This window comes from Chloracidobacterium validum, from assembly GCF_018304825.1.
In the GTDB taxonomy this organism is placed as follows: domain Bacteria; phylum Acidobacteriota; class Blastocatellia; order Chloracidobacteriales; family Chloracidobacteriaceae; genus Chloracidobacterium; species Chloracidobacterium validum.
On sequence record NZ_CP072648.1, the window covers coordinates 2465892 to 2581234 of the forward strand.

General features: G+C 59.8%; 88 protein-coding genes, 6 tRNA genes and 2 pseudogenes (2 of these 96 cut by a window edge). 43 read left to right on the forward strand and 53 right to left on the reverse strand.

Annotated features, from left to right (window positions below; genetic code table 11):
• Window positions 1-1350, forward strand: partial view of a DNA gyrase subunit A gene (gene gyrA / locus J8C06_RS10365; protein ID WP_211428620.1) — the 3' portion only. It extends 1098 nt beyond the left edge of the window; the window shows 1350 of its 2448 coding nt (coding positions 1099-2448); its start codon lies beyond the left edge, outside the window; its stop codon occupies window positions 1348-1350.
• Window positions 1351-1394: 44 nt separating this feature from the next.
• Here the strand turns inward: gyrA and J8C06_RS10370 are convergent, their stop codons facing one another.
• The 9 genes from J8C06_RS10370 to J8C06_RS10410 all read right to left on the reverse strand — a co-directional run bounded on the left by J8C06_RS10370 (window position 1395) and on the right by J8C06_RS10410 (window position 10034).
• The gene (locus J8C06_RS10370; RefSeq protein ID WP_246602033.1) at window positions 1395-1988 is read right to left on the reverse strand and encodes a Uma2 family endonuclease; all 594 of its coding nucleotides are present in this window, start codon (window positions 1986-1988) and stop codon (window positions 1395-1397) included.
• Window positions 1989-2280: 292 nt separating this feature from the next.
• On the reverse strand, window positions 2281-3594 hold the full coding sequence (locus J8C06_RS10375) for a helix-hairpin-helix domain-containing protein (protein ID WP_211428621.1): 1314 nt from the start codon (window positions 3592-3594) through the stop codon (window positions 2281-2283).
• A 142-nt stretch (window positions 3595-3736) separates the two neighbouring features.
• Complete coding sequence (pdxS, locus tag J8C06_RS10380; RefSeq protein WP_211428622.1) at window positions 3737-4627, reverse strand: pyridoxal 5'-phosphate synthase lyase subunit PdxS; 891 nt, start codon at window positions 4625-4627, stop codon at window positions 3737-3739.
• Window positions 4628-4775: 148 nt separating this feature from the next.
• Window positions 4776-5549 (reverse strand): nickel pincer cofactor biosynthesis protein LarB, encoded by a 774-nt coding sequence (gene larB / locus J8C06_RS10385; RefSeq protein WP_211428623.1) that lies wholly within the window; start codon window positions 5547-5549, stop codon window positions 4776-4778.
• Window positions 5546-6526, reverse strand: a complete 981-nt coding sequence (hemB, locus tag J8C06_RS10390) for a porphobilinogen synthase (RefSeq protein WP_211428624.1) — start codon at window positions 6524-6526, stop codon at window positions 5546-5548. The genes larB and hemB overlap by 4 nt, the downstream gene beginning before the upstream one ends.
• 75 nt (window positions 6527-6601) lie before the next feature.
• Window positions 6602-7441 (reverse strand): ABC transporter permease, encoded by an 840-nt coding sequence (locus tag J8C06_RS10395; RefSeq protein ID WP_211428625.1) that lies wholly within the window; start codon window positions 7439-7441, stop codon window positions 6602-6604.
• Window positions 7431-8435: an alpha/beta fold hydrolase gene (locus tag J8C06_RS10400; RefSeq protein ID WP_211428626.1), complete on the reverse strand. Its 1005-nt coding sequence runs from the start codon at window positions 8433-8435 to the stop codon at window positions 7431-7433. The genes J8C06_RS10395 and J8C06_RS10400 overlap by 11 nt, the downstream gene beginning before the upstream one ends.
• A complete protein-coding gene (locus tag J8C06_RS10405) occupies window positions 8432-9544 on the reverse strand; it encodes a hypothetical protein (protein WP_211428627.1) in 1113 nt (370 codons plus the stop codon). The genes J8C06_RS10400 and J8C06_RS10405 overlap by 4 nt, the downstream gene beginning before the upstream one ends.
• Before the next feature lie 10 nt (window positions 9545-9554).
• Window positions 9555-10034: a PH domain-containing protein gene (locus J8C06_RS10410; RefSeq protein ID WP_211428628.1), complete on the reverse strand. Its 480-nt coding sequence runs from the start codon at window positions 10032-10034 to the stop codon at window positions 9555-9557.
• A gap of 204 nt (window positions 10035-10238) precedes the next feature.
• Here J8C06_RS10410 and J8C06_RS10415 point away from each other — a divergent pair, with 204 nt between their 5' ends.
• From J8C06_RS10415 to J8C06_RS10435, 5 genes are all read left to right on the forward strand, one after another.
• A complete protein-coding gene (locus tag J8C06_RS10415; protein WP_211428629.1) occupies window positions 10239-10652 on the forward strand; it encodes a DUF427 domain-containing protein in 414 nt (137 codons plus the stop codon).
• Window positions 10653-10673: 21 nt separating this feature from the next.
• On the forward strand, window positions 10674-13124 hold the full coding sequence (locus J8C06_RS10420; protein WP_211428630.1) for a PAS domain-containing hybrid sensor histidine kinase/response regulator: 2451 nt from the start codon (window positions 10674-10676) through the stop codon (window positions 13122-13124).
• Between the two features lie 20 nt (window positions 13125-13144).
• Window positions 13145-14152: a GSU2086 family protein gene (locus J8C06_RS10425; RefSeq protein WP_211428631.1), complete on the forward strand. Its 1008-nt coding sequence runs from the start codon at window positions 13145-13147 to the stop codon at window positions 14150-14152.
• 171 nt (window positions 14153-14323) lie between these two features.
• Window positions 14324-17704: a two-component regulator propeller domain-containing protein gene (locus J8C06_RS10430; protein ID WP_211428632.1), complete on the forward strand. Its 3381-nt coding sequence runs from the start codon at window positions 14324-14326 to the stop codon at window positions 17702-17704.
• On the forward strand, window positions 17688-21164 hold the full coding sequence (locus tag J8C06_RS10435) for a two-component regulator propeller domain-containing protein (RefSeq protein WP_211428633.1): 3477 nt from the start codon (window positions 17688-17690) through the stop codon (window positions 21162-21164). Before J8C06_RS10430 ends, J8C06_RS10435 begins: the two co-directional genes overlap by 17 nt.
• A gap of 21 nt (window positions 21165-21185) precedes the next feature.
• On the opposite strand, the gene J8C06_RS10440 is transcribed toward J8C06_RS10435, so the two are convergent.
• On the reverse strand, window positions 21186-21725 hold the full coding sequence (locus tag J8C06_RS10440; RefSeq protein WP_211428634.1) for a prephenate dehydratase domain-containing protein: 540 nt from the start codon (window positions 21723-21725) through the stop codon (window positions 21186-21188).
• 76 nt (window positions 21726-21801) lie between these two features.
• Between J8C06_RS10440 and sixA the strand changes: the two genes are divergently transcribed.
• Window positions 21802-22314 carry a phosphohistidine phosphatase SixA gene (gene sixA / locus J8C06_RS10445; protein ID WP_211428635.1) on the forward strand — a complete coding sequence of 171 codons (513 nt, stop codon included), beginning with the start codon at window positions 21802-21804 and terminating at the stop codon, window positions 22312-22314.
• Here sixA and J8C06_RS10450 read toward each other — a convergent pair.
• Both J8C06_RS10450 and J8C06_RS10455 read right to left on the reverse strand, forming a co-directional pair.
• The gene (locus J8C06_RS10450; RefSeq protein WP_211428636.1) at window positions 22311-23273 is read right to left on the reverse strand and encodes an ABC transporter ATP-binding protein; all 963 of its coding nucleotides are present in this window, start codon (window positions 23271-23273) and stop codon (window positions 22311-22313) included. The two genes, sixA and J8C06_RS10450, sit on opposite strands and share 4 nt — an antisense overlap.
• Window positions 23274-23305: 32 nt before the next feature.
• Window positions 23306-23382: transfer RNA gene (locus J8C06_RS10455), tRNA-Glu, on the reverse strand.
• Window positions 23383-23555: 173 nt separating this feature from the next.
• Between J8C06_RS10455 and smc the strand changes: the two genes are divergently transcribed.
• Window positions 23556-27365, forward strand: coding sequence for a chromosome segregation protein SMC (gene smc, locus J8C06_RS10460; protein WP_211428637.1), 3810 nt, complete (start codon window positions 23556-23558; stop codon window positions 27363-27365).
• A 218-nt stretch (window positions 27366-27583) separates the two neighbouring features.
• On the opposite strand, the pseudogene J8C06_RS15370 reads toward smc, so the two are convergent.
• The 4 genes and pseudogenes from J8C06_RS15370 to J8C06_RS10475 all read right to left on the reverse strand — a co-directional run.
• Window positions 27584-28027 (reverse strand): annotated as a pseudogene (locus J8C06_RS15370) (SRPBCC family protein); the annotation flags it as partial.
• A gap of 13 nt (window positions 28028-28040) precedes the next feature.
• Window positions 28041-29186, reverse strand: coding sequence for a tetraacyldisaccharide 4'-kinase (gene lpxK, locus J8C06_RS10465; RefSeq protein ID WP_211428638.1), 1146 nt, complete (start codon window positions 29184-29186; stop codon window positions 28041-28043).
• A 33-nt stretch (window positions 29187-29219) separates the two neighbouring features.
• Window positions 29220-29304, reverse strand: a tRNA-Leu gene (locus tag J8C06_RS10470).
• Between the two features lie 13 nt (window positions 29305-29317).
• Window positions 29318-30484, reverse strand: coding sequence for an RDD family protein (locus tag J8C06_RS10475; RefSeq protein ID WP_211428639.1), 1167 nt, complete (start codon window positions 30482-30484; stop codon window positions 29318-29320).
• A 777-nt stretch (window positions 30485-31261) separates the two neighbouring features.
• On the opposite strand from J8C06_RS10475, the gene cas3g reads away from it, so the two are divergent.
• The 5 genes from cas3g (at window position 31262) to polA (ending at window position 42933) form a co-directional block, all read left to right on the forward strand.
• A complete protein-coding gene (cas3g, locus tag J8C06_RS10480; protein ID WP_211428640.1) occupies window positions 31262-35113 on the forward strand; it encodes a type I-G CRISPR-associated helicase/endonuclease Cas3g in 3852 nt (1283 codons plus the stop codon).
• Window positions 35106-36560 carry a type I-G CRISPR-associated RAMP protein Csb1/Cas7g gene (gene cas7g / locus J8C06_RS10485; RefSeq protein WP_211428641.1) on the forward strand — a complete coding sequence of 485 codons (1455 nt, stop codon included), beginning with the start codon at window positions 35106-35108 and terminating at the stop codon, window positions 36558-36560. The genes cas3g and cas7g overlap by 8 nt, the downstream gene beginning before the upstream one ends.
• Before the next feature lie 216 nt (window positions 36561-36776).
• Complete coding sequence (csb2, locus tag J8C06_RS10490; RefSeq protein ID WP_211428642.1) at window positions 36777-38306, forward strand: type I-G CRISPR-associated protein Csb2; 1530 nt, start codon at window positions 36777-36779, stop codon at window positions 38304-38306.
• 675 nt (window positions 38307-38981) lie between these two features.
• Window positions 38982-40181, forward strand: coding sequence for a pyridoxal phosphate-dependent aminotransferase (locus J8C06_RS10495; RefSeq protein WP_246602034.1), 1200 nt, complete (start codon window positions 38982-38984; stop codon window positions 40179-40181).
• Between the two features lie 82 nt (window positions 40182-40263).
• Window positions 40264-42933: a DNA polymerase I gene (gene polA / locus J8C06_RS10500; RefSeq protein WP_211428643.1), complete on the forward strand. Its 2670-nt coding sequence runs from the start codon at window positions 40264-40266 to the stop codon at window positions 42931-42933.
• A gap of 25 nt (window positions 42934-42958) precedes the next feature.
• On the opposite strand, the gene J8C06_RS10505 is transcribed toward polA, so the two are convergent.
• Window positions 42959-43690, reverse strand: coding sequence for a hypothetical protein (locus tag J8C06_RS10505; RefSeq protein ID WP_211428644.1), 732 nt, complete (start codon window positions 43688-43690; stop codon window positions 42959-42961).
• Between the two features lie 50 nt (window positions 43691-43740).
• The gene (gene murA / locus J8C06_RS10510; RefSeq protein WP_211428645.1) at window positions 43741-45069 is read right to left on the reverse strand and encodes a UDP-N-acetylglucosamine 1-carboxyvinyltransferase; all 1329 of its coding nucleotides are present in this window, start codon (window positions 45067-45069) and stop codon (window positions 43741-43743) included.
• A 172-nt stretch (window positions 45070-45241) separates the two neighbouring features.
• Between murA and J8C06_RS10515 the strand changes: the two genes are divergently transcribed.
• The 3 genes from J8C06_RS10515 to J8C06_RS10525 all read left to right on the forward strand — a co-directional run bounded on the left by J8C06_RS10515 (window position 45242) and on the right by J8C06_RS10525 (window position 46292).
• Window positions 45242-45985 carry a phosphoribosylanthranilate isomerase gene (locus tag J8C06_RS10515; protein ID WP_211428646.1) on the forward strand — a complete coding sequence of 248 codons (744 nt, stop codon included), beginning with the start codon at window positions 45242-45244 and terminating at the stop codon, window positions 45983-45985.
• A gap of 139 nt (window positions 45986-46124) precedes the next feature.
• Window positions 46125-46210, forward strand: a tRNA-Leu gene (locus J8C06_RS10520).
• Between the two features lie 5 nt (window positions 46211-46215).
• A tRNA-Arg gene (locus tag J8C06_RS10525) sits at window positions 46216-46292 on the forward strand.
• A gap of 166 nt (window positions 46293-46458) precedes the next feature.
• Here J8C06_RS10525 and J8C06_RS10530 read toward each other — a convergent pair.
• Window positions 46459-47262: a radical SAM protein gene (locus tag J8C06_RS10530; protein ID WP_211428647.1), complete on the reverse strand. Its 804-nt coding sequence runs from the start codon at window positions 47260-47262 to the stop codon at window positions 46459-46461.
• Window positions 47263-47290: 28 nt separating this feature from the next.
• Complete coding sequence (locus J8C06_RS10535) at window positions 47291-47611, reverse strand: hypothetical protein (protein ID WP_211428648.1); 321 nt, start codon at window positions 47609-47611, stop codon at window positions 47291-47293.
• 184 nt (window positions 47612-47795) lie between these two features.
• Here J8C06_RS10535 and wecB point away from each other — a divergent pair, with 184 nt between their 5' ends.
• Window positions 47796-48878, forward strand: a complete 1083-nt coding sequence (gene wecB, locus J8C06_RS10540) for a non-hydrolyzing UDP-N-acetylglucosamine 2-epimerase (RefSeq protein WP_211428649.1) — start codon at window positions 47796-47798, stop codon at window positions 48876-48878.
• 35 nt (window positions 48879-48913) lie between these two features.
• Here the strand turns inward: wecB and J8C06_RS10545 are convergent, their stop codons facing one another.
• The gene (locus tag J8C06_RS10545; RefSeq protein ID WP_211428650.1) at window positions 48914-50794 is read right to left on the reverse strand and encodes a tetratricopeptide repeat protein; all 1881 of its coding nucleotides are present in this window, start codon (window positions 50792-50794) and stop codon (window positions 48914-48916) included.
• A gap of 291 nt (window positions 50795-51085) precedes the next feature.
• Here J8C06_RS10545 and J8C06_RS10550 point away from each other — a divergent pair, with 291 nt between their 5' ends.
• Window positions 51086-54451, forward strand: coding sequence for an AAA-like domain-containing protein (locus J8C06_RS10550; RefSeq protein ID WP_211428651.1), 3366 nt, complete (start codon window positions 51086-51088; stop codon window positions 54449-54451).
• A gap of 142 nt (window positions 54452-54593) precedes the next feature.
• Here J8C06_RS10550 and J8C06_RS10555 read toward each other — a convergent pair whose 3' ends face one another.
• On the reverse strand, window positions 54594-55391 hold the full coding sequence (locus J8C06_RS10555; protein WP_211428652.1) for a hypothetical protein: 798 nt from the start codon (window positions 55389-55391) through the stop codon (window positions 54594-54596).
• A gap of 917 nt (window positions 55392-56308) precedes the next feature.
• Between J8C06_RS10555 and J8C06_RS10560 the strand changes: the two genes are divergently transcribed.
• From J8C06_RS10560 to dusB, 3 genes are all read left to right on the forward strand, one after another.
• Window positions 56309-58318, forward strand: coding sequence for a serine/threonine-protein kinase (locus tag J8C06_RS10560; protein WP_211428653.1), 2010 nt, complete (start codon window positions 56309-56311; stop codon window positions 58316-58318).
• A gap of 156 nt (window positions 58319-58474) precedes the next feature.
• Window positions 58475-59485: a bifunctional heptose 7-phosphate kinase/heptose 1-phosphate adenyltransferase gene (locus J8C06_RS10565; protein WP_211428654.1), complete on the forward strand. Its 1011-nt coding sequence runs from the start codon at window positions 58475-58477 to the stop codon at window positions 59483-59485.
• Entirely contained in the window at window positions 59482-60573 is a 1092-nt protein-coding gene (dusB, locus tag J8C06_RS10570) for a tRNA dihydrouridine synthase DusB (protein WP_211428655.1), read from the forward strand. The genes J8C06_RS10565 and dusB overlap by 4 nt, the downstream gene beginning before the upstream one ends.
• Before the next feature lie 53 nt (window positions 60574-60626).
• Here the strand turns inward: dusB and J8C06_RS10575 are convergent, their stop codons facing one another.
• A complete protein-coding gene (locus J8C06_RS10575; RefSeq protein ID WP_211428656.1) occupies window positions 60627-61451 on the reverse strand; it encodes a hypothetical protein in 825 nt (274 codons plus the stop codon).
• A 150-nt stretch (window positions 61452-61601) separates the two neighbouring features.
• Between J8C06_RS10575 and J8C06_RS10580 the strand changes: the two genes are divergently transcribed.
• On the forward strand, window positions 61602-62666 hold the full coding sequence (locus tag J8C06_RS10580; protein WP_211428657.1) for a tetratricopeptide repeat protein: 1065 nt from the start codon (window positions 61602-61604) through the stop codon (window positions 62664-62666).
• 5 nt (window positions 62667-62671) lie between these two features.
• Here J8C06_RS10580 and J8C06_RS10585 read toward each other — a convergent pair whose 3' ends face one another.
• Entirely contained in the window at window positions 62672-63289 is a 618-nt protein-coding gene (locus tag J8C06_RS10585) for a HEAT repeat domain-containing protein (protein WP_211428658.1), read from the reverse strand.
• Between the two features lie 209 nt (window positions 63290-63498).
• Here J8C06_RS10585 and J8C06_RS10590 point away from each other — a divergent pair, with 209 nt between their 5' ends.
• Both J8C06_RS10590 and J8C06_RS10595 read left to right on the forward strand, forming a co-directional pair.
• Complete coding sequence (locus J8C06_RS10590) at window positions 63499-64872, forward strand: PEGA domain-containing protein (protein WP_211428659.1); 1374 nt, start codon at window positions 63499-63501, stop codon at window positions 64870-64872.
• On the forward strand, window positions 64869-65948 hold the full coding sequence (locus J8C06_RS10595) for an aminoglycoside phosphotransferase family protein (RefSeq protein WP_211428660.1): 1080 nt from the start codon (window positions 64869-64871) through the stop codon (window positions 65946-65948). The genes J8C06_RS10590 and J8C06_RS10595 overlap by 4 nt, the downstream gene beginning before the upstream one ends.
• A gap of 123 nt (window positions 65949-66071) precedes the next feature.
• Here J8C06_RS10595 and J8C06_RS10600 read toward each other — a convergent pair whose 3' ends face one another.
• From J8C06_RS10600 to J8C06_RS10625, 6 genes are all read right to left on the reverse strand, one after another.
• Entirely contained in the window at window positions 66072-66641 is a 570-nt protein-coding gene (locus J8C06_RS10600; RefSeq protein WP_211428661.1) for a c-type cytochrome, read from the reverse strand.
• Between the two features lie 98 nt (window positions 66642-66739).
• On the reverse strand, window positions 66740-67396 hold the full coding sequence (locus tag J8C06_RS10605; RefSeq protein ID WP_211428662.1) for a c-type cytochrome: 657 nt from the start codon (window positions 67394-67396) through the stop codon (window positions 66740-66742).
• A 49-nt stretch (window positions 67397-67445) separates the two neighbouring features.
• Window positions 67446-68708, reverse strand: coding sequence for an ArsA family ATPase (locus tag J8C06_RS10610; RefSeq protein WP_211428663.1), 1263 nt, complete (start codon window positions 68706-68708; stop codon window positions 67446-67448).
• A 137-nt stretch (window positions 68709-68845) separates the two neighbouring features.
• The gene (locus J8C06_RS10615; RefSeq protein ID WP_211428664.1) at window positions 68846-69943 is read right to left on the reverse strand and encodes a bacteriochlorophyll a protein; all 1098 of its coding nucleotides are present in this window, start codon (window positions 69941-69943) and stop codon (window positions 68846-68848) included.
• 245 nt (window positions 69944-70188) lie between these two features.
• Window positions 70189-70728, reverse strand: a complete 540-nt coding sequence (locus tag J8C06_RS10620) for an indolepyruvate ferredoxin oxidoreductase subunit alpha (RefSeq protein ID WP_211428665.1) — start codon at window positions 70726-70728, stop codon at window positions 70189-70191.
• A 183-nt stretch (window positions 70729-70911) separates the two neighbouring features.
• Entirely contained in the window at window positions 70912-73509 is a 2598-nt protein-coding gene (locus J8C06_RS10625; RefSeq protein WP_211428666.1) for a hypothetical protein, read from the reverse strand.
• Between the two features lie 392 nt (window positions 73510-73901).
• Between J8C06_RS10625 and pdxT the strand changes: the two genes are divergently transcribed.
• Window positions 73902-74507 (forward strand): pyridoxal 5'-phosphate synthase glutaminase subunit PdxT, encoded by a 606-nt coding sequence (gene pdxT, locus J8C06_RS10630; RefSeq protein ID WP_211428667.1) that lies wholly within the window; start codon window positions 73902-73904, stop codon window positions 74505-74507.
• A 73-nt stretch (window positions 74508-74580) separates the two neighbouring features.
• On the opposite strand, the gene J8C06_RS10635 is transcribed toward pdxT, so the two are convergent.
• The 3 genes from J8C06_RS10635 to tpiA all read right to left on the reverse strand — a co-directional run bounded on the left by J8C06_RS10635 (window position 74581) and on the right by tpiA (window position 76078).
• Window positions 74581-74663 (reverse strand) — tRNA-Leu (locus J8C06_RS10635).
• 35 nt (window positions 74664-74698) lie between these two features.
• Window positions 74699-75196, reverse strand: coding sequence for a preprotein translocase subunit SecG (secG, locus tag J8C06_RS10640; RefSeq protein ID WP_211428668.1), 498 nt, complete (start codon window positions 75194-75196; stop codon window positions 74699-74701).
• A gap of 90 nt (window positions 75197-75286) precedes the next feature.
• Window positions 75287-76078, reverse strand: coding sequence for a triose-phosphate isomerase (tpiA, locus tag J8C06_RS10645; RefSeq protein ID WP_211428669.1), 792 nt, complete (start codon window positions 76076-76078; stop codon window positions 75287-75289).
• A gap of 316 nt (window positions 76079-76394) precedes the next feature.
• Here tpiA and J8C06_RS10650 point away from each other — a divergent pair, with 316 nt between their 5' ends.
• From J8C06_RS10650 to J8C06_RS10665, 5 genes and pseudogenes are all read left to right on the forward strand, one after another.
• Window positions 76395-76580, forward strand: coding sequence for a PLDc N-terminal domain-containing protein (locus tag J8C06_RS10650; protein ID WP_211428670.1), 186 nt, complete (start codon window positions 76395-76397; stop codon window positions 76578-76580).
• Between the two features lie 216 nt (window positions 76581-76796).
• Window positions 76797-76865: pseudogene (locus J8C06_RS15465) on the forward strand (zinc-ribbon domain-containing protein); the annotation flags it as partial.
• A gap of 240 nt (window positions 76866-77105) precedes the next feature.
• The gene (locus J8C06_RS15320; protein WP_281423824.1) at window positions 77106-77651 is read left to right on the forward strand and encodes an FHA domain-containing protein; all 546 of its coding nucleotides are present in this window, start codon (window positions 77106-77108) and stop codon (window positions 77649-77651) included.
• A 79-nt stretch (window positions 77652-77730) separates the two neighbouring features.
• The gene (locus J8C06_RS10660; protein ID WP_211428671.1) at window positions 77731-79062 is read left to right on the forward strand and encodes a serine/threonine protein kinase; all 1332 of its coding nucleotides are present in this window, start codon (window positions 77731-77733) and stop codon (window positions 79060-79062) included.
• A gap of 54 nt (window positions 79063-79116) precedes the next feature.
• Entirely contained in the window at window positions 79117-80841 is a 1725-nt protein-coding gene (locus tag J8C06_RS10665) for a SpoIIE family protein phosphatase (RefSeq protein WP_211428672.1), read from the forward strand.
• Between the two features lie 58 nt (window positions 80842-80899).
• Here J8C06_RS10665 and J8C06_RS10670 read toward each other — a convergent pair whose 3' ends face one another.
• From J8C06_RS10670 to mnmA, 5 genes are all read right to left on the reverse strand, one after another.
• The gene (locus J8C06_RS10670; RefSeq protein ID WP_211428673.1) at window positions 80900-81265 is read right to left on the reverse strand and encodes a response regulator; all 366 of its coding nucleotides are present in this window, start codon (window positions 81263-81265) and stop codon (window positions 80900-80902) included.
• Window positions 81266-81297: 32 nt separating this feature from the next.
• Window positions 81298-82023 (reverse strand): Holliday junction resolvase RecU, encoded by a 726-nt coding sequence (locus J8C06_RS10675; RefSeq protein ID WP_211428674.1) that lies wholly within the window; start codon window positions 82021-82023, stop codon window positions 81298-81300.
• Between the two features lie 9 nt (window positions 82024-82032).
• Window positions 82033-82920: a metallophosphoesterase gene (locus J8C06_RS10680; RefSeq protein ID WP_211428675.1), complete on the reverse strand. Its 888-nt coding sequence runs from the start codon at window positions 82918-82920 to the stop codon at window positions 82033-82035.
• A gap of 54 nt (window positions 82921-82974) precedes the next feature.
• The gene (locus J8C06_RS10685; protein ID WP_211428676.1) at window positions 82975-83433 is read right to left on the reverse strand and encodes a deoxyribodipyrimidine photo-lyase; all 459 of its coding nucleotides are present in this window, start codon (window positions 83431-83433) and stop codon (window positions 82975-82977) included.
• A gap of 155 nt (window positions 83434-83588) precedes the next feature.
• A complete protein-coding gene (gene mnmA, locus J8C06_RS10690) occupies window positions 83589-84767 on the reverse strand; it encodes a tRNA 2-thiouridine(34) synthase MnmA (RefSeq protein WP_211428677.1) in 1179 nt (392 codons plus the stop codon).
• Window positions 84768-84998: 231 nt separating this feature from the next.
• Between mnmA and typA the strand changes: the two genes are divergently transcribed.
• From typA to rsmD, 3 genes are all read left to right on the forward strand, one after another.
• Window positions 84999-86816, forward strand: a complete 1818-nt coding sequence (gene typA / locus J8C06_RS10695) for a translational GTPase TypA (protein ID WP_455423720.1) — start codon at window positions 84999-85001, stop codon at window positions 86814-86816.
• A 75-nt stretch (window positions 86817-86891) separates the two neighbouring features.
• Window positions 86892-87575 (forward strand): ABC transporter ATP-binding protein, encoded by a 684-nt coding sequence (locus tag J8C06_RS10700; protein ID WP_211429895.1) that lies wholly within the window; start codon window positions 86892-86894, stop codon window positions 87573-87575.
• Window positions 87576-87680: 105 nt separating this feature from the next.
• Window positions 87681-88232 (forward strand): 16S rRNA (guanine(966)-N(2))-methyltransferase RsmD, encoded by a 552-nt coding sequence (gene rsmD, locus J8C06_RS10705; protein ID WP_211428679.1) that lies wholly within the window; start codon window positions 87681-87683, stop codon window positions 88230-88232.
• On the opposite strand, the gene J8C06_RS10710 is transcribed toward rsmD, so the two are convergent.
• From J8C06_RS10710 to J8C06_RS10720, 3 genes are all read right to left on the reverse strand, one after another.
• Window positions 88209-89492 carry a hemolysin family protein gene (locus J8C06_RS10710; protein WP_211428680.1) on the reverse strand — a complete coding sequence of 428 codons (1284 nt, stop codon included), beginning with the start codon at window positions 89490-89492 and terminating at the stop codon, window positions 88209-88211. The genes rsmD and J8C06_RS10710 overlap by 24 nt on opposite strands.
• Before the next feature lie 42 nt (window positions 89493-89534).
• Entirely contained in the window at window positions 89535-90059 is a 525-nt protein-coding gene (ybeY, locus tag J8C06_RS10715; protein ID WP_211428681.1) for an rRNA maturation RNase YbeY, read from the reverse strand.
• 99 nt (window positions 90060-90158) lie between these two features.
• On the reverse strand, window positions 90159-91124 hold the full coding sequence (locus J8C06_RS10720) for a CE1 family esterase (protein WP_211428682.1): 966 nt from the start codon (window positions 91122-91124) through the stop codon (window positions 90159-90161).
• 304 nt (window positions 91125-91428) lie between these two features.
• Between J8C06_RS10720 and J8C06_RS10725 the strand changes: the two genes are divergently transcribed.
• Complete coding sequence (locus J8C06_RS10725) at window positions 91429-91908, forward strand: hypothetical protein (RefSeq protein WP_211428683.1); 480 nt, start codon at window positions 91429-91431, stop codon at window positions 91906-91908.
• A 154-nt stretch (window positions 91909-92062) separates the two neighbouring features.
• On the opposite strand, the gene J8C06_RS10730 is transcribed toward J8C06_RS10725, so the two are convergent.
• The gene (locus J8C06_RS10730; protein WP_211428684.1) at window positions 92063-93418 is read right to left on the reverse strand and encodes a CobW family GTP-binding protein; all 1356 of its coding nucleotides are present in this window, start codon (window positions 93416-93418) and stop codon (window positions 92063-92065) included.
• A gap of 168 nt (window positions 93419-93586) precedes the next feature.
• Here J8C06_RS10730 and J8C06_RS10735 point away from each other — a divergent pair, with 168 nt between their 5' ends.
• From J8C06_RS10735 to J8C06_RS10745, 3 genes are all read left to right on the forward strand, one after another.
• Window positions 93587-94252 carry an ABC transporter ATP-binding protein gene (locus J8C06_RS10735; RefSeq protein WP_211428685.1) on the forward strand — a complete coding sequence of 222 codons (666 nt, stop codon included), beginning with the start codon at window positions 93587-93589 and terminating at the stop codon, window positions 94250-94252.
• 49 nt (window positions 94253-94301) lie between these two features.
• Window positions 94302-95741 (forward strand): ABC transporter permease, encoded by a 1440-nt coding sequence (locus tag J8C06_RS10740; RefSeq protein ID WP_211428686.1) that lies wholly within the window; start codon window positions 94302-94304, stop codon window positions 95739-95741.
• Between the two features lie 164 nt (window positions 95742-95905).
• Window positions 95906-96883: a Uma2 family endonuclease gene (locus J8C06_RS10745; RefSeq protein ID WP_211428687.1), complete on the forward strand. Its 978-nt coding sequence runs from the start codon at window positions 95906-95908 to the stop codon at window positions 96881-96883.
• 80 nt (window positions 96884-96963) lie between these two features.
• On the opposite strand, the gene J8C06_RS10750 is transcribed toward J8C06_RS10745, so the two are convergent.
• From J8C06_RS10750 to J8C06_RS10760, 3 genes are read right to left on the reverse strand one after another with little or no spacing between them, the layout of a single operon-like run.
• On the reverse strand, window positions 96964-98571 hold the full coding sequence (locus J8C06_RS10750; protein WP_211428688.1) for a phytoene desaturase family protein: 1608 nt from the start codon (window positions 98569-98571) through the stop codon (window positions 96964-96966).
• A gap of 37 nt (window positions 98572-98608) precedes the next feature.
• Window positions 98609-99577 (reverse strand): tRNA (adenosine(37)-N6)-dimethylallyltransferase MiaA, encoded by a 969-nt coding sequence (gene miaA / locus J8C06_RS10755; protein WP_211428689.1) that lies wholly within the window; start codon window positions 99575-99577, stop codon window positions 98609-98611.
• Window positions 99574-99879, reverse strand: a complete 306-nt coding sequence (locus tag J8C06_RS10760; protein ID WP_211428690.1) for a hypothetical protein — start codon at window positions 99877-99879, stop codon at window positions 99574-99576. The genes miaA and J8C06_RS10760 overlap by 4 nt, the downstream gene beginning before the upstream one ends.
• Window positions 99880-100053: 174 nt before the next feature.
• Between J8C06_RS10760 and J8C06_RS10765 the strand changes: the two genes are divergently transcribed.
• Together J8C06_RS10765 and J8C06_RS10770 are read left to right on the forward strand one after the other, a co-directional pair.
• Window positions 100054-100139: transfer RNA gene (locus J8C06_RS10765), tRNA-Ser, on the forward strand.
• Window positions 100110-100397, forward strand: a complete 288-nt coding sequence (locus J8C06_RS10770; RefSeq protein WP_211428691.1) for an AtpZ/AtpI family protein — start codon at window positions 100110-100112, stop codon at window positions 100395-100397. The genes J8C06_RS10765 and J8C06_RS10770 overlap by 30 nt, the downstream gene beginning before the upstream one ends.
• Window positions 100398-100435: 38 nt before the next feature.
• Here J8C06_RS10770 and J8C06_RS10775 read toward each other — a convergent pair whose 3' ends face one another.
• Entirely contained in the window at window positions 100436-101788 is a 1353-nt protein-coding gene (locus tag J8C06_RS10775; RefSeq protein ID WP_211428692.1) for an FAD-dependent oxidoreductase, read from the reverse strand.
• Window positions 101789-102011: 223 nt separating this feature from the next.
• On the opposite strand from J8C06_RS10775, the gene J8C06_RS10780 reads away from it, so the two are divergent.
• The 4 genes from J8C06_RS10780 to J8C06_RS10795 all read left to right on the forward strand — a co-directional run bounded on the left by J8C06_RS10780 (window position 102012) and on the right by J8C06_RS10795 (window position 106984).
• A complete protein-coding gene (locus J8C06_RS10780) occupies window positions 102012-103964 on the forward strand; it encodes a bifunctional serine/threonine-protein kinase/formylglycine-generating enzyme family protein (protein WP_211428693.1) in 1953 nt (650 codons plus the stop codon).
• Between the two features lie 81 nt (window positions 103965-104045).
• Window positions 104046-104822, forward strand: a complete 777-nt coding sequence (gene truA, locus J8C06_RS10785; protein WP_211428694.1) for a tRNA pseudouridine(38-40) synthase TruA — start codon at window positions 104046-104048, stop codon at window positions 104820-104822.
• A gap of 79 nt (window positions 104823-104901) precedes the next feature.
• A complete protein-coding gene (locus tag J8C06_RS10790) occupies window positions 104902-105696 on the forward strand; it encodes an isoprenyl transferase (RefSeq protein ID WP_211428695.1) in 795 nt (264 codons plus the stop codon).
• Between the two features lie 7 nt (window positions 105697-105703).
• Complete coding sequence (locus tag J8C06_RS10795; RefSeq protein WP_211428696.1) at window positions 105704-106984, forward strand: tetratricopeptide repeat protein; 1281 nt, start codon at window positions 105704-105706, stop codon at window positions 106982-106984.
• A gap of 45 nt (window positions 106985-107029) precedes the next feature.
• Here the strand turns inward: J8C06_RS10795 and tsaB are convergent, their stop codons facing one another.
• From tsaB to J8C06_RS10830, 7 genes are all read right to left on the reverse strand, one after another.
• Complete coding sequence (gene tsaB / locus J8C06_RS10800) at window positions 107030-107761, reverse strand: tRNA (adenosine(37)-N6)-threonylcarbamoyltransferase complex dimerization subunit type 1 TsaB (RefSeq protein WP_246602110.1); 732 nt, start codon at window positions 107759-107761, stop codon at window positions 107030-107032.
• On the reverse strand, window positions 107761-109290 hold the full coding sequence (gene gcvPB, locus J8C06_RS10805) for an aminomethyl-transferring glycine dehydrogenase subunit GcvPB (protein WP_211428698.1): 1530 nt from the start codon (window positions 109288-109290) through the stop codon (window positions 107761-107763). The genes tsaB and gcvPB overlap by 1 nt, the downstream gene beginning before the upstream one ends.
• A 118-nt stretch (window positions 109291-109408) precedes the next feature.
• Window positions 109409-111244 (reverse strand): hypothetical protein, encoded by a 1836-nt coding sequence (locus tag J8C06_RS10810; protein ID WP_211428699.1) that lies wholly within the window; start codon window positions 111242-111244, stop codon window positions 109409-109411.
• A gap of 117 nt (window positions 111245-111361) precedes the next feature.
• Window positions 111362-113548 (reverse strand): sodium-translocating pyrophosphatase, encoded by a 2187-nt coding sequence (locus tag J8C06_RS10815; RefSeq protein WP_211428700.1) that lies wholly within the window; start codon window positions 113546-113548, stop codon window positions 111362-111364.
• A gap of 162 nt (window positions 113549-113710) precedes the next feature.
• A complete protein-coding gene (locus J8C06_RS10820; RefSeq protein WP_211428701.1) occupies window positions 113711-114556 on the reverse strand; it encodes an ABC transporter permease in 846 nt (281 codons plus the stop codon).
• A gap of 10 nt (window positions 114557-114566) precedes the next feature.
• Window positions 114567-115268 (reverse strand): DUF4276 family protein, encoded by a 702-nt coding sequence (locus J8C06_RS10825; RefSeq protein ID WP_246602036.1) that lies wholly within the window; start codon window positions 115266-115268, stop codon window positions 114567-114569.
• On the reverse strand, window positions 115235-115343 hold the final stretch of the coding sequence (locus J8C06_RS10830) for an AAA family ATPase (RefSeq protein WP_211428702.1). 962 nt of this gene lie beyond the right edge of the window; the window shows 109 of its 1071 coding nt (coding positions 963-1071); its start codon lies beyond the right edge, outside the window — the gene reads right to left on this strand; it ends in the stop codon at window positions 115235-115237. The genes J8C06_RS10825 and J8C06_RS10830 overlap by 34 nt, the downstream gene beginning before the upstream one ends.

Here is a 115343-nt window from a genome sequence, read left to right on the forward strand (position 1 = left end):
ACGACGTTTGAGCTGGAAAAAGCCGAAGCCCGCGCCCACATCCTCGAAGGCCTCAAAAAGGCCCTCGATGTTCTCGATGAAGTGATTGCGCTCATTCGGGCGGCGAAGTCGAGCGCCGAAGCCCGCGATGGACTGATGGCGCGCTTTGCCTTCAGCCAACGCCAGGCGCAAGCCATTCTGGAAATGCAGCTTCAGAAGCTGACCGGGCTGGAACGCCAGAAAATCGTGGATGAATACGAAGCCATCCTCAAGCGCATCAGTGAGCTGCGAGCCATTCTGGAAAGTGAGGCCGTTTTGCGCGCCGTGATTGTGAGCGAGCTACAGGAAGTGCGGAAAGAGTATAGCGAGCCACGCCGGACGCAAATCGTGGACGCCGACACCGAACTGACCATCGAAGACCTGATCCCGGATGAAGAAGTCGTCATCACGATTACGCGGGGGGGCTACATCAAGCGCACGCCGGTTTCGGCCTACCGGACGCAGAAACGCGGCGGAACGGGCCGGCGGGGCATGGCGACCAAAGCCGAGGACGTGGTCGAATCGCTCTACATTGCCTCGACGCATAGTTTTCTGATGATCTTCACAACCAAGGGGCAGGTCTATAAAATCAAGGTTCATGAAATCCCGGATGCGGCAACGGCCGGGCGCGGCAAGGCTATCGTCAATCTGATTGAGTTGCCCGATGGTGAAAAAGCCGCCGGGACGATCCCGGTGCGTGAATTTGCTTCCGGGCAGTACGTCGTGCTGGTAACGCGCCGTGGCACCATCAAAAAAACCGAGCTTTCAGAATATGCCAACATTCGCTCGAACGGCATCATTGCCATGGGCGTCGAAGAAAACGACGAACTGATCGCCGTCCAGATGAGCGATGGCACGAAACGCATTCTCATCTCGACCTTCAACGGACAGGCCATTTGCTTCAACGAAAGCGACGTGCGCCCGATGGGCCGGCCGGCCTACGGTGTTATCGGCATTCGACTGCGCGAAGATGATTATGTCACCGGCATGTCGGTCGTAACCGGCACCGAGGACATTCTCGCTGTGTCAGAGCTGGGACTCGGCAAGCGTACGCCTATGTCGGAGTATCCAGTTCATCACCGGGGCGGGCAGGGCGTCATTACCATGCGCGTGACCGAACGCACCGGTGGCGTCATCAAGGCGCTTCCAGTCAAAGACGACGACCAACTCATGGTCATCACCCAGCAGGGGCAACTGGTTCGGGTGGATGTTAAGCCGATTCGGCAGACCGGACGCGCCGCGCAGGGCGTCAAAATCATCAACCTTTCCGACGGGGATAAAGTTGTGGACGCTTCGCTGGTTGAAGCCCCCAGCGAGGAAACGACGCCCTGATGAAGCTAGTGCTGAAAGACTGCCGAGAAGCCGAGAAAAAGGCGCTAGTCCGGCGGCGCAAGCAAAGCCTGCAAGCGTCTGACCTCGGCTTCAAGCGCGGCTGCCCGCGCGGTAGCTTCCTCAGCTTGCGCCCGCGCCGCTTCCGCTTTGGCCTCAGCCGCTTCTAACTTGGCCTCGGCCGCTTCCGCGCGCGTCAGCACCAGCCGTCCGTCCGCATCGTAAAACCGTAACCAGCGGGTCTGGAGCGCGTGATACCGCCCTTCCCACGCTCCAACCCACACCCCAAGCTGGGCGCTCCACAACCACCCCTCCGCATTCGGCGCGATTGGTTCATACTGACCACGCACGAGTCCCCAACCCAGCAACTGCGGCGACGCTCCCTCGCTGGGGTCAGGCCCGTAGCAGTAATACTCCGCCGTCCGAAACACACGCTCATACAGCCGCTTCTTCTCGCCCAAGTCTGCACTCTGGGTCGAAGGTGACAGTAGCTCAACAATGACATCCGGCAACCGCCCATCCTCCTGCCACACCACCCACGACGGACGCGCGTAAAACCCATCCACATCCTTCACCACGAAAAAATCCGGCCCTTTGTAATCCTTGTTCCGCACCTGCTGAAGGCTGTAGTAAACAAACATATTGCCGCCGGCGAAAAAGTCCGTCCGTCCCAAAGCTGGTGCAGGCAGTCGTCCAACAGGTTGATTTGCAACCGATGCCAGACATTTTCCAAGGGAATGCCATCCTCGTCAGGCAGTTCGAGCGCCAAAAGCTCGGCCACGTCAGGTTCGGCTGGTAACGCCGCTGGCACAATTTTGGCCGGTTCAACCTGGGGTGTCATAGGGCAACGCCTTTCCGGCTGGGGCCGGAGCTTTTCTATAGGCTGTGGCTTGTCAGGCCGGTCCAAACCAGCCGGTCCAAATCGGCCAGCGCCTATTGAAGCTCAATCGTGCAGTGCGGAAAGTGCGTTTGCAAGGCTTCCAATAGTTCTGGCGACGGACAAACGTTGAAGGACTGGTGAGCGCGGAGCCTGGCTTCCGCCCCGGAGGGAAGCGCCAATGCGAAAAGCACCGGGCGCTCCCCACGGTGCCGGTCAAGCACATCGCGGAGCTTTTCAAGCTGCCCGGCGTCGAGTGCGTTCGCCTGAAAGCGCAGGGTGAGACTCCGAGCGTGGCGCTCACGGAGACCTTCAAGGGGTTCAGCCGTTTCAGCAATGATCTTCGTTGGCGTGGCGTCTTCGAGTTCAAGGCGTCCGGTGACCAGCACGGCCGCGCCGTCCGTGACTTTATCGCCGAGTCGTTTGAACGTTTCCGGCCACGCAATGACTTCGATGCTGCCGGTTTCATCCTCGAGCATGAACACGGCGAAACGGTCGCCCTTTTTCGTATTCTTTACGGTGAAGGCGCTGACGACGCCACCCATGCTGACGGTTTCGCCCTGGGACTGGTGCGCAAGCTGGGCATAGGACAGACTCCTGAGATTCGCCAGGGTTTCCCGGAAGGACGCCAGAGGGTGTCCTGTCAAATAAAACCCAAGCGTCGCCTTTTCACCGGCGAGGCGTTCTTTTTGCGTCCAGTCCGGGACGTTTGGAAGTGCGGTCGCTGGTGATTTGGCCGCGTCGGTCAGCATACCAAACAGCGAGGCCTGCCCGGCCGCAGCGTCGCGGTGCGCGCGTGCGCCTTGCTCCAGAGCGGCATCAATCGCGGCAAATTTTTGGGCCCGCGTTCCAGGCAGGCTATCAAACGCTCCTGATTTGATCAGGCTTTCCAGGACGCGCCGATTGAGGGCTTTGGGATCGACCCGCTCGGCGAAGTCAAAGAGTGACTCAAACGCTCCATCCTTCTCGCGGGCAGTCAACATGGCATCCACGGCGGCTTCGCCAATCCCTTTGATGGCCATCAATCCGAAACGGATTTGTCCGCCGGATGCGGTAAACCCATGCCGACTGATGTTGACATCTGGCGGCAGAATCTCGACGCCCTGTTCGCGCGCCCCCTCGATGTAGCGCGCAACTTTATCGCTGTCACCGAGTTCACTGGTGAGAACAGCGGCCCAGAAATGCGCTGGATAGTGCGCCTTGAGGTAAGCCGTCCGGTAGGCCAGTACGCCGTAGCACACCGAGTGACTGTTGGCCGTCAGGATGCCGTTGACAAAGTAGTTGTGCAGCGGCGCGCGCATTGTCACGTTGTATGTCGGCGCGACGCCAACCGGCGTTACACGGGCGATTTTGATTTCACGAAGCGACATTGCGGAAGCCAGAGCCAATAGGGGTAAGGTGAACCAAGCCAGGCTTGCTTGGCCTCAAAGCATACGCAACGGCTTGGCTGCAAGTCCATCCCGGCGGGCGTCCGCATCCGAAGGGTTCCAGATGCAGACACCCGCCAGGTCGTTACCAACCGCGCGCGGCAAGGACCTGCTCGGCCGGCAGGGTTTCAATAGCAAGACCGCGCATGGGCTGGCCGTCTTCAATTTCCTCGCAGGCCTCCAGCACCTTGGCGGCATCTTGATAAAAGGTGACGGCTTTGACGATGGCGCGGGCAAAGCGCGCCGGATCGTTCGACTTGAACACGCCGGAACCGACGAAGACGGTTTCGGCGCCGAGGTGCATGCAGAGCGCGGCATCGGCGGGCGTCGCCACGCCACCCGCTGCAAACAGTGGCACCGGCAACTTGCCATGGCGCGCCACCTGGCAAACCAACTCGTAAGGGGCTTGGAGCCGCTTGGCTTCGGCCATGAGTTCATCCTTGTCCAGAACCGTCAGCAAACGGATGTCGCGCCGGATTTCGCGCAAGTGCCGTACGGCTTCGATGATGTTGCCCGTTCCGGCTTCGCCCTTGCTCCGGATCATGGCAGCGCCTTCCGCAATCCGCCGCAGTGCTTCGCCCAAATTCGTGGCTCCACAGACAAAGGGAACGCGAAAAGCGAACTTATCAACGTGATGGTGCGGGTCGGCCGGCGTCAAGACCTCTGACTCATCAATGAAATCCACGCCAAGGGCTTCCAGAACCTGGGCTTCGGCAATGTGGCCGATGCGGACTTTGGCCATGACCGGAATCGAGACGGCTTCCATGATTTGGCGAATCATGCGCGGGTTCGACATCCGCGCCACGCCGCCGTCACGCCGGATGTCGGCCGGAACACGCTCCAGAGCCATGACGGCTACAGCACCGGCTTCTTCAGCAATGCGGGCTTGCTCGACATTGACCACGTCCATGATGACGCCGCCCTTGAGCATTTCCGCCAAACCAGTCTTGAGTCTCATCTGCTGTGTATCATCCATCAGGCGAACTTCCTCCAAAAAGACGCTGCGAATCGCTCTGTAACTTCGTTGTTCGCAAGCGCGGGGGTGCGCATTGCAATCCGGGACGGTACGCCCTCGCCCGACGGCGCGCAACGGCCATTCGACGGGAATTTGCAACCAATGCGACTTAGCCGACCGGCTGCCGATTGATGAGCGCGGCGACATATCCGGCGCCAAACCCGTTGTCAATGTTGACGACCGTCACGTTGGGCGCGCAGCTATTGAGCATGCCGAGCAGGGCCGTCAGTCCACCCAAGGCCGTCCCATAGCCAATACTGGTCGGAACGGCAATGACCGGCACGGCGACCAGCCCACCAACCACCGACGCCAGCGCCGCTTCCATCCCAGCGACGCAAATCACGACCCGGGCCTGCCGCAGAACGGCAACCTGCCGCAGCAGCCGATGCAGCCCGGCGACGCCGACATCCGCCACGAGCGTCACGTCGTTTCCCATCACCTCACACGTGAGCAGGGCCTCACGCGCCACCGGCAGGTCGGTCGTGCCGGCGCACACCACCACGATGCGTCCGTGGCCGTGGCGCGCCTGGTCGCGGTGAACCACGATGAGACGGGCCAGGGCATCCCACCGCGCCTCCGGGACCACCGCTTGGACGGCCCTGGCGGCCGCTTCCGACGCGCGCGTGACCAAAACGTTCGGATGAACGGCGCTCAGGCGGGCGACGATGGCGGCGGCTTGCTCCGGCGTCTTTGAAGCGCCATAGACCACTTCTGGAAACCCCTGCCGCAGCGCCCGCGCCTGGTCGAGCGTGGCAAACGGTTGCCCGTCCGCGCCGGTGAGCACGTCCTCCGGCAGGCCCGACAGACGAGCTGCCACGTCATCGGGCGAACACTCACCACGCTGCACGGCCACAAGCAGCGTTTTCAACTCGTCATACGTCATCCCAACTGCGACGCGGCCGCTTTGGCAAAGTAGGTAAAGATGACATCCGCGCCGGCGCGGCGGATGGCCAGGAGGATTTCAAGCATGACGCGGTCGCCGTCAATCCAGCCCCGCTCGGCGGCCGCCCTGACCATGGCGTACTCACCGCTCACTTGGTAAGCCGCAATCGGCACATCCGAAAATTCCCAGATGGCGCGGATGACATCCAGATAGGCCAGCGCCGGCTTGACCATGACCATGTCCGCACCTTCGGCCAGGTCAAGCCGCACTTCCCGCAGCGCCTCGCGGATGTTGGCCGGGTCCATCTGGTAGGTTTGCTTGTCACCAAACTTGGGCGCGGAGTCGAGCGCGTCACGGAATGGGCCGTAAAAGGCCGAGGCGTATTTGGCCGAATAGGCCATAATCCCCACATTGGGAAATCCCTCGACATCCAGCGCCTCACGGATGGCCCCGACGCGCCCATCCATCATATCCGACGGCGCGACGTAATCCGCGCCGGCGCGGGCGTGCAGGACCGACATTCGCGCAAGCACTTCGACCGTCTCATCGTTGAGAATTTCGCCTGCCTCCGACACCAGCCCGTCATGGCCGTCGCATGAGTAAGGATCGAGCGCGACATCGGTGAAAATCGTCAACGCCGGAACCCGTTCCTTGACCGCGCTGACGGCACGGGGAAACAAACCGTCGGGATTGACGGCTTCGGAGGCGGTTTTGTCCTTTTTGTATTCCGGCAGGGCCGGGAACAGGGCAACGCCGCCAACCCCCAGCGCCGCCAACTGGTGGCATTCTTCAACCAGCAGGTCAACTGAAAGCCGCTCGTAGCCCGGCATCGAAGGAATCGGCTGGCGCTCGTTGTGGCCATCCACGACAAACAGCGGGGCCACCAAGTGTGCCGGGGTCAATGAGGTTTCTCTGACCATTCGGCGAATGGCCTCGGTACGGCGGTTCCGGCGGGGACGTTCAGGGATCACAAGCATGGGGAAGGCTCCGTGAAAAGGAAAATCAGACTTCCCTTCCACCATACGTTCCGACGGTCGGTAGCGCCAAATCGGTTATAGATCGCGCTGCTCGAACCACCAGATCGCCAACGCCAGATTGGCCACGATGCAGCCCACCGTCCACGCGATCATCAGCGGCGATGGGGGTGACGATGAAGAAAACGGCGCCATCCCGATTTGACTTAGGAGGATCGGCTGCATCAGCGCCGCCGCAGATTGCCACATCGCTTCGGTCGGCACCAGCAAACTCGAAGCAATGCCCAGGTTGCGCGCCGTCGGGTTGCCCAGCGTAGCTCCAATCCGCTCCATCCAGCCGCCAATGAAGGCAATGCCATACAACCCTAAGACCACGACTCCATTGGCAAGCGTCGGAAGGCGGGTGCCCCCGGCAATCGTCATGGTCAGTATGGCTACGCCGCCTAGCCACATCAGCAGCAGGGCGGCTGCGGCAGAAGGTGGGGTGTAGCCGGCCGTTAGCCACGTCACCAGCAAGACGCCACCCGCCATGAAGCCCAGATAGAGCGTGAGCAGAAACAAAAAGCCAACCCACTTGCCCAACACAATCGTGGCGCGGCGCAGTGGTTTGGTCAGAAGGGTATGCACCACCCCGGAAGCAATGTCGCCGGACAGCGTATCCACCGGCAGCGCCACCGCGGTCACGACGACGAGAAGGTTGACGACGTACAGTCCGGCCAACGTCAGCGTGTTGCATTGTGCGCGCTGAATCACCGGCGTGACGGCGCCCAATGGGCTGATGCTGGCCCCAAAGCCCCAGGCAAACAGCGCCAGAAAAAGCAGTCCCAACCCGAAGGCCAGCAACAGCACCTTGCGCTTGCGGGCCTCGTGAAACGTCAGAATCGCCAGGGCGATCACACTGCGTAAGTCAGCCTGCATCCGGCCCTCCTGCCTCCGCTCCTCCGCACTCGCCACGACCAGCCGCCGCGAGCCAGTCACCGACAAGGCGCTCGATTTCATCCGGTCGCTCAAAAAGCACTAGGTGGCCCGTCCGCAGCAGGATGTGCAAACGCGCAACCGGGAGCGTTTGCGCCAGGCGGTCGCTGTCGGCGAAGGGGACGACGGGATCGAACTCACCGGTCAGCACCAACGTCGGAGCGGCCCGGGCGGCGGCGTCACGCACTTGGGCAACCCGTTCCGGCCGAACCAAGTCCGTCACGGCCAGAAAGGCCGCCCGCGAGTTACAATACACCAGGCTCGTGAACGACATTTCAACGTCGCGCCACATCACTTCGCGTTGACAAAGCGTGACCGAGACGTAGCGGTACACCAGCGTTTTCGATGGAATGCGCCGAAGCGTGTCAAAAATTGCCCCAAGCACACTTGGTAACACAAGAGCTTGCGCCGCGCCATAGTCGAACAGCCCGAAGTTCATCACGACCTGCCGCCGAACGCGCGCCGGAGCGGCGTCGCCAACCAGGAGTGCCACCGCCGAACCCAGCGAAAACGAAACCAGATCAAAGGCTTTGATGCCAAGCTGGTCGGCCAGCGCCAGGGTATCCTGGGCAAAGGCCAGGAGCGTGTAGTCGTCGTCTGGAGCCGTTTCGGAAAAACCATGGCCGCGAAAATCAAAAGCGATGGCGCGAAACCCGGCCGCGCCAAGCGCCGGTGCCAGGCGATAAAACCAGTACGACGAACAATCCCACCCGTGGAGCAAGAGGACGGCCGGGCCATCCGGCGGGCCGTATTCATACAGGTGGTACTGAATCGCGCCCAAGCGGATGAACCGTGCCCGGGCCGCAAAGGCGCGCATCGTGTCAAACACGTCTTTTTGCCGTGGAGAGGTTTCGCGCGCTTCCCGCTCGGCAAGCTGGGCCAGGTGGCGGCGAAACTTTTCCGTGGCAGGCTCGGAATGGGGTACCCAGTCGGTCAATCAGTCAAACGCTTGACGGACGACGCGCGCGCGGGGGGTAGCGTCCGTTCCTCTTGAAGATCGAGCCGGAGCATGGCATCGGCGGCAATGAACCCGTCTCCAGCGCGCTGGCGTCGCCAGTAGAAAAATGCCCCGCCGGCGGCCGTGCCAAGCAACACCATGCCAGCGCCGGCAAGCACCACGAATGAGGCAATGCTGACGAGAAGCTGCCCGATATGGCGGACATCCTGCTGGGTCGTTCGGGTCGGCGTGCTCAGGCGAGGCGGGGGGTCGCCCAACCAGCGCACGACATAGTCATACTCGACGCGCTCGATAGCCGCTTGCGCGCGGGCAGCGTCCCGGACGCCATCCACAACCACAATGAAGTTGCCGCGCCGGGCAATCTGACACCTACCGGAAGCCAAGCCCTGGGCAGCCGCCAGCGCCGCGGTGGCATCCTGCGGCGTGGGATACTCCGCCACCAGAACATGCTCGAAAGGCGCCGCCGCTGTGTAATCAGCCCAGGCGAAAGCGCAGCCTGGAGAGGCAGGGAGCGCGTTGGCGCGAAGCCAGGTGGCGCGGGCCAGTCCCAAAGCGCCAACCGCGTAGCGCTCCGTCCCAGACTGCCGCGCCGGAGACGGCAACTTGCGGAGCACAACCGGTTCTTCGTCTTGCCCCTCGACCGGCGGAAGCGTGGCTTGCCAAGCTTCGAGCCTAGCTCGCAGCCAGGCCGCAACAACCGAGCGTTTTTCTTCTGGCGCGTCCGGCTGCACGGTCAGCACCGTATCGCCAAGCCGCTCGCCACCAATCAACTTGGACAACCCCAGCGCGCGCCCGTAACTCGGACAGCGATAGAGCGCAAAGGCAATCCCTTCGCGCCGGCCGCGGTGCAACCAGGCAACGCCAAACTCCCTGGCGACTTCGAGTTGCTCACCGGGCAGGACGCCGGACGGTAGCTTCGTGGTGAGAAGCAGGCTCTGATTGATGCCCAGCTCACGCACCGGGAAGGTCCGCCCGGCGGTCTCATCCCGGACGCCACCGACCGCGAAACCGACCGTGGCCGCGATGAGCAGCACCACCCCACCCAGTTGCCAATGCCGTGGCGGTCTTTGGTTCCAGAACAGCTTCATGTTCCTCGGCTCACAGCAGCGGTGAACCTGCCCGCTGGAGGATTTGGTCAGCGACCGCGCGCGGTTGCGCGATATGTCGCATGGTAATTTTTCCGGTCGCCGACGCACTATCCACAATCACGTTGCCCAATCCACAGAGCCGTTGCGCCAGCGTTTGCTCAACCGTGACATCCTGCACCTTGGCAAGCGGGATGTTCCGCACAGTTTTAGACAAGATTCCAGTACTGACTTCAATCTTGTCGGCCGCCAGCGTGTAGGTTTCCACCCACTGACAAAGGTGCTTCCAGGCGGCCACGGCAAAGAGCGCGAGGCAGATTCCGATGGTTACAAAGGGAACGGCCGGCGCCAGGCTCCTCCAGATGACAGCTTCCACAACCCCGCCCAGGACCACGAACACTACCGTCAAGATGACCGCCGTGGCATACCACAGCCCAACGAACAAGAACGTTTGCCGGAACACGACCGGCGCTGGCGGGTGATGATCGGCCATGTGGTTGATAAGCCTCCAAGTCAGCGCCGGCTAGCCGTACAAGCGGCCTTCTGCGCAAACCACACCTCTTATACCAAATCCCGCGCGCGGAACGCACCTATCGCGCCTGAGAACCGACGTTACCCCGCGCTAAACCACCGTCGAGCGACACTTCGTTCTGAACAGGATTTCCCCAGATGTGGCGCGCTCGAGCCGAATCGCGCTATGATGACTTCGTTTCCATCCCAAATACTCCGGCTGGCGCAACGTCGGTTCAGATACCTGTCGAAACCGTCGGCTGACCATCCGGCTCCACGCAAGATGAAAGTCACCATCAAAGACCGCGCGACAGGCACGATTTTGGCCGAAACAACCGATCCGAACCAAGTTCTCTCGTTTGAGGGGAACTGGTACTTCGCGCCAGATGCCGTCAATCAGTCCGTGCTGAAGCTGACCACCGACACCTACACCTGTGGTTACAAGGGTACGTGCAACTGGATCACCTTCGACGACGGCGCGCATCTGACGCCCCACGTGGCTTGGGTGTATCCGGCCCCGAAGGCCGGCTACGAAAACATCGCCGGGCGTTATGGTTTTTACGCCGGCGCGCGCCTCACCACCATTGAGGAACGCGAGTGATGCCTTGAGACGAGCGACACCATGACCAATGAGGCGGGGATGTCCAACGCCTTTGAAGCGACGAACACCTCCGAAACGTCCCCGAGTGCCGACCCCAAAACCGCGGCGCAACGGATTGCTGAACTGGAAGCCGCGCTGCGGGACGCCGCGCAAACCATCCGCTCGCTTCGGGAAAGCGAGCTGCGCTATCGGGAAATCTTTGATGGCGCATGCGACATCATCCTGCTGTTGGGGTTGGATGGGCGACGCCTGGCCTGGAATCCCGCCGGCCAGCAAATTCTGGGTTACAGCGCCGAAGAAATCCAAGCCATGTCGGTGCGCGAGTTCTCGCACTTGGTCGTGCCGGAGCATCGGGAGCGGATTCGACAGGCGCTGAATGAAAAGCTGGAACAGCAAAGGACTGAGTCGCGCTACGAGGCCGACTTCATTGCCAAGGACGGCCGGCGGATTACCCTTGAAGTCAACTCCCGACTGCTCTTCCGCGACGGCAAGCCAGTGGCCATTCAGGGCATCTTGCGTGACATCACCGAGCGCAAGCACTTCGAGCAAGCGCTGCGTGAGAGCGAGGCGCGCTACCGCGACCTCTTTGAAAACGCCAGCGACATCGTGTACGTCCACGACTTTGAAGGGCGCTTTTTATCCGTCAACCGGGGCGTGGAGCGGGTCCTGGGCTACACGCCGACCGACGCCAAGCATCTGACGATGACCCATATCGTGGTGCCGGAGCACCGAGCGCGGGCGATTCAGTCCATTGCCGAAAAACGTGCCGGAAAAGTCGAGGTCACACAGTACGAGTTGGATGTGATTGCCAAGAACGGTCAGCGTGTCACGCTCGAAATCAGCTCGCGCTTGTTTTACGAGCAGGGCGTCCCGGTGGGCGTGCACGGCATGGCGCGGGATGTCACCCGGCGCCGCCAGATGGAACGGGCCCTGCGCGAAAGCGAGGCGCGTTACCGAACACTCTTCGACAGTGCCCACGATGTGATCTACTGCCACGACCTGGAGGGCCGGATTCTGGACATCAACCCGGCAACGGAGGCCTTGTTTGGCTACCGACGGGATGAAGCGCGGTCGCTCAACGTCGTGGATGTCATCGTTCCAGAAAGCCGTCCAGTGACCAAGGCTGCGGTTCAGCAACTTCTGGAAGCGCCCGGAACGACGGCGCGCTATGAAGCGACGCTGCTGGCCCGCGACGGACGGCGCATCACGCTTGAACTCAATACCTGGATGATTGTGGAAAATGGCAGGCCGGTGGCCTTTCAAGGCATTGGGCGGGATTTGACCGAACGGCGGTTGGCAGAGCGCGCCCTGCGCGAAAGCGAGGAACGCTTCCGCCGCGTTTTCGACGCCGCGCCGCTGGGCATTGCCCTCGTGTCGTTGACCGGCTACGTCATGCGCGCCAACCGCGCGGTGTGTGAGTGGCTTGGCTACACCCCAGAAGAAGCGACCGGACGCCACCACCTGGACTTCTGCCACCCAGACGATGTCGAAGAAACGATGCGCCTCACCCGGCGACTTCTTGCAGACCCGACCCTGTCGAGCTTTCAGATCGAGAAACGCTACCTGACCAAGGCGGCGAAGGTGGCCTGGGGCCGCCTGACCGTGGTCGTGGTGCGTGACAGTGACGGGCAGCCGCAGTACCTCCTGAGCATGATCGAAGACATCACACAGCAGCGCACATTGGAGGAGCAAGTTCGCCACGCCCAGAAAATGGAGGCCGTTGGGCAACTGGCCGCCGGGATCGCCCATGAGTTCAACAACCTGCTCACGGTGGTGGCCGGATACGCCGGGCTCCTGGAGCGTCGCCTTTCGCCAACCTCGATTGAACGTTCTTCGCCGGCGCTCCTCCATCGGTATGCTCTGGACATCCTGACGGCCGTGTCGCGGGCCGCGACGCTCACCGGGCAGCTTCTTACCTTTGGGCGTAAACAACAGCAGCAGTTAGCGCCACTCAACATCAACGAGTTGGTCACGTCGTCCGTCCGCATCCTGCGTCCGCTCCTGGAGCCGCACATTGCCATCGTCACCGACCTGTCACCGGACTTGGGCATCGTCGTCGCCGATCAGCAGCAGCTCGAGCAAGTGCTGACCAATTTGGCGGTCAATGCCCGCGATGCCATGCCGCATGGCGGCACGCTGACGCTGAGGACGCTCAACGTCTGGCACGAGTCCCGGCCTGAGAGCAGCACGCCTGCCCTGTTTCGGAGCCGCCAGGCCAGCGATGAAACCATCCGCATGAACCCGTATGTCCTACTGGAAGTTGCCGACACCGGGCTGGGCATGACCGAGGAAGTCCGGCAACGCATCTTCGAGCCGTTCTTCACGACCAAGCCGGTTGGCAAGGGCACGGGTCTTGGGCTATCGGTGGTCGAGGGCATCATTGCCCAGAACAAAGGCTTCATCACGGTCACCAGCGAAGTGGGGAAGGGCACGGCCTTTCAGATTTTCCTTCCACGCGGTGAACTGTTGTAGGTCCGTGCCGAGGAGGGCTTGTGAGTACCTCGTCTTCGAAGAGTCACTATGCCGTTTCCCCACTGGATTTTGCGGGACTGTCCACCTATCCCCTGGCCGCGCGGCCGAGCAAAGTGTCAGCGCGCGATTTGTCCCGCCCCTGCCCGCCCGGCGCGACCCTGCGTGACTTCTTCGCATCACTGCCGAACATCCTGGCCGTCAAAGAGCTTCGGGCAGCGGCGGCGGCCGTCCGGGCCGCGCGCGCGCGGGGACGCGCCGTGATTGCTGGCTTTGGCGGCCACGTCATCAAGTGTGGACTCGGCCCCCTACTCATTGACTTGATGGCACAGGGCTACCTCACCGCTTTTGCCTGCAATGGCTCAAGCGCCATTCACGACTTTGAAATCGCGCTGGTGGGCGCGACCTCCGAAGATGTGGACGCCACGCTGGGGAGCGGCGCGTTTGGCGGCGCGGAAGAAACCGGAACAGGTTTCAACGCGGCCTGTGCAGCGGCGGCGGCGGATGGCATTGGCCTCGGTGAGGGCTTGGGCCGCTGGTTGGATGCGGCGCAGCCGCCCTACGCTGAGCAATCCGTTTTGATTCAGGCCTACCGACGACGCGCGCCGGTGACGGTCCATGTTGCCATTGGCACAGACATTACCCACATTCACCCCACGGCCGTTGGCGCGCACTTGGGCGCGGCAACCCACCATGACTTCCGCCTGCTCTGCGGACTCGTGCGTGAGCTTCACGATGGCGGGGTGTACTTGAACTTTGGCTCGGCGGTCATCCTGCCCGAAGTCTTTCTCAAGGCCGTGACGACGGTGAGAAACCTGGGTTATCCACTCACCACCTTCACGACGGTCAACTTCGACTTCATTCAGCATTACCGACCGTTGACCAATGTCGTCCGCCGTCCGGTTGCCGGCGGGGCCGGGCGCGGGATTGCGCTAACCGGTCATCATGAGCTGCTGCTGCCCCTCTTCGCAGCGGCAATTCAGGAGCTGGATGACGCGCCCGAACCATCCGCGGCCAGCGCATCCGGTTAACCAACCCCAGCTTGCCGTACGACTGGTCTGCTTTTATCTTCGCCACACTTGTGCAGGACAAAGCAGCTAAATTGATGCCTGTCCGCCAGACAAACCCGCTCTTTCCCTGACCTTGGTCTCATGCACTTGGCTTGTAGGCAGATAATCCGACGCAGCGTTATCCTCATCACGTTGTGGTTAGCGGCGTCCGTAGGCGTGCCGGGGGCAGTCGGCGGGGTTCCCCCGGCGGCCGTGTTTGAGCGTCTCACCCAGGAACACGGGCTTTCCAACAATGCGGTTCACTGCATTCTGCAAGACCGGCGTGGCTTTCTCTGGATTGGAACTGAAGACGGACTGAACCGCTACGATGGCTTCAGCTTCAAAGTCTATCGGTATCAGGATAACAACCCCCGCTCGCTCCCCGGAAACCTCATCATGACACTGTATGAAGACCGGGAGGGCAACCTGTGGGTTGGCACCGCCAAATCTGGATTCTGCCGATACGATCCCCAAACGGATAGCTTCGTTACCGACAAGCAACTCATCCGTGACGGGCAGTCCACCATAGGCAGTCGTATGGCCTGGCGGTTTTACGAAGACCGGGCTGGCACGCTCTGGTTATGCACGGACGACGGCTTGTTCCGCTTTGACCACCGGCGTGGTGACTTCACACTGCACAACGTCCCACACCGTGATCGGCTCATCGCCTCAGTCTATGAGGATGACTTGGGGCAGTTTTGGGTGGCGAGTGTCTCCGGGCTGTGGCTTTTTGACCGGACGACCGGCCAGTTCTCACAAGTCATCACGTCGCCGGCTGTGCGGCGAGAAAATCAGTTGTTGATGATTTCAGCCCACGTCCTTGGGCAAACGAAGCAAGGACATCTCTGTGTTGGATTTGGCCGCGTTGGTTTTTTCTGCATCGAGCCACGGTCACACCGGGTCGTCGCAGGCTATGACTGGCAGGGAAACGCACTCAGTAGCGTGCCAACGGCGGTAAACGACGAGGACCTATATTACGTCGATCCCCTGTGGCTTGACGCCGACGACAATCTCTGGGGAGCGCAACGCCCGGTCGGGCTGATTCGCTTGAACCTCTCCAGCCGGCAGGTCCAGGTCATCGTTCCCGACCCCAAGCTTCCGGGGGAACGTCCGGCGCGCCGAGTCCTCGCCCTGTTTCAAGACCGGTCAGGGGTGCTGTGGATTGGGGATGGCGTGGCCGGGGTGACAAAATTTTCTCCGACCCAGAACCGCTTTGAACGCTATCGCCACCTTGGACTCGATCAAACATCTCTGTCTGACAGCTACATTCGTGGCATCGCCGAAAGCCGTTCTGGCCGTATCTGGGTCTGTACCCAGTTCGGCGGCTTCAATGCGCTTGACCGCGCGTCTGGGCAGGTGGTGCGCTATCCGGCGCGGCCCGGCGCTCGAAACGCCCTTCAGTCGAACATAACATTTGCCGTTCATGAGGACCGACAAGGCGAGGTATGGATTGGCACGGACTTGGGATTGCAGCGGTTTCGTCCTCAAACGGGTCAGTTTCAGTCATTCCCACAGTTATCCGGCAAGGCAAGGGTGCATGCCATCTACGAAGACACACGCCGCGCGCTGTGGGTCAGCTTTGGCAATGGCTTTTACGAAATCTCCCCAGACCGCATGCGCTGCCGGGACCATACCGCCGGCATCACCCCCACCGGCAAGCCGTGGGACGTTGATGTGCAGTGCATTTACGAGGATCGCCGTGACCAGCACCTCTGGTTTGGGTTGGCAGGACGGTGTGTGCGCTACGACCCGGTTCGGCAGACCTACCGCGAATATGTGATAGAAGCGCGTCCAGAATACAGTGCCGCTTATGTCACCAGCTTCGCCGAAGGCTCCGACGGAACGCTATGGATGACAACCAAAGGGGCTGGCCTGTGCCGCTTCGACCCACAACGTGAAACCTTTACCCACCTTTTGGAACAAGATGGGCTGCCGCACAACAACTGCTATGCCATGTTCCCCGATGCCAACGGCCGCTTCTGGCTCAGCAGCGACGCCGGCATTGCTCGCTTCGACCCGACGACCCGCGCCTTCCGCACCTACACCACCGCCGATGGCTTGCAGGGCCGTGAGTTCAACCGCTTCTCGGCCTTCCAAAACTCCCGCGGCGAAATCTTCTTTGGGGGGACGCAGGGCCTCAACATCTTTGACCCGGCCAAACTGACCGACAATCCAACCCCGCCGCCGGTGGCGTTGACCGAGCTGAAAATCAACGGGCAGACGCGGCTTGCGCCCGAAGGCAGCCAGCTCGTGGTTGATTACCGGGAGCGGGCGGTGGAGGTCGGCTTTGTCGCCCTGGATTTCCACGCGCCGGCGGACAACCGGTATCGCTACTGGCTGGAAGGGTTTGACCGTGGCTGGCGGGAGGCGGGGGCGCGGCGGGAAGCCAGCTACACGAACCTGCCGCCGGGGGCGTATCGGTTTTGGGTGATGGCGGCCAATCACGATGGGGTGTGGAGTTCGGGCAAGGTGCTGTTTCAGCTCGAGATTCGTCCGCCGTGGTGGCAGACGTGGCCGGCGTATGTGGGGTTCGCGCTGACCGGTGGGTTGTTGCTGTACGGGGGCGTCCGACTGCGATTGCGGCAGTTGGTGGCGCGCAACCGAAATCTGGAACTCAAGATTGCCGAGCGGACGCAAGAGGTGACACGCAAGAACGAAGAGCTTGCCGCGCGGAATCTGGAAATCGAGTCTCGGAATTCGGAGATTGCCGCGCGGAATCTAGAAATTGAAGATCAGCGGCGTGGACTTCTGGAGAGCCTGACCTATGCGCGGACAATCCAGCAAGCGATGTTGCCCACGGTGGATGCGCTGAACGCAGCGCTTCGGGAAAGCTTCGTGCTGTGGAAACCCAAGGACATCGTGTCGGGGGACTTTTACTGGTTTCACCAGCAGCGAGGGCGCGTCGTTCTGGTGGTGGCCGATTGCACCGGGCATGGCGTGCCGGGCGCGTTGATGTCTATGATTGGCAATGATCTGCTCGGGCAGATCGTCGTAGAACATGAGGTATATCAGCCGGCGCGGATTCTTGAAGCCCTGCACAATGGGGTGCGGCGCGTGTTGAAGCAAGATGGAGAAACACCGCTACCGGATGGGATGGACGCGGCCGTGTGCACCTTTGACCAGCAGGAACGGATGGCGACGTTTGCCGGAGCGCGGCAGTCGCTCTATCTGGTGGACGATGGCGTGCTGACCGAGATCAAGGGCAACCGCCATGCCATTGGCGGCAGTGGGCGCGAGCGGCGACCACGGGTGTTTACCAACCACACGGTGATGGTGTCGCCAGGCGCGATGCTGTATTTCACCACGGATGGCTTTGCGGATCAGCCAAGTGAGCGTGGGAAAAAGTTTGGAACGCGGCGCTTGCAAGCGCTGTTGGCTGAGGTGGCCGGGCTGTCACTGGCGCAACAGCGGGTCCGGTTGGAAGCCGAGTTGCTGGCGCACATGGGCGATGAACCCCAGCGCGATGACATCACGATTGTTGGCGTGCAGTGGCAGCCCCAGACAAAGGCCAACACCAATGGTTACAGAGCATGAATCACCAAGCGCCATCCTGCCTGTAGCGACGGGCTATGTCCCGCGGCGGCCGGTTATGTGGCCGGTGGTTCGGCTCATCGGAATACTGCTCTGGCTGTTTGGTGCTGCCCAGGCTGAAGTACGCTCCACATCCAGCTTTGAGTACCTCACCCAGGAAAACGGACTTTCCAACAATGCCGTTCACTGCATCTTGCAAGACCGACGCGGCTTTCTCTGGATTGGAACCGAGGACGGGCTGAATCGCTACGATGGCTTTACGTTCAAGGTCTATCGCAACCAAGCGGGCAACCCCGGCTCACTGCCCGGAAACTTTGTGCGCAGCCTTTATGAAAGTCGAGATGGGACGCTCTGGTTTGGGTTCGGGCGGGCCGGCTTTTGCCGTTACGATGCAAAGACAGATACTTTTTTTCGGTACGAGGTCAAGTCGCCCCGTAGCGGCGTCCGCGCCAATACCTTTCAGTTCTATGAAGACCGTCAGGGCCGGTTCTGGGTTTGCACCGACCTTGGGCTGGTACGTGTGGACCGCCAGCGGGATGACTTCAGGCTGTATGACTTGACGGTGCAAGGGTTCACCGATAGCGGGGTACTTGACATTTGTGAAGACTCCACCGGCCAACTCTGGATCGGCGCCACGAATGGACTGCTGCGCTTTGATGCCGACTCGGAAAAAGCCCACCTCATCCTGCCACCCGGTCGCTACCGAACAAGCTCTGGCAGCACAGAACGGTTTGGCTGGAGAGCGCACGGCGTCACGCCAGAAGGCTGGCTCTGCCTCAGCTTTGGACGAGCCGGCATGGCGCTCTTTGACCCGGCGCGTGAACGGCTCATCGAGCAATTCGATTACACCGGAAAAAGGCTCGATGCCTTGCCGGCCGAGCTGCCGCGCGCGACCCCGGAAACCGTCATCTTGTCATGGGACGGACCATCCGTTTGGATGCGCTGCCCGGACGGAACATTACGCGAACTGAACCTGCAAAACGGAGTCGCGCGGATGATCCAGGCCGAACCCAAACGTCCCGACGGCCTTGGTGGACAAAACGTGGATTGCATGCTGCGTGACCGCTCCGGTGTCCTGTGGTTTGGGGATAGCGTGGCCGGACTCATCAAGTTTTCGCCAACCCGCAACCGCTTTGAGCGGCACCAGCACCGTCCGGCCGATGAGACCTCGCTTTCCAACAACTACGTTCGTGGAATTTGTGAGGATCGCCTGGGACGAGTGTGGGTCGCCACGCAGTTTGGTGGTCTCAACTGCCTCGACCGGCAGACCGGCCGCGCGACGCGGTACCGCGCGCGTCCGAACGATCCAACCGCGCTCCGCTCCGATCAAGTCTGGAGCGTGCTGGAAGATCGCCAGGGAACGCTCTGGGTCGGGACGCTCGACGGACTTCAAAGCCTTGACCCGGAGACGGGACGGTTTCATTCGCTTCCGGCTCTGCCTGACCGAATCCAGGTCAATCTGGTGTATGAGGACGCCCGTCAGCGCCTGTGGGTCGCCAGTCCGCAAGGCATCTATGAAATCTCACCAGACCGACGAAGCAGCTATAACCATGCGCCCAACCTGAATTTGGTCCAAGCGGCAGGGGTGAACCCACAAATACAACGGGGGCTAGGGGTGGATGTGCAAGCCCTGCATGTTTCGCCGCGTGATGGACACCTATGGATCGGGCTTCCCAATGGCGCCATCCGCTACGATCCAGACCAGAAAACCTATCGCGTCTATCGGGTTGACAGCCGGCCGGAGTACGGCGAGCCATACGTGACGCACTTTACCGAAGGGCGAGATGGAACATTGTGGATGGTGACGAAAGGGGCTGGCCTGTGCCGCTTCGACCCACAACGTGAAACCTTTACCCACCTTTTGGAACAAGACGGGCTGCCGCACAACAACTGCTATGCCATGTTCCCCGATGCCAACGGCCGCTTCTGGCTCAGTAGCGACGCCGGCATTGCTCGCTTCGACCCGACGACGCTCACCTTCCGCGCCTACACCACCGCCGATGGCTTGCAGGGCCGTGAGTTCAACCGCTTCTCGGCCTTCCAAAACTCCCGCGGCGAAATCTTCTTTGGGGGGACACAGGGCCTCAACATCTTTGACCCGGCCAAACTGACCGACAATCCAACCCCGCCGCCGGTGGCGTTGACCGAGCTGAAAATCAACGGGCAGACGCGGCTTGCGCCCGAAGGCAGCCAGCTCGTGGTTGATTACCGGGAGCGGGCGGTGGAGGTCGGCTTTGTCGCCCTGGATTTCCACGCGCCGGCGGACAACCGGTATCGCTACTGGCTGGAAGGGTTTGACCGTGGCTGGCGGGAGGCGGGGGCGCGGCGGGAAGCCAGCTACACGAACCTGCCGCCGGGGGCGTATCGGTTTTGGGTGATGGCGGCCAATCACGATGGGGTGTGGAGTCCGGGCAAGGTGCTGTTTCAGCTCGAGATTCGTCCGCCGTGGTGGCAGACGTGGCCGGTGTATGTGGGGTTCGCGCTGACCGGTGGGTTGTTGCTGTACGGGGGCGTCCGACTGCGATTGCGGCAGTTGGTGGTGCGCAACCGAAATCTGGAACTCAAGATTGCCGAGCGGACGGCCGAAATTACGCATAAAAACCAGGAACTCGAAGCTCGAAACCTGGAAATCGAAGCCCAGCGGCGTGACATGCTCGAAAGCCTGACCTACGCCCAAACCATTCAGCAGGCGATGCTTCCCACCCAGGAGACACTGACGGCTGCCCTAGGCGAGTGTTTTGTGCTGTGGAAACCCAAGGACATTGTGTCGGGAGACTTTTACTGGTTTCACCAGCAGCAGGGGCGCGTCGTTCTGGTGGTGGCCGATTGCACCGGGCATGGTGTGCCGGGCGCACTGATGTCCATGATCGGCAATGACCTGTTGGGGCAGATCGTCATCGAACGCCAGACCTACCAACCGGCGCAGATTCTCGAGGCGTTGCATCAGGGCATCCAGCGGGCGCTCAAGCAGGGTGAAAACGATCGGTTGCCGGATGGCATGGATGCCGCCGTGTGCAGCATTGACCAGACGACCCAAACGCTGACGTTCGCCGGAGCGCGGCGTCCGCTCTACTTGGTCGCGGACGGCGTGTTGACCGAAATCAAAGGCGACCGGCAGTCCCTGGGCGGCATCGGCCGTGAACAAGCGTCACGCCAGTTTACCAACCACCAAGTCGCCATTCTGCCCGACACCATGCTCTATCTCGCCACCGATGGCTTTGCCGACCAGCCCAACGAACGGGGAAAGAAGCTTGGGACGCGGCGGCTGCACGCGCTGTTGGTTGACGTGGCCGGGCTGCCACCGGCGCAGCAGCGGACTCGGTTGGAAGCCGAGTTGCTGGCGCACATGGGCGCAGAGTCCCAGCGCGATGACATCACGCTGGTTGGCGTCCGGTGGCGCCCGACGACGAATGGCGGGCTTGGGAATGGGAACCAATCACCTATCGCCCCCAACGGAACATGACCGGCCGGGCGCGTGGGTTGGTCAAGCGCGGAACAGCGCAAAGCAGGTCGCGTTGTCGGTACGGTCGGCAATGTTTTCAGCCACGATGTCGAGGTGGTAGTGCGCGGCCGCACGCCGTGAAGCAATCGCCAGCAAATTGTGCCTTCCGAGCGTCCGAACGAGTTTGGCGGCGCCGGCGGTGTCATACACTGCGGTTGGACGCAGGCGCGTTTGGCGTGCCAGGAATTGTGCGCACTGCCGGAGCGCCTGCCAGTGTGACAGCACATGGGTCGCTGCCGACAGAGAAGCTCCGGGCAACCCAAGCAAACAGTGCTCGATGGGCAACCAAAACGTCGTTTCAACGCTGAGTGGTTGCGTTCTCAACAGGGCTTGGGCTTCCGGCACGGGTCCGGCAATGACGTTCTCGATGGGCAGCACGCCTAGGTTTGCTTCGCGTTCGACCACGGCTGCGCAGACGCGCGCAAAGGTCGGACAGGGCACCGGAATGCCGAACCGCGCGGCAGCCATTTCACCGTAGGCTCCGTATTCGCCTTGAAAAGCAACGCGCAGCGGGGCGTCCATCTGAGATACACTTTCACGGATCACAATCAAGTCACGTCGGTGGCACAACAAACAGGATACGGTGAGGTTAGGCAAGGTGGAACTCTATCTGATGCGCCATGCCATTGCCCATGATTTGGGGGCCGACGGTTCGCGGACCGATGCGGAGCGCACCGTGACGGACGAGGGCCGCGCCAACACCCGCGCCGCGGCCCACGCCATGCGCCGGTTGGAACTCGACTTCGACACGGTCTGGACGAGTCCGCTGGTACGCGCGCGGCAAACCGCCGCCATCGTGGCAGAAGTCTTGAACAAAACACATGTGCTGCGCGAAGCCCCAGAACTCGCGTTGGGCGCGGGACCGGACCGGCTCATCCAGGCCCTGACGCGGCTGAACCGGCAAGCCAGTGCCCTGCTGGTTGGGCACGAGCCTGACCTCAGCCGCTTTGTCGCCTTTCTGGTCTGGGGCAGCCTCGACGCAGATCGGATTGCCTTCAAGAAAGGCGCGCTGTGTCGGCTGGATTGTCAGCTCGGCCTGCGCCCCGGCAAAGCCACCCTACGCTGGTTGCTGACGCCGAAGCAACTGCGATTGCTCGGCGGTCGGAGCTAACGGCGTACGCACCGCACAGCATGTCCCGGCGTATCACCGAAGGGCTTCAACGCAATGTCGCCCTGCCGGCAGCGCGGCTCGGCCTCTGGACAACGTGGCGCAAAGGCGCAGCCCGGCGGAAGGTCGGTGAGCTTCGGCACGACGCCTTCGATGGTCGGCAAACGGGCTTCGCGGCGTCCAAGGCGTGGGACGCTGGCCAAGAGTCCCTGCGTGTAGGGATGCTGTGGGCGCGCAAAGATCGTCTCGACCGGCGCGATTTCGACGATGCGTCCGGCGTACATCACAGCCGCCCAGTGCGCAACCTGCGCCACCACGCCCAAGTCATGCGTGATGAGCAAGACGCCCAAGTTGCGCTCCCGCTGCTGCGTGGCAATGAGTTCCAGAATCTGGGCCTGGATCGTCACATCGAGCGCCGTCGTGGGTTCATCGGCAATGAGCAACTGCGGATTGCAGCTCAGCGCCATGGCAATCATGACGCGCTGGCGCATGCCGCCCGACAGCTCGTGGGGATACTGCTTGGCGCGGCGGGCCGGGTCGGGAATGGCAACCGCAGCCAGCGCTTCGACGGCGTGTGCCCAGGCCTGGCGAGACGAAAGCCCCTTGTGCCACCGGAGCATTTCAGCAATTTGCTCACCCACCGTAAAAACTGGGTTGAGCGAGGTCATCGGGTCTTGAAAAATCATCGCCATCTGCGAGCCGCGCAGCGTGGCAAGTTCAGCCGCCGAGGCCGCCCGAAGGTCGCGGCCGGCGAAGTGAATCCGCCCGGCCACGATCTGCCCCGGCGGGGCGACCAGTCCCATGATCGAAAGCGCCGTCACGGACTTGCCCGACCCCGACTCGCCCACCAGCGCCAGGGTTTCACCTCGCTCGATGGTGAACGAGACATCGTCCACGGCCGGGACGACCCCCACGCGCGTCGGGAAGTGCGTCCGCAACCCTTCAACGACAAGCAATGCCATGAAAAAGCAGGAATCAAGAACCGGCGACGAGATGGTACCGCTAACGGGGCTCGAACCCGTACTCTCCGCCGTGAGAGGGCGGCGTGTTAACCGGTTACACCATAGCGGCCCGCATCTGCCAACTATACGCCAAGCGCCTGGCTTCGCCAAGGCTCAAGCGCAGCGCCACCAAACCCATGGATTGACAGCCTACCGGCGCAACCTTTAGTGTCTGTCATCGCTTGGAAGCGCATATCTTGCGCTTTACGGCGCGAATGCTCCACTTGCGCGCCCTGATTTGCCATGCTTCGCCTCGACAAGCTCGAACTTCGCGGTTTCAAAAGTTTCTGCGACACCACGCAGGTGATCTTCCATACCGGCGTTACGGCCATCGTCGGCCCGAATGGCTGCGGGAAAAGCAACATTGTGGATGCCATGACCTGGGTGCTCGGCGAGCAGTCGGCCAAGAACCTGCGCGGCGGCAAAATGGAAGACGTCATCTTCAACGGCACGCGCGACCGCAAGCCCCTTGGACTGGCCGAAGTATCGCTGACCTTCACGGTCGTTCAGGACATTGTCGAGGGGCGTGCGGCCGAACCCAATGCTGAAACCGATGACCCGACGGCCGCGCTGGTTGCCGCCAACGAAGCCGCCGAGGCAGCCGACGCGCTTACGGACATGCCACCGACAACCGATGCCGCGACGGCCGTGCCCCAGGCGCGGCGGCGTCCGCCCCGCCTACCCCGCCTGGTCGCCGGTGAAAAAATCACGATTGGGCGACGGCTTTACCGGAGCGGCGACAGCGATTACCTCATCAACGGTCGCATCTGCCGCCTGCGCGACATCCAGGACTTCTTTAGCGGCACGGGCCTTGGCCGCGCGCACTATGCCATCATCGAACAGGGACGCATCAGCCAGGTGCTTTCCTCAAAACCGCAGGATCGCCGCGCGATCATCGAGGAAGCGGCCGGCATCGGACGCTTCAAGGCCAAGCGCCACGAGGCCGAACTCAAGCTCGAAGCCACGCGGCACAATCTGGCGCGGCTCGATGACCTCATCGGCGAGATTGAGCGTTCGATTGGCAATCTCAGGCGTCAGGCTCAGAAGTCCCGCAAGTTCATCGCGTTGCGTGAGGAGCTGCGCGCCAGCCAACGCCGGTACGTCGCCCTGGTGCACGGACGCTTGCAGGCCAGCCAGGCCACGGTGGCTGAAACCCGCGCCAACCTCATCGGCGAACGGGACCGTTGCCAGGCTGAGCTGGACCGCCTGTCCGCGCAGGTGACGGCCGCCCGCGAGGCCGCCCGCCAGGCTGAAACCGAACTGGCGGAAGCCCACCAGGCGGCGGCCGCGGCCGAACGCGCACTGGACCAGGCGCAGCATGTCAAGGCCAACCTGGAAGCCGAGCGCGTCCGGCTCGCCACCCGGGACACGGAACTTGCCGCCGCGCTCGAACAATGTGCCCAGCGGCAGCAACACTTGGTGGAAGCTCGCGCGCAAGCGCAGGCCAGCGCGGACGGGCTGGCGGCCGCGTTGACGGCGCTCGAAGCCGAACTGTCCGCCGCCGATACGGCGCACCAGGCAGCCGCGGCGGCACTGCGCGACGCGGAAACTGCCCATGACCAGGCCCGCCAACAGCATTTGGACTGGCTGACCCGCGCCGAACGCCTCCGGCATCAGTCAGAACAGTTGGCCGACGCGGCAGCCCGGCTTGCGCGACAGCGGCAGTCGCTCGAACACGAACACCTCCGCGCCACCGAGCGCCTGGCCCAGGCAACGACGGAGTGCGCCGCCGCGACCGACCGCTTGACCGCCATCGAGCAGCAGCTTGTGGCCGTCAAATCCGATCTCGCGGCAGCTCAGACGGCGCTGACCGAAGCCCAGGCGGCTCGCCAAACACTCGCCGGACAGGTAGCCGAAGCGCAGCGGACACGGCAGCGTGCCGAAGACCGGCGCCAGTCGCTTGAGGACCTTGATCGCCAGCATGCCCACTATGCCGCCACGGTGCGAACCCTCCTCGACCGGGCAAAAGACATTCCGGGCTTCCAGCCGCTCGGCACGCTGGCGGATGCCCTGGCCGTTGCGGAAGGCTACGAAACACTCGTGGAACAAGTCTTGGGTGAGGCGCTGCAAGCCGTCATCGTCCCGACGGTGGCGGCCGCGCGTGCTGCGGCCGACTGGCTTGCGACGGCGCGGGTGGGACGCGCGACGCTTTTGGTGACCGGAATTCACGGCGGCGCGGACGGCACCGGCGGCGTGGCTCCCAAGCCTGAATCACCCGCGACGCGGCTCTGGGATGTGCTGGGCCTGCCGGAACATCTCGCGCCAACGTTCCGGCAAGCCTTTCCACACTTGGCCGATGCCCGCCTGGTGTCGTCGCTTGATGCGGCCCTGGAAGCCTCGGCCGCAGCGCCGGCAGTGTGCTTCATTACGCCGGCAGGCGACCAAGTGCTGGGCGGGGTGTGCCTTACGGCCGGGAGCGGCGAATCGAAGCGCATCTTGCAGGTCAAGCGCGACATCCGCGCGCTACGCGCCGAAGCGCAAGCCCTGGACAAGCGCATTGGCACGCTGACGAAGGAACTGGCGCGCCTTGACGCCCGGCAGGCGGCGGCCCAGGCACAGCGCGACGCGCTGGACGCCGAACTACGCCAGCTTGAAACGACCAGTGCCGCGCAGGCCGTCGAGGTCGCGCAGCGTCGCCGCGACGCCGAGCGCGCCACCCAGCATTTGGCCGTCATTGCCGCCGAGCAACGGCAACTCACCGTCGAAGTCGAACAGCTCGCCCCGCGCCGCGCTGCGGTGGAAACCGAGCTTGCCGAAGCCATCGCCCGGCGCGATGCCGCCGAACAAGCCACCCTGGCCGCCCAGCAGCGCCTGGCGCGGCTTCGCCCGGAAGTTGAAAACGCTGCCCGCCAGGTGGCTGAACTGCGCGCCCGTGCCGCCAGTACGCTCGAACGCCACCGGGCAGCCGAAGCTGAACTGCGCCGCCTCGAACGCGAATGGCGTGAGCTTGAGCAGACGCGCGCCCGGTTGACGCTCGAACGCGCCGACCTCCAAACGCGCAACGCCGATTGGGAGCAAGCGTACGCCGACAGCCAGACCCGGGAAGCGGAAGCAGCAGACGCCATCACGCGGATGCGCGGCCGGGTGGCCGAAGCCGAAACCAGGCTCGCCGACTGCCGTCAGACGCTGGACGACCTCGACCGGGCCCAACAGGCCGCTCAAGCCGTCGAGCGCGACCTGCGTGACCGTCTCGCGGCGGCCGAAGTCGAGGCCGCCAGGCTGGCTGCCGAGGTGGACTACCTGAGCCGTTACTGCCAGACGGAACTGGGCTGTCCGGTCGAAATGCTCCCGCCACCCGCTGCCGATGGTCCGCCCGAGGACACACTGGCGGAAACCATCGCCACCCTCAAGGAGGCTATTGCCGGCCTGGGTTCGATCAACATGCTGGCGTTGGAAGAGCTATCCGAAGCCGAAAGCCGGCACGAATTTCTGACCGCGCAACGGGCCGATGTCCTGGATTCACTTGCGGCCGCGGAGGAAACACTTCGGGAAATTCGCCAGCGCACGAAGCGTCGCTTCCGCGAGGCCTTTGACCGCATCAATGCCTACTTCGGCGAGGTTTTTCAGGAACTCTTCGGTGGCGGCCGGGGGGAAATGCTCCTTATCGAACCGGATGATCCGTTGGAGTCCGGGATTGACATCGTGGCGCAGCCGCCGGGCAAGCGGCTTCAGTCGGTGTTGCTGCTCTCGGGCGGCGAAAAGGCCATGGCGGCAATGGCGCTCATTCTGGCCATCTTTCGCTACCGACCGAGTCCGTTTTGTGTCCTGGACGAGGTGGATGCTCCACTCGATGAGGCCAACATTGACCGCTTCACCGAAAAGATTCGGGCGATGAGCGCGCAAACGCAGTTCCTCATCGTGACCCACAACAAGCGCACGATGGAAGCGGCCGATTCGATCTACGGTGTGACGATGCCGGAACCGGGTGTCTCGAAACTGCTCTCGGTTCGGTTTGACGACAAGCCTTCGGCAGCGCCAACGGCGACGGCTTCAGCGGATGCCGTCCCGGAAGCCGATGATTCGGCGTCCAACCTGCTGGGCGTCGTCGGCTGATGCCATCCATCCGCTTCGGCCATCGGTGTGGCGGGTAGGAGGTGACCTGCGCCGTTGTGACCATTGGTCGTCGGTCGGATGAGGTCGGTTTCGGGGTTGGTTTCAGCCGTGGCGGCCGCGGGTGTCGTGTCGTCGGTCGGTGGTTTTGCCGCCTGGTCCTGGGCGGCGGCTCTGGCCTGAATTTCACGCAGCCCGCTGGCGACGAAGGCCGTCGCCATTTTGTCCATGCGGTCGGTGACGACCCGCGCGATCCAGTGTTCGCCGACCAAGCCGGCCAGGGGGTGGATGTCGCGGGCGCGCGGCCGCCAGACGCGCATGTGGAGGCGTACGTCGGCGTCGGTTGCGCCATTTGGGTTCGGGCGCACGTGAACGTCACACTGGAAAAAGTCCGGCGAGTCTTCCGCGGCCGAGTAGGCAATTTCGCCGGTTTCGGGCTTGACGCGCCGGTGCATGACAAACTCCCAGGTGATCGGGGCGACAATCGGCACCCGGACGCAGAAGCGCCAGCGGGTCACGTCATCGCTGTCGGCGACCGGCGTGATGTCTTCGATAATGGGCATGTGGCGCGCAAAGCTGCGTGGGTCGGAAAAAAACTCACACAGTTGCTCAATCGAGGCCGGCACCTCGAAAATACGCCGGAGTGAGGCGCGAACGACAAACATTGTTGATCCAGCGTCAGCGGTCGCCTTCGGGTTGTCCTGTCTTGCCTGGGGTGTCGGGCGACGGCTTGCGGTAATACTTTCCCTTCTTTCTCACAATCGTTCGCAGCAGCAAACTTTTCAAGCCTACCTCATCTTCAACCATGGTTTTGATTTCGACGACGGAAACCGGGAGGTTGCCAAAGTCGAACCCTTCGACCTTGACGGCATCTTTTTCCGTCGTCACGAGGCGCTGCGCGCCGGCTGCCTTGGCTTCGGCGACGATGGCGGCAATGTCTGCCGCGGTGTAGCGGTGGTGGTCAGGAAAGCGCCTGGTAAAAACGACCTTGGCGCCCAGATTGGCCAGGTCATCCTCGAACACGGCCGGATTGCCAAGGGCGGAAAACAGCCCGATGGGTGCGCTCACCAGCGTGCGTTGCGCCTGTGGGCGGCGGGTGGCGAGTTCGTGAACGCCAACGATGTCGTGGTAGGCAAAAAATACCGGCGCGGTGGACTCGCAGGCAGCCAGCACGCCCAGCAAGTGGGACTGGTCAAACGCGCGGTCGGTTCGTGTGACCACGATGGCGTCGGCGCGTTTGAGGGCGTAGAGTGGTTCGCGGAGGCGTCCGAAGGGGAGCAGCTCGCCGTTGCCAAAGGGATCGGTCGCATCGAGGACGAGGATGTTGAGGTCGCGCTGAAGTTGCAGATGCTGGAAGCCGTCATCGAGAACGAACACGTCACAGCCGTAGGTTGTTTCGGCAAAGCGTCCGTTGGCATGCCGATCCGCGCCGACGATGATCTTGACGTCGGGCAGTCGGCGGGCGAGCATCAGCGGCTCATCTCCGGCGGTCATCCAGGTTGGGGGTGGCTGCCCGTCGTTGAGGACGACGCGCGCTGTGGCGGCGCGTCCGTAGCCGCGTGTTAGTACGGCCGTTTCGTGGCCTTCGTCGGTTAGGTAACGCGCGATGTATTCCACCAGTGGCGTCTTGCCGGTGCCGCCGGCGGTGATGTTGCCGACGGCAATGACCGGCTTGGTCAGGGCTTTGGGTTTGAGATAAGCCGTTTCGTAGAGCGCCATGCGCAACCGAACGCCAAACTCGTAGAGCTTGGCCGGCACATAGAGCGCCGCCCGCGTGCCGGGCGACAGGGTTTCAGGCTGAACAAGCGGCAGGGGCCACGGCATGAGACGTTCGGTCTCCGTTCGTCTCGCCGGGAGTGCCGAGGGCGGGACTCGAACCCGCACGCTCCTTGCGGAACAACGGATTTTAAGTCCGTTGCGTCTACCATTCCGCCACCCCGGCTTGATTACCTGCCTCAGTCTTGGTCTGGCAGGGTTTCGACGTACCACTCACGGACGAGCTGCGTCGCCGAGAGGTATTCATGCCAGCCGCGTTGATCGCGGTCAATGAGAACCCACAGGAAGCCCGCGCCGAGCGGCAAGAGGGACAGGCCGTAGCCGAGGGCGCGCAGGAGCGCCTGAACGGGATGGAGTTCGTGGTCTTCGTAAATGCTGACCACGCGCAATCCCATGTACATCATCCCAAAGGTTTGCCCCGCCACTGTTACAGTGCCAAACGCATACATGCCGGCAATGAGTACGGCTGCGCAGGCGACAATGGCTGCCACGCTCGGATGAATCAACACGGTACCGGTCATGATGACGACACAGAGCAGCGGAAGGCAGGAGAGTGCTACGACGGCGGCATCAATGACGCCGGCCAGGACCCGCTCCCGGACGAGGGGACGAATCCGGCGCAGCAGTCGCGTAGGGGTTGGTGGTGACGGTGGGGGCGGCGTGGGGGCGGGCCGGGTTTCACTTGGGGCTTCGGTCGCGGGTTGGTCGGCAAGCAGGTCGAAGTCGCCGAGCGCGGCGTCGAGTTCGCTGGCGATTTCGCTGATATCCACCGGTGGCGCGGCGGAGCTGGTAGCCGTCGCGGTCGGCGCATCGAGCGTGAGCAGGTCGGGCGTGGCGGCGCTCATCCGGCGTGGTGGGAAGGACAGCGGCGGTCGTGGTGACTCGGCGGCCCGGCGAACGCGCCGCAGCGCACCCCTGACGAGCGGGTTTTCGACGGCTTCGAGGTCATCGAGCGGCGGGGTGGAATCGGGCTGACCAGCTTCGGTCGGTGGTGGTTCTGGCGGCGCTTCGATGCCATGCGGCGGCGGCGTTTCGGTTTCCACTTGGCGGCTGGCGCTGCCGAGCTGGTCACGGCGGGCGGCTTCCAGTTCGGATTCCATCATCCGGCGGGCTTTGACCTGGCGCACGCGGGCGCTGAGTTCGGCGCGCCAGGCTGGAACTGTGGCGGCCGATTGGACTTCGCGGGGAAAGGGCCCCCCGGCGCCGGTGACTTCGGTATTGGTCGGGGGTAGGTTGCTTTCCATACGTGCCAACGCAGTTGGTTTACGAACCGGGACGATATGTCCGCAGCGCCGACATACTCGTTCGGTGTCGGCCTGAATATACCCACAAAGAGCGCAAATCATGACGTTTCCGCTTTGGAAAACGCGCCCCTGCACCGTTGCGACGACCCATCGGTGCGGGCAGCCGGTGAATCCCTGGTCGAACGATGCCTTGGTTCTTGGCGTGCGACTCTAGCAGAGCCGCGAACCGGCGTCAAAGTGAAAGTAAAAACTTAGCCCATCGGATAGAACCTGCTGAATCGTCAATGCTTTCAGGATGTGTTGCGGATGCCTGATGGGATGGCCTTGAGCCGGCCGGCAAGGTTGCCCCCGACCGGGAATGCGCGGAGCTGCCCGGTATCCGGTCTGGTGGATGTCCCGGGCCGGTTGCGGGGCAGCTATCACGGTTTGGGTGGTGTAACCAGACGGCAGATGGACTGTCCGTGGATTTGCAAAACCCAGCGTAGGCGGCACCAGCCTAGCCACCGGCTTAGGTTCAACCGGTGTGCTGGCTGATTGGCCTAGTCACGCTGACCGCTTGACCTGCGCGGGTTGAACCGAGTGATTGACGATTCGAGTGCGAAAGGTATAAAAGTTCAGTCCTACGGCGGAAATCACCTGTAAGGATGAAAGACGTAGAGCTGGAAGGCTGTGCAACGCGCTGTTGCCGGCGGGCGACATGCAAAGGACTCGTCGTGGACGCCAGGCGTCCACATGCTCTCGGTAAGGCGCATCCGCATTGGCAGTCCGCGTCACCCGAGCGCTCCGGCATTCCTGACGCGCTGCCGGTCGAGCGCCCATGGGAATTTCACTCCATGGCAGATGGAAGAGCGTATGCTCCAGGTAACTGCTATGCCGTGTATGACAAATCTTACGCCGGGGATTTCCTTCGACTGCTTCAACGAATTGTATAAAGAACTTACCGGTCACGAAGGAGCGTGCCGCTGGCAGTACCGGTTATTCACATATCTCGAGGCAGGTTGCTTCCCAACCGACATCGAATTGGCCACCGGCTTGGGTAAAACATCGATCATTGCGCTGTGGGTCCTGGCGCTGGGCCATGCTCTCAAACGAAACTCGACTGCCGTTCCCCGTCGCCTCGCGTACGTTGTCGAGCGCCGCGTGGTCGTCGATCAGGCATCGGAGTTCGCGGAGCAGGTAGGCGAGCGTCTTGAACAAGCCGCCACATACGAGAATCACAAACTCCATCAGATAGCGAAGGTATTGAAGGAAGCGGGCTGCACCTCTTCGGTCATTGAGGTGTCCACGCTGCGTGGGCAGCGGACGCTCGACAAACGCTGGCGAGATGATCCGGCGCGCCCCGCAATTATTGTCGGCACGGTTGACATGATCGGCTCCCGCCTTCTCTTCAGTGCCTACGGACGGGTAGGCCCTTGGGGCCGCGCGCTCGAGGCGGGGCTTCTTGGGCAAGACTGCTTGATAGTCCTTGACGAGGCTCACCTCTGCTCGCCCTTTGCCGTGACGCTCACCGCGATTGAGCGCCTCGTCAACAAGTCGCTGGCTCCGTTCGCAGTCGTGAGAATGGGGGCCATGATGCACCCCGTTCAAGACCTGCTCAGGCGGACGCCCGGATTGCCACCCGAGGAGCCGAATGGGCGACGTGTCTTCCGACTCCTTGACACCAACACTCTCATCGACGGGCGCAATTGGCCGGACGAGACCACCGACCAGAAGGTCGCCAATCGCCTCAATGCCGTGATAGAAATCGAGGTCAAGTCGCTGGATCCCAAAAAGGGCGTCGGCGTTCAGCTCGCCGAGTGGGCCATCGCTCAGTTGCCGAACGCTTCTGGGCAGTCGCAGAACCCTTCTGGAGCAGCTATCGGCATCGTGGTGAACACCGTCGCCCAAGCTCGCAAGTGCGCTAAGCGTCTGCTCAAGGAAAACCATCAGGTCGTGACGCTCACGGGCAGCATGCGCGGATGGGATCGCGATCAAGTCGTGAAGTCCGATGATTACAAGCGCTTCAAGAGCCAGCGTAACCGCGGGGCTAAATATGACAAACCGATCTTTCTCGTCGCGACCTCCTGCGTCGAGGTCGGCGCGGACATTGACTGCGATCTCCTCGGCGTTGAAGCATGCGCTGCCGACAGCCTTATTCAGCGACTTGGGCGCGTGAATAGACTCGGTCTAAACAACAACGCCAAGGTCTTGTTGGTGGGCAACAGACCCGACCCTGCTGCGAAGGATAAGACCGACCCTGCTGCGAACGTCTTCGAGCGCCTCAACAAACTCCTCGAGGAACTCAAGAAAAAGGTTAGACCAGGCCAGCCAGTTAAATGCTCGCCAGCAACGTTCACCGCACTGCTGCGAGGTAACCTCAATGACGAGGAGTGGCGCAAGCTTTTCGACGTGCGCGTTCCTCCTCCGGCGTTGACCTGCGCGGTGCTTGACGACCTTGCGATGACTTCGAAGCACCCGAACACCGGGGCTCGCCCGGATGTCGGCCGTTGGCTTCATGGCAGTGTTGAAGACCCATCGCTCTACGTGGAGCTTGCCTGGCGCAAGGAGCTTGATTTTGTGACCAGTCCCGACGATGCCGAACGACTCCTTGCAGCGTTCCCGATCGGCGCGCGTGAGACGGCGCGGTGTCCGCTCTACGAGGCCGTCAACTTGCTCAAGGCGGTTCGTGATCGATCCCTCGAAGACGACGCATTAGGGGCGCGTGTTTTGCTCATCAAGCGCTACGGTGAGACCACGCCGTTTCGCCTCCGCGACCTTCCCACCGACGACGGCAAGCTTCGCGCGGCCCTTTACGACGCAACAGTGGTGCTACCGACCAGCGCTGGTGGCTACGACGACCAGTTCGTGACCCCTAACGACAAGAAACTCGTGCGTGACATCGCAGAAAAGGCACAGCCAACGACCCGCGCGAAGCGTCGTCGGCTCTGGATCGACGCCGGGACAGTCAAGGCAACGCCTGACAGTGGACAGCAAAACAGTGAAGTGCAAAAAATCCCGTCGGACACCGACACCGAAAATCTCTTGAGCGAGGTCCAAAAAGTTGTGAACGAGCTGCTCGGCAGCAATGACTGGCAGCTCGTCGAGGCGGCGGGCAACGGCGCGTGCGGCGTGGTCGTGGCCCGAAAACTCCTTCGTGAGGTTGAAGATGCTGAGGATGACGACGGCTCGCTCGGCTTCAATACAGACGTTCTACTGACGCAGCATCTTCACGACGCGCGCACCAAGGCTACTGAGCTGTGCCGGCGGCTGTCGCTGCCCCTAGAACTGAGTAACACCGTCATTGAGGCCGCCGGCCAGCACGACCTCGGTAAGGACCGCCCGTGGTGGCAGCGCGCTGTGGGCCGCACCGAAAAGCCTGCGGTTGCGAAGTCGAAGCACTCGCGCTTCAATCACCACATCAACAAAGGCTACCGCCACGAGCTGGGTTCGGTTGCAGACCTCAGCGACGGCAAGGTGAGCTTGCCGCCCGGGGTCAACCGTGAGCTGTGCCTGCACCTCATAGCCGCCCACCACGGTCACGCTCGCCCAGGATTTGGCACTGAGTCAGTTGGCCCGGTTGTCATCTCTGATAGCGTGTCGTGTGTCCTCAACGAAACGCCAGTGCGCTTTGCAAAGCTCCAGGCCCAGTACGGATGGTGGACGCTCGCCTGGCTTGAAGCGCTGGTGAAAACTGCTGACGTGCTCGCCTCCGTGCTTCCCTCGTGCGGCGATAATGGCTCATCTGTGAGTAACATCCTGCCTGCGACCAGCAACATCCAGCTTACGATTGATGCTCGCAACCCTGGCGAATACCTTGCCGTTTGCGGTCTCCTTGAAGTGATCAGCCGCTATGATGCGAACGCAACATCGGCATGGCGGCGTGAGACAGTCACGCTGACGTCCGAGTACTCTGCCTTCGCTGACGTGTGCGAGATCAAGACGAACGTCGAGGAGGACGAAGTCGTGAAGGAGTTGGCCAAGTATCTCAGCTCGCAGGCGGACTGGCAGGAGGCCACCGAGAATGACCGCAGTCCGCTTGCTCAATCGAGCGGTGTCTGGTGCGGTGCCCTTGAGTTCTCGCTGCCACATAAGCTGCCGATTCTCATTGACCACTGGTACGAGTGGGCATACGTATCGAAAGGACGAATCGTGCAGAGTCTTGGTAAGAAGAATGGCAAGAGCCGATGGAAATTCTGGGCAGGTCGTCAAGAGAAAACGATCTCTAAGGCGATCAACGACAACCTCATTAAAAAACTCAATGAAGACCTCGAGAAAAAATTGAAACTCCAAGACATCATCACACTCACGTCGTCGGGCGAGAGCCCCCTGAAAATTGACGCTTTCACCACCCAGTCATCGATCGATCGTGGCATCAGCGCAAATGAAGCAAAGAACAGGACAGTTCGCCCTGCCCTGGAACTACTTGCCGCCATTGGGATCTCGGCATTCTTCCCTCCGCGCCGCAAAGGCGACAACGCGCCCGACGGTGTCGTCGGCGTGCAAAATAAGGTTTTCACTTACCACACTTGGAGCTCGCACTTGCCACTGGCGCTTGCGCGCCTGGCCGCGCGAGGTGTGGAGGTTGCACCCACTAGGCTGGTACAGTACAAAGCCACCATTGGTACGCTGGGTCGTTACAAACACTTGAGGCTTGCTCGTCCGGCCGGAATAGCCGAGTTACCGGCCGGAACAGCCAAGTTAGTCGACGCAGGCAACGACGACGAAAGCGATGACGAGGACAACGATGAGTAACAACACCCTGCAGAAGTACGACTGCCTTCTCAATGACGAATCCACGGTTGCCGCCATCGTGATCCGTGAGCGACTTCGCCCGGTACAGGGCGTGCGCGGTGTGTTCTTCCCACCGACGTTCGCGGGCCCCAAAAATGATGATAAAAGCGACTACCATATCAATCACTTCGGGCCGCACAACGCCGATCCCCAGCAAGCACAGCAAAATGGCCGCATCGCCAACTGCTGCATCGTCGATTCGGTTCCGTCGCAGGCGAACCGGCTTGAGGCCCGGCTGCTCAAGTATTCGGGCACGTTGATCCCGAAGGTCACTATCAAGGTCACTATCGAAGGAGCCAGCCAGAAATCAATCGACCTGCTCGAGGTCGGCCACCGCGTGGGCGATGCCGTCGTTCGCTACAGCAACAATAACCCGTTCAAGGTTGCGCTCGAGGCCTACAAAAACGGCGACGCCGGTCTGCTTGCGAGGCTTGCGCCGACGTCACTCGTGTTTGGGTATTGGGACAGCCGCGGAACCAAGTCCAAGGCGCGCCGCCTCATCCGCAGCGAGATCGTCGCCTTCAACGTGCAGAAGCTCACGACGCGCAGCCAGTACTGGTCGAGCATCGATCCTGAGGTGAATAGTGAGCTGAAGGCAATCCTAGAAGGGGCGAAGAAGGAACTGAAGGAAGACTCGGATAGCAAGAACCCGGCGGCGCAGCTCGGCATGCTCGACATACCGGTGCCTGAGTCTCCCGGCGGCGTAATCGCCTATGGTTCCATCGAGCGGACCACCATCATCGCACTGACGGGCTTGCGTGCGCTTGTGGCGCTCCAAGGCAATTCCAAAGAGATCGACAAGACTCTGGCCATGCGTCGGTACCTGTTCGCGCTGGCGCTGGCGGCGGCGGTGGGCCCCAAGGTGTGGGACCTTCGCGAGGGCTGCATCCTCGTGCGCGAAAGCAAGACGGACGAAAGCAAGACGGACGAAAGCAAGACAGACGAAAGCAAGACGGACGAAAGCAAGACAGACGAAAGCAAGACGGACGAAAGCAAGACGGACGAAAGCAAGACGGATCAGGGTACTGGTGCCGGTTCTAACTCCTCTACCACCGTGAAAGTGAACGACCCGTTTACTGCCGTGAAAGTGAACTACTCGGGTGAGGAAGAGGAGTTCACGCTTCCGGACGTCACAGGAGCCGAGGAATATCTCAGAGAGGCTGCCAAGGATTTCTTCAGCAAAAGCGAAAGCAAAAGCGAAGCCACCGACAAAACCGAAGGCGAGGCCGTAGAAAAGGTCAAAGGCCTCCCTGAAGAAGTCACCTTGGGCCTCCCTGAAGAAGTCACCTTGCAATTCGATCCAAGGGCAGCGGCTAATGACATCAGAACCAAGGACAGCACCAAGGACAGCACCAAGGACAGCACCAAGGACGCGCAGAAAGAGCCGCAGAACCAGAAGAAGGGCTGAAGTAAACAAAGAAAAAATAGGGGTGACTTCGTGAGGTGGCTCACCACGCGCCTAGAGTGCGCAGTCCAAGGAGCAATAAGAAAAACCTCGACGAGCTGAAGAAACTCTGGGGAGAACCATCTACGCTGAAGACCAGTAGTGATGCACCTGCCCCAAGCGAGCCATCAGCGAATGCTGGAGCAGTCACTACGGGCCCCAAGACAGAGGAGAGACTTGATGCCTCTTGCGATCCGCGTTCAGTTCCTCGCCGGATACACTGGCCGTGAGTGGCCACCGAGCCCGGCGCGCCTCTTCAAGGCGCTCGTATCATCGGCGCGCATGGGCTGGGCGTCTAGCAAACGCAAAAAGATTGAAGAAGCGCTGCGCAAGCTCGAGCAGCAGGGCTGGACCGGGTACACGAAGCTGCCCGAGATCTCCGCGCCTCGCGCAACGCTGCGCCCATCGCGCCAGCGGCGATTCGTGCCCAACAACTCCCGGAACTGGCCGACCGAGCGCAAGCTCAACCCTAAGAAGAGCATCGACCTTGAGCCTGAGCCGATGGTCGGATGGGATATCGAGCCACCGAGCATCGTCTGGTACTGGTGGCCGAATTTCGATGCGTCGTTTGTGAACGTAATCCGCGAGGTGTCCCGCCGGGTTGTCAGCGTCGGCAAGGGTGAAGACTTTGCCTTGCTTGACGCCTTCCCTCACCTCCCTCAGGAGCTACCGCCCGTGCGTTGGAAGCCTGCTCCGAGTGGTGTGTCGCTGGAGGTACCCGAAGCCGGGTGTCTCGCTGTCTGCGACGACTTCTTCACCCGCGCCGCCAAAAACGAACTGCCGCTGCCTGCGGCGGGCGTGCGAGCCGTGACGTACGCATCGGATGCCTACGGTGCTGACCAGGAGATTCCAACATTTGTGCTAGGCCTCTGGCGCAAAGGGAAGCGTTGTTCTTGGGATGCGCGCTTACTTCAGCAGGTCATCGATCCCGTCCGACATCTACTTTGTGATGAGATTCAGCGCGAAGTCGTGGATTCGCTAGCGAGATGCTCGAGCGAAGTACCTGCAATGGAGACGCTCGTTCGTCGGGTGCTCTTGGGGCAAAATGAGCACGGACATCCCATCTGTGAGTCGCACCTTGCGATCCTCCCGCTTCCGAGCGTCCTCGGTCCGTACCCAGATGGCCGCGTGCGCCGCATTGCCCTTACCGACCTTGGCAGGGGTAAAGACCCCAACCGGCGCGCGATCGTTGAGTTGGCGCATGTGCTCTTGCACGGCCGTGAGTTGCGCGACAACAACAAGCAAGGGATCGGTGTCATCCTCGAGACAGAGCCAGATGGTCAGTGGCTGCGGGCCATCACGAAGCCCTCTCGCGTCTGGTCCACCGTGACGCCGCTCGTGCAGCCGGCGAAGGAGCTGACAAGCAAAGAGTGGCAGTGCCTTGTTGAGGCGAGACGCAACGCCGAACAGCAGCCGGCGAAGGCTGCTGCTTACGAGATTTACCTACGAGAGCGCCGTCTCGAACTGCTCAATCGCAGTGTGCAGCAAGCTATCGAGGGTACAGGCGCGCAGGTCAAGTCGATTGAGTTCACTAAAAGTGGGTGGATTGCTGGCGTTCACGTCGCGACCCAGTATCGCGCAAACGGCTACCTCGGCGAAACGCCCAAGCTGCATGTGCGTGTGACCTTCGATAAGGCTATCGCAGGTCCCATCGCCATCGGAAGAGGCCGCCATGTCGGCTTTGGTGTGCTATGGCCCGAAGGTGAATGAAGCCCCCATAGCACCACCTCTGAGTCAGGTGAGCAAACCGGGCTGAGCAGAAGCACATGGGAAACGCGCAGCTATGGAACAGTTCCCTGCAGCCTAGCGCACACTCACCGGCAAAAGCACGCTCGACGACGTGCCGGGGCTGCGCGAGGATGCTATGCGCAAAGACATCAAGTGAACGAAACGAACGACCTACCCAAGCCACAAATCAATCTGGGTTTCGCCTGGTGCGCAACAGATCCTGCGCAGCGACCTCTTCAACCACGGTTGCTCACAGCCTATGAGCGCCGCCAAGTGCCGATACATAGCCCTGACCATCACCTGACGCAATTGCCATCGGCTGGGACGTTGCGCAATCACGCGCCCCGCGGTGTGGTTTGCGGGTCTGTCATCTAGGAAGTGCCGCGCCTAAAGATGAAACCCTGCAAGCTCAAATAGATAAAGGCAACTGCCTGATCGGCCATCCTGCGGCTAACAGGCTAGGCTTCCCAGTGGGGCAACCAGCCATTGGAACTTGTCCAACCACCTGTCAAGCGCCGACCACATCTGCCCTGCTCACAACAACCAAACGCCCCCGATCTAGCCGACCAGGGCTTCCTTGGCCTATGGTTGTAAGTTCATCCAACGTGATCCAACGCGCGGACGGCTCACCCCCGCGCTCAACCGAGGAAAGCATCCATGTCAGCGCCAATGCCCTCTCCCGCGACAACGAACCTTCGCTTGTCATCCCGTTTTGCCGAAGTTGGCTTCTCCGAAATCGTCCGTATCCGAAACCGCGTCATGGCGCTCAAAGCCGCCGGCGAGACTGTCCACCAGTTCGAGGGCGGCGAACCCTTCTTTGAAACCCCGGAACCCATCAAGGAAGCCATGCGCCGCGCCCTGGCCGACAACAAAACCCGCTACGCGCCGTCAAGCGGCATTCCACCGCTCATCGAGGCCATCGTGGACAAGCTGCGCACCAAAAATAAACTGCCGGCCGAACCCTCCCACGTCATCGTTGGCGTCGGCGGCATGCAGGGCCTCTACGGGGCGTTCAATGCCCTGCTCGATCCCGGCGACGAAGTGCTCTTGCTGTCGCCCTATTGGACGCCTACCCGCGATCTCATCCACATGACCGGCGGCCGCGCCATCTGCGTCGAAACTGCCCGCATCCTCGCCGAAGGCGTCGCCACCACCCTCGCCGCCCGTCTTACGCCCCGAACCCGCGCCATTCTGGTCAATACCCCTAATAACCCAACCGGCCAGGTCCTGACCCGCGCCAACCTGGAAGCCATCGCCGACTTCGCCCGGCGGCACGACTTGGTCGTCGTGTCGGACGAAGCCTACGAAGACCTCGTCTATGACGGCGAACACGTCTCGATCGGCAGCTTGCCGGAGATGTACGCCCGAACCATTTCGGTCTATACCCTGTCGAAGTCATACGGGATGACCGGCTGGCGCATCGGGTATGCCGTCGCGCCGGAGCCGTTCATCACCGGCATCAAAACTTCCGTGCTCTATTCAACCAACGGCGTGAGTACGCCTACGCAGTGGGCCGCACTCGCGGCTCTGCGCGACGTCCCCGAAAGCTTCCTGGCCGAATGCCGCGCCGCTTACCGCCAGCGCCGCGACCGACTCATGGCCGGCCTCGCTGCGCTGGGATTGCCCGTCAAACCAACGCCGGACGGCGCATTCTATGTCTTCCCGGATGTTTCAACACTGGGCGGCACGAGCGCCGACATCGCGCTGCGGCTGCTCAATGAAGCGCGGGTCGCTACGGTTCCCGGGACAGCCTTTGGCTGCGCCGGGGAAGGCCACCTACGGCTGAGTTACTCGCTTTCGCTCGACGCCATCGAGCGCGGACTTGAAGCCCTGGAGCGCTACCTGAAGCGTGGCTGACCCCTGCCCGCAAACCAAGCCCCAGGTTGAACCACAACCCGGTTCGCGCTGGTCGTGAACCCATACCCTTTCGGTCAACGCCATGGATGCTCCTGCCGCCGAGCCACGCCACCGGTTGTTTCTGGTTGACGCCATGGCGCACATCTATCGCGCCTACTACGCCGTGCGCGGCCTGGCGACCAAGGCCGGGCAACCGACCAATGCCGTCTTTGGCTTCACCTCGATCCTGCGCAAGCTACAGAAGGTCTATGCGCCGGAGTACCTCGTGGTCGCCATGGATTCACCGGCGCCGTCGTTCCGCAAGGGCCTGTTTGACGCCTACAAGGCGCACCGAGCCGAGATGCCGGCCGACCTTCAGGAGCAAATCCCACTCATTGAAGAGGTCTGCGACGCGCTGCGGATTCCCCGCCTGCGGGTGGATGGCTACGAAGCCGACGATCTGATCGGCACGCTCGCCCAGATGGCCACCGAACAGGGACTGGCAACCGTCATCGTCAGCAATGACAAGGACATGACGCAACTCGTCAGCGACCGGACAAGCCTTCTGCGGGTGGATAACAAGTCCGGCGAGTTTGTCCTGTGCAACCGCTCGGAGGTCGAAACCTGGATGGGCGTTCCACCGGAGCGCGTCGTGGATGTGCTGGCGCTGTGGGGCGACAGCTCCGACAACATCCCCGGCGCGCCCGGCATTGGAGAAAAGGGCGCCGTGCAAATCATTCGCCAGTTTGGCTCGCTCGATGAAGCCCTGGCCCGCCATGCCGAGGTTTCGCGCAAAGCCTACCGCGAAGCCCTGCGCGACCATCAGGACACCATCCGGCTCGCGCAACGCCTCGTGACCATTTGCCGGGAAGCGCCGGTTACGCTTGACCTCCCTGCCTTCCGCGCGCAACCGCCAGATGCAGCCGCCTGCCATGCGCTGTTTACTAGGTTGGAGTTCAAGGCGCTCACGGCAGAGTTTGCCAAACTGCTCACCACATCCGACGAAACACCAACCCCGGCTCCGGCGGCCAGCGTGACGACGAGCTACCAAACGCTCACCACCCCCACCGAACTCCGGCGCGCGTTCGATAGCGCCTACGCCCGTGACCACATCGCCTTTCACCTCGAAGACCTGGACGGCGTTTTCACCCGCGGCAGCTTGTCGTTCGGGCCGGGGCATGGGCTGCGCTTTGAACGTGCTACCCTCGATGCCGAAGCAACGGCCGCGCTGCTGGAAGTCCTCGCCAACGGACTCGTCAACAAGTCCTGCCATGACGTGAAGCGGGCGCTGTACCTCATCAACTGTCCACCTCACGGCAGCGCCCCCACCGACCAGGCCCTGGACCCAACCCACGCCTTTCGCCTGGAAAGCCTGACGGACGACGTTTGCCTGGCGGCTTACCTGCTCAATCCCGGCGTGAAAGCCGAACAACTTGCGCTTCCGGCGCTGGCCGAAACCTACCTAGGATCACAGGCCGCCGCCGACCTTGACCCGGCCGACTTGGTCAGTCGGCTCCGCCAAGCGTTGCGTCCGAAGCTGGCAGCGGAAGAACTGACCGCCGTTTACGAAACCATGGAGCTGCCGCTGGCGCCGGTGCTCTACGACCTGGAATGCGCCGGCATCAAAATTGACCCAAAGCCGCTGGCCGAACTCGAAACCGAACTCCGCGCCGAACTGGAGCGCCTGACGGCTGAGATTCACGCGCTGGCCGGCAGTTCCTTCAACATCAACTCACCGCAGCAAGTGGCCGACGTCTTTGAACGGCTCAACTACGAAACGTCAAAGAAAACCGCGACCGGCAAAATCTCGACCAGCGCCGATGTCCTCGAAGAACTGGCCGAGAAATACGACCTGCCCAAGCTCATCCTCGAATACCGGGAACACGAAAAACTGCTCAACACCTACGTGACCGTGCTGCCGCGCCTAGTCAACCCTGCGACCGGACGGCTGCACACAACCTTTACCCAGACGGTGACGGCAACCGGGCGGCTCTCATCGGTGCGTCCAAACTTGCAGAACATTCCCATTCGGACCGAGATGGGACGGCGAACTCGGCGGGCATTCATTGCCGAGGAGGGACACCTGCTGATTTCGGCCGATTACTCACAAATCGAGCTCCGGCTGCTGGCCCACATCACCGAAGACGCCCGCATGACGGCCGCGTTTCAGGCCGGGGAGGATATTCACGAACGGACGGCACGCGACGTTTTCGGCGCGCAGACGCCCGATGCGTTACGCGATATGCGCCGTCTGGCCAAGGCAACCAACTTTGGCATTGCCTACGGGGTCGGCGCCTACGGCCTGGCGCGCAATGTCGGCATTGGGCGCAAGGAAGCCAAAAAGGCCATTGACGCTTACTTTGCGGCCTATCCGGGCATCAAGCGCTACATGGACGAAACCCCAGAGCACGCCCGGCGCACTGGCGTGGTGCGCACCCTCTACGGTCGCCTGCGGCGGATGCCCGACCTGCAAAGCCGTAACTTCACGCTGCGGGCGCGGGCCGAGCGCGAAGCCATCAACGCGCCGATCCAGGGCACGGCCGCGGACTTGATGAAACTGGCCATGATTGAAGTCGCCAACCGGCTTCCGCAGGCCTTTCCCCAGGCGCGGCTCGTGCTGCAAGTTCACGACGAGTTGCTGCTCGAAGCGCCGGCCGCGGATGCCCCAGGCGTCGCAGACCTAGTCAAGTCCAGCATGGAAGGCGTCGCCAAGTTGCGCGTCCCGCTGACCGTCGAAGCGCGCATCGGCGCGAACTGGCTCGAAGCCAAGTAGGCGTCCACGAGTGCCAAGTGGCAGACTAGGGCTGGGGGGGAGCGACCCCCGGTGTGGTAGCTTCCGGCGCGGCAGTGGTTAACGTCTTGGCATAGGGAGCAAGTGGCACGATGTCTGCCCGCCGCCGGGCCGCTTCGAGCCACTGCCGCTGCTCGCGTTCGGCTCGCTCACGCGACAGGATTTCGACAATCAACGTTCGCTGCTCCTCATTGGGCGTCTCCGGGGCGACGGTTCCGGCGGCGGCCAACTTGGGGCGAATTTCAGTTTCGTAGTAGGTCAACACATCGTCGTCCGTGACCAAGACAAAGGTCTGAAACCGAAAGTTGATGTATTTTTCGACCTGCAACCGCTCCCGGATGAGCCGGTCAAAGGTTTCTGCGTCAAGTCCCACCGATTCCAATCGTTCTCGAAACACCGCTTCGGATGGGAAAAGCTTAATCAACCGTTGCTTGGCAGACGCCACCTCCTCAGCCGTCAAGTTAGACAGCGGAAAACGGGCTGCCTCCTGCGAGAGCAACAGCAAATCAAGCTTGGCGGAGAGGACCCGCTGTAAATCAGCCTCTGAGATAGAAATGAGATTGATGCTTGGGTCAAAGGCTAAAAACCACACCAGATCGCTCTGGGTGATGGCATCGCCGTTGACCGTCGCCACCAGGCGGTCGGCCAGGAACTCACGGCGGGCCGGTTCAGGCGTCTGGGCCTGGCCGATGACAACCAGCGTGAACAGAACCAGCCAGCCGTAGATGCATCCAGTCACACAGCCTCGCCACAGCCAGATTGGTGGTCTGCGGTCTGTCGTCGTCCCCCTCACGATGTTTCCATCACTTCCACTGGCGTCTCGACAATCTCGGCTCCAACGCTACGGAGCTTGCCAATCAAATCGGCATAACCGCGCTGGACAAACTCCGTTCCGTAAATTTGGCTCTCACCAGTTGCCATGAGCGCGGCCATCACATAGGCAAATCCGGCCCGCAGGTCTGGAATGTGCAACACACTCCCGCGCAGTGGTGTTGGCCCTGAAATCAAGGCACTGTGCAGATAATTTTTGTTGGTAAATCGGCACTCACGGCTTCCCAGACAATCGTTGGTAAGCTGGATGTGCGCGCCCATTGAAACCAGCGCCTCGACATAACCGAACCGGCTTTCATAAACCGTCTCGTGAACGACCGAAATCCCTTCCGCCTGGGTGAGCAGCACGACGAAGGGCGGCTGCCAGTCAGTCATGAAGCCCGGATGAACATCCGTTTCCAGGTTGACCGGCCGGAGCTTTCCATCGCGGTAAAACCGAATGCCGGTTGGGAGAATGTCAAACTCGCCGCCAACCTTGCGCAGCCAGTCCAAAAACGTCACCAGATCGCGCTGGACGGCCCCGCTGATGAACACCTCGCCGCCAGTTGCCACCGCACAGGCCGCAAACGAAGCGGCTTCGATGCGGTCATCCATCACTTCATACTCAACGGCGCGAAACCGGGAAGCGCCTTCCACAATCCAGGTTCGGTTGACATCCTGATAGACCACGGCCCCCATGGCTTGCAGCATGCCGGCCAGATTCAGGATTTCCGGCTCGATGGCGGCATTGCGGATGACCGTTCGCCCGCGCGCGCCAACAGACGCCATCAGCAGGTTTTCCGTCGCCCCAACGCTGGGGTACTCCAACGTGATGATGTTGCCGTGAAGCTGGTCGGCGTGAAACTGATAGGCGGTGCGTGAAGATTCCTCAACCCGTACGCCAAGCTGACGCAATCCGGCAATGTGGTAGTTGATGGGGCGCGGCCCAATCGAACAGCCGCCGATCGTCGTCAGCTCGGCGCGCCCAAGCCGGTGCAGCAAAGGCGAGACAAATAAAATTGGCGTCCGGGTCGAGCCACTGTACTTGAGCGGGATGACCGGATTGCAGACGTGTCGGGCATCAATTTCAACCGTGGTCTCATCGCGCCAGGCGTAACGCGCACCAAGTTCCTCGCAGAGCTTGAGCGTGATTTCGACATCGGTAATGCGCGGGACGTTGTGGAGAGTGGTCACACCATCGGCGATAAGCGCCGCCACAATCATCTTGAGCGCGGCATTTTTCGCGCCCGACACACGCAACGTACCCTGTAACGGACGACCTCCGGCAATATCGTAGCGGGTTGGCATGGGTTGATTTCGTTCATGGCTTTCAAGGGCTGCGGTAAGGAAGCCTACGCTAACCGCCGATGGTGGCCCAAGTTGGCACGTGAGCGCAACGCCCACGGCCGGTTGCCGGCAAGACGCGCTGCCCGATTCACGCCGACAACTGACAGGTTGCTTGTCGGATGATTGGGATTGGATGATAATCAAACGCTTTCACGCAACAACCTTGGCAACGGCTTTGGAGCGCATCAAAGCCGCCTCGAAGTGGGAGGCAACCATGGTCAAAACGCAAGTCAGCGGCATTATGACCTATCAGGACGCAACACTCGCCTTGGACGCCGGGGCGGATGCGTTGGCCTTTGACCTCAACCCACGCAGCGAATACCACGTTGCCCCGGCCGCCATCCGCGAGATTGCCGACCGCTTGCCGCCATTCGTGCCGGTCGTCGGCGTCTTTCACAATGAGTTCAACTTTGAGGCGCTGCGCTCCATGGTCGAGGCGGCCAAGGTCTCGGTCATTCAGCTCGACGGCAATGAAAGCGCCGACTACTGCCGTCAACTGAGCGCCTGGCGGCTGATCAAGAAACTGCGGGTAGGTGAAGACTTTGACATCGAGCGCGTGAAAGCCTACCCGACGGCGGCGGTCATCCTCGAAGGGGAATCAACGGATGGGCAGGGTGGACGACTGTTCGACTGGCGTTATGCCGCTGCGGCCAAGCAGTATGTCCGAATCATCCTGTCGGGTGGATTGACGAGCGAGAACGTGGCAACGGCGATTCGGACGGTCAAGCCATACGCCGTCAACGTTCGGGAAGGCGTTGAGTCCACCCCCGGACGCAAGGACCGCATCAAGCTCCAGACCTTCATGATTGAAGTCGAACGTGGCAAACAAGAAGCAGCGCGTTCGACGACGGGACGCTTACCCCGCCTCGATTTTTAGAAACCGTGCGTGGCGGCTTGTCGGCGGTCGCCCGGCTTGGTACGGTGTGGCGCGACTTGACAGGCACAGTGTTCCGGGCTACAACTGAAGGCTGCTTTGTTGCCTGCGAAGGCAGCGTTGACAATGCGGAGTTGACAATGCGGATGTGGCGGAATGGCAGACGCGCATGGCTCAGGACCATGTGGGCTTCGGCCCTTGAAGGTTCAAGTCCTTTCATCCGCACCATATATGCACCCGTAGCTCAGTCGGATAGAGCGTCTGACTACGAATCAGAAGGTCATAGGTTCGAATCCTGTCGGGTGCACCACTTCAGAATCTGAAAAAGTTACTTATCGGGCAGCCACGAACCGCTGCCCGATAACGTTTTGGGCGACGGGTTGCCGCCGACCCAAGCGCTGGCAGCATCTCGCGCGAAGCGGCGCGGGTCACGAACCATCAAGAAATCAGCGACAATTGGCTGAGGCTGAACCAAGCTAAAAGACTAAGGCCGGAATTCCCAGCCCGCGCACACGCTCGGCAATGGCTTCGAGTTCCGCGGTCGAAACCTTTTCCAAGGTTGGCTCGGCCGGTGTCCGGTCAAGGCTGTACAGGTGTACCTCGGTTGGCTGAATGCGCTTGACGTGAGCCAACCAAGCTTCAACTTCTTCCGGCGTCGTGTTGTCGAGCGGCGCGCCATGTGATACGCCGCGAAAGAACATGCTCTGGAGCATCTTGGGGGCGTCAAAGGTGCACATGTCATCCACGATCCGCGCCAGCGTGAGCTGACCGAAGGGACGGTCAACGCGGCGGAACATGGCTTCTGTTCCGGCGTCGAGCTTGAACTGGCGAATATCGGCCCGCTGCAAGCCGGCTCGGACATCAGGCTGACGCAGGCGGGTGGCGTTGGTCAGCACGGCCACCTTGGCGGTTGGGGCATATTCGTCACGCAGGTGGCAGGCCAGTTCGATAATGTCGTGGAAGCGCGGATGCAGGGTTGGCTCGCCGTTGCCGGCAAAGGTTATCGCGTCGAGTCGGTGTCCCTGCGCCCGGCACTGACTGAGCTTTGCTCGAAGCTGCTCGCCAAGCACGGCCACGCTGGGCAGACGGCCGGCTGGACGGTCAGAAACCGTCCAGCCACATTCGCAGTAGGGACAATCGAAGTTACAAACCTTGGTCTCAACCGGCAGGGGGTTGACGCCCAAACTCAGCCCAAGCCGCCGCGACGGCACCGGGCCATAGACGTAGGTCAAATGCAGTTGCGTCGCCGGATCAATATCGTGGGCCACGTCTTTTGCCATGTTGTCCCACATATGATGATGCCGGGCGCTAGGCCGACTTGGCGTAGTCGCCTTCGTCACCCATCGTGATGACTTCACTGGGTGACAACCACCGCCCAGGTGTCAAATCAGCCGTCGGGGCAAATTCGTCCACGAGCCAAAACTTAAGTTCCGGCGTCTGCCGCTTCAGGCGTTCAATAACCATTGAATCAAGCGGCTGTGGCCGATACACCATCAGGAACCCAAGCCGGTCATGGACACGGCGGGCCGCGGCGGCATTACGGAAGACGGGCAAGCTAAGCGTGCCTTCGATTTGTGCCGTGAGCCACTCGCCGTTCGCGCGTTGCATGGCATACATTGGTTCACTCATGATTTGGGGACCTCCACAGAGTCTGTGCACTAAAGGATTCCTACGCAGCGTTTTTACGTAAATTCAGGGGTGGGGGTTCGAGGCGTTGGTCAAGTGTCATCGTGAGCCGACGGCGAACGGCTGAATGTGGCCGGTCAAACATTCTTCGGGGCCTTTCGGCAACTACTGGCGAAACGGAAACGTCATGAAAGTTTGCAGCGTGGTCGGCGCGCGTCCCAACTTCGTCAAGCTAGCGCCACTGGCCCGTGAGCTTTCCCGACGGCCGCAGTTCAAACACATCATCATTCACACCGGACAACACTACGATGCGTCCCTGGCCGACGCTTTCTTCAGTGACCTGGGCATTCCTCCACCTGGCCACGCCCTGGGTATCGGGTCGGGAACGGCCACCACGCAAACGGCCCGCACCATGCTGGCCCTTGAGCCGATTCTACGGGACCAACGCCCGGACTGGGTCGTGGTCGTAGGTGATGTCAATGCCACGCTGGCCGCGACGCTCACCGCCGTGCAGTGCGGCCTGCGGACGGCGCACGTCGAAGCCGGACTCCGCAGCCATGACCGAACGATGCCGGAAGAAATCAATCGCCGCCTCGTGGATGCGGTCGCTGACTTACTGCTCACGCCCAGCGCCGACGCGGATGACAACCTGCAACGGGAAGGCGTGCCGCCAGAGCGTATCCGGCGCGTTGGAAATGTCATGGTGGATAGCCTGTTGTGGGCGTTGCCGCATGCGGCGCAGTCGCCAATTTTGAGCCACCTTGGTCTGACGGCGGGCGCGTATGCCGTCGCCACGCTGCACCGCCCGTCAAATGTGGATGATCCAGCCACGTTGCAGGGGCTTGTCTGGGCCCTGGCGCAGTTGGCGCAGCGCCTTCCGGTCGTTTTTCCCGTCCACCCACGCACCCAAGCTCGGCTGGACGGGCTGGCTCTGCCGAAGACGCCACGGTTGCGCTACCTACCACCGCTTGGTTACTTGGATTTTCTCCAACTCTGGCGGCAGGCGCGCTTGGTCCTGACCGATTCCGGCGGCTTGCAAGAGGAAACGACCGTCCTGGGTATCCCGTGCTTGACCCTCCGCGCGACAACGGAACGGCCCATCACCGTTTGGGAAGGCACAAACCGGATCGTTGGCACGGCGCCCGATGCGATTTTGTCTGCCGCTGAACACATTCTGACGCAGCCCTACCCGGTTGCGTCACGCCGCCCGGACCTTTGGGACGGCCGCACCGCCGAGCGGATCGTGGATGCCTTGCTGGAAGCTTGTTGATGCGTGCGCAACCGATGTGCCAGACAGGGCGACCGTCAGGGTGCCACCCGGCGGTGCCGGGCTTCGTCGAGCAGCCGTCGCGCACTGTCATCGTTTGGGCGCGCGCGCAGCACGGCTTCCAGCTCGCGGATGGCTTCGGCTGGGCGCTGTTCAGCGAGCAAGCTTTCGCCAAGGTAGCGACGGTAATCGGTTTCATCGGGGAAAAGCGTTACCAGATGTTGAAAGGCTTGCGTTGCAGCAGCGTAGTGTCCGAGCTGGGTGAAGGTTCGGCCCACGGTGATAAGCACTCTGGGTTCGGCGGGAGCATAGCGCTGCGCCGTCAGCGCTTCCTGCAAGGCGGCATCCGCCTGGCCGGTCGTCGCCAACGCCCGCGCCGACAGAGCATGCGCCAAGGCCCAGTCTTGGGATGGGAGTGGCAGGTCGGGGGGTTCTTCATTCAGCAGCCGCCGCAAACGCGCACACGCTTCAGGCAGGCGTCCTTCGTCAAGGTCAAACTCAGCCAACTGAAGCCGGGGAATCAGGAGCCGCTCGTCGAGCGTCAGTGCCTTTTCGTAAAGCGCACGCGCCAGCGGCACGTTCGTTTCAACTAGACAACTGGCAACATTGACATAGCCGATCGCGTGAGTTGGGTCGGTTTGAATGAAGCGTCGAAAAAGCGTGAAATGATTTTTCCAATCCATGTTTCGGCGCGTCGTGCCATACGTGTAGCTTCCAACCATAACCCCTAACCAGACCACAACCAAGGCGCGATAGCCATTAGCCGGACGACGCCACAAGAAGAACGCTCCATAGCTAACGGCGATGGCATAACCAACCGACGGCGCGTAGAGCCAGCGCTCGGCAATGAGCGTCCCAAGCGGGATGGGTATGTTACTGACCAGCGCCAGCGTGATAAACCAAAGTCCAAGCCCAAACGAGACTAACGGCGCACGGCGCCAAGCTGCCAGCCCAATCAGGATAAGCGCCAGCGTCAAACACAGTCCGATCGTCGTACGCCAGGTCCAGGTCGGTTCGATGTTGACATTGAAACCGTCGTACCAAGGCTTGAGTGGATAACCAATCAGGAGCAAGCGGTACCACTCGAGTCCGGCGCTCGCCATCGTGACGACACGCTGGCCCAGCGTGTAGCCATCCAGCGGGATATTCCCGACCCCGGAAACTTGCTCAACGCCCTCGTTGGCCAGTGCCCGCAGTCCAAAGTACGGCACGAGCGCCAGCGCCAAGCTGCCAAATGGTAACGTGAGCCGTGACCAAGCTCTCAGGCTGGTCAGTCGCCGGCGCGCCCGGAGCGCCTCTGCCAGCCAGAGGGCCGCCGGAAGGACAATGAAGTTTTCTTTGGAGAGCAGCGCCCCTAAGTACGCAGCCACCGCAAGGAGCCGCCAGCCACTGACGAGACGATGAACACAGGTAGCGCGCCGCCAGCTCCACCACATCAAGCTGCCACAAAAGAATCCGAGCAACTCAGCTCGACCGACAATGCTGGCAACAGCCTCTACGTGAACTGGGTGAACAGCAAAAACGAGTGCAGCGATACCGGCAATCCCTAGCGACGCTCGATACAAGCGTAGGAGATGAAACAGCAACCAGGTGTTGCACGCATGCAGGAGGACGTTGACGACATGGTAACCGGTTGGATGGGATCCCCAAAGCCCATATTCGAGGGCAAAGGTCGTTACCGTCAGTGGGCGATAGTTGCCGCCGCCCCCAACTTTGTGGCCCCAGTAGCCTTGGGCAAACAAGGCTGGAATCTGTCGCCAATCAATGATGGTCGGGTTATGGAGAATGAGTCCCAGGTCGTCAAAGGCAAAGCCATGCTGGAAGGTGTTAGCATAGACACCTAGTGCCAGCAGACTGCACGCGCCGCCGACCCAGCGGGAAGGTAGAAAATTACGGCTGTGTCTGTGCCTTGACTCCATTGCGCCGTGACAAGAGCGGTGTAGCATTAGAACATGCAGTCAAAAGAACTGGATAATCGCCAGTGCTAACCCGGTGGCAGGAGTTTACCAAAATTATGCCCCGGCCGCGTGGCCAGCGGAACGACCACGGTCGCCGCTTCACTGCCCTCGATTTGAAACTTCACTGCATTGCTTTACGCTGATCATGAGTATGAGTAATGGAAAGCTCAAACCACGACGACCGAGCCGGGCCTCGGTCAAGACAAAGCCCAGACGAGAGGCTTCCCAGTCTGATGACGAAAGGCCGCTCCCATGACGACGGCTTCCCTGACGACGGCGCAAAACGAATTTTTCGTAACCGGCGGAACATTGCGCGAGGACGCGGTGAGCTACGTGATCCGTGAAGCGGACGAATCACTGTACACCGGATTGCGGGCTGGGGAGTTCTGCTACGTGTTGACGTCACGGCAAATGGGGAAATCATCGCTGATGCTGCGGACGGCCAGCCGGCTGAAGGCAGATGGCGTGAAAACAGTGATCCTTGACCTGACACGGCTGGGGCAGAACCTGACCGCCGAACAGTGGTACCTCAATCTCCTGACGATTGTCGGAGAACGCACCGGACTTGAAGACGAACTCGATGATTTCTGGTTTGAGCACAAGGATGTCGGGCCGTGGCTGAAGTGGGCAACGGCCCTGCGGACTATCGTCCTTGAAAAGATCAAAAGCCCAATCGTGGTCATGATTGACGAAATTGACGTGGTACGGAGTCTGCCCTTCTCGACGGATGAGTTTTTCGCCGGAATCCGCGAGTTCTACAACCGACGGACACAGGACCCCGAGTTGAACCGATTGAGTTTCGCGCTGTTTGGGGTGGCAACACCGTCTGACCTGATTCGGGACACGCGATTGACCCCGTTCAACATCGGCAAGCGGATTGAGCTGTCGGATTTTCGTACCGAGGAGGCCAAGCCACTCGCCGCCGGACTGGCACAAGGAAAAAAGGGCGTCGAAGTATTGGAAAAGATTCTGGAATGGACCGGCGGTCATCCCTACTTGACCCAACGAATGTGTCGTGAGGTGTTGAAGTCTTCAGAAACCCTGACGAGGGAAACCGTGGATGCTTTGTGCGCAAGGTTGTTTCTGTCGCCAAAAGCCAGGACTGAAGATGACAATTTGCTTTTTGTGCGCGATCGCTTGTTGCGAACCGACGTGGATTTGGCAGGGTTACTGGAACTCTACCGACAGACCTGGGAAGGGAAACGTCCCAGGGATGAGGAAACCAACCCACTGGTCGGAGCTTTGAAGCTGTCGGGAGTCGTTCAATCAGCAGATGGAAAGCTACGGGTTCGGAACCGAATCTATGAGCGGGTTTTTGATCAAGACTGGATCAATACGAACATGCCAGATGCGGAAATCCGGCGCCAACAAGCAGCGCTCCGAAAAGGACGCTTGCAGGTCGCGGCGGCCGCAGCGGTGGTCATATTGATGCTGGCCGGATTATCGGGAATCGCCCTACTGCAACGGAATCGGGCACTGGAGGCACAAAGCAACCTTCTCTTCGAGCGGGGGTTGACGGAGATGGCTTCAGACAACCCGATCAAGGCGGTAATTTCTCTGAATGAAGCGTATCGGCTCAGGAAAGAAGCGAACTTGGGAGACGACCCAAACTTGAGATTCGCTCTCAAACAAGCAATGAAACCGATAGATTCTTGTCTCATGGCAGCAAAAATAAAAATAAGTCCCCAGCCTAAAGTCTCACCCAATGGACAGCGGCTTATTGCAGTTACCAAGGATAATATTGTCCGAATTTGGGATACTCAATCTGGCAAAGAATTAAGAAAAATTGAAATAAACTCTCTAGTTAACTGGGCTGATATTTCTTCTGATAAAACAAAGATAGCGATCGCAAGTGATAATAAATTAGTAGAGATTTGGGACATTGATTCTGAGAAAGAACTAAAGCAGTTCAGTGAATTTAGTTCACAGGTAAACAAAGTTTACTTTTTCCCAAGCGGCATTAATATCGCAGTAATATGTGATGACAACACGGTGCAATTTTTGGATATTTATTCTGGAAAAAAGATAAGAGAAGTGGACTTTTTTTCTCCAGTAAAAAATTGTGTTTTTTCCCCCGATGGACGCCAAATAGGCATTTCATATTACTCTGACTCCCCGCTCAAAAATTCTTTCCAAGTCTTGGAAATTGATTCAGGAAGAATCCAAAACTTTGAAGGGCATCTGGATACTGTTTGGTCAATATCTTTTTCTCCAGATGGAAAAAAAATTATCACAGGTAGTGCCGATAAAACAGCTCGGATTTGGGATGCAGAAACAGGCAGGGAACTCAGACGACTTGAGGGACACTCAGATGTCATCCATTCAGTAGATATTACCCTAGATGGAAGAAAGGTTGTAACGGGAAGTTACGACAAAACTGCTCGAATTTGGGATCTTGAGTCAGGGAATGAACTTAGAAAACTAGAGGGACACCTGGGCCCTATTTTTTATGCATTCTTTTCATCAGATGGGCAAAGTGTCGTGACGGCGGCCGGTGACAACATTGCACGGATTTGGGATACTGAGTCTGGAAAAGAAAGAACCCGAATCACAGGACACTCTGTTCCTTTGGAACTTGCGCTCTTTGCGAGCGATCAGCGAGTCGTTTCATTAGATTCTGACTTCACATTGCGGATTTGGAACACTGACCCACATACAGAGCAAAGAGAAATTAAGGGACATTCAGATAACGTAACATCAGTAGCTTTCTCACCCGATGGGAAAAAGATCGTTACAGCCAGTCATGACAAAACTGCGCGGATTTGGGATACAGAGACCGGAGAAGAACTTAAGCGACTTGAGGGACATTCAGCCTCAGTGCTTTCCGTTTGTTTCTCTCCTGATGGACGCCAAATCGCTACCGGAAGTCAAGATAAGACCGCACGGATTTGGGACGCAGAAGCCGGAAAAGAACTCAAGCAGTTACAAGGACACACAGGTTCAATTTTATCAATCGCTTTCTCTCCGAATGGACGAAAAATTGTCACAGCAAGCTCTGACACCACTGCGCGGATTTGGGATGCTGACTCAGGTCGAGAACTCAGACGCCTGGAAGAACACATTGGCAGAGTGTTTTCTATTTCTATCTCTCCGGATTCTCAGTTCATCGTAACTGGAAATGAAGAAATAGATTATGGGATACGGATTTGGCTTATGGAAACAGGAGAGGAGATCAAGAAAATAAATACGCCAATTGTTCTCGCGGTCGCCTTTTCTAAGGATGGAAAGCAAATTCTTTCTGGAGCCAATGATAGCTCTATTCGGGTTTGGAATGCAAAAACTGGCACAGAAACTCAAACTATTCTTGGACGTTCAGGCGCAATCATTTCAGTTATTTTCTCGCCAGATGGAAAACGAATTGCAAGCACAAGTGATGACAAGATAGCTCGGATATGGGATGCTACTTCGGGGCTGGAACTTCTGCAAGTTTCAGGTCTTTCAGAGCGTTGCAAAATTGCCTTTTCATCTGATGGTCAATGGATTGGAATTCCTTGCAATGACAAAACCGTGCGAATTTTAGACACCAGCCTTGAAATTCGCGGATACGAGGAAATCAAGAAAATTCTTGAAGAGAAATACTTTTCCTATTCCTCACCGCTACGGCCAATAAAGAAATAACGCCTTGATATGGTTTCTTTAGTTCCGAAGCTTAGGATTATAAAAAGTTATGAACCTTAGTCTTTGCGAAAAGCGGGACAAAGCATTGGGTGTATCAAGTGCAAGATTCACCAGACACACCCTCTATTTTGTTTTTGAAAACTTACCCTTGAGACGATGATTCATCTCCTTGTTCTTGATGTTTTGAGTCATCACTGTCGTCCTGAGGATCAGGATCGTGGAATCTTCCTCTATCGCAATACACTTTTGGCGTTAGGCGACCGTCGTCAGGCTCGGGGTCTTGAGTCATTCCCGTCTCAGTGCAGCCAATAGCTGCCCGCGCGCTGCGTCCGGCTGACCAGACCCAGACGCTTGCTCCGAAATGTTCATTTGAAAGTTGATGACAATTCATTAATTTTCTTACACTAATTCGATGCTCAGGGAAACTGTCTTCCATCCAATCCAGGTCATCGTTCTCATGTGTATCAACATACCGTAGCGATAGCCCAAACATATTGACGACATTGTTGCGCACCAGAAAGCGATATATAGCTCTGAGGCAGTCCGAATCATGCTCAGAAATCGGGGCGACGTCTCCTAAATCTGAGAGCGAGGCATACTCCAAGCCTATTAGGTTGAGTGGATCGTCTCCACTGCCCTCAACGAAGCGGCAAGAGATTGCCGTAATGGACTGTCCATCGAGGTTGCAGCACGGCATGGGGCTAATCGTAAGCGACCGCTCACCTGGATCGAAGGTTACGAAACATAGTTCATCGTCGTAGTATTCGAAGTGTCGGTGAAGGAATGAAACGGCAAAACGCTCTTGCATTCCATGCTCAACCAGAATTGCCCCAATTCCATCAACGAAGCCCTGGTCTGTTTCTGAAATCCATCTCATTTGTTTTGGTAATGCCCTGTAATCACTTGAGGAATGGGGGCGAATGCTGAGTCCAGGAGTCATACTTTACCTCATATCGGTGGGTTAATGTTTAGCCTGAATCCGAGGCAGGCCGGTGCCAACCTTGAGAAGGGTTAAGGAAGAAGGCGTTTTTTCTCAGACGTACAGGTAGCCGCGCCTAGGAACCCAATAACGGCATCCAAGCGCGCGACAAGCCTAGGCGCTTGCTTGTGTTGGCAAGCAACCAGTGCCTTTATAACTCACATACCAAGAAATCCGACCCAAAAAGTGTAAAAAAACTCCGGGAAAAAACAAAAACCCTTTTCTCGATAAACAGTGAACTCCCATCTTGCGTTGAAAATGTATTGCCATCTCCAACACGTTTGACATTGCATTTGCTTCAATAAAGCAGCTCGCAATATTTTTTTCAATCCTAGTCAGCACAGTCCTAGATATATTGCAAAAAGATAAATAAATGGACTTGTGCACATCATCATTGTTTTTCTTTTTGACAAGAAAAATATCACCTGGCCCAGTTTGTGGATGAGAGGCCCGCGAACATCGGATGTGGACGTAGCCGTACTTCTTCAGCAAGACGGAGCTCGGTCTCGCCCACAGTCGTCGTTGCGGCAATTGTCGTGAGGACAGGGACGATTTCTCGGCAAAATTCGCAGCCCAGATTGGCCGGTGAGCGACGACCTCGGTGCGTGATGTAGAATGCCTTTGAAGCAGGTGGCAATAGCCTCTGGAAGTCCCTTGAGGGCGCTGACGCTAGCGACAATACCTCCTTCAGTGTAAACTCCAGCCACTTCACCTGCTCCACGATGTCAAAGTCGCTCCATTTGGTTTTCAATGACGACTGAGAATTCGTCGGACGACCGGTTACAACCCATTCACATTCAATGGCACAAGCGTTTAGACAGCTGTGGAGGCAAGAGCGCTAGCAGCCACGACCATTGTTCACGCTCTGGAGAACCCGAATGCTGCCACTCGAAAGAATCAATGGACAGTACCTCATTGGCGAACGGTATCTTATCGAGCGAAAGCTTGGCGCCGGGGGAATCGGGACGGTGTATCTCGCCCAGGATTTTTTTGACCCTCGAAACCCCACCATCTCACGCAAGGTCGCCCTCAAACTCTTGCACCCAAACGCTAGCCATTACCTCCGAAGAAAGTTTGAGCAGGAGAAGGAAGCCCTAAGCCGAATTCGTCATCCGTATGTCGTGGAGGTCCTGGATGCGGGCGAAATCGACTCGGAAACCCCGTGGTTTGCCATGCAGTACGTAGAAGGTCTCTCGCTTCGGGACGCGATGATGACCCTGATCAAGCCGGGTTCCGGGCTTCATTTCCAACTGGTTGGGCGATGGCTTCGCCAACTTGGACAAGCCATATCGGCGGCGCACGCAGTGGGCGTCTTGCACCGCGACCTGAAGCCTGAAAACGTGATGCTCCAGATGGTCACCGAGGGTGAGTATCAGGTCAAGATCATTGATTTCGGAATTGCCAAAATTCAAGACTCCCAACTGGATGAAGGCGGATCGCAGACACTGGATGGCGGCGCGTCCAACCAAGTCGTTGGAACCGTGGTCTATATGGCCCCAGAACAAATCACCGGTCAGACCTCACCGGCCAGCGATATTTATACGATTGGCGTCATTGCCTACGAACTGCTAACCGGAGCGCTCCCATTTTCAACGACCCCCAACTCGGTAGCCGCCCAGTTGTTTGAGATGAACCGGAAACAAAGCCAGGGAGGCTTTACGCCACCCACTGGTCTGAATCCACAAATCCCACAAGCGGCAAGCGATCTGATTTGCAAGTCACTCAACTTCAATCCCGCAAACCGGCCGTCATCGGCAAACTTTTTCGGGGAAGAACTCGAACGCCTACTCAATGGCATAGCCCGAACTGCCGAGCTTGAGCACCAGGCTGAAACGGCTGTCAGGTTGCCGGCCCCTGTCTCACGGCAGCTTGCCGAACTGATCGAACCGGGCGGCGCAGTTGGCTTGGGATCGAACTTCTATATTCTCAGGGACTCAGACAATGAGCTGATCCAGTCGGTGCAACGGCGGGACAGCATTGTTCTCATCAAAGGCGCTCGTCAAATGGGCAAGACTTCCCTTCTAGCCCGCGGACTCAAAGAAGCCCGTTCGTTCAAGGTCAAGGTGGCGTTGACGGATTTTCAGAAGCTAAGTTCCGAGGACTTTGCTTCTCCTGAAAATTTCTTCAAAGAAATTGGCTCGATCCTGGCCGATGCGCTCAATCTGGAGGCCGATCCGTCAATGAACTGGAATTCGCGCCGGGGTCCAACCATTAACTTTGAACGCTTCCTGCGACGTGAAATCCTTGAAAAAATAGATGCGCCACTGGTCTGGGGCATTGACGAAGCGGATCGTTTGTTTGGTTATCCCTTTGCCAGTGAAGTCTTTGGTTTATTTCGCTCGTGGCACAACGAACGGGCCCTCGATCCAGACTGCCCCTGGAGCCGCCTTACCCTGCTGATTTCCTATGCCACGGAAGCCCACCTGTTTATTTCTGACATGAACCAATCGCCCTTCAATGTTGGCACAAGGATTTCCATGGAGGATTTCCATTTCGGACAACTTCAGGAACTAAATCAGAGATATGGAGAACCATTCACGAACCCAGACATCCTATTGCGGTTTCATCAACTGACCGGTGGGCAGCCTTACCTTTCGCAAAAGGGGCTATACGAATTGGCGAAAAGCCGCTACACGCAGGAGTCTTTGCTGGAAAAAGCTGACTCAGACGAGGGCCCGTTTGGAGATCACTTGCGTCGCCTCGCGCTTTCCCTCCGACAAGAACCGGAGCTTCTTGAGTCCGTTCGTTCGGTTATCAAAAGTCAGGGCGCGCTTGCGCCGAATCTGTTTTTTAGACTCAGAAGCTCCGGCGTGCTTGTCGGCGATAATCCGTCCAATGCCAAGCTCCGTTGTGAACTTTATCACCGGTACCTCAACAGTCAGTTTTGACCAGCTCGGGAGCGCCTGCCGGAATGCCGGCGACGGGATGACTTTGCCGGGGCAAAGGTGGTTTCACTATGGTTGGTAGCTGCGACCACGCGCTGGCCCTGAACCTCGTTCTAAGCAAAGACCATTGCTTCAGACTTGTTGAGAGACATCGCAATCGTGCCTGAGTTGTCATCCAGCATACGTTCGACGCTGTCGCGCTTCCCGGCGCAACACCTCCTGGTCATTGGCGATGCCATTGCCGATGAGTTTGTTCACGGCACGATCACCCGCGTGTCACGGGAAGCGCCGGTGCTGATCCTCCGGCACGAGTTTACCGAAACCATCCCCGGCGGCGCGGCCAACGCGGCGGCGAATGCAGCCGCGTTAGGCGTTACCACAACCTGGATTGGTGTCATTGGGCGGGATCGCCCCGGCCGGCGCACACTGACCGACCTACGCCGCCGCGGGGTTCACACCACGCAGGCGGTCGTCCTGCCAGGGCGCGCGACACCGACCAAAAGCCGGGTGCTTGCCGGACTGCCACATGCCGCCCGCCAGCAGGTCATTCGCCTTGACCGTGAGGAAGCAAGTCCCCTGCCAGCCAGCGCCGTCGAGACGCTGGCGGCCCGCGTGGAAGCGGTGTTGCCGCAGGTCACAGGCGTCGTGCTCTCGGATTATGGCTATGGAAGCACGCCACCGGAAGTCATTGCCTTGCTTCGGTCCTGGCGGCAGGAAACTGGTTTGCCGGTCGTTGCCGACTCGCGCCATCGGCTGGCAGACTTCCACGGGCTGACGGCCGCTACGCCCAACCAGGAAGAAGCCGAAAGCTTAGCCGGCACGACCTTTCACGACCTTGACGCTGCCGGCTACCAGGCCGAACGACTGCGTGAACGGCTGGCGCTCGATGCGCTGCTCCTGACACGCGGCTCAGAAGGCATGACGCTGGCCCGCCACGCCACCAAGCCAACCTCCATTCCGGTTCATGGTGGGCGCGCGCCAGTGGATGTGACGGGCGCGGGCGATACGGTACTGGTTGCCTTCACGGCGGCGCTGGCCGCCGGGGCGGACTGGGAAGCCGCCATGCAATTGGCCAATATCGCGGCCGGAATTGCCGTGATGAAGCGCGGGACGGCTACGGTTTCGGCGGCTGAAATCGAGATGGTTCTCCTTGGTGAAGAGCGCGTATGACCTTTGCACTACCCACAGCGTTTTCGATTCGTGATGTCGTCATTCGTCCACCACTCGTGTTGGCACCCATGGCCGGGGTGACCGATTCGGCTTTTCGCGGGCTGATCAAACGGCTTGGTGGCGTTGGACTGATCGTGACGGAGTTCATCAGCGTCGAGGGACTAACGCGCGGCAACCTCAAGACGCACAAGATGATGAAGTTTACCCCCGATGAGCGCCCCCTCTCGATTCAGTTCTTCGGCGTTGATCCCAAGCGGATGGCCGATGCGGCGGAAGTCGCTCAGGAAGCCGGAGCCGACTTGGTGGATGTCAACTGTGGTTGCCCGGCCAAAAAAGTCGTCGGACGCGGGGCCGGCTCGTCGCTGCTGCGCGACCTTCCCCACCTTGCCGTGATTCTGCGCGAGATGCGGCGGCGCATTTCCATTCCACTGACCATCAAAATTCGGACGGGTTGGGATGACAACTCCATCGTTGCGGTTGACGTTGGGAAGCTGGCTGAGGATTGCGGCGTCGAAGCGATTGCCATTCACGGACGGACGCGCGTTCAGGGTTACAGCGGCCAGGCCAACTGGGACATCATTGCTCAGGTCAAGCAAGCTGTCTCGATTCCAGTGATCGGCTGCGGTGATGTCCGGCAACCGGCGGATGCCATCCGCCGGTTTCGGGAAACGGGCGTGGACGGCGTGATGATCGGTCGTGGTGCCATGGCCAATCCGTGGATTTTTCGCCAGACGGCAGAAGCCATGCAGGGCGTGCGGCCCTACCGGCCGACGCTCTATGCCAAACGCGATGTCTTGCTTGAATACTTTGATTTGATGCTCGGCGAGTGTCCAACCGAAACCGCCGCCATGGGGAAGGTCAAGCAGCTTTGCGCGCAGTTTACGAAGGGGTTGCCGGGCGGGGCCATCTTCCGCACTCAGGTATTTCACTCACAAGCTCGCCTGGAACTCACCGACCGCATCACCGACTATTTCACGCGAATGGGCGAGCGCGAGGCGGCCGGCGAGTTGCTTCCCGAACCAGAAGAAGCTTTGGCGGAGGAAGTTTTGCCAGACGACGCCTGCCACCGCGCCCAGGCTTGCGCGTGAGACGCGCCGGACAAGCGGAGCGCATCAATCACCGGGCGTCGCGGAGACCGGCTCTAGCGGTCAAAGGCGACAATGAGATTCGGGGCTTCGGCTGCCAGGATGCGTTTGACCAGCGACAACTTATGATCCTGCCATCGCTGCTGGAAAACCTTGATGGCTGGGGCATCCGGCGTGGCATAGGCCGGATCAAACAACGGATTGCTGCCACCAAAAACCAGCCCATCCCCGGCCCGTCGGACGTAGCCGCCGCCAACGGTAAAGAACTCGACAATCAGTTCATCGGCTTTTTCGCCCAATTGACTTTCAATGAGTTGCCGCAAGCGCCCCAGCGCCGGCGTGGTATCCGCGACCTGACTCGGCAGCACAACCAGAAAGAGGTGGTCAGCCAGAATGACGATGAGAAAACGCAGGGTCGCTTCGCCAGGGCGAGCCGCAGCTAACTGAAGCAAGGCTTGCCGGTCATCATCAGGCAGGGATGGAAAATTCTCCATGGCCTTGTCCACGTCGAGTCGGAACATCTCCGTCCCGTCGAGGTGCTTTTCCACCTGCTCGCGCTTCATGAACTGGACGGTGTTGCCTTCCGCGCCGTAGCTTTGCGACAGGTCGAAGACGATATTGTGCAAGTTTGGCAACACGCCAGGAAAACTTAGCAACAAGTCACGCTGCCGAATGTTGGGAATCGCTTGCTCAAAGACCGCGCGCAGCGTCATGGTTTCCCGCAGGAAGGCCCGCAGGTCACCACGCCGTAACAGCGTGCCAACCTTGAGAAATGACATCGGGTCGTCAAGGCGCTTGCCCAGGAAGTCCACGTAAAAGCGGTTGAACAGCTCGATGTCGGCTTCAGTGAGCGGCGAGTCATTCGCTTGACGGTGTTCCATGGTGCGGCTGAAGGTATTGGCTCAAGAAAGGTTTGCTAATGCAAGTCAGGCGACTGAGCGAACTTGGATGGGGGAATGCAACGACACGGCTAAACCAGCGTGAAATATGGCCCTAATGGTAATCTTCCACGTTGGAGGTGTCCATACGTGATGTGGTTTGTCCAGCACAAACGCAAAGCAACTTGTCGGAGCTGGTGGTACGCACGGTGGTGGTCTTCACGGCTCTGGGCGCACCTAGGCCTCCTTGGTCTTGGCTGTCTGCTCTCGGTCGGCGCGATCTCAGCGCAGGAAGGCGCGCGTCGCTTCATGGAAGACGAGGAAGCCCAGGCGCGTCTTCAGCGCGGGATCTCGCTCTATCAGCAAGAACAGTATGCCACGGCGCTCGAAACACTTGAACCTGTGGCCGTTCATTACCCGGAACAGGCCGTCGCTTATCGCATGATCGGGCTTTGCCGCTTGCAAATGAAGCAGTATGCCGCCGCCGCCGCCGCCTTGCGCAAGGCCAGTGAACTGACGCGCGCCCAGGAAAACCGCGAGGATGCGGTGGCGCGCCTGGCGCTCGGCAAGGCGCTTTTTTTGGCCGGGGACAGCCGCGGGGCCATTCCTGAATTGGAATTTGCGGCAGCGCGCCCTGAAGCGGACACCGCCACACTAACCCTGCTGGGTTACGCCCACTATCGGCAGGGCGACGAAGCCGCCGCGCGAAAGGTGCTGGTGCAGTCGGTTGCGCGGGATGACCGCCAGCCGGAAGCCTGGCGACTTCTGGCAGAACTCGATGTCGCCCGCCTAACAGCCAATCCAGATGACCCGGCCGCGGCCAAACAAGCGGCGGCAAGCATCGAGAAAGTCAATCGAACCGAGCCAAGCTTGGCGGCCGGCCTGCGGGGGCGACTCCTGGTCGCCCAGCGGCAGTTTGCCAAGGCCATTCCTGAACTCGACCGCGCGCTTGCCACGCAGCCTGACCAAGCGGCGTTGGTTTTTGCCTTAGGACTTGCCCTGTCGCGCGAAAAGCAGCTCGACCGCGCGGCGGTCCTGTTGACCAAAGCCACCGAGCTACTCCCAGACGAAGCCGGTGTCTGGCGTGAGCTAGGCTATGTTCACGAGCGCGCCGGACGTCGGGAAGCCGCCATCGCGGCGTATGAAAAAGCGGCGGCGCTGACTCAAGGACACGACGATTTCATCACCCGCGCCCTCGAAAGGCTCAAAAGTTCATAGCCTGATTACTCGTCAGGGTTGCCGAGTGAGCCATTCCAAAGCTGACGCAGGGCTTCAAGGGCGTCAGCCCGGACGAGTTCGTTATCATCTTTGACAACCGCGCGGCGGAGTGGACGAATTGCCTTCTGGTGCTTGATTTTTCCTAGCGACCGGGCGGCGCCGGCGCGCACGAGGTAATCTTTATCTTCTGAAAGCAACGGGATGAGGGCATCCACCGCCCGGATATCGTCCAGTTCACCTAGCGCCACCGCGGCCGCGTAGCGGACCCAGTGATGCGGATCCCCCAGCATGGGCAAGAGCATTTCAAGGTCTGGCTTGTGGCGGAGTTGCCCCAACGCAAGCGTTACCGAACTCCGCACCAGCGGATCGGGGTGCTGCAAGTCGGGCAGCAACGCCTGGGTCGTCGTCTCATCACCAAGTTCACCAATTGCGTCAGCCGTGGCAACCCGCACCCACCAATCTGGATCATGCAGCAAAGGTAACAACGCCGGTAAAGCCGACGCCGCTTTGCGCAAGCGCAGCGCTTCCACAGACTGTAAGCGAGTCTGAGCGGATGCATCTGCCAACTGGCTGATGAGAACATCTAGCGGTGCGTCGAATGGAAAAACAGAGTCGCTTGGCATACGTGGCAAAAAGGCAAGATGGCGTCGTCCAACACTACAACGAACTGCAACCTGTGTGCGGTGTGTTGACGCTCAGAGAAGGCAAAACCTACACTGCTTGTTACCTTGGAAACAAGGTCTTGGAAACAAGGTCTTGGAAACAAGGTTTGGTTGACCGGCCGTATGGGCTTAGGTTACGTGCTTAGGTTAGCTGAGTTCAAGTGAAAGCCATGACAACAACCCACTGGACCCAGACTCGTCTCCAATCAGCCTTCACCAAGCGGGGCAAGCTCAGTCGACTGGCGACCGGCCTGACGGTTTTTTTGCTTGTCGTGGTCCTCGTGGGAACCGGGATACTGCTTTATATCCGGCATCCGGCCACGATGGGTAAGCTCGATGTCGTGACGACGCCGCCCGGCGCGGAGGTTTGGCTCGATGGACGCCGCATCGGAACCGCCCCCTGCACCATTGAACGGGTTGGGCTTGGGTTGCACACGCTGCGGGCAGTCCACGAGGGTTTCATCCTGGCCGAACGTGAGGTCTTGGTCGAGGAAAAGGACACGGCGGCGGCGGTCAGCTTTGTCTTGCAACCCGTCAAGGCCGACCTCCAGCCGTCCCCGGCGCGGGACGGTGCGCCAACTGAGCGTATTGCCGAGTTTATGCAGCAGGCAGCAGAAGCGTTTCGGCGTGGCGACCTCGTGACGCCAGCCAATGACAATGCGCTGTATTACTCGGATGCCGTACTGCTTATTCAACCCGACAACGAGCCAGCCCGCGCGCTTCGGGCGCGCATCCGAGATACACTTGCCCGCCAGGCCGAACTCGCTGCCGGCCGTGGCGACCTGGCAGCGGCGCAGGCGGCTTATGCGACGCTTCTGTCGCGCTTTCCAAGTGATGAACAAAGCAAGTCCGGCATCAATCGCATCGCCGACCTGATTGAAGCCAACCGTGGGCGGGCGACTCGATTTTTGGCCCTGGCCGAAGCTGCGCTGGCCAACGGACACTACCTTGACCCACCCCAGGCCAACGCTTATTTCTATCTTTCCCAAGTGCTCGCCCATGACCGCGGACAGTCCCAAGCGCAAAGGCTCCGGGCCGAAGTGCGGCACGCTGCCCAGTCCACGGCCGAGCGCTATGTTGCTCAGGGGGATTTGGCGCGCGCTACGGCTGAATACCGCCGCCTCGCCCGGCTCTTCCCCGAAGATCGCGCCCTCTACAACCGGCTGCGCCAGCTTGAACGCCAGCAAGCCCCCAAGGATAACCAAACCGTTTCCGCCGTCTCACTCCCGGCAGCCCGTCAACTGACTGGTCGTCAGTCATCCCAAGTATCCCAAGCCGGGACGTTACGCTTCTCAGCCACAGGACTCGTTTTTGCTGCGCCAAGTGGTATGGAGAGTCTTTCCATTGCCACCGAAGACATTGCCAGACTTCAAGCGAGTCGCACGCAACTGACCGTGACGCTCACGGACGGGCGGGTGTATCGGTTTACTGGAACTGAACTTGAGCGCGGAGCGGCGGTCTGGCGCAACCTACGCAACCTTTCCACCTCTCCGCACCCACTGCCAGGGGAACACCTTGAAAGCCCACGCAACCCATACGAATGAACCACGCTCCACTCCCACGCCCGACTGACAAACTCACTGCTTTCCTCAGTGATCACTTTTCACCCGAACCCATTTCACTTGAGCCGCTTCTGGGCGATGCCTCAACCCGAATGTACTTCCGTATTCGCCAGGCAGAGGCAACCTACATTGCTGCGGTTTATGCCGAGCCGTTTGACGCCAAAGCCTGGGCTTACGTGGATGTCACGAACCTTTTTCAAGAAGCTGGCATTCCGGTTCCACAGGTTCTGGCCGTTGACGAGCGATGCGGCGTCGTTCTTCAGCAAGACATTGGTGACTGTCGTCTCCAGGATGCGCTCCTGACCGAGCCGGAACTCACGCGCCAGGTGGATTATGACATCGCTTTGCGCTTGATCGTGGACATCCAGAAAACCACGCCCATCGCTCGGGCCAAGGATTCTATCGCGTGGCAGCAAGCCTTTGACGATGAAAAGCTGTTTTGGGAAATGAGCTACTTTTTCCGCAACTATGTCGAACGGTATCGGCAGTTGCCCCTCTCGGCAGAGCTGGAAGCGCTGACGCTCGGCGAACTTTTTGCCCTGACCTATCGGCTGGCGCGGGTGCCGCGGGTGGTCTGTCACCGCGATTACCACGCGCGCAACCTCATGCGTCACGCGGGACGACTCTGGGTCATTGACCACCAGGACGCCCGCTTGGGACCAGCGACCTATGATCTGGCCTCGCTCCTGGGCGATCCATACGCGGCGCTTGAGGACGACGTCCAAGCGGCATTCAAAGAGCGCTTCTGGGAACTGCACAGCGCCGCTTTTGGCAACCAGTACTACGCTTCGCAAAAACAGTTTGAGCATGAATATCAGCTCATGCTGGTACAGCGCCTGCTCAAAGCGGTTGGAACCTATGCCTATCAGTTCGCCGTGCGGAGCAACCCAGTTTACCTGGGTTATATCCCAATCGCGCTACGCACCACGGCCAAAGCCCTGGAGCGCATCGCCGACCTGCCACTGACGACGCGGCTCGTCCAGTTGGCGCTTGAGTGCGAAGCCAAGGTGGCCGAGCCGGCCTCGGTCGAGCTACCCACACCCGCTCTGGAGCTTTAGAGCGCCCAGTTGTTCAAGGATTGACTGTCCTTGCGTCAGGCGAGTGAAAGCTTGGCAAACGGGGCTGGGGAGTATCCCCCAGCCCCGGCAGGTTCTCGCCCAAGCTTCAGTCAAGAAGGAGTTTCAGCGGCGAACTGTCTCGTCGGGTGTTGGAGTCGGTTCAGCCGGCACGGTTCCACGCGGTATGCCAGCCGTAATGGGAGCCGCATCGGTTTTCTGCTTCTCGAAGCGGCGAATGTACTCAACCAGATAGTTGATTTGCTGCAACGTCAACTTGTCTTTGTAAGCTGGCATGACCTTGCCCTTGCCGTTGACGATAGACGTTACCATGCCCGGCGACGAATTGTTGCGCTGCCAACCGGCATCTTGAAAATTGGTCGCATTGATGGCTTTGTTACCGCCTCCATTGGCCTGATGGCAGCCGGCACAAGCGGCGTAGTTGCGCGTCTGTAGCTCCGCCAGCATCATTTTGTAATGCGCAACTTCATCCGCCGGCGTGTCTTCGGGCAGCCCATCCGTCGAGCCTTCGTAGAGCACTTGCGCTTCGCGGAGGAAGTTTGGCGCGGCGCGCGAAGAAGCAATTGGCGACGCTCCCAAGCGTGGCTCACTGGCATTGCGCGCTCCAACAAAGCATCCCGTGGCCAACATAGCCACCAAACCCAACGTGGCGACTTTGTTTATCTTGTCCATCATAACTTACTCCTCGATTCGGCCTCCGGGGCGTGACTCATATGCCACAGCTTCTTGTCCGAAGACAATTTTCCCAAGCGCCTTGATAGCGGGTTTCGGGGTTACTTGTTCTGGCGTTCAGCCACCATGCGCTCAACGTCGCTCAGGGTTGGCAAGCCATTACATTCCCTGCCCTTGAAAGCGCGCAGATACGTCACCAAGTAGCGGATCTGCTTTGGACTCAGTTGGTTGTAATAGGCCGGCATCGCGCCGCCACCATTGCCAATCCCCTTGCCATTGTAAATCGAGGAATAAATGCCACCATCCGAGTTGTTTTCTTGCCAGCCGGGATCGGTGAAGTTGGTTGAGCGTGGTACGTTCCCGCAGCCATTATGACCATGGCAACCCACACAGTTGTTTTGAAAGAGCGCGCGTCCTTCACGATAAATCTCGATTGGATCGCGGTACATTTCGGCTTCATTCAGCTCAACCCGCGCCGGTGATCCCAGGGGATCATTACCGGCAACATCCTGTTCATTGACCTGCTGCAAGTTCAGTGGCGTCACGCGGTCACGCAACGCTGCCGCGTCGCGGGCGCTAGGGGTGTTCTGTGCAATGCTTTCACGCGCGATTTCTTCCGCCGTCTTTGAAGTTTGATTTTGCAGGGGCATGGCTGCTTTGGGATAGCGGGTTTCATTTGGGTCACGGGAGCCGACGAAACAACCGCCGACCAGGAGCGCCAGCGCGCAGCCCAGCACTAAAGTCTTCACGTTTTTCATGCTCTTACCTCTCAGGGAGGGGCTGTCGGGACAGCCTGGCTCCACACAATCAAGCACTGGCTGGGGAACGTCGCAGCCGTGTCAAACGGGGTGGTTCCGGCTCACGCGCGCGCTCGCGGAACGTCACGGTCAGAAGTTCGCCCGCCGCCGTGTAGCCAACCATGTCGGCATTTGACAAAATGCGTGGCAGCGAGACGCTTCGGGCAATCCGCCCAATGCACATGTAGAGGTCCATGCCAACGCGCTGGACTTCGATGTGTTCGTTCTCGGCAAGGAAGGGAATGCGCACGACAAACCGCCGAATATCCGGCGCATCGGCGGTTTGCCGCTCCTCCACCCACATATTTTTCTTGCTATAGAGGACGCTTCCGATATCGGTTGCCCCAAAGGCCTTGGCGCCGACCTCACGGAGGGCCTCAACCCCCAGCGGTTCGCAAGGCTCAAGAAAGAGTTTGAAAATCGGAAGTGGCGCAAAAGCCGATTCGATGTCCTCCAGGTAGCGTCCGTGGAGCTTTGACCAGTAATCAAAGTAGCTACCGAGTTCAGCTCCGTGCAGCGCATCGCCAACCGGATAAATCTTGTTGACGACCACCGCATCAATCGTCAGCCCATAAATGTGGGTGAACGTGTAAGCTCGCTTGCTTTCGAGAATCGAAAGCTTTTCAGGGTTGATCACCAGACGTAGCGTGACCTGTTCTCCAGTGAGAAAGGCACTCACCTGATTCATCGAATCCAGAAGTTGATTGACCTCGTTGAAAAACTCGGGGTCGGGACCCGATGACGAACCAAAGGGCTTCATCATCGAGGACATGCCTTGGTAAACGCGAAAGAGTTTCTTGCCGGTGCTCCCACCCACGATGAGTTCTGGGTACGCGAGCAGGCGCAGGGTGTTGCCGGTCGGCGACGTATCGAGAATGACCACGTCCCAGTTTCCGGAAAGCGCTTCCCGATGCAGCCGCACCAGCGAGAAGATTTCATCCAGGCCGGGCTGCGTTGAAAGCTCCGACGCCACGGAAGAGCGAATGCCCCGTTTTTCGTAGCTTTCAGACACAAACTTCTCGAAGTTACCCATATTGCGCTTGGCTTCGTAAAGCGTGTCTATTTCCAAACCAAACAGATTATCGGCAATCCGCGTCGGCTCGGTCCGCGAGAGAGAGACCTGGAACACGTCCCCCAGCGAATGGGCTGGGTCACTTGAAATGACCAGGACTTTTTTTCCGCCCGCCGCCAAGGTCACGGCGGTCGCCGCCGAAACCGTTGTTTTGCCTGTCCCGCCTTTGCCGGAATAAATGATGACTCGTGTGCTCGTCATGATGGCCCCGGCCAGTGTGCGCTATCGCCACACACTGGCATCGAATTTTGAACGCTTTCGTCAACGCAATCCCACCGCCGCTTGGCGACAGTTGCGAGTTAGGTGCGGGCAAGCCAACTCACCATCTGAACCCCTCACTACCCAAAGAAAATATCGAATGGTGAATAACTGCCTTTGCAAATGCCTTCGGCCCAGGCCTTGTAACGCCCGCCCGTGAAAATCCGGACGTTTTCAGCGGCGCGATCCCACTCGAAGCTGTTCGCAGTTTCGACGAACTTCCTCCCTTTCGGAATCGAAACCTTGAAGCGGATGCCAAGGTCGGCCGGCTCGGAGTTGACAGCGATGCCGTGATGCGCCAGTGGAACCAGGGGGTGATTCAGGATTTTTCGCTTGCCGCCCTCAATGGGCACCGTAAAGCCCGGTAACTCGACAAACAGCTTGACTTCGACACCCTGGACGCTGGCATTGAAGTTACCCTGGAGCCGTGCCACGCGCCCCCCCTGATTGACAGGCTTCCCAAGACCATCAATCGGGAACAGTTCGAGCCACCGGCTGATGGAGTCCACGATCCCCGTGCCGCCACCGGCGAACCGGAAGTCAATGCGGGATTTTTCACCGCCTTCCACTTCCGAGAAGTAATACACATCTATGTTGTCAAGGCTTTGACCGGTTTGTTCCAGGGCGTTCCACAATGGCCCAATCAACCACACATCCTTGATGTAATCGCCAAAGTTGGGTGAGTTGCGAAAGGCATCTTGCATTTCGAGCCAGGTATCGATGACCTCCTCGCTATCCAGCGGGACTCGAATGGACAGGTCATGAAACAGGTTGCCACACAAGAGGCGCTGCTTGCGCGCGATGACGTTGTCGTCAATGGCCTTTGAGCGCCAATAACGCAGACAATCCACTACACCCTCAAACTCAAAACGGTGCGAAAACTTTCCAACCGTAATCTTGCCATCGCCGGCCGCAACGCGGCGCGTCGGCGACTCGTTGGCAATGTCGGACTCGCCTTCAACCCGGCCCAAAATGCCATCCACGATGGACTGCCCGAAGAAGGTGAGCCGGACCACGTCGTCTTCGATCTTTTTGGCTTCGAGCTTGAGTTCACCGTCAATCGGCAAAAGCGGGGAAGCAGACGGTACGTTCGAGATACGGGCTTCCGCGCGGAGCGTTCCCCAACCAGTGTCTTCGAGGTCAAGGTCATAGTTTGAGGTAGTGAGTTTGCTTGCCATAACGGCTGTCTCCTGCAAGATAAGGAAAGTGACGGTTTGGGGTTCCCAAACGAGCCAGCCTGAACCCACGAAGTTCCGGGACGAAGCGCTGGCTAGAGTGCAGGGGACGCAGGGAGCGGAAGGCTTTTCTTTGACGGAGTTTCCTTCCGTCCGCGCCGCAGTAGTCCGAAAACTACTGCGGCTTACTCCGGGGTTAAAACCTGTGTGAAAACATTATGGGGAGGTCCTCACACCATTAGTATACTTCAAAGCAGTGACCCAATTCGGGACAATTCGTTGCGCTCACGCCAGTATGGTTGATCAACCATCTCGATGTGCATGTAGTCTTCCATATACTGCGTGCGTGAAACACCGCCTTCCGTAAAAACAACGGCATCGGTCGGACACGTTCCCGCGACAAAGCACAACGAGCAACTAATGCAACGCACCTGGTCAATCCAGTACGTCTCACCGCCATCCAGAACGGCTTCCACATCGCGTGGCAAAATGGCGTTGACCTTGGGCGGACACTCATCCGTACAAAAGCCACAGCCAATGCACAGTTCTTCGATAATGGTATAAATCTTCTTCTCACGCTTCTTTTTGGGTGCTGCCGCTTTCGGGCGAGAGAGCCGATTTGGCGGACCGGGGATGGGAGGGAGCGCAGCCTTAGCTGGAGCTTTGGCCGGTGCTTTGGCGGCCGCTTTGGCAGCGGCTTTCGCCGGAGCTTTGGCTGCTGCGCCACTTGTTGCTTCAGTTGTTTCTTTGGCCGCGTTCTCTTCGGCTGCCGCTTTCTCTTCTGCCATGGTGACTTTGCCTTTCACACCAAAAGATTCACACCACAAGATGACGGATACTTTTTCAAGGCCCGTGTTGAAAAATGTCCACAACCGTCACCTACGGCAATGTGAACTTTGTTACAGGATTCGGCACGAAGCCGGGAAAGCACCGGTGGAGACGGGAGCGCCGTCATCCACCGGATTGGTTGGCTAGCGATTCTGGAAGAACCCATCGGCAAAGTAGAGAAACACCAACACGAAGGTGCCGGTGTAGAAGAACACCGTTCCCCACAACTTCGCCGTCGCCAGATTTGAAACCGGGAAGCGCACTTCCTGAAGGGTTTTGATCCCTAACCGCTTGCCCATCAAGCGCACCCAGCGGCTCTGAATGTCACCGCCTTCGGCCCGTGAGCCACGATCCTTGAACCAGAGCGCAAAACTCACAAACCAGATGAGATGTCCGAGCAAGAGCATGGCCGTCAAGTGGTTGTCAGTCCAAATCCAGGTGGTTTCATTCCACATGTACAGGAACACCCCGCCCGTGTGGCTAATGTTGTGGGTCAGGTAGTAGGCCTCGTTGCCGCGCGCCATCATAGTCGCAATCCAGCCACCATCCAGATACCAGGCGATGGCTGAGAGTGGCTTGATGGAAAACAAGATACAGAACCATAACTGATCCTGAATCGAGACGCCGCACGTCCCGCCTTTGACCGGCCCAATGCACGGGAAATCCGGCGATTGCTTACGCCATTCAAAGTCCCGATACCACGGGCTTTGATAGTTGTGGAAGGCAATCCGTAGGAGTGGGATGAAGCCAAACAGCCAGCCGCCAATCATCAACCAGAAGAAGATCGCGTCGTTGATTTCGCCATCCCGATGCTGATCGCGCAGGTTTGAGTAAAGCACAGCCGGCGTGCTGGCGAGGCGCTCATTCCACTCCAGCATGGCTGCGTGAGCTTTTTCGAGGTCTGGCCGGAATTTATCGAGGGCTTCTTGAGCTTTCTTCTTGTCGTCGTCCGTCTTGGCGTCATCCAGCTGGTTGAGCAAGCTCACGGCCTTGAGGTGCGCCGCAAGGTAGGTTTCGTCAGCCTTGCGGGAGGCTTCAAAGGTTTTTTGGTTCTGGAGGTACCAGATCCCCTTGTCCACCCAGAACAGCGGGTTGACTTTGCGCAGAAAATGCGTCCAGCTTCCCCACTGCACGGCATACAGCTTCGACTGGCCCCACTCTGGCTTGTAGTTGATTTCTTCAATGGTCGTGAAGCTGTAGGTCGGCGACGAACCAATGCCCAATTCTTCGTTCAGGATGCGGTCGCCGACTTGCAAGTTACGCGCCTTGACCAGCTTGGCCGTGCCGTCGGGGTTCGTGACCCAGTCACCACCGGCCGTTGGATCCCACGCATTCTTTGGACGAAACACCCGATAGCCGACATTACCAGCCTCACCGTCCATCTGAATCGCGCGGTAGGAGCGGAACTGGTAAATACCGAAGTTGAGGTCAAGCTCTGAACCGGTATTCCAGCAGATCATCCCATAGCCAAACACGACCGTCACGAAGCTGACAAACATGGTCGTGCCGACAATCTTGGTCTGCAAGTCGGGATTCTGGAACCAGGTGATGAACTTCGAGCGGGCTTGTTTATACGCTCCGGAGATATTGAGCCCATGCAGATATTGACCACCGTGAAAGACCCCGGCTGCCACATAGATCAAGCCAACCTGGACGTGGTTGAACGTAATCATGTTGTGAATCATCCGACCGGGATTGACGATTTTCTTCCCGTAGATGATTACGTTCATGTCGTTGAGCATCAGATATGACGGATGGTTGCGCAGCGCCAGGAAACCGACGATGGCCAGGGCAAAGCTGACATAACCAATCGCCGTCAGGTGAACATGAAACACCGCCTTGGTGTCTTCGAGGTGGGTGATGTTGACGCTGCGCGGCGGCCGATACCACCAGTAAGCGCCGAGCGCCACAAAGAGCACCCCCCACACGAAACACATCGTCGTTTCACCATTGATGGTGTTCATTGGGTGCATGACCTGCTGCAAGTACGGGTCATACCAGCCATATGGAAACTGCGCTTGCTCAATTGGCAGCATCCCATTGGGGGTCATCACCTGGGCCGGTTGGAGTGGGACTGGCGGTTTGTCGAGAACAAACCACAACACCGCGCCCCAGATGAAGAACAGCAGCCCAATGTAAATCGTGTGCGGACTGAGCGCGTCAGCGTAGGTGCGCCGCAGGATGCGCCACGGTGTATTGGCAAAGCTGCCCCATGGCAACCCAACCTTGTACCACGGCCCTTCCGGCGTGAACCACTTGATCTGGCACAGGCCCTTCAGGCCCGGCACGTACGGCAACAGCCAGAAAATTTCGCCAATCGTTGCGCCGCCGCGCGCGCCATAGTAGTGCGCGGCGCCCGCATAAATGAGCCACAAACCCAGCCCGATGTGAAACGACCCCCAACCAAACAACCGAAAATCGGTCATGGTGAGGGGATATTGACCAAAAAAGGGCAGGTGTTTGGTGCTGAACTCACCGATCAGCGGCAGCCACACCCGCTGAATTTGTTCGGTGTCATACGGATCGTAAATCCCCAGTGAAATGAGACGTGGACGCAGTGTGATATTCACATAACCATCGTTCCACATCGTCATACTGGCGAAAAAATATGTCCCGATGAGGCATGCCAGCCCACCAATCAACATCATGTGCGCGCCGAAAATGCGTTCCGGCGGCATGGGTAGTTCCAGTTTTTGGTACCACCGCTTCACCCCGTTCGCGTACGACGAAAAGCTAGCCATAAGCAACTCCCTCGACAGAGGACTCTTTCACCAGCCGCACCAAAACCCTGGGCGGCATCGTCAGTAACCTGACTCACGGGGACGTTGAAGCGGGGACGGAAGGAAAGGGAAGGGCGCGAATCGCGCCAACCAGGGACTTGTGCCGTCGCCTAACTCAGCCAAGACTCAGTATCGAGGAATCCGTGCGGGGTATGCCAACAGCGACGGACCGACGCGCATGTCCCGTGATGTTTTCAACCTACTTTGGGGTAAAACCAAGGTCAAACATTACTTCAACGTCATGCTTTGGTCGGTGGGAGCCTTTGCCCCGTCCAGTTGGTTGGGCTGAGTGCCCGTGGTACAGTCCATCCCCAGAAGTTCCACCGTTAGAAAAGCGAGGGCTGAGTTTAACGATGACAAATGGCCGGCGGCGCGTCGGGATACTGAGTTTTCAAGGCGACTTCGCGGCCCATGCCAGGGCGCTTCGGCGCGCCGGTGCAGAACCAAGCTTTGTCCGCCGGATTGACGACCTGGCGCATCTAGATGGACTCATTCTCCCTGGCGGGGAGAGCACCACCATGCTGCGCTTCCTTCAGGCAGAGCCGTGGTTTGACGCTTTGCGGGAGTTTGCCGCATCCGAACGCCCACTGTTTGGAACCTGCGCTGGGGCGATCCTGCTTGCCCAGTCCGTTATCCATCCCGCCCAGACATCGCTTGGTCTCTTGGACATGACGATACGGCGCAACGGTTACGGACGGCAACTCGACAGCTTTACAGACACCGCCTGCATCACGGCGCTGGGCGAAGCGCCGCTCGAGCTGGTGTTTATTCGCGCTCCCATCATTGAATCGGTCGGGACTGAAGTCGAAGTGCTGGCTGAATGCGGTGGTTATCCGGTATGGGTTCGCCAAGGACGTGTCTTTGCGGCGACGTTTCATCCTGAAATGACCGATGATGCGCGTGTCCACCAGTTTGTCTTCGGGTCGGGGTTTGGCCGCGACGTGAACCGTTCGGCTTGAGCCGAAACGTCAGCCTGAAAAGCCGTCAGCCTGAAAAGCCAAAGGGCGCACGAAATCGCGCGCCCCTTGAAGATGGTGCCGAAGGGGGGACTCGAACCCCCACGGTTGCCCATACGCCCCTCAAACGTACGTGTCTACCAATTCCACCACTTCGGCATAGTCAGGTTCGTGCCGGCCGATTTGGCCAGCTTTCATTTCTCCTTTGAGTCTGTCTTTTTCGCACCTGCCGGCTGGTCTGGGTTGGCCGGAGTAGGGCGAGCGGCTCCTTTTCCCTGGTCACCTTTTTCCTTATCAACCGGCAGGTTCTCGTTCTGACCTTCGTTGACCTTGTCGGCGCCGGATGCTCCGCTACCTTCAGCGCCAGCATCCTTTTTGTTTTCGTCCGGTTTCTTATCTTCCTTGGGCGCGTCTTCTTTTGGTGGTGGCGTGTCTTTGATACCCGAAGCCGCCGAGCGTGGCGCAAGGATGCCAGGCACCGAGAACAGAAACGCAACGGCCATAAAGAGGCCAGCTAAAATAAATGTTGCTCGCTCAAGGGGTTTTTGCGCGCCACGCGGGCCAAAAGCCGTCTGACTGCCGCCCCCGAAAAGCGCAATATCGCCCTTGCCCGGCTGAAGCAAAACAACCCCAATGAGCAATAGGCAAATAACCACGAAAAGCGCATAAAGCGCATAAGCATACCAAGGCATCTAGGAAGCTCTACCCCACGACAATGTCATTTCCATCAACCGACAATCCACTCACAGGGAACATCTGCACCGTTCGGTGTCTTGGCCAAGTTAGACGCCTTGGGATGCGGGTGATGTCGCCAGCGCCCCACGAACGAGGTTAGCAAAACCAGAGGGTGACAAACTTGCCCCACCAACCAGTGCGCCATCCACGTCTGACAGCGCTGTAAACTCTGCAATGTTGTCTGCCGTCACACTTCCGCCGTAGAGAATTCGGAGCGTGTCGGCCGAAGCGCCAAACGTTGCCTCCCAAATGGCGCGTATATGCCGGTGCATTTGCTGGGCGATATCGGGCGTTGCGGCTTGTCCCGTGCCAATCGCCCACACCGGTTCGTAAGCGATCACTATACGGTGAACGTCAGCGTCTGTCAATGTATCGGTTATTGCCCGTAACTGGCGGGCGATGACCTCCAACGCCGCACCGGACTCACGCTCGGCCAGCGTCTCGCCCAGGCACACGATTGGGAGAAGTTGAGCATCGAGCGCCCGGCGCGTCTTCATAGCAACCACCGCATCCGTCTCGCCATAGTAGCGCCGCCGCTCAGAGTGGCCGACAATGACACCCTGGCATCCGACCTCTTTGAGCATAGCGGCTGACACTTCGCCGGTAAAAGCGCCTGACGGGCCTTCCGCGGCGACATTTTGAGCGAAAACTTGTAGGGTCGTTCCGTGCGCTGCCGCCACTGCGCTCGAAAGCGCCGTGAAGGGCGGCGCAATGGCCATATCGCACCCGCTGGACGATGACGGCAGATGCGATGCGAACTCAGCGACGTAGCCCACCGTCTCAGCGACGGTTTTGTGCATTTTCCAGTTCCCGACAATGAACGGCCTACGACTTGACATACGCCCCCACACAAGCAGATGGACAATTGATTTCGGCAAGCCCAACCGCGATGCTGACGTGGGCGACAGCCGACGGCAAAGCAACCACGGCTCGATGGCAACAGTCCACCAGGGCCGTGTTTATGCCTAGCAACTTTTACCTAGTCTCAAGCGTACAAGCTTTGCCTTCCAGGTGAAAGCTTGTGTTTTAGGTCAACCTCCTGGCAGTGCCGATCGTCTGCATCATTGATAGTTGCGCCGAAGCGCTTCGCAAGGGTCGGCGCGCAAGGCTTTGAACCAGCAAGTTGTTGTAACAAATCAACGGAGGACCCCGACCATGCTGCGTTACATGTTCTGGCTGATCACCACGACGCTGTGGATTATTGCCCTGGCTGATGCGATTCGGGGTGGTGGAACGCTCGGACGAAAACTTGTCTCAGTGGCGCTTATCATCGCTTTTCCGGTTATTGGCCCGTTACTCTACCTATTTGCTTTACGGGACTGGGCCCATGCCCGCGGCTGAGATGTGGCGAACAATCGGCACGGCGTCGTTGCGCACGCATGAGTTCGCACGCATGAGTTGACTAAGGGTGTGGTTGGCCAGGGTTGAGCCTCGCTCGTTATGGCTGGCTGAGCTTGGGGCAGGAAAGCTGCTTGCCCAAGGCATGGTTTTGGCTATAATCGGCTACTGCTTTGGCTCCTCGACCATCATACGCAGTTCAAGGTGAGGTCACGTGCGATGATACGTTGCCCGCAGTGCGGTACCGACAATCTCGATGGATCAGAGTACTGCGACGAGTGTGGTTATCAACTGCTTCCGGCTCATGGCCACCCGGCGGCTGGGCCGCCACGTGCCACACCGCCGGTCAGTTTCCCGCCACGCGACAATGCTTCTTACGGGGTAGCTCCAGCAGTAGGTAACCAAGGCGGTGGGCAAAGCCCAGTGATAGCTGCCCACAGCACGGCCAGGCCAGAAATGTTCCCTCCGCCCCCGCCGAATATGCCATCCATCCCCATGACTCCCTCACCGCGCTTGGAGCCGCCTCCGATGGCTCCAGTGGGTGACGTTTTTGCCGTCACGCCACCCACGCCAGCCCCCGTTGTGACACCACCCGTTGCGCCAACCCCATTCGTACCCCCGGCACCGCCAGCCGCCATGCCGCCACCCATGCCAAGCGTTCCCGCGATGAATGTCGCTGACAAAGCGCCGCAAGGACCGTCGCCAGTCCCTTCGGCTAAACCACCGGTGTCGTCCTCGGTAGTGCGCGCCAAGCTTGTCATTCAACGCGGAGGCACGGTTGGAAAAGAGTTCCTGCTGACCGAAACCGAGTCAAACATTGGGCGGTGGGATGCCGACGGGGGTATTTTTCCAGATGTTGACCTCGATCAAGATGACCCAGAGGCAAAAGTCTCCCGCCGTCATGCGCGCATCGTTTGCCAAGAGGGGCAGTATGTTCTCGAAGACCTTGGCAGCACCAATGGCACGTTCGTCAACCGCGGTCGCCGTTTGCTTCCGGGCAACCGTCATCCGCTCAATGATGGTGACGAAATCATTGTCGGCAAAACATTTCTGAAGTTTCTTTATATTCGCTGAAGCGCACGTTGTGCTTGGTCAGGCGCGGGTTGGCTCCCCTAACGCGCGCCAGTATTGCTAAATCCAGCATTGCCAAATCATGGTGAATCAAAAACAACTCGCGCCAGAGACGCTGCTCGAAGGACGCTATCGCATTGTCAAGCGGATTGGTGGCGGCGGCATGGGCAGTGTGTATTTAGCCTATGATCAGAAATTTGGTCCAGCGAACGACAAGACCCGCCGCGCCGTCAAGGAAATGTTTGACGTTTTTACCGACCCCGCTCAACGGCAGAAGGCCATTGAAGACTTTCAGCGCGAAGGTCAACTGCTGGCTAGCCTCGAACACCCATCCATCCCGACGGTCTATGATTACTTTGTCAACGACGGTAAGTATTACCTCGTGATGAAGTACGTTCCTGGCGGCGACTTGGCTAAAAAGCTCAAAGAAAGTCCGACCGGCTACATTGATGAAAGAACGGTGACGGAATGGGCGATTCAAACCTGCGATGTGTTGGACTACATCCACAACCAGAATCCACCCGTCATTTACCGCGACCTCAAACCTGCCAACCTCATGTTGGATGACAGCCGGACGCCACCGCGGGTCATGCTGATTGATTTTGGGATTGCCCGCTTCGTCTCACCGACGCAAAAGGGCGTGACGGCAATCGGGACGATGGGGTACGCGCCACCAGAACTCTTTTCGGGTCAAGTCGAGCCACGGTCGGACCTCTATTCGCTCGGGGCCACGATGTTTCACTTGCTGACCGGGTCTGACCCACAAGACAATCCATTGCTCATCTTCGACTTTGACCGCTATCCGCGCCCGCGCGACATCAACCCCAAACTGAGCAAAGGCATTGAAACCATCGTCATCAAGGCTGTTGCGCACAAACCCCATGATCGCCCAGCTTCGGCGGCTGAAATGAAGCGCATGCTGGAAGAACACCTCCGGCGGCTTGACAGCCCACCGATGCCCAACCTCGACCTAGCCTTTTGTATCGCCTGTGGTGGGAGCATTGCACCGGATGACGCTTTCTGTCCGCACTGTGGCGCCGCTCAACCCAGTGCCGGTGGACGGAGCGGCGCGACTGGGCGGACCATAGCTCGCTTGCAGGTCATTGATGCGCACGGCAAGACCACGGCAGCCTACGAGCTTGTCAAGGAAAGCCTGCTGCTGGGGCGGACAGACCCACACACGGGGAACTTTCCCGAAATTGACCTGACGCCACACGACTTTGAGACCAAGGTCTCACGTCGCCATGCACGATTATTTCAGGAAGGCGGCCGCTTCTTCATTGAGGATCTGTCAAGCGTCAACGGAACATTTCTCAATGGGAGTACCCGGCTGATACCGAAGACGCCGCACCCACTGCAAGACGGCGACGAGCTTAAACTCGGTGAAACGCGCGTTCGCTTCACGGCTCGCTGACGAATCCAGCGCGGCTTCACGGCAGCGCAGAGAGCACAATCCTGGCTAGGCTTCATGATTTCACGCCACTTACCCCCGGCGATCCAGGTTCGCCCGCCATCGGGGGCTTCGTTTGAAGTCTTGCTGAAAGGCTTCCGGCTTACCATCGGTCGGTCGTCACGAAACGATGTCTGCTTGAACGACCCTTTCGTTTCGCGGCTGCACGCTGAGATTCGGCGGGATGGTGAGTGCTTTGTGCTTCATGACAGTGGCAGTGCCAACGGCACCTATCACAATGGGCGGCGGATTGAGTCCAGTACCGCGCTTCAGCTCGGCGACATCATTCGGGTTGGTGAAACGGAGCTTCACGTCGCCGATGTGACGACTTATGCATCTGGCTCGCACATCTCATCGCCCGCATTTCGCTTTACGGAAGCCGGTCCGACCGCCCCAACGGAAATTCTTACGTCCCGGCATACGCTGCCCCGACGACCGGCAAGCGGATCAACCCCACGCCTGAACCAAGCGGAAACAGCGACCCTCACGCCCCAATCGCCAACGGCGCAGCTTGCCCGCCGCTCTCGTGATTGGCTGGGGTTGTTTAGCTCGGTTGTGGAAACCCTGCTGGTTGACCAATCGCTGGAGGAGACCCTCGACACCATTCTTGGCCTCACCTTTGAGGCGCTGGCCGCCGAGCGAGCCTATCTGCTGCTACGAGACACCCACGGGGCACTCCAGCCACAAGCGCACCGCGCTACCCAGTCGGCGGCCAACTGGGAAGTCACGCTACCGTGGTCAATCTACGAGTGCGTCATGCGAAACGGAGACCCCATACTGGTTCTGAATGCCCAGGCAGATGACCGTATGAGCGGCGAGACCTCGGCCGTTTCACTCATTGCCGCGCCGCTCATCGGGGGCGGAGCAGTGCTCGGCATGCTTTACTTGGATAGCCCGTTTGCGGTCGGCTGCTTCGACGAAGACGATCTCAACCTGCTGATGACAATTGCCCGCGTGGCCGCCATCAAGGTCGAGAACGCCAACTTGCTGGAGGCGCGCCTCGAGACCCGCCGCTTTGAAGAAGAACTCAAGGTCGCCAGTGAAATTCAACTGAGCTTGCACCCCGCCCGCCCGCCTCACCTGCCAGGCTACGACATCACCGGCTTGAGTTTTCCCTGCCGTGAAATCGGAGGGGACTACTATGACTTCATTCCGCGTGGCAATGGGAAGCTGCTCATTGCCGTTGGCGACGCTGCCGGCAAGGGCATGGGCGCGGCACTGATGATGTCCAGCGTCCATGCAGCGCTACGCGCTCAAGCCCAAACCGAACGCTCCCTGACCGACATCGTTGCCGCGGTGAACGACTATGTGGTTGAAAACTCGCCAGACAACAAGTTCCTCACCCTGTTTTGTGCCGAGCTTGATCCGGCGACGGGCGCGTTTTGCTACACGAGCGCCGGCCACGACCCGGCGCTACTGGTGCGGGCGGATGGAACCTACACCGAGCTGCCGGCCCAGAGCATTCCGGTCGGGATTGCATTGGGGTCCGCGCCGGGTGTCATCCAGGGATGCCTCGCGCCGGGCGACGTCCTCGTGATTTACACCGACGGCTTGACCGAGAGTGCAAGCGAACAAGGTGAAATCTTTGGCCTCACGCGACTTGCGCAAACCGTTGTCAAACACCGGGACTTGAACACCTCACGCCTGCGCGACCGCGTGGATGAAGCGGTAAGTCGGTTTGTCGGCCGCGCCCCAGCCACCGATGACATGACCCTGGTGCTGGTTCGCCGCCTGCCGCGCTAACCACGACTGCGCTAGGTGGGAGGTCTGCGGGCAACCGCGCTACCATCCGGCAACGCGCTCAGCGCCGGAACATCCGGCGCACGACTTGCTGTAAATCTTCCAGTTCAAATGGTTTGACCAGAAAAGCCACCCGGTCGGGCGGGAACAGGCGGCGAACATGCGCCGTAATGTCCGTGCCAGACATAATGATGATACGCACTTCTGGGCGCTGGGCCAGCACGTCCTTGGCAAGCTGCAAGCCGTTGAGACCAGGCATTCGCACGTCGGTCAGGATGCCTTGCAAAGCCGGGAGGGCCAGCGCCTTGCGCCGCGCTTCCTGCCCATTTTGGGCTAGGACGATTTCATACTCCGGCTCCAGCAGCTCGGCATACAGCTCGCATAGCAGCTCTTCATCATCGGCAATCAAAACAATTGGCTTTGGCACTGGTTTCTTGGCAAATGGTCTGGGTTCTTGGTTTAGCCACAGTTCCCGGCAAAGGTTGGCCGCCGTGGTTTGGGGTCCGCTTTTATCTGGTTGACAAAGCCTTGATAGGTTGCACCGTGACGGGCTTCCTGACGCTCGATTGCCGTCAGATAGTCATAAATGACCAATCCCCGCCCGGCTGAAACGCGCTCCAACTGCTCGGCGCAAAACTGATAGGGAATGCTTTTGCGGCGGCGTGCCGCGCGAAAAAGTGTCACGACCTGAATAGGCACAAAAAAAACTGATTGATGCGCAGCAAATTCAACCAGAAATCCCGCCGCGGCACCACAGGCTGCCATCCGCTCAAGAAATGTCACCTGATGCGGATGTAGATTGTCGAAGTCAAGCGCGTTGCGCTTGGTTGTCTTGGCATCGTAAAAAATCGCCCGTCCTCCGGGAGCCATGACCCCGCCGTAGTCCGGCTCGCCCCGTGACTCGGGCACAAAGGCACGGGGGTCACCCGCCTGACCGGCGACCAGACTGGCTTGCAGCGCCGCAGCGGTCATCGTTGCCCCCGTTTTGAGTGGCGCAAGCGATGGCGTAAGCGGAATGACCAATCCCCGCCGGCGGATATTCGTGGGCACAACATATTTCCCCGGAATGGCTTTGCGTGTAATGCACGCACGTCCGAGCTTTTCATACGCTTCGTTGGTGTGATTGATCGCTTCCTGAAACCCGCTCCCCCGCTCGGCGCCACGTTGTTGTCGTCCGCGCGTCATGGTTCGGTTCTAAGTTCGCAATTCCTGCGTGCCGGGGCGAACCAGGCGCAGGAGGGAAATTTCTGGCGGGCATTGGTAGCGAATCGGCAAAAAAATCGTCCCAAGCCCGCGGTTGACATAAATCTGGGTTTCCTTCATCTGCGCCAAGCCACGGGTATATTGTTTCCCGTGCCGGTTGTAGGAAATCGGCGAACCAATCACCGGAAGCTTGACTTGCCCACCATGGGTGTGTCCTGACAGCACGAGGTCACACTCAGCGAGCGAGGCTTCCTTGATGATGTCCGGGTTATGCGACAACAGAATCCGCACGTCCCGCCGCCGTGTTCCCTTGAGCGCGGCCACGAGATCGTGGTTGCGCGTCGTCGTATCGCCAAGTCCACACAGGTAAATAAACCGGCCGCCGATATAGAGCGGAAGGTTGGTGTTGTTGAGGACGGGAATTCCCTGCTTCTCAAAGGCTCGCGTCACCACCGCCGCGCCAACCCAGACATCGTGGTTGCCCAAAACGGCAAAGACCCCGAAGCGCGCGCGCAAGCGTCCCAAACACTCCGCGCATGGCTCAACATAGCGCGTCGTGTGCGTCACATAATCGCCCGTCAACACGATGACATCCGGGTGTAGCGCATTGGTTTCAGCAACCGCTTCCTCGAGATGCTCAAGCGAAAGATACGGGCTATGGTGGATATCCGAGAGCTGCGCAATGGTAAATCCGTGAAAGTCGTCCGGCAGGTCGTCAATGACGATGTCTTGGCGGTCAATCTGAAAGCGATAGGTCTCTCCAACTTCGAGGTTCGCCCGCTCGATGAAGTCGGCTGTAAGCTCAATCAGCGCGTCGCGCTGTCTAAGACTTCGCGGGTGCTTCGCGCTGGTGCGGTTGAGAATTCGGGCTAAAGGCATGGTTACTCGTAGGCGGAAGCAGATACACAATGCGATGATCCACCCTGGCGCGGGTCAATCACGGAAAGCAGCTCGTTCGATTCTTTTCCAAAATGCCATGAAACGTTTGGGCGCTGGGCCACTATACGGCACGAGCTTGGGCTTTGGAAACTGCCGCACCGTCAGCCCGTGCTGCTCAAACTGGCGGACGAATTGCCGGTAGCGCGGCGCATAGGTTTCCGTTACGGCGAGCTGGGTTGCTCCGCAGGCCCGGCAAACATCCAGAACTTCATCCACCACCCGCCCCCGGCGCAGTTCCTTGACTGGATTGGGAATCTGCTCGTAAAGGTCCACAAGGCACTCGTACATGAAGAACAACCGCTTGAAGGTCAGGCGGTAGTGTCCGGTCAGCAGTGGTTCATCAAACACAAACACAACCGGCGCATCGGGATAAGCCTGCAATGCCGCGTCATGAGGCGAGAGCGAATCGCCATGCAGCCAAACACAGGTGATGGAAGCAACGGTTGGTGCCATACGGTCTCGCGCAAAAATTTGTTCTTGCCATTGGTTTGTGTTTAGCGAGTTTAGCCCGGTAACGCAACAAAGAAGTCAGACTAACAAGTATTTTTTTCTAGGGAAGCAAGGTATTTGTCTTGCGCTGACCCAGCTCGACAAACGCCTAGGCGCAATCAGTCCTGGGCTAAAATCCAACCGCCGCCCAGGACTCGCTCGCCATCATAGAAAACAACCGCCTGGCCGGGCGTCATGGCCTTCTGGGGCGTATCAAAAACAACCCGCGCCGTACCATCTGGTTGTGGATAGACCACCGCTGGCGCTTCCTCATGGCGGTAACGAATGCGTGCCGCGCAGCGCAGCGGCGCCGTTGGGGACGTGACCGCGATCCAGTTCAGGCGGCCAGCCACTAGCGACTTGCCCGGCAAATCCTCCTCTGACCCAACGATGACCCGGCCGCTGACCGCGTCAATCCCGACCACGTAAAGTGGGCGCCCATCGCCGGTGTGAACGCCAAGGCCACGCCGCTGGCCAATCGTGTAGCGGTGCGTCCCGGCATGCCGGCCTAACACGCGCCCATCCGTAGTCACGATGTCACCCGGCTGCGGTAAGTTTCGGCGTAATCCGAGCTGCACCAGCGCCGGCGCGACCGGTGACTGGGGGACGCCTTCCACGCTACCGCCAGCATCCGCCAGATAGCGTTCGATGAAACGCGCATAGTTGCCATCAGGAATGAAGCAAATTTCCTGGCTTTCAGCTTTTTCAGCCGTTGGCAGCCCATGGCGCCGGGCAATCTCGCGGGTTTCAGCTTTTGACAGCTCACCCAATGGAAAAAGCGCGCAGGCAAGTTGGTCCTGGGTCAGCTCAAAGAGAAAGTAGGATTGATCCTTGCGCAGGTCGCGCCCCTTGAGCAGTTCCCACCGTCCGGTGGTGGGGTTGAACTGCACCCGCGCATAGTGTCCGGTGGCAACTTTCGTCGCCCCGACATCCCGCGCCAGCGCCACCAGGGTATCAAACTTCATCCGACTGTTGCAGGCGACACAGGGGCTAGGCGTATTGCCGTTCAGATAGCTCACCACAAACGGCCGGACGACGCGGGACTCAAAATCCTCCTCAAAGTTGAGCACATAAAATGGAATTCCCAGTAAGTCAGCTACGGCCCGCGCATCGTAAAGGTCATCAAGCGAACAGCAGCGCGAGGGTAAGGGGTTGCCATCCGCGTCCACGTTGATGCGGCGCTGGTTCCAGAGCTGCATGGAAAGACCGATGAGGTCGTAGCCTTGCTCCTTGAGCAGCGCCGCGACAGTCGAGCTATCCACGCCGCCCGACATAGCGACGGCAATGCGTTCGGTCATGAGCCTTTGATCTTCCTTTCCTGTGTTCGCCACCGTTTACCCAGTGGCGATTCAACCAGACTCGTGATTATAGCGCCCGCGCAACCCCGACCAAGGCAACTTGGTGGCGGCGGCGCGCCAGACCGGAAACCCTGGGTAGCCATTCTGGTGGAAGTGCGCTAGCCTACGCCCTTTTTTTGAACGCTTGACCCTTGTTGCACTCGTGGTTCAGACGCCCAACGCTAAGAGGTACTGCCCGTGGAAAGTCGTACGGATATTCGCAACCTTGCCATCATTGCCCACGTTGACCATGGCAAAACCACGCTTGTGGACGCCCTCCTGCGCCAGTCTGGAACCTTCCGCACCAATGAAAAGGTTGCAGATCGTGTCATGGACAACCTCGACCTCGAACGCGAGCGGGGCATCACGATCATGGCCAAAAACACGGCGGTGCGTTATGGTGATGTCAAAATCAACATCGTGGACACACCGGGCCACGCTGACTTCGGCGGCGAGGTGCAGCGCATTCTGAAAATGGTGGACGGTGTCGTTTTGCTGGTGGATGCTTCCGAAGGGCCGCTCCCGCAGACGCGCTATGTGCTGTCCAAAGCCCTTGAACTCAATCTCAAAGCCATTGTCGTCATCAACAAGATTGATCGTCCCGATGCGCGCATTCAGGAGGTTGTCAACGAGGTCTATGACCTGTTCATTGACCTGGACGCCAACGAAGAACAAATCGAGTTTCCGATTGTCTATACGATTGGGCGGGACGGCATCGCCAAGCGCCGGCCTGAAGACGAAGCCTCTGATTTGCGCGTACTTTTTGAGCAAATCATTGAAACCATCCCGGCGCCAATTGACCGGCGACACGAGACACTCCAGGTTTTGGTCACGAACATTGGTTACGATGAATATGTTGGCCGCCTAGGGATTGGGCGCGTCGTGGCGGGCGAACTGACCATCGGACAGCCGGTGAGCCTGTGCAAGCGGGATGGCTCGGTTGAAAAACACCGCATCACCCAGCTTTACACTTTTGAAGGCCTCAAGCGTGTTCCCTGTGAACGTGCGGCTTCCGGCGACATCATCACCGTTGCCGGAATTCCCGACATCAACATTGGCGAAACCATTTCTGACGCCGAACAGCCCAAGGCGCTCCCGCTCATCCAGATTGACGAACCAACCATCTCGATGGTGTTTGGCGTCAACACCTCGCCCTTTGCTGGACGCGAGGGCAAGTACGTGACCTCGCGCCAAATTCGTGAGCGGCTGGACAAAGAGCTGCTGGGGAACGTCTCCATCCGGGTCGAGGACACCGACTCACCAGAAGCCTTCAAGGTGACTGGCCGGGGTGAACTCCAACTATCCATCCTTATCGAGCAAATGCGCCGTGAAGGGTATGAAGTACAGGTGTCGAAGCCAGAAGTGGTTACGCGCCAGGAAGACGGCATCCTCAAGGAACCAATCGAACTGGCGGTGGTGGACTGTCCAGACACGTTTGTTGGCGTCATTACCGAAGCCATGGGTCGGCGCCGCGGCGTCATGACGAAAATGATCAATCACGGCACGGGCCGCGTGCGCATGGAGTTTGAAATTCCATCCCGTGGCCTGATTGGCTTTCGGTCGGAGTTTCTCACCGACACCAAGGGCACCGGGCTGCTCAACACCATGTTTCTCCGGTGGGACAAGTGGCTCGGGCCGATTGCCTCACGACTCAACGGCGTGTTGGTCTCTGATCGCGCCGGCGAAGCAACGGCCTATGCTCTCTATAACCTGCAAGAGCGCGGCGAAATGTTTGTGAAGCCGGGGACGGCTGTGTACGAAGGGATGATTGTCGGCGAGAACTCCCGTGAAAATGACCTCGATGTGAACGTTGTGCGCGAGAAAAAGCTGACCAACATGCGCGCCTCAACCGCCGATGAAGGCATCCGGCTCGTTCCGGCGCGTGAGCTTTCGCTTGAACAGGCGCTGGAGTTCATCGCTGATGATGAGCTGGTTGAAGTCACGCCAACGGCAATTCGTCTGCGCAAACGAGTCCTGGCGGCCAACCTGCGCCCGAAGCGCAAAGAATAATCCCGCCGAGAGCATAGTCCGCGTAGTTTCACCTCACACGACACGACGCACTGCTGGAGACGCAGCCTGTTGCCTGTGCTTGTTGTCAACCAACTGACCTATCGGTATCCGGGGACGACGCCTGGGCAACCGCCGCTGGTGGTCTTTGAACGCTTGTGCTGGTCGGTGGACGCCGGCACGTCAACCGCCATCGTTGGCGCGTCGGGGGTTGGAAAATCCACGTTGCTGCACGTTCTGGGCGGACTCGACGCCCCAACGTCCGGCGAAGTGCGCGTCATGGGCGCGTCGCTGTGGGCAATGTCGGCAACGGCGCGCGCGCGGTTTCGCAACCAGACCATCGGCTTCGTGTTTCAGTTCCACCATTTGCTGCCAGAGTTCACGGCGCTCGAAAACGTTGCGCTGCCGATGCGGATGGCGGGGGTTTCAGCGGCCGAAAGTCATCGGCGCGCGGAGGCGTTGCTTGAGCGGGTTGGGCTGGGCAACCGCCGGCATCACCTGCCAACCGAGCTTTCCGGTGGCGAAAGTCAGCGGGTGGCGCTGGCGCGGGCACTGGCGAACACGCCCCCGCTGCTTCTGGCCGACGAGCCAACGGGCAATCTCGATGAGCGCACGGCGGCTGAAGTTCTCAAGTTGTTGCATGAGCTTCAGCAGGATCACCACATGACGCTGGTGATCGTCACCCATGACACCAACTTGGCGGCCACCTGCCAGCAGGTGTGGCGACTCGAACATGGTCAACTCACGCGCACCGGGCCTTGAGATCGGCAGGTAGCCAGGCAGCACAACCAGCCTGCCACCCAAGCATCGGTTGCCAAGCTCAAAACAAACGATTAGCGTCACGAACGTAGGTGGAGGAAACGGCTCATGCGCGTGATCGCCGGCTTGCATCGGGGCAAGCGCCTGCGCAGCAACGATGGGTTGCACGTACGTCCGACTTCAGATCGCCTGCGCGAAACGCTTTTCAACATTCTGTCGCCGTACATCAGCGCCACAACGTTTCTCGATCTATGTGCCGGTTCGGGCGCGGTTGGCATTGAAGCCCTGAGCCGTGGCGCGCAGCAGGTGACATTTGTCGAGAATTCACGCCGTGCACTGATGGCGCTCGTGGACAACCTGGCCCGCTGTGGCATCGGCGAAGAAGCTGAACTGGTGCAGCGCGATGCCGTCAGCGCAGTCAAGCAGTTCATCCAAGCGGAGCGGCGGTTTGACTTCATTTTTTGCGACCCACCCTATGCCTCACCGATTTACGCGCCATTGCTCGACCTGTTGGGTGCGCATCCATTGCTCAACGCGGATGGGTGGCTCGTCGTCGAGCACCACGCCAAGCGCCCCCTGGCCGAAACGATTGGGCGGCTGCGCCGCTTTCGGGCCGTCCAGCAGGGTGAATCCACACTAAGTTTCTTCGGAAGCCTGTGAGTCCGTCACGGGTTTGCGAAGCCGGACGCGACGAATCGCACGCCCATCACTCTCCAGAACCTCAACTTCAAGTCCGCGCACAATAAAGTGCTCCCCGGTGGAAGGGACACGCTCCAGTTCGGAAACAATGAACCCGTTGACGGTCTGAAAGTCATCGCCGGATAGCTCCCGTTCGGTCACGAGTTCAACCTTGCGAATCTCGGTGCTCCCACGCACCAGCCATGCGCCGTCCGTTTCGAGCAACACTTCCTCGACCTCTGAAGACTGGTCCTCGTCTTCAATCTCACCGACGATTTCTTCGAGGATGTCCTCGATGGTCACGAGTCCGGCAACATCACCATATTCATCAATCACCAGAGCGATTTGCATGGCCGATTTGCGCATATCTTCCAACAAATCACCGATACTTTTGCTTTCAGGAACAAAATAAGCCGGGCGCACGATCTCACGAACGGGTACGTGTTCGCGCCCATTGAGAAGACAGTCCAGCACATCACGAATAAAGACAATCCCTACAATGTCATCCGAGTCCTGCTCAAAAACTGGCAGCCGCGAGTGACGTTCGCGCGTCATGGTTTCGCTGGCTTCACGCACACTGGAGGAGGCGCGCACCGAAATGATGTCCGGCCGTTGCGTCATGATGTCACGAACGGCCGTGTCACTAAACTCAATGACTGACTGGATGAGTTCGCCTTCTTCTTCTTCGATGATGCCGGCTTCCTCGCCAACGTCAATCAGGGCCTGGATGCCCTCGCCTTCCGATGGCGGGGTTGAATCGGGGGTGATGCTGCGTTCTGACTCGGCCCGAAAGCTCATGATGAGTTGGCGCATGGGCCGCACGATGGGCTGGACGGCATTGAAATACAGCCGAAACCAGGGCAGGAAGCGAAGCAGATAGGCCTCGGGCTGATTCTGGACAATGATGCGCGGCAGAATTTGGCGGGCCGGAATAACCAGAAAAAGTGCGATGCCAACGGCGGCCAGCAGTGCCCAAGGCGATGCAAAGCGGTGCGCCAGCATGACCGCCAGGGTTGTCACAACCAGCGTGCCCGACTGTAAGCCAAGCGACAGGCTCAACCAGAAGTCTAATCGGTGACTCAACAGATGGCGGAGAAACCGGCGCTGCGGGGACTCATCAGGTAGTTCAGCCGCCAGCGACCGCAGCGTGACTTCGGAAATCGAGCCATGAGCACTTTCCACGATAGCTAGAAAGAACAGGCCGCCAATCGTTAGCAGCGCGAAGGCTAGCTCATATTCCATAATGTGACGTGCGCTGCTTGCGCGAAGCGGAGGCAAACCAGCTTACCTGGCATCGGCTGACACCAGGGCAGTCCGCAGAAATCGCTGCCGAAGCTGACGCTCCAGGCGCGTCATTTGCCCTGCGTCAGTTTCGTGATCATACCCACATAGATGGACAACGCCGTGGATAACGAGTCTTTGGATTTCTTCGGCGAATGTCAAGGCATGGCGTTCGGCATAGCGGCGGGCCGTTGGCGTGGCAATCACCACCTCACCCAGCAGGGGACGGTCGTCGCCGTACGTAGTCGGTGGCTGGCTGAAAAACCAGGCTTCGCGCTGGGCAGGTGTGGACTCGTAAGGCGAGAGGAGCGGTAAGTGAACAAAAGATAAAACATCGGTCGGGGCGTTGATGCCTCGGTAGGCCTGATTGAGCCGCCGCATTGGCTCATCGCTGATGAAGACAACGTTGGCATCCAAGGCCGATGCCAGCCGCGCGCCCAACACGGCTTCCAGCGTAGCCGACGCCAGCGCCGCGACGGCAGCGCGGTCGAGTCGCTCACGGCGTTGGCGATTGATGACGAAAATCACAGGGGTTGGCAGTTTGACTAGGGTTGGGATTAGCTGGGACGAGCGTCATCTTCAAATCGGTGTGCACGTGGCCTCCGCCCCGCCCTTGGCGACGAAAGTTTAGCGGCTACGGCGGTGCTGTGCAAAGAAGGTCCAAATGACCTCGGTCGCCTGGATGTCCATACATTGCTTGCCGACCAAACGGGGCGCTTTGGGTGTTGCCCCACCGGGAATTTGATGTCCACCGCCGAGGATGGCATACAGCACGACCTCCGGCGCGGCCGCGCGTTCCGTCCAGCGACGCACCTCGACTTGGCACTGGTCACTTGGCACACGGTCGGGCAATCGCTCAACTGTCGGCTGGGTGGGAAGCCGCGCGGCCGCCCGCCAGAAATCAACCGTTTCCTGAGTTGAAAGGACGGTGCCATAGGCGCGGCCGAGAACCCGTACGTCACCGCCCTGCCAGGGAACCATGGGGTCATCAGTGCCATTCATGATAAGAACAGGCAGCGCCCGCACTGGCGTCCGGTTGCGTAGGTTAGTAGGCAAATTGGCAATCCCAGCCGCAATCGCTGCCAAGCGATCACCAAGCTCAATCCCCAAACGGTAGGTCATCATGCCGCCATTTGAAAAACCGGTCACGTACACCCGGTCGGGGTCGGCCTGGCCCGTTTTTACCAAGTGTTCTATCAGGGTCCGAATGAAGCCGACATCATCCACATCCGTATTGTCCTGTGCGCGCCGAAAGGTTTTTCCGCGCCCATCGTTCCACTGGCCATTCACACCAGCCGGATAGACCGTCAGAAACCCTTCACGGTTTCCAAGCCGGGCAAAGCCAAAACGACGCTCCATTTCTTCAGCGCTTGCACCACCACCCCCGTGGAGTGCGATGACCACCGGCCATGGAGGTGCAGCCGCACACTCCGGCACATGCAGGTGGTAGGTGCGCTTTATCCCGCCGTGGTGGAGCGTATGCGGCCGGCCCGTGGGAAGAGACTCACGCCGGGCCTGGGTGACGCTTACCCAGACACCAACCAAACCGAATAACCCGAGCCACAGTGCCAGAAGGTGAAGCCGTGCCCGCATAAGTCATGCCTCCGTAGGCGAGTGAGGTATCCAAGCTTTCAGCTTTTGAGACAACCAAAGCCCAGAAAGTCGGCTTTTCCACCCCACCGCTCCAGTGTGACTATTCGCGGTGGTTGTCTTGCGACTGACGATTTAGGATACGGCGTGGGCGAGCGCCATACGATATGGGGTGGTGTCGTACGGCCTTTCTAGGAAAAAGCCTGTCCTGAACCTGAAAAACCGGTAAAAGCGTCACCGGCGAAAGTGTGGCACGGAAGTTGTTCTCTAACCAGGCAACATCCTTGGTCGTGGAGGAACAAACATCATGATGACCACCCTGAGAAGCCGAAGCCTCGCCCTGGGCACTGTGTTTTTGGGCTTGCTGTTGTTGGTTGGCGCGCCGATGTCCGCCGCCGCCCAGAACTGGGACCCCTGGGGCGTGAATGACCCCCGTTTCAATCGGCGTCCGCCATCCGAGCAGTGGGTTCGTGAGCGCGGACGTGACATTGGTTTCCAGATTGGCTTTGAGGACGGGCGCAACGATCGCCGGCGCGGTTTTCGCTCCAACTTCCGCAACGCTACCTATGAAAACGCCATGCAGGGCTTCCAGCGCGAGTGGCGGCACGATGGCAACTATCGGCGCGGTTTCCGGGATGGCTACCGGGCCGGTTACGAGCAAGGGTATAACGACTTCCGCGGCGGGCGCGGGCGCGGACGTGGACGCGGCAACGACTGCGGGCCAGACTGGCGCGGCAACCGTGACTGGGGCTGGCAGCAGGGGCGCGGCAACGGGCGATTCGACTGATGGCTTGACGTATCCATAGCCAGGCGCGGCAGGAGCGAGCGAGGATGGCTCACGACTGCCGCGCTACTTCTAGGGACGCACCGGGCAACCCGGCAACCACCACCACGCCTGTTGCCCACGCTTTGAACTCAAAACTCAGCACTTCAAACTCGATTTATCCTACCAAACAGTCCCGAAAGCTGGTTTCGAGGGCTTTCCGATCAAGATGCCGCCCAATGAAGACGAGGGCGTTGCGGCGTGGCTCTGTCCCCCAGGGACGATCTGGCCGGCCGTCAAACATCATGTGCACCCCCTGAAAAACAAACCGGCGCGGATCACCAGCAATGCTCAGGATGCCTTTCATGCGGAAAATGTCTGGCCCCTTCGTCTGAAGCAGCTCGCCAAGCCAGGCATTGAGCTTTTTGGGATCGAGGTCGCCGGGAGTGGTAATGCCCACCGAAGAAACTTCATCGTCGTGCTCATGGTCGGGCTTGTACTCACGGGTCGCCACGGGAGCAACGTCCACGCCGTCGCGCCGGAACGTGGCCGCAAACTCATCTGGATGATGCTGGGTAAACAGGGCATAGCGTCCGGCTTGCTCAATCGGAACGATGACCGTGGTTGGCCCTTCCACTTCCAGGCACAGCCGCTGCAATCGCGTTCCCGGTGCCAGGATGCCCCCGTGGGTTATGAGGTCTGGCTCGTCTGAAAAGGCGATGATGGCCTGGTCAGCAAGCCGCGCTAAGGCATCTTCCTCACCCTCGGGGACGGGGAGAAGCACGACATCCAGGGTTGGGTCAGGTCCGGGCTGCAAGCTGAACGCATAGGTCCCGGTCGCCAGGTCATACACCCCACCGTATTCAAACGGATACTCTGGCTCAAGAAACTGCGGGTCCACGGCCAGCGCCCGATTGAGATCAAACGCGCCAATGTCGAGCAAGCTTTCAACCGGCGCGTTGGAATCTCGCGTACGTAAAATCTTGGCGGTGGCATTCATGGCACGGACACGCTGTTCGAGGCGGTCAAGTGTTTCGGCATCCACCAAATCCGTTTTGTTGAGCAGGATGACATCGGCAAAGGCAATTTGTTCCTTGACTTCGTTGGTGTCGAAGTGTTCCCACACGTGCTTGGCGTCCACCAGGGTCACGATGCCATCGAGGCGGGTCTTGCTCCGCACTTCGTCATCCACAAAGAACGTCTGGGCGACGGGGCCGGGGTCGGCCATTCCCGTTGTTTCCACCAGGATGTAATCAAACTTGTCCTTGCGCTTCATCAAGTTGCCCAGAATGCGGATCAGATCGCCGCGCACCGTGCAGCAGATGCAGCCGTTGTTCATCTCGAAAATTTCTTCTTCGGCGTCAATCACCAGTTCATTGTCCACGCCGACTTCGCCAAACTCGTTTTCGATGACCGCAATGCGTTTACCATGCTGCTCGGTGAGCAAGCGATTGAGAAGCGTGGTTTTGCCGGCGCCCAGAAAGCCGGTCAACACCGTGACCGGCACTTGCTGCGTGGTTGCCGCTAAGGACATGACTACCCACCTCGTATGGTCAAAAAGTTGAAACTTTGGAACAGTCGGCTTTTGCTGCCGTCCTCATGTCGAGTAGAGTTCGTTGCGGCCTGACTGTAGTTAGGAATAATCCTAGCCGCAACCATCAGCGGCGGGGGCCAGCCGCTCTCCGAGTCAACGACACACACCATGCTTGACATACGCAATCTCCGTTTAGCTTACTCAAGTCCAGATGGCGAGCCGCCGACACCGGTGATTGACACGCCGGACTGGAGCGTGGCTGCCGGCGCGCAAGTTGCGCTCGTTGGGGCGAGCGGTTCGGGCAAGACGACGCTGCTCAACCTCATTGCGGGCATTGTCCTGCCTGACAGCGGTGAAGTCCGACTCGACAATACAGACATCACACGCTTGAACGAAGCGCACCGCGACCGCTTTCGCGCTGACAACATTGGCTACATCTTCCAGAGCGTGCATTTGCTGCCGGCGTTTACGGCGCTTGAAAACGTCGCGTTAGGCATGAAGTTTGCTGCCAATCGGGCCGGGACCGCCCATGCGCTCGACCTGCTGGAAAAGGTCGGGTTGCGGGAGCGCGCCCGCTACTTTCCGCGCCAGCTTTCGGCCGGACAGCAGCAGCGGGTCGGCATTGCGCGCGCGTTGGCCAATCGTCCGAAGCTGGTGCTGGCCGACGAACCCACCAGCGCCCTTGACAGTCGCAACCGCGACGCCGTGCTCGACCTCATGCAGCGGCTTTGCACCGACATCGGCGCGGCGCTGATCGTCGTGACTCACGATGAGGCCGTCGCGCGCCGCTTCCCAACAACGCTGCACTTGTCTGACATCAACCGCGTCAACTAAGCGCATCAACCAAGCACAATCAACCAAGCACATCCCGGATGAGGCTGGCATGCAAACCCTGACGGTCATCTATCGCAACTTGCGGCAACGCTGGCTCTCGACCTGTTTGACAGCGATTTCCATTGCCTTGGGCGTTGCACTGGTCACGGCGATTACGTCCATGCGGCAACAGGCGCAGGCCAATTTCGACAACGTGGCGGCGTCATACGAGCTGGTCGTCGGCGCGAAAGGCTCGCCCTTGCAGCTTGTTTTGAACACGGTCTTTCACCTCGACGTGCCGGTGGGCAACCTGCCTTACGACTATTACCGCAAGCTCAAGGCAGATGACCGGGTGGCCTATGCCATCCCCTTGGCGCTGGGCGACAACTACCGGGGTTTTCGTTTGGTTGGCACGGAGCGGGAGTACTTCGAGCTTGTCAAGCTCAAGGACGGGCAGCCGGTTTCCATTGCCGAGGGGCGAGCGTTTACCGCGGATTATGAAGCCGTCATCGGGAGTGTCGTGGCGCGGGAAGCCAAGCTGGCCCTGGGGCAGACGTTTGTGGCGCGGCACGGCGTCGAAGACACCGTGGCCGCTGAAGAGCATGAGGACGCGCCCTTTACCGTCGTGGGCGTGTTGCGTGAAACCGGCACGCCGCTTGACCGGGTGATTTTCATTTCGTTGGGCAGCGTGGATGAAATCCATCGTGATAGCAGTCCGGCTCAGAACAACCAGAACTTACTCGACCAGCTCAACGCGCTCCCGGCGGAATCCGACACTACAGCGTCGCCACCTGAAGCTGAAGACAAACATCACCACCACCATCACCATCACAAGAAGCCGTCCACGGCTCCGGCAACAACCACTGCGCCCACGCCGAGCGCACCGCCAATGGGCGACAAACCGGCGCCAACCGCATCCGCGACGACCATTGATGAAGTCACGTCCATCATTGTGAAGCTTCGGTCGCCGGGCTACCTGTTTCTCATGCAACGGGAAATCAACAAGGGCAAGGACGCTCAGGCGGCGTTACCCGGCGTCGAAGTGCAGAAACTCTTTGCCATCGTCGGGACGGTTGACCGCGCACTGCTGTTGATGTCAGTGCTGGTCGTCGTTGTGGCATCGGTTTCGGTGCTGGTGGCAATTTACAACTCGCTGGCTGAACGCCGACGGGAGGTGGCGGTGCTGCGCGCGCTGGGCGCGCATCGGCGCACCATTTTTGGCTGGCTGGTCTGGGAAGCTGCCATAACGGCGGCGCTTGGTGGATTGGCGGGCGTCGTTGGCGGACACTTGCTGCTGGCGGCCGCTGGAAGCAGCTTGAAGTTCCTCAGTGGGCTACCGCTTGCGCCTTGGACCTGGACACGCCTTGAAGTTGGGCCGGCCTGGCTGACAGCTTACGTGCCATTTGAAGTTGCCGTCGTGGCCGGGACGCTGGCCCTTGGAGCGGTGATGGGGCTTTTGCCGGCCGCCTTGGCCTACCGCACGAATGTTGCCCGCCATCTCAGTGATTGAGCTGCTCCACGGTGGATGACAGGGCGCTTCCGGGCCCTGTTCAATCAGCCAGACGCGCTTGCTAAACCGGCGTCTCGCCTCCCTTGCCACCAGCCGCACGTCTCCGGCACACTGCGCACCGGGGCGTTCACGCTCTGGTTGTTGCCGGTTGGGAGAACTTTGCTATGTCCGCACCCGTTGTCCTGGCGCCACCCCGCCGCTTGACCCTTGAAGAGTTTCTTGCCTACGGTGAGCCTGACCGCCGCTATGAGCTTGTCCGAGGTATCCCGGTTGAGATGCCCGCCCCCTCCAAACGCCACCAGGCCATCGTCACGGCGCTGTTGACCCGCTTCAACTGGGTGATTGCCGAGCGCGACCTGCCCTACACCGCGACCGTGCTTGGGGTACAGACAGAAACCGATACGGTGCGCATTCCCGACATCGTGGTATGCCACAAAGCGGTGGGCGATCCGCGGACGCCGGAAGCGGCGGATGGGGTGGTGCGGCTGGCGTTGGCGGCGGCGGTGCTGGTGGTGGAGGTGACGAGTACGAACTGGCGGGATGATTACGAGGCGAAGCGGACGGAGTATGGGCGGCGTGGGATTGGGGAGTACGTGATCGTGGACACGCGGCAGGATCGGGTGGTGGTGTGTCGGCGGCCGGTTGTAGGGGAGGGGAGGTATGCGGAGGTACTGACCTACGGCAGTGGGGAGGTAATGAGTCTGGAGGCGCTTGGTGGCGTGGCGATTGCGGTGGATGGAGTGCTGGGTGGGGAGACGGCGGATGAGGTGGCCCGGGCGGAGGTGGAGCGGCTGGCAGCGGAGCGGTCGGCGCGGCTCGATGCCGAAGCCCGCGCCGCAGCCGAACACCAGGCCAAGCTTGATGCCGAAACCCGGGCCGCAGCCGAACGCCAAGCCAAGCTTGACGCCGAAGCCCGGATACAAGCCGCTGAAGCTCGGGCTGAGACTGAACGCCAAGCCAAGCTTGATGCCGAAGCCCGTGCCGAGGCCGAACGCCAAGCCAGAGCGGTTGAGCGTCAGGCGCGGCTCGATGCTGAAGCTCGGGCTGAGACTGAACGCCAAGCCCGCGCCCAGCTCGAAGCCGAACTCGCTCGCCTGCGCGCTCAACGTTTGGGTTCCTCAGACCTACCGCCTGAGTCCTGATGGCTCATCATGGCGCAGGGCCTTCCGAAGCATCTTGTCCCGCCAAGCTGCTCTCAGCTTGAGCACCCAGACGATGCCCATCAGCGAACGGATCGCACAACCGGCGACGTGGCCCTGAGCGCCGGTCCAACCACCTGACCGGTCGGCGCAACCACCCCGGAAGGTGGGGCGGCAAGCGTCCAGCGGCCGGTGATGTCGCGCCAGGCATTGATGCCGGAAAGGGCGCAGGCCGGCGTTCCCTGTCCCGGAAAAACGGTGTCCCCAACCAGCCAAAAGTTGGGCAGTCCGACATCGCGCGAACCAATTCCAAACAAGTTGCTGTTCCAGCGGTTGGTACGCAGCCCGCCGACCATCCCGCGGGCGCGTCCGGTGTAGTGAGCAAAGGTGACTGGCGTTCCCGGCAGCAGGCATTCAATCCCATCGCGGACGTTTGGAAACACGCGCTCAACAGCCGTGAGTAGGCGTTCGACCACGGCGGCCCGCCGGGCCGCATAAGCTTCCGGCGTGGCTTCCCACCACGCATCAACTTCCGTGTGCGTCGAGACATTGAGGGTGCGCCGACCGGGTGGCGCGCTGGCTCGGTCATCGGCCTCACTGAGACTCAAGAAGGCACTGTTGCCATCCTCGAAGCTTGCACCGTACTGCAACAGGACTTGCTGATTGAGCGGCGCATCGTCGGGAATGACTTCAGATTTGACGCCCAAATAAAGCGTAAACGCTCCCCATCCCGTGCCGGCCTTCTTGAGCGGTCGCGCCAACGAACGCGAAAGGTCTGCCGCCACCAGAGACGGCAGATTCCAGATTGGCAGATTGGCCACGACGCGCGGCGTCTGAAGTGTCAGACCGCGGTCGGTTTCAAGCGTATAGCCGCCGCCGGGCTGCGGTCGGATGCAGGTCACGCGCTGCCGCCGCTTGAACACGCCACCAAGCGCCTGGAATGCCTCAACGTGCGCTTTGATGAAGGTTTTCATGCCACCCCGCGCGCGCCGAATGCCGTGGCGGTAAATATCCAAACCGGCAGCGCCGTTGAGAAAGGGCGCGCGGGCGGCGGTTTCCTGCGCCGTAATCAACAACAACCCATCCAGGAACGCCCGCAACGGCCCATGGTCGGCAAGCCGATACCGACGCAAGACGCCTTCAACGGTCGAAAATAAGTTTGGCAGGACTTGCACAAAACCCGGCGACACCAACCGTAAATTGGCAACCACATCCCGCCAGTGACGCAGCGGAAGCGCCGGAAGCTTTGCCGTTGCCGCCCACATCACGTCGGCCGTTTGGTCAATCAACGTCCAAAAGGCACGCAAGCGATCCGCTTCATCGGGTGTCCGGGCAAAGCGGGCGACCCGCTCTTCTGCCCAGCGTGTCTGGTCATAATCAATGTGAACTGTGCGGTCAGGCAGGTGAACGGCCACGCGCTCGACCAGCGTACTCTCTGGCAGCGCCACACCCAACCGCCTAAAAACTTGTGTGTGAAGGCCGTCGGGATCAAGGCCCATCAGGACGGTCGCGCCCGCATCGAAGGAGTACCCCTTGTGGAAAAAATACCCAGCACAGCCACCGGCTTTGTCATGGGCTTCCAACAGGAGCGTTCGGTAGCCGTCATGCTGTAACAAAACTGCCGCCGTCAAGCCGGCAACGCCGGCACCCACCACCACGACATCAAACACTGATTCAGCCACGGGACGCATGACGCCATCATAGGCAGGTCACTATCCCGGCGGAAAGTCAGCTTGCCAGACAGGTTGCGCCGGCCAGCTCGACTTGCGCCTCCCGCAGAGCGGCAATGACCCGCGCCTGCACCTCCGGGTCGTGACCAAATCCGTCGAACCACCAGGCATCCGGCTCGCGCCGCCACCAGGAAAGCTGCCGCTTGGCATAATGCCGGGTATCGGTCTTCATTTGCTCAACGGCCGATGCGTACGTTCGCTGGCCCCGCAGGTACTCAATGAAGCGTCGGTAACCGTGGGCTTGAAACGCTTCGGCATCCTGCGGCACCCCAGCGGCCAGCAGGGACTGAATTTCATCCAACAGGCCAGCGGCAAGCATGGCCTCGACCCGCGCATCAATCCGGGCATACAGCGCCGATCGCGGTGGAGACAACACGACAATGCGCATCCGCCTGACAAATGACGGTGGTGGTGGTAGTGCGGCTTGGCGCTGAGAAAGTGGCGTTTTCGTTTGAAAGAAAAACTCCAGAGCACGCATGGTCCGCGACCAGTCGTTTGGCTGGAGCCGTGCCGCAGTCGCGGTGTCAAGCCGCTTCAACATGCGGTGCAGCCAAGGCGCGCCACGCCGATCACGGATAGCCCGCAAACGATCACGCAAACGCAAATCCGTAGCAGCATCATCGGTAAAGATACGACCACGCAAGGCATTCAAATACAGCCCCGTCCCGCCGACGAACACAGCAGTTCGACCACGCGCTTCAATCGCGGCCAAGCAAGCGGCAGCTTCACGAGCATAGCGTCCGGCCGTGTAATGCTCCGTGGGCTCCACTACGTCAATTAAGTGATGCGGCGTTGTAGCGCGGATGGCGACCGGAACCTTGGCGGTGGCGACATCGAGGCCGCGATAGACCTGAATCGAATCAAGATTGATAATCTCGCCGTTCAGCGTCTGTGCAACGGCCAGCCCAAGGTCACTTTTACCGGAACAGGTCGGCCCGACAATCACCGGGATAACCAGCGGTTTCATCCCTGCCGACGACGAACGTCGCTCCGGCGCACCTCTGAAATTTCATTATCAAAACTGCGCCGCCGACTTCCGCGCTGTTCGTCAAACTCACTTGCCCCGGTGGCGCGGCGAAGTAGCCGAATGGCACGGTCGCGGGTTTTCTTGATCTCCCGGCGACCGTCTTCCCACTCGATTTCAACCGCGCCATCTGGACCCGGTGTGACGATCCGGGCAATTTCGCCGTACTGCATGCCATGTCCCGCTGCAAAGGACACTTCATCGCCAACCCGGTACTCAAAACGATTGCGGTCATCCTGCGCCATGGCGATCTGTCTCCTTCCCCTAAAGCTCTGAGTGCAACTAACTTCCGAGTGAAACTTACTGACGACAACCACCCCAGACTGAAGCCAAGGGTTCTGGTCGTGGATTGTAGCGCAGCCGTGTCGCGTACGCTTGTCGTCACAGGCAAGCCCAGCTATAGTTTTCCGGCTGCCTGCGGAGGGTTGGCAGAACGGCTAATGCACCGGTCTTGAAAACCGGCGTCCGAAAGGACATGTGGGTTCGAATCCCATGCCCTCCGCCACCCTTTCCCAATGTGACCTACATCGCCATGCGGCCGTCCCACGATTCAGAGCCTGAAGCGGCAGGTACGCCAGCCCAGATGTTGGCATCGGCTGGGTTGGCGTTGGGGTTGCCGCTCACGCTCATTGCGCCGTTCATGGTGGGGTACTGGCTTGACCGCCAGCTCCAGACTTCGCCGCTGTGGTTCACGGTGCTTGGGCTATCTGGGCTGGTCAGCAGCGGTCGGCTTCTTTACCGCTTGTGGCGGCAGTTCCGGTGACAGCTAACAACGCTTGCCACCATTCCCTGGCCGCGACGCTATCCAAGCCACCGCCACACCAGCCACAATAGCAGGATAAGCCCAGCGACCCCACCGGCGGCCAGAGCAATATCTAGTAAGCGATCCTGACGCGCAGCGCGGGCACGGGCTTCAGCGTATGGAATGCGCGTGAATGACACCATGGTGTAGAGCGGCAGAAAACGGTCGCCCAGCAGGCTTGAGAGTCCATACTCCAGTCGCCGCCGCAACAAAAACCAGGGTGAAGCGACCTTGGCCCGCATTTCAAGGTAGTTTTCATAAGCCAGTTCCGCTAGCGCATCCGTGTTGACTTTCCGCTGCTGCTGATAGTCAAGAAAGGCGGCCGCTGTGTCGCCGTTATGTCGCCGGAGACATTCATCCAAGACAACACAATCTTCAAAGGAAGCATTCATGCCTTGACCGTAAAAGGGGACAACCGCATGCGCGGCATCCCCGAGCAGCACAACCCGTCCGGCGTGCTGCCAGGGAAAACAGCGAATGGTCACCATCGAGCCGGTCGGGTTGTACTTGAAGTCTTCGACCAGGGTCGGCATCAGCGGCACAACATCGGGAAAGTAGTGGTCGAAAAACCGGCGGATGGCATCATCGTCGGTCAGCCGGGCAAAGCTTTCCGGGCCCTCGTAAGCCAGAAATAGCGTGCAGGTAAAGGAACCATCCAGGTTAGGAAGGGCGATGAGCATGAAGTCCTGACGCGGCCAGATGTGCAGATAGTTTTTCTCCAGAGCGTGTAATCCACCGGGGAGCGCCGGAATGGTGAGCTCCTTGTAGCCATGAGGGAGAAAGGTTTGTGCATAGTCGTAGCGTTCTGTCCGCTGAAGTGCCTGGCGCACGACTGAGAACGCCCCATCCGCGCCAATAACAGTTCGGGCGCTGGCCTGGCGAACGGTGCGCGTTGGCACGTCTTCAATGTCAAGCGTCAGTGAACTGAGCTGAAGCCCAACGCAACGTTTGGAGAAGTGAATTTCTAGGTTTGGCCAACGTTCTGCCGCATCGAGTAAGGCGCAGTTGAGTTGGTGACGCGAAATAGAAAATATCGTTTCGTCTGGTGTGCGCCCGTAAGGTTGAAAGGTGAGGTCGCCCTGCTGGCTGTGAATCAGGCGACCGCGCATCGGAATGGCTAGCGGACGAATAACTGGAGCCAACCCAATGGTTTCCAGCGCATGGAGTCCGCGGCGTGACAGCGCCAAGTTAATTGAGCGCCCACGCGGAACAGTGCTCGTCCGCATGTCTGGAAAGCGTTCATAGAGCATGACGCGGTTACCCTGTCGGGCCAGATAAAGGGCTGCTAAAGTACCGGACAGACCGGCCCCGCACACGGTGAAGCTTGGCGCAACCGTAAGCTCGTTAGACATAGCGCAATTTTGCTTCCATAAAGGCGTTTGACAATCACAGTATAGTTTCCAACAATCTGCGCACGACGTCGCGCAACCTTGAGCGCCCCCATGCGGGTGGGAAAATCATTCAAGCAACCATTCAAGTAGGGGAGTCCGACAAACCATAATGAAGCAGTGTCCAGCCTGTGGGCGAGAGTATGAAGACAGTGTGACCTTTTGTCCCGTTGATGGCAAAGGACTCATGCCTGTCCTCATCGATGGTAAGTACCGAATCGAAAAGAAAATTGGCGAAGGCGGCATGGGGCAAGTCTATCGCGCAATTCACATTGAGATCGGCTCGCCCTTTGCAGTCAAGGTGCTTCATGCCCAGTTCGGAGAAGATGAAAAAGCCGTTGAACGCTTTCGGCGCGAAGCCCAGGCAGCGGCCCAGATTCGCCACCCAAACGCCGTGAGCGTAACCGACTTCGGGGTTACGAAAGACTCCAACTTGGTGTATTTCGTGATGGAGTATCTCGAAGGTCTGTCGCTCGGTGAGCGGTTGCGGGAAACGCACACGCTGCCAGGTGAAGACATTCACTTTATCTACTCTTGCGTTTGCCCGGCGCTCCATGCGGCCCATGTCAAGGGGATCGTCCACCGGGATGTCAAACCGGACAACATCTTTCTGTTACTCGATGAGCAGCAGTCCATCAGAGATGTCAAAGTGCTTGACTTTGGTATCGCCAAGCTCAAGCGCCAGGATAAAAACACCCTCACGGCTTCCGGCACCGTCATCGGGACGCCCGACTACATGTCACCCGAACAGTGCCAGGGCATCGAGCTAGATGCGCGTTCCGACATCTATAGCTTGGGCGTTATTTTGTATGAGCTTTTTACCGGTCGTGTGCCGTTTCAAAATGACAACTCGATGGCGACCTTGATGGCGCACGTCTCACAAGCGCCAACGCCGCCAATTGAGATCAATCCATCCATCCCATCGGCGATCAACTACCTAATTCTTCGGGCGCTGGCCAAAAACCCGAATGATCGACCGGACACGGCGCTTCACCTTTTTGCCGAACTCGAACAAGCGCTCCACGAAGCCGGCGCATTGGGAACGGGGCAACTCACCAACCTGCTCAAAACCCAGCGTCGCGTCGGGCGGGCCAGTACGGCCGGGGAAGGCATCAAACCGACGGCTGGATTGAGTGATCCCGCGCCAACCAACCGGACGCTGGCGCTGACGAATGCGGATGCTTCGGCCGATCGCGTCACGCAGGAGCGCCAACGCTCAACCGGTTCCAGTCGCAAGCGCACGGATGAACCAGGGGGCCAGACAAAAACCTACGTTACGGTGGATGGCCAGGCGACAGCCCCGAAGCGGTGGCTGCCGCTTGCGGCCGGACTCGCGGTGGCAGTCATCGGACTCATTGCCGGTGGCGGGTGGTACTTGTCCCAACGCGGGACACCTGCAAGTACCACGACCACGACTGCCGACCCCAAACCGGTACCAACGCCCCAAGCCCCGCCCGGCATGGTGTACATCCCCGGCGGTAAGTTCATCATGGGCAACAATGCCAGCGCCGACGACTTCGAGAAACCCGAGCATGAACGACAGGTCGCGCCGTTCTTCCTGGATAAAACCGAAGTCACTAACGAGCAGTACGCCCAGTTCGTCCAGGAAACTGGACACCCGCCGCCGCTCAACTGGAAAGGGCAAAAAACCTTTCCGCCCGGAACGGCAAAGCTTCCGGTGGCAGAAGTCAGTTGGGACGATGCCCAGGCGTTTGCCAAATGGGCCGGCAAGCGGTTGCCGACGGAAGTGGAATGGGAATACGCCGCGCGTGGCGTGGATCGGCGGCTCTACCCGTGGGGCAATGAATTTGACCCGGCGAAGCTCAACGCCGGGCGCGACATTAGTCAAATCAAGGACCAACGCCGCCAAGTCGGCAGCTTCCCTGGCGAAAGCCCGTTTGGCTTGCTCGATATGGCCGGCAACGTCTCCGAGTGGACTGAAAGTGGCTATGACCTCTATCCAGGCAGCCAAGCGGTCGTCAAACCTCAGTTTCAACCACTCAAAATTGTGCGTGGTGGCTGTTTTGCGGATGACGCCCGCAAAACGATGTCCACCCGCCGACTTATGAATGAGCGCACGTTCCGCGACCTCTCGACGGGCTTTCGGTGCGCCAAAGACGTGCCGCCGGCAACGCCCTGAAGCCACCACTCCCGTGCTGTTTCGGAAACGCCCATTGGCCTCGGTTGCCAATGTTGCCACGCCGTTTCCCAGATTGCCCCCATGCCGCGCTTGAAGCTGACGATTGAGTATGACGGCACGGCGTTTGCCGGCTGGCAAACCCAGGCCAACGCGCCGACCATTCAGTCGGCGCTGGCGGCGGCCTTTACGCCACTGCTCGGCCATCCGGCGCAACTGCATGCCGCCGGACGTACCGATGCCGGTGTCCATGCGTTGGGGCAGGTGGTTCACACCGATGTCGCACCGGTGCGCCCACCTGAAACTTGGCGCGCGGCCCTCAATGCCCACTTGCCCGACGACATTCGCGTACGCCAGGTCGAAGTCGTCGGCGCCGATTTTCACGCCCGCAAATCGGCGCGCGCCAAGCTGTACCACTACGCTTTCTGGCGCGGCCAAGTGGAAAGTCCGCGGTGGCGGCGCTACAGCCTGCTGGTTCCGATGCAACTCGATTGGGAAGCCATGCGCGAGGCGTCCGCGTATTTCGTTGGTCGCCATGACTTCGCGCCGTTTAGCGTGGCCGACCGTACCGTCCAAACCTCCATCCGCACCATCCATCGTGTCATGTGGTTTCCACCGCCGGCTGGCGCGGCAACCGACGACCACGACCCGTTGCGCCCGGCGGAACTGGTCGCGGTGGCTTTCCATGGTGACGGTTTTCTGCGCTACCAAGTCCGCCGCATGGTGGGGACTCTGCTTGCCGTTGGGCAGCGGAAGGTGCCGCCGGAGGCGGTTCGCCAGATACTTTGTTTGACAAAGCAGTTTGCCGTCGGACCGACGGCGCCAGCCCAGGGCTTGACGCTCATGCGCGTAGATTACTAGTATGCGCCCGGTTCATAACACACCCGCACCGGCGCTCAAGCGCCGTGATTTTTGGCTAATTTGAGTCACTGAAGCTTGAATGCACGAGTTTGAATCCCTTATCGAACGCGGCTCCCCGGACGATTTCCTTCTGCGCCAGCTCGACCCCAACCGCCTGCCCAGGCACATTGCCATCATTATGGACGGGAACGGACGGTGGGCCAATCGCCAGGGCAAGGCCCGCATTGCCGGCCATCCGGCCGGTGTCGAAGCCGTGCGCACCACCGTTGAAAACTGCGCGCGGCTCGGTATCCCAACCCTGACGCTGTATGCGTTCTCATCCGAAAACTGGCGGCGACCGCGCGTTGAAGTCACGATGCTCATGCGGCTTTTGCAACAGTGCCTCCACCGTGAGGTTCCGCTGCTGAACCGTAACGGCGTTCGGCTCCGCTTCATCGGACGAACGGATGCGCTCTCGGCGGCGGTCCGCAAGGCGCTTGACTATGCGGTTGCAGCCACGGCCAGCAACCAGCGCATGACGCTCAATGTCGCGTTCAATTACGGCGGTCGCGCCGAGATTGTGGATGCCCTGCGCGCCGTAGCCCGTGAATTCATGGGGCTGGGGCGACCGCTTGACCTGATTACGGAAGAAGATGTCGCGCGCCACCTCTACACCGAGAGCGACCCCGACTTGCTCATTCGGACCAGTGGCGAAATGCGTTTGAGCAACTTCCTGCTCTGGCAAATGGCGTACACGGAAATCTTCGTGACCGACACCCTGTGGCCCGACTTCAACCGCACCCACTTGCTGGAAGCGTTAGTGGCCTACCAACGGCGGCAGCGGCGGTTTGGCGGCGTCGAAACGGTTGGCGTTCCGGTGTCGGCGCTGGCATAGTGCGCATGTGATTGACTCAAACGCCCGACGCCAACCAAGCTATCGCATCCATACCGAACAGGGACGCTATTATTTTGCCGCAGGAATTGCGCTGATGTTATCGAGTGTCGCGTTCCGGGTCGGCTATTCGTCGGCTGGCGTCGTCTTGCTGGTTGGGTTTCCGCTTGTATTGCTGGTGGGGCGCATCGAGGTGCTTGTCTTCGACGGCGCCAGCCTGCGTCGCCGTGGGCCCTACGCTTGGCTGCAAGCCAATCTGCTGGGGACGACGACGCAGCTTCCCGTTGCCCAGCTCGAAATCGTTATCACGGAAGTCATTCATCTCCCGTTCAGCCTGACGCGCTACCGGTTTCGGACCATCTTGGCGGGCGCGGGCTTTGAAGCCGTTATTTTCTCAAACACCACCAATTACCAATCGTTTGTCACCGAGCTGTTTGCGGTGCTGGACGAATCGAAACTTGATTTTCATTCGACCGCCTGGCGGCGCTATGGCGCACCATCACCGATAGCCAGCGTCGCCGAACTGCTGGACGACGCGCACATGGCGCAAGTCCCGTCGCCGCTCCTGCGCATCGCCGCGAATCACCTGACACTGATCGGACAACTCAAGCTGGCGCTGCGCTATTTTGGGCACGCCTACGGACGCGACCGTGGCAACCCGCATCTATTGTGTGAAATGGGCTACTTCTTCCGCCGCTTTGCCCTGTCGGAGCATCCCCGGTGGCAGCTCCGTGCGGCGGCCTGCTTGCGGCTGGCGGCGCGGCTGGCGCGACACGAACCGCGCTTACTGGAGCGCATTGGCGAAGCCTACTGCGAGCTGTTTGACTTCGTGCGAGCCGAACGCTGCTTTCGCCGGGCCATCGAAATTGACCGAACGCTGTTTCGAGCCTATACCGGCCTGGCCGAAATTGCCTTTCGGGATGGCCAACTCGCACGGGTCGCACACTACTACTACGCCGCCGCCCACGGCGTGGCAGACGCCGCCCTGCGCCGCCGGGCCCAGCGGGAAGCGCGCTACTATGAGCGCCTGAGCCAAGACGACGACTACCTTGAAGCCGAGGTCCGCCGGATCACCTTCCTGCACCACGTTCGGCAAATGCGCACCGTCGCCGGATACGTTTTTTTCCTGGCCTGGCTGGTCGTCGGCGTTGCCGGGCGGCTGTCACCCGACTTGCAGGACGGCGGACTGGCCATCATGGGGTCTTCCGGGCTGGCCTGGCTGGGCCTTTCGGCCGGACTTCGCTGGCGACGAAAGCGGGCTGACTTACCTGGAACCGTACCGTCGGACTAACCCCGGTTGCCCCCCAACACTTCGGTTCTCAGCCCAACGGGGCGCTCAGGCGGTTAGAGCGGCGCGGGCATAGAAAGCTGTTACTTCCCTGGCCGCGCGCGTCTGGCCGGCTGCCAGTCGCGCCGCGAGCAACGGGATGGCAACCGGCGCAAGCCAGGGCGGACTGGCGCAGTGCGCCGCCATCCCAACGATGGTGTTGAGGGCTGATTCGTCAAGCAAGGTCAGGCCGTCGCCGGTGATGACACGCGGGCATTCATCTGGAGCTTGCGCAACCAGCGTCTTGAGCACGGACGCGACTTCACCCGTCAGCGCCTCCGTAACGGCCTGTGGAAAAGCGTTTGGCTGGGCAAGAAAACCTTGTCCGTGAACCTCCTGCCGGTGCGAAACATTCACAACGAGAACCACTGTCGGCGACTGGACGCTCACGGCACTCGCCAGCGCTTCGAGCGTGGTCGCCGTTGCGATTGGCAGTCCGAGTGGCTGCGCGATGCCCTTGACCGCCGCCAACCCAACCCGGATGCCGGTGAAGCTCCCTGGACCAACCAGTGCGCCCACGGCAGATAGATCAGTTGGCTGAATTCCGACTCGCTCCAGAAGGTACGCAATATCCGCGACCGCCTGGTGCGCACTCGGCTTTTGACTGCGCGCGCCAAACTGCCCGCATAACGTATCGCCACAAACCAGCGCCAGGCTCAAACGGGGTGAGGCCGTATCTACCACAAGCCACCACGTCGTGGGCGTCAGCGTGGTGGGAGAGGCTATCCCGTCCATCGCCATCACGCGCCGGCTGCCTTGACCGCTGGCGATGGTCGCCAGCGCAGCACTGGATGCCGGGCGGCAGTTGTCTCATCCAAACGCCCAAGGCGGGCTTGATGCGGGGCAGTCTTGACGACGTCCGGGCATTCCTCACACTCCCGCGCGATGGCGCGCATGGCTTCGATGAACAGGTCGAGTTCAGCGCGGCTTTCGCTTTCTGTCGGCTCGACCATAATCGCGCCGGGCGCGACCAGCGGAAATGACATCGTCGGTGGATGAAAGCCATAGTCAATCAGACGCTTGGCGATGTCGCCATTGCGAATGCCATAGGCTTGCTGCCGCCGGTCGTTGAAGACGACTTCGTGCAGCACGGGTCCGTCAAACGGCACGTCATAGTCAGCTTGCAAGTGGTGCTTGACGTAGTTGGCATTGAGGACGGCCGTTTCGGTCGCGGCGCGGAGACCCTCGGCCCCAAGCGCCCGAATATAGGCCAGCGCGCGCACCATCATCCCAAAGTTGCCATAGTAGGCTTTGACACGCCCAACCGAATGCGGGCGGTCATGGTCGAAGACAACCGTCGTTTCATCCACGCGCCGCAACGTCGGGTAGGGCAAGTAAGGTTCCAGCTCGTGGCTGACGGCGACCGGACCACAGCCCGGCCCACCGCCACCGTGTGGCGTCGAGAAGGTCTTGTGCAAGTTGAGGTGCATGACATCTACCCCCATGTCACCCGGACGCGCCACCCCAACGAGTGCGTTCATGTTCGCGCCATCCATATAGACAAAGCCGCCGCGTGCGTGGATCAGCTCGCAGGCTTTGGCGATGTCTTCCTCGAACAGCCCCAGCGTGTTGGGATTCGTAATCATCAGCCCGGCGACGTCGTCCGTCATCGCTTTGTCGAGGGCCGCCAAGTCAAGCAATCCGTTTTTCTTTGAAATCAGCGTGATGACTTTGTAGCCACACATGACGGCGCTGGCCGGGTTTGTTCCGTGCGCGGCGTCAGGGATCAGGACATACCGGCGGGCATTGCCACGCGCCGTCAATGCCGCGCGAATCATCATCATGCCGGTCAGCTCACCGTGCGCGCCGGCCGTCGGCTGAAGTGAAACGGCGGCCAATCCGGTGATTTCACACAGGGCTTCCTCGAGCTGCTTCATCAACAGCAAGTTGCCTCGCACCGCCGTTTCTGGCGCAAGCGGGTGCGATTGGGCAAAGCCCGGCAGCCGCGCCGCCCACTCATTGATCTTGGGGTTGTACTTCATCGTACACGAGCCAAGCGGGAACATGCCGGTGTCCGTGCCGTAGTTCCACGTGGAAAGCCGCGTGTAATGCCGGACGACTTCAGGCTCGGTGAGTTCCGGCATGTCGGCGAGATCGTCCCGGCGTAGCAAATGGGAGGGAATCAGCCCGGTGGGATCAACTTCAGGGACGTCACTCGGTGGCAAGTGGTAGGCCCGGCCGCCTGGACGCGAATTTTCAAAGATCAGGTTTTCGTTCTGGCTAATGTGAGCACTGGCTTTTTTGATGCGAGGCGTGGTCGGAAGAGGCATTGGAAGTTTTGGCGAAGCCTTCAGATAGATGGTTTTCAGCGGGGCGGTACGGCCCGCAACGCTCGCATCGTATCCGAAGGCTTCGCCGCTTTTCCACTGAAGTTCCGGCACTTTGGCCCTAGTGGCCGTTGCTGGCCCGGCTCGCCTGCGCCGGCACTGGCTGTTCTATGCCAACCTGTCCCGATGAACCTGGCGCACGCGGAAACAAGCGAAAAACGCCTTCGACATCCCACCGATACTCGCCTGACTGCGCCGGCATGGTCGGCTCTGCCGGGCGCGGTGATGCATTCCGCGCCAACCCGGCAAATGTCTCAGCATCAAAGCGATACAGAATCGCGCCCGAAGCCGCGACGCCCTGCATCCCGGCCAAGTCGCGCTGCCAACCAGCATCGAGCGGACGCAGAAACAGCAGCACAACGTTGTAGCTCCCTGTCGGATAGCGCGCGACATCCGCTGCAATCGCCGCCAGCGATGGCGCGTAATAAACCCGTTTGCCGGAGAGTGCCAGCAGATGTGGTGGATCGGTAGGAATCTCAAAATCAGGTGAAAAAACAATATCGGCTTCGGTGACGGCCTGGCGCACAAAGGTTCCGAGCGGTTCGATGACCGGAGATGGCTCTGGGAAGAGCGTCCGAAAGCCAATGTGCGTCGGTATCACGTAGGCCAAGGCCAAAGCGAACAATCCGGCCGGAATACCCACCCGCCAGGCCGGACGAGCGGCCCACTGCGGCACAAGGCTTGTCAGCACGGTAAGCGGAAGCAAGACGAACGGCACCGTGGCAATCACCAGCGAAAACTTGAGGGCGCTGAAATCATGAATCGCCGAGTGATTGCGTAGCGCGTAAACTTGAAGGAAGCACGGAATGGTGATGAGCGTAAGCGTCCAGAAAGCCAGCTTCACGCCCGGCGTGGGCGACGCCCCCTGCGCCGCCTGCCACCATAGCCACCCACCTAGCCCGAGGCTCCCAACCAACGCCAGGAACGCCAAACCCGTCCCGGCCGCGCCAAACTGCGCCGGGATGTAGTCCCCCCAGAAGATTTGATTGAAACGCCCCGTGAAGTCCGCATTGACATCCGTTGCGCCAATCCGCTCCAGGAAACGCGCTTGCAAGCGGGGGAGCATACCCAAGGCGCAAAGCTGCACAAAGAACAAGAGCAATACCACCAAGCCACCCAGGCCAAAGCGGACACTCTGCCACAGCCACCGCCTGGGATTGACCCAGGGCAGTGGCAGATCGCCAGTCGTCAGCCGTTTGACATAGGCAACCGCCGTCAGACACAGAAAAAGCCAGTCGCAGGCAACGCCCCAGGCCATCACCAGTGCCAGCCATCGGTCGCAACCGGCGCGCGCCGGTGGGAACGCATCCCGGAGGGCTTCAAGAAGCACGAACAACACAAACGGCAGCAGCACGGCCTGGTCGGCAAAGTACACGTTCTGATGCCAATACAGTGAACCTGGCAGCAGCAACTCCAGCACCAGCGGCACGGACGCCAACAGGGTCACGGTTACACGGTCAAGCCCCAGCCGGCGCAGCGCCAGAAAGCTTACCACTCCCAAGGTCAGCGCAATGAGAACGTGATTGATGAGATTCCATTCCATTACGCTGCGGACGGTCGGCTCTCCGTCGCGCAGGACGCCATAGAGATAGGCTGAGAGGACAAAGCCCGGTGGATACGACACGTACGGGTTGCGGCTCGTCAGCGTGGGAAACTCAACGGACTTGGGTTCGTTGAGGAGCGCGAAATAGAGCGTCCAGGGGCCTTCAGTGTGCCAAGCGCGGGCAAACCGCAGGGTATTGGCTGTCAACCACTGATGATGCTCAAAGCTCAGCCGCCCAAACCAAGGGCGTCGCGCCTCCACCGTGTAGGCAAACACGCCCAGCGCCACGACCACCAAAACCAGCCCGGCGGCTATCGTTTTTGGGTGAAAGGGAAGCCGAGGCTTGCGCGACATGATCTACGTGCTTGGCGCTGTCCGCGCCCTCCCTTGGATGTGCCGAGCGGGGCAGCTCACACTTTGGGAAGCGCTCGGCCAGCCGCTACCGACCGCTCCCAACCCGCCTCTCGATCATCAAATGAACAGCGGGGCCATGACGAGCGTAATCGTCGCCAACAGCTTGATGAGCACGTGCAACGACGGTCCGGCCGTGTCCTTGAACGGATCGCCTACGGTATCTCCCACCACAGCGGCCTTGTGCGCATCGCTGCGCTTACCACCATAAGCGCCGGTCTCGATGTACTTTTTGGCGTTATCCCACGCCCCACCACCGTTGTTGAGGAACAGGGCCATCAGGATGCCAACAATCGTGCCAACCAACAGTAAGCCGCCAACGACCTCTGCGCCGGTAGCGCTGGTCGAAGCCATGCCCTGCGAAATGTAGATTTGGCGAAACACGACGCCAACGATGATGGGCGTGAGCACCACGAGCGCGCCCGGTAGCACCATTTGCTTGAGCGCGCCACGGGTCACGATGTCCACACAGTGGCCATAGTCCGGCTTGCTCGTGCCTTTCATGATGCCCGGATTGCTCTTGAATTGCCGCCGGACTTCCGTGATGACATCCTGCGCCACCGCGCCGACGGCCTTGATCGCCAGCGAAGCAAACAGCATCACCAGCATGGCGCCGATCATGGCTCCGATGAACACTTCCGGCTTGGCAATATCAATGCGTTCGAGCGTCGGCCCATAGGTGAACGGCCAGTAACTGCGCACTTCATCCAGATAGGCTGAAAACAACAAAAAGGCCGCCAATGCCGCCGAACCAACCGCGTACCCCTTCGTAAGCGCCTTGGTCGTATTGCCCACGGCATCGAGGCGGTCAGTTTTCTCGCGCACATCGTCTGGCTGGTCGGACATTTCAACGATGCCGCCCGCGTTGTCCGTAATCGGGCCGAACGTATCCATGGCCAGAATGTAGCCGGCCGTCCCTAGCATCCCCATCGTTGCGGCGGCTGTCCCAAAGAGTCCGGCTTTGGCAAAACCGGAGTTCATGCCGAGGTAGTAAGAAGTCAACACCGCGATTGCAATCACAATGACCGGAATGGCGGTGGATTCCAAGCCAACGGCAATGCCCATGATGACATTCGTGGCGGGGCCGGTCTTCGAGGCGTCAGCAATGGACTTCACCGGTCGGTAGCGATATTCCGTGTAGTACTGCGTGATGAAGACAAAGGCCAGCGATGTCAAAATGCCAACGACGCCACAGGCAAAGAAGCTCAGGTAGGCATTGGGCGCGGCGGTGCTTGACAGCAGCCACTTCGAGGCAATGAAAAAGCCGACCGTCGCCAGCACGCAGGTGACATAAAAGCCGCGATTGAGCGCTTTCATCGGATCGGACTTCTCATCCGTTCGCACCACCATAACACCCACCATCGAGGCAAGCAGCCCGAACGCGCCTACCACCAGCGGGTACAGCAGCACGCCCAGTTGCTGGGATTTTTCAAAGGCAGTGGCATTGGCGGCAAACAGTGACGATGCCAAAATCAGCACGCCAATGTTTTCCGCCGCCATGGATTCAAACAAGTCGGCGCCGCGCCCAGCGCAGTCACCGACGTTGTCGCCAACCAAGTCGGCAATCACGGCCGGGTTGCGGGGGTCGTCTTCGGGAATGCCGGCTTCGACCTTGCCGACCAAGTCAGCACCCACGTCGGCTGCCTTGGTGTAGATACCACCGCCCAACTGCGCAAACAGCGCCACAAAAGAGGCCCCAAAGCCGTAACCCGCGATCAGCAATGGAATCTTTCCCATGTCGGTGATGTTGAGCAGGTTCACAACCGTAAAGAGTCCGGCAACGCCGAGCAGGGAAAGCGCAACCACCAGCAGTCCGGCGACCGCTCCACCCCGCAGCGCGGCTTGCAACGCCCCGTTCAGGCTGGTCCTGGCCGCCGAGGCCGTGCGGATGTTCGTCCGAATCGAAATCCACATACCGATGTAACCCGACGCCACCGAGCAGGCTGCGCCCAACAAAAACGAAACCACGGTCACGAGCGCCAGCACCCGCGGGTCTTTCACCGGGTCGTTCATGCTGGGTGCGCGCACGAAGGCGTAGAGAATAAAGATCAGTGCCGCAAGCGCCACGGCCAAATAGGCAATGGTGACATTTTGACGCCGTAAGAAGGCTTCCGCGCCTTCCTTGATGGCGTCGGAGATGTTCCGCATGGCGTCGGTTCCGGTTTCAAGCGCCAGCACGTTCTTGGCGAGGAAGCCGGCAAAGCCAAGCGCGACAATGGTGAATCCAAAAATGACAGCGTATTCCATAAATGACCAAACCCGCAGCGTGGCGCGTACCACCCCCCTGCCAGGCTTTGTTCCTTTCAATCCAGAGACGGTGAGCAAAAGGTAAACTTTATAACAGTTTATCGGCACGCTTCAACCATCCGTGATGGCTTCAGCCAAGCGCGCGCTTTTTTCGAGGAGAACTCACCGCGTGGACGTGTTCCGCGCAACGTCGGCGCTAAACCACGCAGCCGCAACCAACGTGAGCAGGTAGGGCAAGGCCAAAAACAGTTGGTAGGGGATCGCTTCCAAACCCAGTGCTTGCAAACGGAATTGCAGGGCGCTGGCTGCGCCGAACACCAGTGAAGCCAGCAGGACGCCGCCGGGATGGCGTCGGCCGACGATCACAATCGCCAGCGCAATGAAGCCGCGTCCGGCGGTCATACCTTCGACGAAGGTATTGGAGAGACCAAGCGCCAGATACCCACCGGCCAATCCGCAGAGGCCGCCGCTCACCAGCAATGCCACCCAACGCAGCCACACGACACTCAGCCCGACACTCATCGCTGCTGCCGGGTTTTCACCCGCCGCGCGCAGGCTTCGCCCGTAAGAGGTACGGAAAAGCCAATACCAAGCGCCAAGGCTGAGCGCGAGCGCCACCGGGGGCACACTCCAAATGGGTAGCGTTGAAACGATAAAAGCCGCATTGGAGTCGCCGACCAGCTCACGGCGCGCGACGGCGGTTGCGCCAAGGGCAAAGATGTTGAGCGCCGTGCCGACCAGCAGCGCATCATAGCGCCCATTCACCGTTAGAGCCGCGAAAACGGCCGTCAGCGCGATGCCTCCCACGACCGCTGCCGACAAACCCAGCCAGGGGTTGGTTGTTGCGTAGCACAGGGCAACGCCCGTGAACGCCGCCACGAGCATGACCCCCTCGATGCCAATGTTGACCACGCCAGCTCGCTCAGAAACAGCCTCTCCAAGGGCTGCCAACATCAGCGGCGTGGCAAGCGTCAAGGTGGTTATGGCAAACGCGGCGAGAACATCCATGGGGTGACGGTTACGGCAGATGGCTGCCCAAGGCTTCCAATTTTTTCAGCCACTTATCGAAATGTGGGCAAGCCGTCCGAATCGCCTCGATGCCGATTTTGTTCAAAATGAGGGGGCCGTCACTGGCTTCCTTGTAGTTCGCTACCAACCGAGCCAACTGGGCCTTGGGGTGCGTTTTCTTGCCATTGTTGATCAGTTCCGGTTCGCCCGCTCTGTCTACGATGGACTGGAGCTTGTTTGCCAGGCCGGGAGTTCCAAAATGCTGTGCTGTCACTTGCGGCGAGCTAAAGAGCCAGGCTTCAAACTCATGCAGCGCCAGAAAAGGAATGAAACGCCCGTGGTTCATCTTTTGCGCGAGGTGGTCTTCCAAGCAAGCCACCCTCGCGCGCACGCCGGCACTTTTTTTCATGGCTTGCAGTCCTGGAAAATCACTTGGAAGTCCATAGAAATCAAGCAACGTGGTTATCCACGCATTGGTATCTCCGGCCAGACGCTTGAGGTTGCCAAAAATTTGATTCCAACTCGATGCCCCACCTTGGAAACCACCACCTGCTGGCAAACGTTTCGTCCACAACACGACTGCCTCTGCATATACGTTTTGCCTGGCCAGGTACGGACCTAGCGTTCGCTTGACAAAAGTTTCTTCACTCTGGCCTTCGACCAGTATCAGCAACCGGATCAAGGACGACCTCCAAGGATATTTTTTTCCCAAAGCTCACCCAGGCTGTACGTGGCCAGCCAATCTCGAAGCACCTCTTCATCCAATCGCTTGAACGTTGTCTTTAGC

Coding starts and splice junctions, on each gene's coding strand:
- J8C06_RS10395 (WP_211428625.1), bottom strand. CDS start 7,441: ATGCAGGCTGACTTACGCAGTGTGATCGCCCTGGCGATTCTGACGTTT.
- J8C06_RS10560 (WP_211428653.1), top strand. CDS start 56,309: ATGCTGCCACTCGAAAGAATCAATGGACAGTACCTCATTGGCGAACGG.
- secG (WP_211428668.1), bottom strand. CDS start 75,196: ATGCCTTGGTATGCTTATGCGCTTTATGCGCTTTTCGTGGTTATTTGC.
- truA (WP_211428694.1), top strand. CDS start 104,046: ATGCCGCGCTTGAAGCTGACGATTGAGTATGACGGCACGGCGTTTGCC.
- J8C06_RS10420 (WP_211428630.1), top strand. CDS start 10,674: ATGACCAATGAGGCGGGGATGTCCAACGCCTTTGAAGCGACGAACACC.
- J8C06_RS10595 (WP_211428660.1), top strand. CDS start 64,869: ATGAACCACGCTCCACTCCCACGCCCGACTGACAAACTCACTGCTTTC.
- J8C06_RS10450 (WP_211428636.1), bottom strand. CDS start 23,273: ATGGCATTGCTTGTCGTTGAAGGGTTGCGGACGCACTTCCCGACGCGC.
- gcvPB (WP_211428698.1), bottom strand. CDS start 109,290: ATGCCTCTTCCGACCACGCCTCGCATCAAAAAAGCCAGTGCTCACATT.
- smc (WP_211428637.1), top strand. CDS start 23,556: ATGCTTCGCCTCGACAAGCTCGAACTTCGCGGTTTCAAAAGTTTCTGC.
- J8C06_RS10775 (WP_211428692.1), bottom strand. CDS start 101,788: ATGTCTAACGAGCTTACGGTTGCGCCAAGCTTCACCGTGTGCGGGGCC.
- J8C06_RS10750 (WP_211428688.1), bottom strand. CDS start 98,571: ATGCGTCCCGTGGCTGAATCAGTGTTTGATGTCGTGGTGGTGGGTGCC.
- J8C06_RS10600 (WP_211428661.1), bottom strand. CDS start 66,641: ATGATGGACAAGATAAACAAAGTCGCCACGTTGGGTTTGGTGGCTATG.
- miaA (WP_211428689.1), bottom strand. CDS start 99,577: ATGAAACCGCTGGTTATCCCGGTGATTGTCGGGCCGACCTGTTCCGGT.
- J8C06_RS10675 (WP_211428674.1), bottom strand. CDS start 82,023: ATGACGCGCGGACGACAACAACGTGGCGCCGAGCGGGGGAGCGGGTTT.
- mnmA (WP_211428677.1), bottom strand. CDS start 84,767: ATGACCGAACGCATTGCCGTCGCTATGTCGGGCGGCGTGGATAGCTCG.
- J8C06_RS10575 (WP_211428656.1), bottom strand. CDS start 61,451: ATGGAACACCGTCAAGCGAATGACTCGCCGCTCACTGAAGCCGACATC.
- J8C06_RS10415 (WP_211428629.1), top strand. CDS start 10,239: ATGATGACTTCGTTTCCATCCCAAATACTCCGGCTGGCGCAACGTCGG.
- J8C06_RS10495 (WP_246602034.1), top strand. CDS start 38,982: ATGTCAGCGCCAATGCCCTCTCCCGCGACAACGAACCTTCGCTTGTCA.
- J8C06_RS10585 (WP_211428658.1), bottom strand. CDS start 63,289: ATGCCAAGCGACTCTGTTTTTCCATTCGACGCACCGCTAGATGTTCTC.
- J8C06_RS10590 (WP_211428659.1), top strand. CDS start 63,499: ATGACAACAACCCACTGGACCCAGACTCGTCTCCAATCAGCCTTCACC.
- J8C06_RS10665 (WP_211428672.1), top strand. CDS start 79,117: ATGATTTCACGCCACTTACCCCCGGCGATCCAGGTTCGCCCGCCATCG.
- J8C06_RS10620 (WP_211428665.1), bottom strand. CDS start 70,728: ATGGCAGAAGAGAAAGCGGCAGCCGAAGAGAACGCGGCCAAAGAAACA.
- rsmD (WP_211428679.1), top strand. CDS start 87,681: ATGCGCGTGATCGCCGGCTTGCATCGGGGCAAGCGCCTGCGCAGCAAC.
- J8C06_RS10410 (WP_211428628.1), bottom strand. CDS start 10,034: ATGGCCGATCATCACCCGCCAGCGCCGGTCGTGTTCCGGCAAACGTTC.
- J8C06_RS10820 (WP_211428701.1), bottom strand. CDS start 114,556: ATGGATGTTCTCGCCGCGTTTGCCATAACCACCTTGACGCTTGCCACG.
- J8C06_RS10770 (WP_211428691.1), top strand. CDS start 100,110: ATGTGGGTTCGAATCCCATGCCCTCCGCCACCCTTTCCCAATGTGACC.
- pdxS (WP_211428622.1), bottom strand. CDS start 4,627: ATGGATGATACACAGCAGATGAGACTCAAGACTGGTTTGGCGGAAATG.
- J8C06_RS10660 (WP_211428671.1), top strand. CDS start 77,731: ATGGTGAATCAAAAACAACTCGCGCCAGAGACGCTGCTCGAAGGACGC.
- J8C06_RS10790 (WP_211428695.1), top strand. CDS start 104,902: ATGCACGAGTTTGAATCCCTTATCGAACGCGGCTCCCCGGACGATTTC.
- cas3g (WP_211428640.1), top strand. CDS start 31,262: ATGACAAATCTTACGCCGGGGATTTCCTTCGACTGCTTCAACGAATTG.
- J8C06_RS10810 (WP_211428699.1), bottom strand. CDS start 111,244: ATGTCGCGCAAGCCTCGGCTTCCCTTTCACCCAAAAACGATAGCCGCC.
- cas7g (WP_211428641.1), top strand. CDS start 35,106: ATGAGTAACAACACCCTGCAGAAGTACGACTGCCTTCTCAATGACGAA.
- J8C06_RS10535 (WP_211428648.1), bottom strand. CDS start 47,611: ATGAGTGAACCAATGTATGCCATGCAACGCGCGAACGGCGAGTGGCTC.
- larB (WP_211428623.1), bottom strand. CDS start 5,549: ATGACGTATGACGAGTTGAAAACGCTGCTTGTGGCCGTGCAGCGTGGT.
- J8C06_RS10530 (WP_211428647.1), bottom strand. CDS start 47,262: ATGGCAAAAGACGTGGCCCACGATATTGATCCGGCGACGCAACTGCAT.
- wecB (WP_211428649.1), top strand. CDS start 47,796: ATGAAAGTTTGCAGCGTGGTCGGCGCGCGTCCCAACTTCGTCAAGCTA.
- J8C06_RS10580 (WP_211428657.1), top strand. CDS start 61,602: ATGTGGTTTGTCCAGCACAAACGCAAAGCAACTTGTCGGAGCTGGTGG.
- pdxT (WP_211428667.1), top strand. CDS start 73,902: ATGACAAATGGCCGGCGGCGCGTCGGGATACTGAGTTTTCAAGGCGAC.
- J8C06_RS10745 (WP_211428687.1), top strand. CDS start 95,906: ATGTCCGCACCCGTTGTCCTGGCGCCACCCCGCCGCTTGACCCTTGAA.
- J8C06_RS10735 (WP_211428685.1), top strand. CDS start 93,587: ATGCTTGACATACGCAATCTCCGTTTAGCTTACTCAAGTCCAGATGGC.
- J8C06_RS10780 (WP_211428693.1), top strand. CDS start 102,012: ATGCCTGTCCTCATCGATGGTAAGTACCGAATCGAAAAGAAAATTGGC.
- J8C06_RS10555 (WP_211428652.1), bottom strand. CDS start 55,391: ATGACTCCTGGACTCAGCATTCGCCCCCATTCCTCAAGTGATTACAGG.
- J8C06_RS10680 (WP_211428675.1), bottom strand. CDS start 82,920: ATGCCTTTAGCCCGAATTCTCAACCGCACCAGCGCGAAGCACCCGCGA.
- J8C06_RS10440 (WP_211428634.1), bottom strand. CDS start 21,725: ATGGACGCCCCGCTGCGCGTTGCTTTTCAAGGCGAATACGGAGCCTAC.
- J8C06_RS10625 (WP_211428666.1), bottom strand. CDS start 73,509: ATGGCTAGCTTTTCGTCGTACGCGAACGGGGTGAAGCGGTGGTACCAA.
- J8C06_RS10550 (WP_211428651.1), top strand. CDS start 51,086: ATGACGACGGCTTCCCTGACGACGGCGCAAAACGAATTTTTCGTAACC.
- J8C06_RS10370 (WP_246602033.1), bottom strand. CDS start 1,988: ATGTTTGTTTACTACAGCCTTCAGCAGGTGCGGAACAAGGATTACAAA.
- J8C06_RS10725 (WP_211428683.1), top strand. CDS start 91,429: ATGATGACCACCCTGAGAAGCCGAAGCCTCGCCCTGGGCACTGTGTTT.
- J8C06_RS15320 (WP_281423824.1), top strand. CDS start 77,106: ATGGCTCCAGTGGGTGACGTTTTTGCCGTCACGCCACCCACGCCAGCC.
- murA (WP_211428645.1), bottom strand. CDS start 45,069: ATGCCAACCCGCTACGATATTGCCGGAGGTCGTCCGTTACAGGGTACG.
- csb2 (WP_211428642.1), top strand. CDS start 36,777: ATGCCTCTTGCGATCCGCGTTCAGTTCCTCGCCGGATACACTGGCCGT.
- J8C06_RS10610 (WP_211428663.1), bottom strand. CDS start 68,708: ATGACGAGCACACGAGTCATCATTTATTCCGGCAAAGGCGGGACAGGC.
- lpxK (WP_211428638.1), bottom strand. CDS start 29,186: ATGCCGTGGCCCCTGCCGCTTGTTCAGCCTGAAACCCTGTCGCCCGGC.
- J8C06_RS10730 (WP_211428684.1), bottom strand. CDS start 93,418: ATGTCCTTAGCGGCAACCACGCAGCAAGTGCCGGTCACGGTGTTGACC.
- dusB (WP_211428655.1), top strand. CDS start 59,482: ATGACCTTTGCACTACCCACAGCGTTTTCGATTCGTGATGTCGTCATT.
- J8C06_RS10760 (WP_211428690.1), bottom strand. CDS start 99,879: ATGGCGCAGGATGACCGCAATCGTTTTGAGTACCGGGTTGGCGATGAA.
- J8C06_RS10815 (WP_211428700.1), bottom strand. CDS start 113,548: ATGGAATACGCTGTCATTTTTGGATTCACCATTGTCGCGCTTGGCTTT.
- J8C06_RS10475 (WP_211428639.1), bottom strand. CDS start 30,484: ATGATTTGCGCTCTTTGTGGGTATATTCAGGCCGACACCGAACGAGTA.
- tpiA (WP_211428669.1), bottom strand. CDS start 76,078: ATGTCAAGTCGTAGGCCGTTCATTGTCGGGAACTGGAAAATGCACAAA.
- J8C06_RS10710 (WP_211428680.1), bottom strand. CDS start 89,492: ATGGAATATGAGCTAGCCTTCGCGCTGCTAACGATTGGCGGCCTGTTC.
- J8C06_RS10685 (WP_211428676.1), bottom strand. CDS start 83,433: ATGGCACCAACCGTTGCTTCCATCACCTGTGTTTGGCTGCATGGCGAT.
- J8C06_RS10515 (WP_211428646.1), top strand. CDS start 45,242: ATGATAATCAAACGCTTTCACGCAACAACCTTGGCAACGGCTTTGGAG.
- hemB (WP_211428624.1), bottom strand. CDS start 6,526: ATGCTTGTGATCCCTGAACGTCCCCGCCGGAACCGCCGTACCGAGGCC.
- tsaB (WP_246602110.1), bottom strand. CDS start 107,761: ATGGCGATGGACGGGATAGCCTCTCCCACCACGCTGACGCCCACGACG.
- J8C06_RS10435 (WP_211428633.1), top strand. CDS start 17,688: ATGGTTACAGAGCATGAATCACCAAGCGCCATCCTGCCTGTAGCGACG.
- J8C06_RS10615 (WP_211428664.1), bottom strand. CDS start 69,943: ATGGCAAGCAAACTCACTACCTCAAACTATGACCTTGACCTCGAAGAC.
- J8C06_RS10740 (WP_211428686.1), top strand. CDS start 94,302: ATGCAAACCCTGACGGTCATCTATCGCAACTTGCGGCAACGCTGGCTC.
- J8C06_RS10605 (WP_211428662.1), bottom strand. CDS start 67,396: ATGAAAAACGTGAAGACTTTAGTGCTGGGCTGCGCGCTGGCGCTCCTG.
- J8C06_RS10545 (WP_211428650.1), bottom strand. CDS start 50,794: ATGGAGTCAAGGCACAGACACAGCCGTAATTTTCTACCTTCCCGCTGG.
- J8C06_RS10375 (WP_211428621.1), bottom strand. CDS start 3,594: ATGTCGCTTCGTGAAATCAAAATCGCCCGTGTAACGCCGGTTGGCGTC.
- J8C06_RS10720 (WP_211428682.1), bottom strand. CDS start 91,124: ATGCGGGCACGGCTTCACCTTCTGGCACTGTGGCTCGGGTTATTCGGT.
- J8C06_RS10405 (WP_211428627.1), bottom strand. CDS start 9,544: ATGAAGCTGTTCTGGAACCAAAGACCGCCACGGCATTGGCAACTGGGT.
- polA (WP_211428643.1), top strand. CDS start 40,264: ATGGATGCTCCTGCCGCCGAGCCACGCCACCGGTTGTTTCTGGTTGAC.
- J8C06_RS10650 (WP_211428670.1), top strand. CDS start 76,395: ATGCTGCGTTACATGTTCTGGCTGATCACCACGACGCTGTGGATTATT.